Below are 115,343 nucleotides of genomic sequence, written 5' to 3'. Positions count from 1 at the left end.
AATCGAAGGCAACAGCTTCATGACGACCCTGGAAATCAAAGACCTGCACGTCAGCGTCGAGAACCCGAACGCCGCCGACGGCGAACGGGAGATCGGAATCCTCAACGGCGTCAACCTGACCGTGAAATCCGGTGAGACGCACGCGTTGATGGGCCCGAACGGCTCCGGCAAGTCGACGCTGTCCTATGCCATCGCCGGTCACCCGAAGTACCGGGTCACCTCCGGATCGATCACGCTCGACGGCGCGGACGTGCTGGCGATGAGCGTCGACGAGCGGGCGCGGGCCGGGATATTTCTGGCCATGCAATATCCGGTCGAGGTGCCCGGCGTCTCGGTGTCGAACTTCCTGCGCTCGGCGGCCACCGCCGTGCGCGGCGAGGCCCCCAAGCTGCGGCACTGGGTCAAGGAGGTCAAGGGGGCGATGACGTCGCTGGAAATCGACCCCGCCTTCGCCGAGCGCAGCGTCAACGAGGGCTTCTCCGGTGGCGAGAAGAAGCGGCACGAAATCTTGCAGCTCGAGTTGCTGAAGCCGAAGATCGCCATCCTGGACGAGACCGACTCGGGGCTGGACGTCGACGCGCTGCGGGTGGTCAGCGACGGCGTGAACCGCTACGCCGAGACCGAGCACGGCGGCATCCTGTTGATCACGCACTACACCCGCATCCTGCGCTACATCCATCCGGAATACGTGCACGTCTTCGTCGGCGGGCGCATCGCCGAATCCGGCGGCTCGGAGCTGGCGGACGAACTCGAGCAAAACGGCTACGTGCGCTTCCAGCAAGCGGCGGCTGAGAAGGTCTAGGGGGAGCGTAACCATGTCGGCATCGGTGACCCCGCTGGACGTCGCGGCGATCCGTGCGGACTTTCCGATCCTCAAGCGCATCATGCGCGGCGGAAATCAGTTGGCGTACCTGGATTCCGGCGCCACGTCGCAACGCCCGCTGCAGGTGCTCGACGCCGAGCGCGAATTTCTGGTCACCTCCAACGGCGCCGTGCATCGCGGTGCGCACCAGCTGATGGAAGAGGCCACCGACGCCTACGAACAGGGGCGTGCCGACATCGCGGCGTTCGTCGGCGCCGACACCGACGAGCTGGTCTTCACCAAGAACGCCACCGAGGCGCTCAACCTGGTGTCCTATGTGCTGGGCGACAATCGGTTCGAGCACGCGGTGGCCGAGGGCGACGTCATCGTCACCACCGAGCTCGAGCACCACGCCAACCTGGTCCCGTGGCAGGAGCTGGCACGGCGCACCGGGGCCACGCTGCGCTGGTACGGCGTGACGGACGACGGGCGCATCGACCTGGACTCGCTGCACCTCGACGAGCGGGTCAAAGTCGTTGCGTTCAGCCACCATTCCAACGTCACCGGCGCATTGGGCCCGGTGGCCGAGCTGGTCGCCCGCGCCAAGAAAGTGGGCGCGCTCACCGTGCTGGACGCGTGCCAGTCGGTGCCGCACGAGCCGGTCGACTTCCACGCGCTCGGCGTCGACTTCGGCGCGTTCTCGGGGCATAAAATGCTGGGCCCCAACGGGATCGGCGTGCTGTACGCTCGCCGCGAGTTGCTGGAGGCGATGCCGCCATTCCTCACCGGCGGTTCGATGATCGAGACGGTGGCGATGGAAGCCTCCACCTACGACGCGCCGCCGCAGCGCTTCGAGGCCGGCACCCCGATGACGTCCCAGGTGGTCGGGCTGGCTGCCGCCGCCCGCTATCTCGGCGACGTCGGCATGGAGGCCGTCGAAGCCCACGAGCGCGAGCTGGTCGCCGCGACCATCGAGGGTCTCTCGGGGATCGGCGCCGTGCGCATCCTCGGACCGGCGTCGATGGAAAACCGCGGCTCGCCGGTGTCTTTCGTCGTCGACGGCGTGCACGCGCACGACGTCGGCCAGGTGCTCGACGACGCGGGCGTCGCGGTGCGGGTCGGACATCACTGCGCGTTGCCGCTGCACCGCAGGTTCGGCCTGGCCGCCACCGCGCGGGCGTCGTTCGCGCTGTACAACACCGCCGACGAGGTCGACCGATTGGTGGCCGGGGTGCGCCGGGCCGTGGACTTCTTCGGGAGAGACTGACCGTGCGTCTCGAGCAGATCTATCAGGACGTGATCCTCGATCACTACAAGCACCCGCAACACCGCGGACTGCGGGAGCCGTTCGGCGCGCAGGTCTTTCACGTCAACCCGGTCTGCGGCGACGAGGTCACCCTGCGGGTGACGCTGTCCGACGACGGTGAGACCGTCGCGGACGTCTCCTACGACGGGCAGGGTTGTTCGATCAGCCAGGCGGCCACCTCGGTGCTCACCCAGCAGGTGATCGGCCAGAGCGTCGGCGAGGCACTCAAGACCGTCACCGCGTTCACCGAAATGGTCTCCTCGCGGGGAACCGTCGAGGGTGACGAGGACGTCCTGGGTGACGGCGTCGCGTTCGCCGGAGTGGCCAAATACCCGGCGCGGGTGAAATGCGCGCTGTTGGGCTGGATGGCTTTCAAAGACGCACTGGCGCAAGCTGTTACAGACCCCAAGGAGGGTAGGGATGAGCGAAACCACCGCGCAGGATGACGAACTGCTCGCCGACGTCGAGGAGGCGATGCGCGATGTCGTCGATCCCGAACTGGGGATCAACGTCGTCGATCTGGGGCTGGTGTACGGCCTGAACGTCGAGGAGGGCGACCAAGGAACCGTCGCGCTGATCGACATGACGTTGACGTCGGCGGCCTGTCCGCTGACCGACGTCATCGAGGATCAGTCACGCAGCGCCCTGGTCGGCGCCGGCCTGGTCGACGACCTGCGGATCAACTGGGTGTGGAACCCGCCGTGGGGCCCGGACAAGATCACCGACGACGGCCGCGAACAGCTGCGCGCCCTCGGCTTCACCGTCTGAAGCCCGGCCCGCCGCTAGAAGTGCAACGGCAGGTGGGGAAGGTGCAAGTGATGGTGCGGACGCCCCATCGGGGGACATGCCTCGAGGCTGATCATGATGGCATGCAGCACGCCGCCGTCCTGGGTTCCCTGCGCGCCCAAGCACTTTCCGTTCGTTATCGCCTGAGTGTCGGACGGCGTCTGCCTCTTGTATGACGTCGAGTCGGTCACCGTCACGTTGGTGGGCGTCGGTTGGGGACCCAAGCCGCTGACGGCGATGGTGTTACCCGAGACCGAACTGACCGTGCCGTAAAACCCGGCGGGCGGTGGGCACTTGCCGTCGACGGCGGCGGTGATGATCACCGACTGCGCGGTGATCGCGCCCGGCGCGGGCGCGCTTTGCGGGGTGGCGCGCACGTTGACACAACTACCAGGGGTCACGTCGGTCAGCTTGGCCGGGGTGACGTCGACGACCCGGGTCGATGGGGTGAAGTCCACCGTCGCCGACCCGGTGCGGGTCCTCAGGCCGATCGTGCCGCCCGACACCGACTCGACCAGGCCTTCGACGTAGTCCTTGGCCGCCGGGGGCGGTGCCGGTGCCGGTGCCGGGGCGGGTGCGGCGCTCGGAGCCGAGCTCGGCGGGAGCGCGGTGACGGTCGGCTTTCCGGGACTGCTCGTGTTCGACGTGTTCGAGGGGCCGCACATGGCGACGCCCACCACGATGGCGACGAGGACCGCGACGACTCCGAATTGCGCCAGCCGGGGTTTGCTCGAGATGGTAGGCATCGACGTTTTCTCCGATCGCCCGTTTAGCCTGGGCACTCGGATACCCGCCGGAGCCCGCTTTCAGCTATGCCCGCGACCGATGTGAGGGCAATCACCCGCCGTGCGGGGGTGTGCCCTTGCTCGGGCATTTGCCGTCGTTGGCGCCTCGCAGCTTGATCGAGGTCGCCTGCAGCGTACCGCCGCTGTCCAGGGTGCCGCGCGCGCTGACGCATTTGCCCTGGGCAATCGCGTCGGGTGTGGCGGTGGTCAGCTTGGAGTATTTGGTGTTGTCGTCGACGGTGACGGTCGTCTGGGTGGTGTTCCCGCTGGCGTCGGCGCCCGCAACGGTGATGCTGTTACCGGTCACCGAGGCGACCGAGCCGCGCAGCGGCTTGGGCTTGGCGGGGGCCGGCGCACCGGGCGGCGGCGTGGTGGTGGTGGAACCCTGCGGCGACTCCTTGCCGGGCGGGCAGGTGCCGTTGACCGACGGGCTCACTCGGACGGACGCCGCGGTCACGGGCTGGTTGCCCTGGATCTCCTGGGCGGGCCGCACGCTGATGCAGCTGCCCGAGGTGACGTCGCTCAGTGTGGCCGGGGCGACCTCGGTGACCTTGGTCGTCGAGGTGAAGTTGACGGCGGCCTTGGTGTTGTCGTCCTTGGTGACCTGGATCGAGTTACCGGCCACCGAGGCGATCAGGCCGTTGACCGAGGCCTCGCCCTGGGCGGGTGCCGGCGAGGTGCTCGTCGACGTCACAGTCGACGTCGAGGTGGACGTCGACGCCGGAGTCGAGTTGTTCGACGAGCCGCACGCCGCGACGGACAGCGCGGCGGCGCCCGTGGCGGCGAGGATGGCGAACCGGGTAAGCGGGACAGGCATCAAGGTTTCTCCCCTCGTGGTTGGACCACGAAAAGGTGTACCCGTTCAAGCTGTGCCCGACCTGTGCGTGTTGCGCCGCTAGAACGCGTCCTCTGGCAGGCGCATGATCTCGTCGTCGATCGTCTCGATGACGTGGCGCAGCGAGGTCAGCCGCGGAAGCATGTTCCTGGCGAAGAACGCCGCGGTCGCGACCTTGCCCTGATAGAACGCCTCGTCCTCCTTCGCCCGCCCGTTGGCCAGCGCGGTGTGGGCGATGCCGGCCTGAGCCAGCAGGCGCCAGCCGATGAGCAGGTCGCCGATGGCGAGCAGGTATCGCACCGATCCCAGCCCGACCTTGTAGATGTCGGTGGGGTTCTCCGCGGCGGACATCAAATATCCGGTGAGGGCCCCCGTCATCGCCGTGGCATCGTCCAGCGCGGTTTGGAGCAACTCGGCCAGTGGTTTCAGCGCCTCGTCGCAGGTATCGATGGTTCGGCTGATCTGAGCCGTCACGAACTGCAGGGCCTCGCCGCGGTCACGGACTATCTTGCGGAAGAACAGATCCAGCGCCTGGATGGCGGTGGTGCCCTCGTAGAGCGAATCGATTTTGGAATCGCGGATGTATTGCTCCAGCGGATAGTCGACCAGGAAGCCCGAGCCGCCCAGCGTTTGCAGCGACTCCGTCAGGAGCTCGTAAGCCCGTTCGGAGCTCACCCCCTTGACGATCGGCAGCAGCAGGTCGTCCACGCGGTGCGCCATGTCGTGATCCGCGCCCGAAACCCGTTGCGCGACAGCATCATCCTGATGCGCGGCCGCGTACAGGTACAGCGCCCGCAGCCCCTCGGCGTACGCCTTCTGGGTCATCAGGCTGCGGCGCACATCGGGGTGGTGCATGATCGTGACCCGCGGCGCGGTCTTGTCGGCCATCTGGGTGAGATCCGCGCCCTGCACCCGTTCCTTCGCGAAGGCCAGCGCGTTGAGGTAGCCCGTCGACAAGGTGCCGGCGGCCTTGACGCCGATCGTCATGCGGGCGTGCTCGATGACGGTGAACATCTGCGCGATCCCGTTGTGCACGCCGCCCACCAGATAGCCGACGGCGGGGACATCGGTTGCGCCGAAAGTCATTTCGCACGTCGGAGAGGACTTGATGCCCATCTTGTGCTCCAGCCCGGTGGCGAAAACGCCGTTGCGGGGACCGAGTTCGAACGTGTCGGGATCGAAAAGGTAGTTGGGCACGTAGAACAGGCTCAACCCCTTGGTGCCCGGGCCGGCACCCTCGGGCCTGGCCAGCACGAGGTGGAAGATGTTCTCGGCGGTGTTACCGACGTCGCCGCCCGAGATGAACCGTTTGACGCCCTCGATGTGCCAGGTGCCGTCCGGTTGTTCGACGGCCTTGGTGCGGCCGGCCCCGACATCGGAGCCCGCGTCGGGTTCGGTGAGCACCATGGTGGATTGCCAGCCGCGCTCGACGCCGGCCGCCGCCCAGCGCCGCTGCTGCTCGTCGCCCTCGATGTAGAGCGCCTGAGCCAGCACGGGACCCAGGTTGTAGAAGTTCGCGGAGGGATTGGCGCAGATGATCATCTCGTTGACGGCCCACGCCAGGGGCGCGGGCGCGGGCATGCCACCGATCTCCTCGGCCAGACCCAGGCGCCACCAGCCCGCCTCCTTGATGGCTTGCACCGTCTTGGCTAACTCGGGCGCCACGCTGATGGTGTGGCCCTTGGGATCGAATTCCGGCGGGTTGCGGTCGGCAAAGGCGAAGGATTCGGCGACCGGGCCCTCGGCGAGGCGAGCCGCCTCGGCCAATATCGTGCGGACCGTGTCGGCGTCGAGGTCGGCATAGCTGCCGGTGCCGAGTACGGCGCCGACGTCAAGGACCTCGAACAGGTTGAACTCCAGGTCGCGCACGTTAGCGATGTAGTGGCCCAAGGCAATTCCCTCGCTGGTCGGATAGCAGGCGGATGGTCCGCCGTAAGTGTGTCCGACGTGGGAAAACGTACGCAACCGTAACCTTGCGGCGCGGGAACGGTGCGGGAACATAGGGGCCGCTCCGGGCGTTAGGCGGTTTGTGACAACACGCGATCTCACCGCCGAGGTGTTCAACGAGACCATCGAGGGCAACGACATCGTCCTCGTCGACTTCTGGGCTTCGTGGTGCGGACCATGTCGCCAGTTCGGGCCGACGTTCCAGGCATCGTCGGAGAAACACCCCGACATCGTGCACGCCAAGGTGGACACCGAAGCCGAGCAGCAGCTGGCCGCGGCCGCCCAGATCCGCTCCATCCCGACGCTGATGGCGTTTAAGAAGGGCAAGCTGCTCTTCAACCAGGCGGGGGCCTTGCCGCCCGCGGCCCTGGAGGACCTGGTGCAGCAGATCAAGGCCTTCGACGTCGACGCGGCCGAAGCCGAGCAAGGCTGATACCCCGGTTTTTCCGGGTGCGCGCTACCGTTCACGGGTGAGTTTGGTACTCGTTGAACAGCCGCGCCCCGGCGTGGCCTTGATCACCCTCAACCGCCCCGAGCGCATGAATTCCATGGCCTTCGACGTCATGGTGCCGCTCAAAGAGGCCCTGGACAAGGTCACCTACGACAATTCCGTGCGCGTGGTCGTGCTGACCGGGGCGGGCCGTGGGTTTTCCTCGGGCGCCGATCACAAATCCGCCGGCACCGTGCCGAACGTCGACGGCTTGACCCGCCCGACCTACGCGCTGCGCTCCATGGAAGTGCTCGACGACGTCATTCTGTCGCTGCGGCGGTTACACCAACCCGTGATCGCGGCGGTCAACGGGCCGGCGATCGGCGGTGGCCTGTGCCTGGCGCTGGCCGCCGACATCCGGGTGGCGTCGACCAACGCCTACTTCCGCGCCGCCGGCATCAACAACGGGCTGACCGCCAGCGAACTCGGGCTGAGCTACCTCTTGCCCAGGGCCATCGGATCGTCGCGCGCGTTCGAGATCATGCTGACCGGCCGCGACGTCTCGGCCGAGGAAGCAGAGCGCATCGGGCTGGTGTCGTGCCAGGTGCCGGAAGACCAGTTGCTGGATACTTGCTATGCGATCGCGGCCCGAATCGCGGCGTTCTCGCGGCCCGGAACCGAGTTGACCAAGCGCACACTCTGGAGTGGACTGGACGCCGGTAGCCTGGAAGGGCACATGCAAGCCGAGGGCTTGGGACAGCTTTTCGTCCGTCTGCTCACCGCCAACTTCGAAGAAGCGGTTGCCGCACGCGCAGAACGCCGCCCGCCGGTCTTCACCGACGACAAATAATCTTTCATGTCAGGAGAGCGATCGTGATCACGGCCACGGACCTCGAGGTCCGCGCCGGCGCGCGCATCTTGCTCTCACCCGACGGCCCGGACCTGCGGGTGCAGCCCGGCGACCGCATCGGGCTGGTCGGACGCAACGGCGCGGGCAAGACGACCACCCTCCGCATTCTGGCGGGCGAGAGCGAACCGTACGCCGGATCGGTCAGCCGGATCGGCGAAATCGGTTACCTGCCACAGGATCCCAAAGAGGGCGATCTCGACGTGCTGGCCCGCGACCGGGTGCTGTCGGCTCGCGGTTTGGACGTATTGCTCACCGACCTGGAAAAGCAGCAAGCGTTGATGGCCGAGGTCGCCGACGACGACGCGCGCGACCGTGCGATCCGCCGCTACGGTCAGCTCGAGGAGCGGTTCGTGGCGCTGGGCGGCTACGGGGCCGAAAGCGAAGCCGGGCGCATCTGCGCGAGTCTCGGCCTGCCGGAACGGGTGCTGACGCAGCAACTGCGCACGCTGTCCGGCGGGCAGCGCCGGCGCGTCGAACTGGCGCGCATCCTGTTCGCCGCGTCGGACAGCGGCGCGGGCTCGTCCACTACCCTGCTGCTGGACGAGCCGACCAACCACCTCGACGCGGATTCGCTTGGCTGGCTGCGGGATTTCCTGCGCGCACACACCGGCGGGCTGGTGGTCATCAGCCACAACGTCGAATTGATCGCCGACGTCGTCAACCGGGTGTGGTTTCTGGATGCCGTGCGCGGCGAGATCGACGTCTACAACATGGGCTGGCAGAAATACCTCGACGCCCGCGCCACCGACGAACAGCGTCGCCGCCGCGAACGCGCCAACGCCGAACGCAAGGCCGCCGCGCTGCGCACGCAGGCCGCCAAACTGGGCGCCAAGGCCACCAAAGCCGTTGCGGCGCAAAACATGTTGCGCCGCGCCGACCGGATGATGGCCGCACTCGACGAGGAGCGGGTCGCCGAGAAGGTGGCCCGCATCAAATTTCCCACCCCGGCCGCCTGTGGCCGCACGCCGCTGGTGGCCACCGGGTTGGGCAAGTCCTACGGGTCGCTGGAAGTGTTCACCGGTGTCGATCTGGCGATCGACCGCGGCTCGCGGGTTGTCGTGCTGGGGCTCAACGGCGCCGGCAAGACCACGCTGCTGCGGTTGCTGGCAGGCGTCGAGGATCCCGACACCGGCGGGCTCGAGCCGGGACACGGTTTGCGGATCGGATATTTCGCGCAGGAGCACGACACCCTCGACGACGACGCGACGGTGTGGGAGAACATCCGGCATGCCGCACCGGATTCCGGTGAACAGGACCTGCGCGGCCTGCTGGGGGCTTTCATGTTCAGCGGTGCGCAGCTCGAGCAAGCCGCCGGCACCCTGTCCGGCGGGGAGAAGACCCGCCTCGCGCTGGCCGGGCTGGTGGCGTCCACGGCGAACGTGCTGTTGCTCGACGAGCCCACCAACAATCTCGACCCCGCGTCGCGCGAGCAGGTGCTCGACGCGCTGCGCAGCTATCGCGGCGCGGTGGTGCTGGTGACGCACGACCCCGGGGCGGCCGAGGCGCTCGATCCGCAACGCGTCGTGTTGTTGCCCGACGGCACCGAGGACTACTGGTCGGACGAGTATCGGGATCTGATCGAACTGGCTTGATCTTGATGTGGCCGCTGCGGATTCGGCGAAACCGCCCACGCGGCCGACGGTGGGTTCTTACCCTGTGTGCTTGGGATCGTGTTTCAAGCCTGGAGGGGCCCCAAGTGAGAAAGTCGAAAAAGACGCGCGACCAGATGCTGCACGAGCTACGCAACGCCTATGAAGGCGGCGCGAGTATCCGAAATCTGGTTGCCACTACCGGCAGGTCGTACGGCTCGATTCACAGCATGCTGCTGGAGTCGGGCACCACGATGCGCAGCCGGGGCGGGCCCAACCACACCTCGCGTTCCCGATAGACCCGCTGAGCGGGGCGAAGCGACGTAACGTCACTGCGATATTTCCCTCCCCTCAGTCGCAGTGCCGTTACGCTCGCGGCCCAGAATCGTTGCGGCGCACCGAATTCTCGACCAGGTCGAGGACCGCGGCCAGCCGCCGGGGATCCTCCCCGGACGCCAACCGCGCGACCAGTCCGTCGAGAACCAGTTCCAGGTAGCACTGCAACACGTCGCCGGGCACGTCGTCGCGCACCCGGTGCGCTTCCTTCTGCCGGCGCAGCCGATCGGTCGTCGCCGCCGCCAGTTCCGCGGAGCGCTCCGCCCAGCCGCGGCTGAACGCCGGGTCGTTGCGCAGCTTGCGCGCGATCTCCAGCCGGGTGGCCAGCCAGTCGTACTGGTCGGGCGCGGCAAGCATGTCGCGCATCACCTGGATCAGACCCTCGCGGGAAGCGACGTCGGCCATCCGCTCGGCGTCCTCGTGCGCCAGCGCGAAAAACAGGGCGTCCTTGTCCCGGAAGTGGTGGAAGATCGCGCCGCGCGACATCCCGATCGCCTGTTCCAGCCGCCGCACGGTGGCGCGGTCGTAGCCGTGTTCGGCAAAGCAACGGCGAGCGCCGTCGAGGATCTGACGGCGGCGAGCCGCCAGATGGTCCTCGCTGACTTTTGGCACGGGCCGGTCCGGGCTCAGCCGGACTTGAGCATGTTGCGCAGCACGAATTGCAGGATGCCGCCGTTGCGGTAGTAGTCGGCCTCGCCGGGCGTGTCGATGCGCACCACCGCGTCGAACTCGATTGGGTCGCCGCCGTCCTTGCTGGCCTTGACGTGCACCGTCTTGGGCGTCTTGCCGTCGTTGAGCGCCTCGATGCCGGTGATGTCGAAGACCTCGGTGCCGTCCAGCCCCAAGTCCTCCGCCGACTTGCCCTCGGGGAACTGCAGCGGGATGACTCCCATGCCGATCAGGTTGGAGCGGTGGATGCGCTCGAACGACTCGGCGATCACCGCCCGCACTCCCAGCAGCAGCGTGCCCTTGGCCGCCCAGTCCCGCGACGAGCCGGAGCCGTACTCCTTGCCGCCCAGCACCACCAGCGGAATATCTTGTGCCGCATAGTTTTGCGCCGCGTCGTAGATGAACGCCTGGGGGGCGCCGTCCTGGGTGAAGTCGCGGGTGTAGCCGCCGGCCACGTCGTCGAGCAGTTGATTGCGCAGCCGGATGTTGGCGAACGTGCCGCGGATCATCACCTCGTGGTTGCCGCGCCGCGAGCCGAAGGAGTTGTAGTCCTTGCGGTCCACGCCGTGCTCGTCGAGGTACTGCGCGGCCGGGGTGCCCGGCTTGATGCTGCCGGCGGGGGAGATGTGGTCGGTGGTCACCGAGTCACCCAGCAGCGCCAGCACCCGCGCGCCGCTGATGTCCTTGACCGGCTCGGGGTCGGCCGACATGCCCTCGAAATAGGGGGGCTTGCGCACGTAGGTCGAATCCTGGTCCCACTCAAAGGTATTGCCGCTCGGCGTGGGCAGGTTGCGCCACCGCTCGTCGCCCTTGAACACGTCGGCGTAGTTCTTGGTGAACATCTCGGAGTTGATCGCGGAGGCGATGGTGTCCGACACGTCCTTCTGCGACGGCCAGATGTCCTTGAGGAAGACGTCGTTGCCGTCCTTGTCCTGGCCCAGGGGCTCGGATTCGAAATCGAAGTCCATGGTCCCGGCCAGTGCGTAGGCGACCACCAGCGGCGGCGACGCGAGGTAGTTCATCTTCACGTCGGGGTTGATGCGCCCCTCGAAGTTGCGGTTGCCCGAGAGCACGGCCGCCACCGAGAGGTCGTTGTCGTTGATCGCCTTCGAGATCTCGTCGGGCAGCGGACCCGAGTTGCCGATGCAGGTGGTGCAGCCGTACCCGACCAGATAGAAGCCGAGCTTCTCCAAATACGGCCACAGGCCGGCCTTTTCGTAGTAGTCGCTGACCACCTGCGAGCCCGGCGCCATCGAGGTCTTCACCCACGGCTTGGCGGCCAGTCCCTTCTCGACGGCGTTGCGGGCCAGCAGCGCCGCGCCCAGCATCACCTCGGGGTTGGAGGTGTTGGTGCACGACGTGACCGCGGCGATCACCACCGCGCCGTGGTCGATCACGAACTCGCCGAGTTCCTCGGAGCGCACCGTCACCGGGGTGCTCACCCGTCCCTTGGCGTGCTTGGCGGCCGACTCCACCGGCTTGTGGTCGTCGGCGTGGCCGTTGTTCAGGGCGCCCGGGTCGCTGGCCGGGAACGTCTCGTCGACCATTTCGTCCAGCTTCGAGTAGTCCTTCTTGTCGGGGTCGTCGCCGACGTAGTCGCAAATCTGCTCGCGGAACGTGGATTTGGCGTCGGACAACGCGATTCGGTCCTGGGGGCGCTTGGGCCCGGCGATCGACGGCACCACGTCACCCAGGTTGAGCTCCAGGTATTCCGAGAACTCGGGCTCGTGCTTGGGGTCGTGCCACATGCCCTGCTCTTTGGCGTACGCCTCGACCAGCGCCAGCTGCTCGGGCTTGCGGCCGGTGAACTTCAGGTAGTCGATGGTTTCCTGGTCGATCGGGAATATCGCTGCGGTGGAACCGAATTCGGGGCTCATGTTGCCCAGGGTGGCGCGGTTGGCCAGCGGCACCTCGGCCACGCCCTCGCCGTAGAACTCGACGAACTTGCCGACCACGCCGTGGTTGCGCAGCATCTCGGTGACGGTCAGCACCACGTCGGTGGCCGTGACGCCGGCCTGAATCTCACCGGTCAGCTTGAAGCCGACGACGCGGGGGATCAGCATCGACACCGGCTGACCGAGCATCGCGGCCTCGGCCTCGATGCCACCCACGCCCCAGCCCAGGACGCCGAGGCCGTTGACCATCGTGGTGTGCGAGTCGGTGCCCACGACGGTGTCGGGGTAGGCCACCCCGTCGCGTTCCATCACCACACTCGCCAGGTATTCGATATTGACCTGGTGCACGATGCCGGTGCCCGGCGGCACGACCTTGAAGTCGTCGAACGCGCCCTGGCCCCAGCGCAGGAACTGGTAGCGCTCGCCGTTGCGCTCGTACTCGATCTCGACGTTGCGCTCGAATGCGTCGGCCCGGCCGAACAGGTCGGCGATCACCGAGTGGTCGATCACGAGATCGGCCGGCGCCAGCGGGTTGACCTTGTCCGCATCGCCGCCGAGGTCGCCGATCGCCTCGCGCATGGTTGCCAGGTCGACGATGCAGGGCACACCGGTGAAGTCCTGCATCACCACGCGCGCCGGCGTGTACTGGATCTCAATGCTGGGCTCCGCCTTGGGATCCCAGTTCGCGATGGCCTCGATGTGGTCCTTGGTGATGTTGCTGCCGTCCTCGTTGCGCAGCAGGTTCTCGGCGAGGACTTTGAGGCTGTAGGGGAGTTTCTCCGTGTTGGGGACGGCGTCCAGGCGATAGATCTGGTAACTCTTGTCGCCGACCTTGAGGGTGTCGCGGGCATCGAATGAGTTCACAGAATCAGTCACTTCAACTCCCAAGATTTAGTTCTTCCGCCGACGGGCCGTGTCGGCGGTGCGGTGCCACTTTAACAGTACGCTTGTCCTGTATTAGAGCGGGCCCCGTATTTCCAGTCTTGTCGCGAGCGGCGCGCGTTTAAACCCCCTGAGGCCAAGTCGCGTACGGTGCCTGTAGCACGGGGCTAGCAGCGGCAGGAGGGACGCGATGACTTTTTTCTTGCAGCCGGTACTGCCGCTTTATATCCCGCAGGACGTCGACATGGCGGCGGTCAAGGCTCAGGTCGCGGCGACGGGGGTCAGCGCGCCACCGGATGCGGTACCGGCACTGCTCGGCATCGTCAACCAGGCGCACGCCGAGGGCATCAACCTCAAGATCGTCCTGCTCGACCACAACCCTCCCAACGACACGCCCCTGCGCGACATCTCCACCGTGGTCGGCGCCGACTACCACGACGTCACGGTCCTCACGCTCAGCCCGAGCTACGTCGGCAGCTACAGCACGCACTTCCCCCGGGTGACGCTGGAGGCCGGCGAGGATATCGCCAAGACCGGCAATCCCACGGTCTCGGCGCAACATTTTTTGAATGAGCTGCACGGCCCCGAATTCCCCTGGACCGGCTTGACGATCGCCTTGCTGATCGGGGTGCTGGCCGCGGCCGTCGGCACCAGGCTGCTGCAGCGGCGCGCGAAGCGCTCAGCAACGTCGCCCCAAGCGGACGATCCTCACCCGGAAGAGCCCAGTCAGGGCGCTTAACCCGCGTTTCCGGCTCGGCCCGGAATTCATGAGCGCGGCCTGCGCGTCTACGCGGCAAACACGGCAGGTCACTGTTCGGTCACAGTAAACGCACTTCCCGAGTGCAGTTTGTTGCTTGCGTTTCCATAGCGTGCGGTGTGACGTACGGTGCAAATGATGCTCTTGTTGTCTTTGGCGCTTTCCGAGAAGTCTGTGATTTGCGTCGCCTGTCCGCGCTAAGCCATAGGAGACCGAGTCGAATGACACGCACCCCCCGTGGCTTCTCCGTGCGACCACTCGCCAGGCTGCTCCGGCCGGTCGTCCCGTCGGTCGTCTGTGTCGCGCTGTTGGTCTGCACCCCGGGTCTGGCAAACGGCGATCCCAACGCCGACAAATTGGCCGCGCTGATCGCGAACGTCGCCAAGGCCAACCAGCGCATGCAAGACCTCAGCGCCGAAATCCAGACCGCGCAGGAAAGCGTCAACAAGGCTCTGGTCGACGTGGAGACGGCGCGGGACAACGAGACCGCCGCCCAACACGACCTCGACGCCAGTCAGCAGGGGGTCAAAGACGCCAATGCGGCGATCGCCGCGGCGCAGCACCGCTTCAATACCTTTGCGGCGGCCACCTATATGAATGGGCCGTCGGGCGCCTACCTGACCGCGACCAGCCCCGAAGACATCATCTCCACCGAAACGGCGGCGAGGACCCTGACCGCGAGTTCGCAAGCGGTGATGGACAACCTGCAGCGGACCAGGACCGATCAGGTCAACAAGGAGTCGGCGGCGCGGCTGGCCAAACAGAAGGCGGACAAGGCCGCGGCCGATGCGAAGGCCAGCCAGGACGCCGCGGTGGCCGCGCTCACCGACTCGAAGCGCAAGTTCGACGAACAGCGCGCGGAGGCCAGTCGACTGGCGGCCGAGCGCGATGAGGCGCAGGCCAAACTCCAGCAGGCCAGGCTCGAGGCCGCTCATTGGTCGGCAGGGGCGGGCGGGCCCGGAGTCCCGGCGTCCGGCGACCGATGGGACCCCGGTGCACCGGGCGGTGCGCCGCCCGTCGGCGGACGGCAGTGGGACGGCTGGGATCCGACGCTGCCGATGATCCCCAGCGCCAACGTCCCCGGCGACCCGATCGCGGTCATCAACCAGGTTCTCGGCATCTCGGCGACCTCGACGCAGGTCACCGCCGGCATGGGGCGCAGCTTCCTGCAGCAGCTGGGCATCCTCAAGCCCGACGACACCGGCATCACCAACGCCACCCCGAACGGCACCAGCCGCATCCCGCGGGTGTACGGGCGGCAGGCCACCGAGTACGTGATCCGCCGCGGCATGTCGCAGATCGGCGTGCCCTATTCCTGGGGTGGTGGCAACGCCGCCGGGCCCAGCAAGGGAATCGACTCCGGCGCCGGGATCACCGGCTTCGACTGTTCGGGTTTGGTCTTGTATTCGTTCGCCGGCGTCGGCATCAAGCTGCCGCACTACTCGGGTTCGCAGTACAACCTGGGCCGCAAAATCCCGTCGTCACAGATGCGCCGCGGCGACGTCATCTTCTACGGCCCCGGCGGCAGCCAGCACGTGACGATCTATCTCGGCGACGGCCAGATGCTCGAGGCGCCCGACATCGGCCTGAAGGTGCGCGTCGCGCCCGTGCGCACCAGCGGCATGACGCCCTACGTGGTCCGCTACATCGATTGGTGACGAGGAGCTATGCGGCATAAGCGTTTTCGCGCAATCAACTTGGCTTCCATGCTGGGGGTGCTCCCCGCGGTGGTGACCGGGCTGATGTTGTCTGTCGCCGCGCCCGCTCCCTTGGCTAGCGCCGATCCCGGCCAGTGGGACCCCACCCTGCCCGCCACCATCAGTGCCGGCGCGCCGGGAGATCCGCTCGCCGTCGCCAACCAGTCGCTGGCGGCCACGGCCCAGGCCACCCAGACCACGCTGGATCTGGGCAAGCAATTTCTCGGCACGCTGGGGATCAACCTTGGCGGCGATCCCGCTCCGTCCGCCGCGCCCCCCACCAACCCCGGCGGCAAGATCCCGCGGGTCTACGGCCGGCAGGCCATCGAATACGTGATCAAGCGCATGGGCTCACAGATGGGCGTGCCCTACTCGTGGGGCGGCGGCTCGCTGGACGGCCCCAGCAAGGGCGTGGGCGACGGCGCCAACATCAACGGCTTCGACTGCTCGGGCCTGATGCGTTACGGCTTCGCCGGGGTCGGCGTGCTGATCCCACGGTTCTCGGGTGACCAGTACAACGCCGGGCGCCACATTCCGCCCAGCGAGGCCAGGCGCGGCGACCTGATCTTCTACGGCCCCGGCGGCGGCCAGCACGTCACCATGTACCTGGGCAACGGCCAGATGCTCGAGGCTTCCAGCCTCGCCGGCAAAGTGACGGTCAGCCCGGTTCGTACCCCCGGGATGACGCCGTTCCTGACTAGGATCATCGAGTACTGATCGCGGGGCCAGCGAGCCATCGGCTGGGCGAGCGTCGACGGGAACCGGCAGGCCTGGAATAGTTGGACGAGGGCACGTCGCTGCCCGGCAGTCGTGTCCGATTGAACGTGGAGGGTTCTTGATGACATCAGCAGGTGGGCCGCCCCCGGGCGCCAGCGGTTACTCGGGCCAGGGCGGGCAATCCGGCTCACCGGCCCATCAGGCGCCCTCGAGCGGCGGCGCCGACGGACTGGCCGCCGAGGTACACACGCTCGAACGCGCCATCTTCGAGGTCAAGCGGATCATCGTCGGCCAGGACCAGCTGGTGGAGCGAATGCTGGTCGGCCTGCTGTCCAAGGGGCATGTGCTGCTCGAGGGTGTTCCCGGCGTGGCCAAGACGCTGGCCGTGGAGACGTTCGCGCGCGTGGTCGGCGGGACGTTCGCCCGCATCCAGTTCACGCCCGACCTGGTGCCCACCGACATCATCGGTACCCGCATCTACCGGCAGGGCAAGGAGGAGTTCGACACCGAGCTCGGTCCGGTGGTGGTCAACTTCCTGCTCGCCGACGAGATCAACCGCGCGCCGGCGAAGGTGCAGTCGGCGCTGTTGGAGGTCATGCAGGAGCGCCACGTGTCGATCGGCGGCAAGACCTTCCCGCTGCCCAACCCGTTCCTGGTGATGGCCACGCAGAACCCGATCGAGCACGAGGGCGTCTACCCGCTGCCCGAGGCCCAGCGGGACCGCTTCCTGTTCAAGATCAACGTCGGCTACCCGTCGGCCGAAGAGGAGCGGGAGATCATCTACCGGATGGGGGTGAGCCCGCCGCAGCCCAAACAGATTCTGAATACGGGCGACCTGGTGCGGCTGCAGGAGATCGCGGCTAATGTCTTCGTCCATCACGCGCTGGTCGACTATGTGGTGCGCGTCGTGATGGCCACCCGTTACCCCGAGCAGCTGGGGATGAACGACGTGAAGACCTGGGTCGCTTTCGGGGCGTCCCCGCGTGCGTCGCTGGGCATCATCGCCGGCGCGCGCTCGCTGGCGCTGGTGCGCGGCCGCGACTACGTGATCCCGCAGGACGTCGTCGAGGTCATTCCCGACGTGCTGCGGCACCGGTTGGTGCTGACCTACGATGCGCTCGCCGACGAGATCTCGCCGGAGATCGTGATCAACCGCGTCCTGCAGACCGTCGCCCTGCCGCAGGTGAATGCCGTTCCCCAGCAAGGTCATTCGGTGCCTCCGGTGATGCAGACCGTGGCGGCTAGCGGTCGGTGACCGATCCCAAACCGACGCGCGCGGTCGTCCACCCGCCGTCATTCGAGCGCGGGCAGATAGACGACCCGAAGCTGGCGGCGGCGCTGCGCAACCTCGAGCTGACCGTCAAGCGCAAGCTCGACGGTGTCCTGCACGGCGACCATCTCGGCCTGATTCCGGGACCGGGGTCGGAGCCGGGGGAGTCGCGGGAGTACCAGCCCGGCGACGACGTCCGGCGGATGGACTGGGCCGTCACGGCCCGCACCACGCACCCGCACGTCCGCCAGATGATCGCCGACCGCGAACTGGAGACCTGGTTGGTGATCGACATGTCGGCCAGCCTGGACTTCGGCACCACGGTCTGCGAAAAACGCGACCTGGCGGTGGCGGCCGCGGCGGCCATCACGTTCCTCAACAGCGGCGGCGGCAACCGGATCGGTGCGATCGTCGCCACCGGCGCGACCATCACCCGGGTGCCGGCCCGCTCGGGACGCCAGCACGAGCAGACGCTGTTGCGGACGATCGCGACGACGCCCAAGGCGCCCGTCGGGGTCCGGGGGGATCTGGCGACCGCGATCGACGCGCTGCGCCGGCCGGAACGCCGTCGTGGAATGGCGGTGATCATCAGCGACTTCCTCGGCCCGATCAATTGGATGCGCCCGCTGCGGGCGATCGCGGCCCGCCACGAGGTGCTCGCGATCGAGGTGCTCGATCCCCGCGATGTCGAACTGCCCGACGTCGGTGATGTCGTGCTGCAGGACGCCGAAACCGGGGTCACCCGCGAATTCACGATCGACGCCCAGCTGCGCGACGACTTCGCCAAGGCGGCCGAGGCGCATCGCACCGAGGTGTCTCGCACGATTCGTGGTTGCGGCGCACCGGTTTTGACGCTTCGCACCGACCGGGACTGGATCGCCGACATCGTTCGCTTCGTCGAGTCCCGCCGGCGCGGGGCGATGGCGGGCCGCCAGTGACGCTGCCGCTGTTCGGCCCGATGTCGTTGTCCGGCTTCGAACACGCGTGGTTTTTCCTGTTCTTTTTCGTGGTCTTCGGCCTGGCCGCGCTGTATGTCCTGATGCAGTTGGCGCGGCAGCGCCGCATGCTGCGGTTCGCCAACATGGAGCTGCTGGAAAGCGTCGCCCCGAAGCGGCCCGCCAAGTGGCGGCACGTGCCGGCGATCCTGCTGGTGGCGTCGCTGGTGCTGTTCACCATCGCGATGGCGGGGCCGACGAACGACGTCCGGATCCCGCGCAACCGCGCGGTGGTGATGCTGGTGATCGACGTGTCGCAGTCCATGCGGGCCACCGACGTGCAGCCCAACCGGATGGCGGCCGCGCAGGAGGCGGCTAAGCAATTCGCCGACGAGCTGACGCCGGGGATCAACCTGGGGCTGATCGAATATGCCGGGACCGCGACGGTGTTGGTGCAACCGACGACCAACCGGGAGGCGACCAAGATCGGGCTGGACAAGCTGCAGTTCGCCGACCGCACCGCCACGGGAGAGGGCATCTTCACCGCGCTGCAGGCCATCGCGACGGTCGGCGCGGTGATCGGGGGCGGGGACAAACCGCCGCCGGCGCGCATCGTGCTGTTCTCCGACGGCAAGGAGACGATGCCGACCAACCCGGACAATCCGAAGGGCGCCTTCACCGCCGCGCGCACCGCCAAGGATCAGGGCGTGCCGATCTCGACGATCTCCTTCGGCACCCCGTACGGCTTCGTCGAGATCAACGACCAGCGCCAGCCGGTGCCCGTCGACGACTCCACGATGAAAAAGGTCGCCGAGCTATCCGGCGGAAGTTGGTACAACGCGGGCAGCTTGGAGGAACTGAAGTCCGTGTACGCGACGCTGCAGCAGCAGATCGGCTACGAGACGATCAAGGGCGACGCGAGCGTGGGCTGGGTGCGGCTGGGTGCGCTGGTGCTGGCATTGGCCGCGCTGGCGGCGCTGCTGATCAACCGCCGGCTGCCCACCTGACTTTGCCGCGCCGTGTGTCGCCTCGATTTCGCCGAGCGTGAAGCCACGGCGAAAATTCGGGCCGGATTTCGCCGTAGCTTCACGTTCGGCAGCCCGGCCAGCCGATTTCGGGCGTGCCGCGGTGAGACGCTAAGTTGGCCGGGTGACTGACACAGCCACTGGGAAGGCCACCGAGATCGCCGCCGAGGGCGGCAAACCCGCATTCGTATCCCGTTCCGTCCTGGTGACGGGCGGAAACCGGGGGATCGGTCTTGCCATCGCACAGCGGCTGGCCGCCGACGGCCACAAGGTGGCCGTCACGCACCGCGGATCCGGGGCGCCCGAGGGACTGTTCGGCGTCGAGTGCGACGTCACCGACAACGACGCCGTCGATCGCGCCTTCAAAGAGGTCGAGGAGCACCAGGGCGCGATCGAGGTGCTGGTGTCCAACGCCGGCATCTCCAAGGACGCGTTCCTCATCCGGATGACCGAGGAGCGGTTCGAAGAGGTCATCAACACCAACCTCACCGGGGCGTTCCGGGTGACCCAGCGCGCGGCGCGCAGCATGCAGAAAAAGCGGTTCGGCCGGATCATCTACATCGGCTCGGTGTCCGGCAGCTGGGGCATCGGCAACCAGTCCAACTACGCGGCCGCCAAGGCCGGGCTGATCGGCATGGCCCGCTCGATCTCCCGGGAGCTGTCCAAGGCCGGGGTGACCGCGAATGTGGTTGCCCCGGGCTACATCGACACCGAGATGACCCGCGCGCTGGACGAGCGGATCCAGGCGGGCGCGCTCGAGTTCATCCCCGCGAAGCGCGTCGGCACCGCCGCCGAGGTGGCCGGGGTGGTCAGCTTCCTCGCGTCCGAGGACGCGAGCTACATCGCCGGTGCGGTCATCCCGGTCGACGGCGGCATGGGCATGGGCCACTGAGGCCCCGGATATAAGGACGGACATGACAGGACTGCTCGAAGGCAAACGGGTTCTCGTCTCCGGGATCATCACCGACTCGTCGATCGCGTTCCACATCGCAAAGGCGGCACAAGAGGCGGGGGCGCAGCTGGTGCTGACCGGATTCGACCGGTTGCGGCTGATCCAGCGCATCGCCGACCGGCTTCCGGAGAAGGCCCCGCTGATCGAACTCGACGTGCAGAACCAGGAGCACCTGGACAGCCTGGCCGAACGGGTGACGGCGGAAATCGGCGAGGGCAACAAGCTCGACGGTGTCGTGCATTCGATCGGGTTCATGCCGCAGACCGGCATGGGCATCAACCCGTTCTTCGACGCACCCTACGAGGATGTCTCCAAGGGCATCCACATCTCCGCGTACTCGTACGCGTCGCTGGCCAAGGCGCTGCTGCCGATCATGAACCCCGGCGGCTCCATTGTCGGTATGGACTTCGACCCGACCCGGGCGATGCCGGCCTATAACTGGATGACGGTCGCCAAGAGCGCGCTGGAATCGGTCAACAGGTTCGTGGCGCGTGAGGCCGGCAAGTTCGGTGTGCGGTCCAATCTCGTTGCCGCGGGCCCGATCCGGACGCTCGCGATGAGCGCGATCGTGGGCGGAGCGCTGGGCGAGGAGGCCGGCGCCCAGATGCAGCTGCTGGAAGAGGGCTGGGACCAGCGCGCCCCGATCGGCTGGAACATGAAGGATCCGACGCCCGTCGCCAAGACGGTCTGCGCGCTGCTGTCCGATTGGCTGCCGGCGACCACCGGAACCGTCATCTACGCCGACGGCGGCGCCAGCACCCAATTGCTCTAGACGGCAATGGAATTCGACGCGGTCCTGCTGCTGTCGTTCGGCGGACCGGAGGGGCCGGAGCAGGTCCGGCCATTCCTGGAGAATGTCACCCGGGGCCGGAATGTGCCGCCCGAGCGGCTGGACGACGTCGCAGAGCATTACCTGCATTTCGGTGGGGTATCGCCGATCAACGGCATCAACCGGGCGCTGATCGCGCAGCTTCAGGCCGAACAGGACCTGCCGGTCTATTTCGGCAACCGCAATTGGGAACCCTATGTCGAAGAGTCCGTTGCAACGATGCGGGACAACGGTATTCGTCGTGCGGCGGTGTTCACGACGTCGGCGTGGAGCGGTTACTCCAGTTGCACGCAGTATGTGGAGGACATTGCGCGGGCGCGGCGGGTCACCGGCCCGGAGGCGCCCGAGTTGGTGAAGCTGCGGCCGTACTTCGACCATCCCCTTTTCGTCGAGATGTTCGCCGACGCCATCGCGGCCGCCGCCGACACCCTGCCCGCCGGGCTACGCGACGACGCGCGGCTGGTGTTCACCGCACATTCGGTCCCGGTGGCCGCCGACCAGCGCTGCGGCCCGCAGCTCTACAGCCGCCAAGTCGCTTACGCCGCAAGGCTGGTCGCGGCGGCCGCCGGATACAGCGAGTACGACCTGGCGTGGCAGTCCCGATCGGGCCCGCCCGAGGTGCCGTGGCTGGAACCCGATGTCGCCGACCATCTCACGATGCTGGCCACCGCGGGTGCCGGGGCCGTCGTCGTCTGCCCGATCGGGTTCGTCTCCGATCACATCGAGGTGGTGTGGGATCTCGACCGGGAGTTGCGATCACAAGCCGAGGCGACGGGGATGGCGTTCGCCCGCGCCACGACACCGAACGCCGATCGGCGATTCGCCCGGCTGGCCGCGGGTTTGATCGACGAACTGCGGTTCGACCGTGCGCCGGCCCGGGTGAGTGGGGCCGATCCGGTGCCCGGGTGCCTCGCCAGCGTGAACGGCGAGCCGTGCCGTCCGCCGCATTGCGTTGCGGCCGAATACGGTTAGTCGTCCCAGGCCGAGTGCAGGATCGCGGTAACCGCAGCAATCCGCGCGGAACGCACCACCGTGGTCAGCGGCCGCAGCGCATCGCTTGCGATCCGGGCCTCGGACGACGACTGCGGCCCGGCGGCCCCGGGCGACCGGCTGAGCCCGGCACTGACGGCGATGATCGCGTCGACGTGCGCGGCGTTCTCCAGTACTCGCAACGCGCGTGACGGCGCATGGTCCGGAATCCGGTGTTGGCGGGTGGATTCCAGGAGCTGCTCGACAAGCCCGCGCGGATCGTCGACGTCGGCCGCGGCGGATCCCAGGCCGATGGTGCCCAGCGCATCGGCGGCCGACCGCACGGCCGACCGTAATCCGTATTCGGCGTCGCCCAGCTCGTGGTGGTCGAATACGGGTGCGCCGGGCAGCGAGTACACCGTCCAGGACAGTGCGGACAGTTCGGGGAGGGCCGGCTCACTGTCGACGGGGTCGTCCTCGGCATCGCCGTAGCGGAACTCGGGCACCAGGCCCACGGCCGTGGCGGCGTCGTCGGGGTTGCTGATGATCACCGCCTCGCGCGCGGTCAGGGCGTCGTGCTCGAACTGCGTGCCCGCGGCCAGCCCGCGCACGTCGCCGGGCACCGGCAAAACCAGGTTGATCGTTCCGCGCAACCCGCGCGGGGCAGCCGCCGACGTTGTCGGCCGGCCGACCGCGGCGCGCAGCGTCTGCAACAACGAGACCGTTCCGGCGTCGTGGACCTCGGGCCAGGGCAGCCCGGTGTGGCCCGCGGCCACGGCATCATACGCGGTAACCGATTGCTTTGGTGCCCATAGGGATAACGCGTCCAAAACGTCGTCGGGCGCGGCCCTGCCCGCGAGCCAGGCGTTGGCCCACACGGACAGGGAAACACTCGGACACCACATGATCTCGCAGTGTAGTTGTTTGGCCCGGCAAAGGCCGATCACGCGTATTCTGGCCGCATGGCGGTCGCTGTGATCTGGCTAATATTCGCGCTGGTGCTGGCCGGCGCGGAGGCGCTCAGCGGCCATATGTTCTTGCTGATGCTCGGCGGCGGTGCGCTGGCCGCGTCGGGAACCAGCTGGCTGACGGATGCGCCGCTCTGGGTCGACGGGGCCGTGTTCTTGATCGTGTCCGTGCTGCTGCTGGCGCTGGTGCGGCCGGCGCTGCGGCGGCGGCTGACACCCCCGGAGACCCTGCCGACGGGCATCAAGGCGCTGGAGGGCAAGAGTGCGCTGGTGCTCGATCGGATTGCCCGCGATGCGGGCCGGGTGAAACTTGACGGCCAGGTTTGGACGGCTCGCCCGCTCAACGACGGCGATGTGTACGAACCGGGCGAGTCGGTGACCGTCACGCACATCGACGGCGCTACGGCTGTGGTTTTCCGGAACGTGTAGCAAGTCGACATAGACGCTGCGAGAAACGCTGCGAGAGAAAGGAACTCCGGTGCAAGGTGGTGCGGTAGCTGGTTTGGTGTTGCTGGCCGTCCTGGTGATCTTCGCGATCATCGTGGTGGCCAAGTCGGTGGCGTTGATACCGCAGGCCGAAGCCGCGGTGATCGAACGGCTGGGTCGGTACAGCCGCACCGTCAGCGGACAGCTGACGTTGCTGGTGCCGTTCATCGACCGCGTCCGGGCGCGCGTGGACCTGCGCGAGCGGGTGGTGTCGTTCCCGCCGCAGCCGGTGATCACCGAGGACAACCTGACGTTGAACATCGACACCGTGGTCTACTTCCAGGTCACCGTTCCGCAGGCGGCGGTCTACGAGATCAGCAACTACATCGTCGGCGTCGAACAGCTCACCACGACCACGCTGCGCAACGTCGTCGGTGGCATGACCCTGGAGCAGACGCTGACCTCCCGTGACCAGATCAACGCCCAGCTGCGCGGCGTACTCGACGAGGCGACCGGCCGCTGGGGCCTGCGGGTAGCCCGGGTCGAACTGCGCAGCATCGACCCGCCGCCGTCGATTCAGGCCTCGATGGAAAAGCAGATGAAGGCCGACCGGGAGAAGCGGGCGATGATCCTGACCGCCGAGGGCATGCGCGAGTCGTCGATCAAGGAAGCGGAGGGCGCCAAGCAGGCCCAGATCCTGGCGGCCGAGGGCGCCAAGCAGGCCGCGATTCTGGCCGCCGAGGCCGAACGGCAGTCCCGGATGTTGCGCGCCCAGGGCGAGCGCGCCGCGGCGTACCTGCAGGCGCAGGGGCAGGCCAAGGCCATCGAGAAGACGTTCGCCGCGATCAAGGCCGGCAGGCCGACCCCGGAGATGCTGGCCTATCAGTACCTGCAGACGCTGCCGGAGATGGCGCGCGGTGAGGCCAACAAAGTGTGGGTGGTGCCCAGCGATTTCAGCGCGGCGTTGCAGGGGTTCACCAGGCTGCTGGGCACGCCGGGTCAGGACGGGGTGTTCCGGTTCGAGCCGTCGCCGGTCGACGACACGCCCAAGCATGCGTCCGACGACGACGCCGACGTCGCCGACTGGTTCTCGACCGACACCGACCCGGCGATCGCTCAGGCGGTCGCCAAGGCCGAGGCGATAGCCCGCCAGCCGGTGGACGGCCAACCGGGCACGGCACCGCCGGAGTTGACTCAATAGGATTGCCGGACGGGCGCTTTGGCTTCGCCGAAGGCCTAATCCAGACGCAACTCGACCATCGGCAGCGGCGTGTCGGTGTCGGTGATCCGTTCCCCGAGCGTGTCTTCGAGCACGGGCCGGAATCGCTCCCACGAACGCGGATGCCTGCCGCGGTAGGCGGCCAGCACCCGGTCGGTCTCGGCTTGGTCGAGGACCCGCGCGGTGGCGCGCCGCGGCGCATGGCTGCCGACGTATACCCGGACCCGCGGGTTGGCCTGAATGTTGCTGAACCACTGCGCTTTTCGGCCGAATCCGGAGGCGACGACGTAGACGTCGGCGGACGGGTGATCGACCACCTCCAACACGGCGTAGCGCGGCGCGCCGGACTTGCGGCCGATGTGTTCGAGCATCAGGATGCGCGAGCCGAACAACCCGCCCGCGCGGGCCCGATACATCCAGACCGGCGCGCGCACGAGCCGCCGCGATCGCAGCAGCCGGGCGCCGGTGCGGGCGAACAGGGATAGGGAGTGCGTTTCGGGCATGTTTCCATCCTTCCAGCGCCGGGCCGACGGCGTAGGCGCCGCGAGTTTCGGGTATGGACACCCTCGATGAACCGGAAAGCGGGTCGCCGCCCGACCTGGACGCGGAACGACGTTCGCGTCGCCGATAGGCGCGCGACGCATCGGTCGATCCAGGGCACGGCGATCGGCAACTTCATGGAGGCGTACGACTTCACCCTCTTCAGCCTGGTTGCCACGCTCCTCGCCGAGACGTTCTATCCCGGGGAAAGCTCCGGCGCGGGCAACTTGATCGCCACCTTCGGGACGATGACGGCGGGATTCGTCGTTCGGCCCCTCGGCGGGTTCATCTTCGGCCCGCTCGGCGATCGCATCGGGCGCAAGCCGGTCCTGGTGATGACGATCTCGCTGATGGCCGTGTGCGGGGCCGCCACCGGTGTACTGCCCGGATTCCACACGATCGGGGTCTGGGCACCCATCCTGCTCACGGTTATTCGCATCGGTCAGGGGCTGTCGTCGGGCGGGGAGTACGCGGGCGCCATGACGTTCATCGCCGAACACGCCCCGGATCACAAACGGGGGATGCTGGCCGGATTCCTGCCGGTGGGCACGCTCGCCGGCTTCGTCGTGGGCGCCACGCTGGTCACCGGGCTGCAGACCGCGCTGCCGAGCGCCGACATGCTGGCCTGGGGCTGGCGCATACCGTTTCTCCTGGCGGCACCGCTCGGCCTGATCGCGGTATACCTGCGCTCGCGGATCGACGAGTCGCCCGGATACGAGAAGGTGCACAAGGTCGCGTTGCCCATCTCCGTTCGCACCCAATTCGTGCTGACCGTCGTGCGGCAGTGGAAAGGGCTGCTGATCTGCCTTGGCGTGGAGCTCGCGGTCACCGACACCAGCTACATGGTCAGCGGGTACGTGCCGACCTACCTCAAGAAGACCGCCGGCGTCGGGGATACCGCGGCCCTAGTGATGGTCCTGGTGGTGCTGGCCGTCCTGACGATCGGCGTGCTGCTCGTCGCGATGCTGTCGGACCGCATCGGTGTCAAACCGCTGATGTGGACGGGATGTGGCCTGCTCATCGCGGTCTCGTTGCCGGCCTTCACGCTGATGCGGTTCGGCGGGGACTATCCGGCGAAGTTCACCGGCGTCGCACTCGTCGGCCTGCCCATGCTGTTCCTGAGCAGCCTCGAGCCGGCGATCCTGCCCGCGTTGTTTCCCACCCATGTGCGCTACGGCGCGGTTTCGATCGGATTCAACATCGCGGTGTCTGCCTTCGGCGGCACCACCCCGCTGCTCGCCCAGACGCTCGTCACGGGGACCGGAAACCCGATGATGCCCGCGTACATGCTCATGTTCGCGGGTCTCGTCGGCGCCGTCACCCTGATCTTCACCCCGGAGGTGGCCGGCAAGCCGCTGCTGGGCTCCGGGCCCTCGGTCGATCCCGACGAGTTTCGCGACCTCGTCGGATCGCCGCGGCCGGAATAGCGGCGTTACGCGTGCGGGAGCGGCGGCACGGGCGGCGCGGGGACCACCGCCGGCGCGGTGCTCGACACCGAGGGAGCCGGATACACGCAACCGGGCCCGCTCGACGACAGCGGCGGCGGATAGGGCGGCGGAGGCAGCTGCACCCGGACCGTCCAGACCAAGCCGGTCACCGCAAAGTCGGCGATCGCACCGATCACCAATCCGACCAGCCCGGCGCCGATTACCGCCGCGGAGGAAAACCGCCGTGGCGGGGGGTTATTCGAGTTCTCGGCGGTCATCTCGCTCCTTTTGTCACCGCGGTGAGGTTCCACTTGTCCAGCCAGGGCTGGACCAGCTCGGCGACGGAAAATTTGGCCGGGGCCGAGCACCCGGCGTCGGGTTTGGCGGGATTGAAACCGCGGATGTCGATGCCCACCGCGGTGGCGGTGCCGTCGCTTTGCATGAGATAGACGGGGCCGCCCGAATCGCCGCATTGGCCGGGCGCCGCAAACGTGACCTTGCTGTCGGTGACATCCAGGACCTGTCCACAGATGGCTTCGGCGGTGCTCATGCCGAACTTGCACACCTGCTGGCCGAATTGCAGTTCGCGCGCGACGCCGGATACGGGCAGCGAACCGGCGATGGCCGAGGCCTGCGGCACGACGTCGCCGTCGAGCATGATCAGCCCGATGTCGTGTTCTTCGCTGCGAACTCCCTCGCTGACCGTCCGCGCGAACACGCCAAACGTCGTGTAGGGGAGGATGCCCGCGAGATTCAACACCACCTTGCTGGGTTGGCCGGGCCTGTTGCAGTGACCGGCGGTGAGAACGCCGGTCTGACCTGCTCCGGTGCGCACCAAAAACCCTGCGGTGCAACCCATTCCGCCCGAACCGTCGGCGTACTCGACGTAGATGCCCACACCGGGGCCGATCGCACTGGCCGCGGGCAAGGCGATGGGTGATAGGGCCGGCGACGGGGGCGCTTGTCCTGGGTCGTCGGTCCTGGGCAGCAGGCACACGGCCGCCACCAGCGCGGCGGAGCTGAACAGGATGGCCAGCGTCAGCAGCGAGGTATGCATTCTGGGGCGCCGCGGCTTGATCCGGTTGAGTAGGACGGGCAGGGCTGCGACCGTCACGACACCACGGCCCCCCGGCTCGCGAGCTCGCGCGCGCAAACCCTCACCATCCAGTAGATCTTTCAGGCAACGGGCGGCACGTTCAATAGCGCCGGCCGGTCAGCTGACCGCGGCCGGCTCGGCGGCGGGCTCGTCGTGCGGTGCGCGCCGCGCAGCGCGGCGGTGGTGTTGGCGAAAGTGACGTATCTCGATGACCAGCCCGGTCAGCCCCAAAGCGCCCGTGCATACCGAAACCAGGTACAGCAACGAGCTCGGGTGCCCGGCGAGCGCGTCGCCGAGGATCACCACGGCGGTGGTACCGGGCAGCAGGCCGCCCAGCGTCGCCAGCGTGTAGGGCAGCGCCCGCACGGCGGACGCGCCTGCGGCGTAGTTGATTGCCGAAAACGGCACGGCCGGAATCAACCGCAACGACAGGACGGCCAGCCAGCCCCGCTGCCGCAGCCGTTCGTCCACCGTGTCGATCGAACGGTGGCGCACGAGGCGGTTCAGCCGCCAGCCGGCCGCGCGCACCAGATACAGCGCGATCACCGCGCTGCAGGTGCTGGCGACCACCGCGATCAGCACCCCCAGCACCGGGCCGAACAGCAGCCCGGCCGCCAGGGTGAAGGCCGTCCGGGGGACCGGCACGACGGTGGCCACGATGTGCGCGAGCAGGAACGCCAACGGGAACCACGGGCCCACCGATTCCGCCCAATCACGCATCTGCACCGGCGACGGCAGCGGAAGCCAGGTTGCCGCGGCGGCCAGCGCTGTGATACCGACCACTGTCGCCACCACACGCGGCCGGGAGAGCTGGCGGGCGGTGGCGCCGATCGCGCAGCCGAGATCTCGCAGCGTATCGGTGATTTTGCCGGTGGCGGGGGCCGTCACGCGTCCTAAGGTTACGGGGCCGAGGTGAATAACTCGTTTCCCGTGGCTGGCGTTTCGCCCCCGGCAAGCCCGGATCGCCGCGCCGCACCGTTTTTTCGCGGCGGGGGCAATCAATTAGCCTCATTAGTAAGTGGCGTTTCTTCAGGCAAACCGAAGCAATGTTGCCAATTGCTGCGAAAACAGGAGCAGTCGGTGTCCATTGATGTACCCGAGCTCGCGGAGCTGGAACAGGTTCGCGGGCGCTGGCGCGGCGCGGTTGCCGGTGTGCTGTCCAAGAGCACCCGGCGCGACCCGACCGAGTTGGGGGACCAGCCCGAGCACCTGCTGGATGCCGCGACCTACGACGGGTTTGCCATTCGGCCCCTCTACACCGCGTTCGACGAGTTGCCCGAGCCGCCGCTGCCGGGTGAGTGGCCCTACGTGCGTGGCGCGGAAGCCTTGCGTGACGTCACGTCCGGCTGGAAGGTCGCCGAGGTCTTTCCCGCCGCCGGAACCGCCGCCCGCGAGGCGAACGCGGCGGTGCTGGCCGCGCTCAACGACGGCGTCAGCGCGCTGCTGATCCGGGTGGGGGAGTCGGGCGTGGCGGCGAACCAGCTCGAGGGCGTGCTCGCGGGCGTGTACCTGAACCTGGCCCCGGTGATTCTCGACGCAGGGGCCGACCTCTCGACGGCCAGCGACGTCGTCCTGGCCATGATCGCCGCCCTGGAACCCGAGAACCGGGCCACCCTGTCGATCGACCTGGGGGCCGACCCGCTGACCGCGGAGCTGAGTGACCGTCGCGCGCCCGCGATCGCGGAGGTCGTCGCCGTCGCCTCGCGAGCGGCCCGCGAGCCGGGGGTGCGCGCGATCACCGTCGACGGGCCGGCGTTCCACAATCTCGGCGCCAACGCGACGTGGGAGCTTGCCGGCAGCGTCGCGGCAGGCGTGGCCTACCTTCGGGTGCTCACCGAATCCAGCATGCCGGTCGAGGAGGCGCTGGGGCAGATCAGCTTCCGGCTGGCCGCCGACGACGACCAGTTCATGACGCTCGCCAAGATGCGGGCCTTCCGCCAGCTGTGGGCGCGGGTCGCCGAGGTCGTCGGCAGTCCCGACGGCGGCGCGACGGTGGTGCACGCGGAGACGTCGCTGCCGATGATGACGCAGCGTGACCCGTGGGTGAACATGCTGCGCTGCACGCTGGCCGCCTTCGGAGCGGGGGTCGGCGGCGCCGACACGGTGCTGGTCTTCCCGTTCGACGTGGCGATCCCGGGAGGCTTTCCCGGTACGGCGGCGAGCTTTTCGCGCCGGATCGCACGCAACACCCAGCTGCTGCTCCTGGAGGAGTCACACGTCGGGCGGGTGCTCGACCCGGCCGGCGGCTCGTGGTTCGTCGAAGACCTCACCGAGCAGTTGGCCGGGCAGGCCTGGGAGCACTTCCAGGCCATCGAGGCACGCGGCGGATTCGGCCCAGACATGAAGGCCCGCGGCTATGTCGCCGACCAGATCGCCGAGATCGCCGCGCGACGCGCCGACGACATCGCGCACCGCCGCACCGCGATCACCGGGGTCAACGAATTCCCCAACCTCGCGGAACCGCCTCTGAAACAAGGTGAGCCGCAAGGCGATTCGTCGGTCGCGTTGCGCGCCGCCGGCAACGTTCAGCGCTACGCCGCCGCTTTTGAGGCGCTGCGCGACCGCTCGGACAGCTATCTTGCCCGCACCGGGGCGCGGCCGCGGGCGTTGTTGCTGCCGCTGGGGCCCCTGGCCGAGCACAACGTCCGGGCCACGTTTGCGTCAAACCTGTTGGCCTCGGGTGGCATCGAGGCCGTCAACCCGGGCACGGTCGACGCCGCCGGTGTCGCCGCCGCCGCTGCCGACGCCGGGTCGCCCAGCGTGGCGGTGCTCTGCGGCACCGACAAGCGTTACGGCGAAGAGGCGGCCGGGGTCGTCGAGGCGGCCCGAAACGCCGGCGTGTCACGGGTTTACCTCGCGGGACCCGAGAAAGCAGTGGCGGACCTCGACGACAGCGGGCGCCGGCCCGATGAGTTCCTGACCGCGAAAATCGATGCGGTCGAAGCCCTTTCGAATCTGCTCACCCGATTGGGAGCCTAGCCGCAATGACCACGAGCACCGCTGCGATCGGCAGCTTCTCCGACATCCCGCTGCACGGCGACCGCGATGTGCGGCCGCCCACTGAGGACGCGGTGGAATCCCACGTCGCCGCGACCGCGTCGGCGCAGGGGTGCACACCCGACCAGCTGGACTGGCATACGCCGGAAGGCATTGAGGTCAAACCGGTCTACATCGCCGCCGACCGGGCCGCGGCGGCCGCCGAGGGCTACCCCCTGAACAGTTTCCCGGGCGAGCCACCCTTCGTGCGGGGCCCGTATCCGACGATGTACGTGAACCAGCCCTGGACGATCCGCCAGTACGCCGGATTCTCCACCGCCGCGGATTCCAACGCGTTCTACCGCCGCAACCTCGCCGCCGGCCAGAAGGGGCTCTCGGTGGCCTTCGACCTGGCCACCCACCGGGGTTACGACTCCGACCACCCCCGCGTCCAGGGTGACGTCGGAATGGCCGGGGTGGCAATCGATTCCATCCTCGACATGCGGCAGCTGTTCGACGGCATCGACCTGTCGACGGTATCGGTGTCGATGACGATGAACGGTGCGGTGCTGCCGATCCTGGCGCTGTACGTGGTGGCCGCCGAGGAGCAGGGGGTGCCGCCGGAGAAACTGGCCGGCACCATCCAGAACGACATCCTCAAAGAGTTCATGGTGCGCAACACCTACATCTATCCGCCGAAGCCGTCGATGCGCATCATCTCCGACATCTTCGCCTACACCAGCGCCAAGATGCCGAAGTTCAACTCGATCTCGATCTCCGGCTATCACATCCAAGAAGCCGGAGCCACAGCGGATTTGGAGCTGGCCTACACCCTGGCCGACGGCGTGGACTACATCAAGGCGGGCCTGGACGCCGGGCTCGACATCGACAAGTTCGCCCCCCGGCTGTCCTTCTTCTGGGGCATCGGGATGAACTTCTTCATGGAGGTCGCCAAGCTGCGCGCCGGTCGGCTGCTGTGGAGCGAGCTGGTCGCCGGATTCGGCGCGAACGACCCGAAATCGCTGTCGCTGCGCACACATTCGCAGACCTCGGGCTGGTCGTTGACCGCCCAGGACGCCTTCAACAACGTCGCCCGCACCTGCATCGAGGCGATGGCCGCCACCCAGGGCCACACCCAGTCGCTGCACACCAACGCCCTGGACGAGGCCCTGGCGCTGCCCACCGACTTCTCGGCCCGCGTCGCCCGCAACACCCAGCTGGTGTTGCAGCAGGAGTCGGGCACCACACGGCCGATCGACCCGTGGGGGGGCTCCTATTACGTGGAGTGGCTGACCCATCAGCTCGCGCAGCGGGCCCGCGCGCACATCGCCGAGGTGGCCGAGCACGGCGGCATGGCCCAGGCGATCAGCGACGGCATCCCCAAGTTGCGTATCGAGGAGGCCGCCGCGCGCACCCAGGCCCGCATCGACTCGGGCATTCAGCCGGTGGTCGGGGTCAACAAGTACCAGGTCGACGAGGACCAGGACATCGAGGTCCTCAAGGTCGAGAACAGCCGGGTTCGGGCCGAGCAGCTGGCCAAGCTGAAAGACCTACGGGCGAGCCGGGATGCGCAGGAGGTCGAGGCTGCCTTGGCCGAGCTGTCCCGCGCCGCCGCGGCCCACGGTCGCGCCGGTGACGACGGCCTGGGCAATAATCTGCTGGCACTGGCCATCGACGCGGCCCGGGCCAAGGCCACCGTGGGCGAGATCTCCGACGCGCTGGAGCGCGTCTACGGGCGCCACCAGGCGGAGATCCGTACGATCGCCGGGGTCTACCGCGACGAGGCCGGCGGAGCCGGAGGAGGTGACAGCATCACCCCGCTTTCCAAGGCGACCGAGCTCGTCGAGAAGTTCGCCGAGGCCGACGGCCGCCGGCCCCGAATCCTGGTGGCCAAGATGGGACAGGACGGCCACGACCGCGGCCAGAAGGTGATCGCGACGGCGTTCGCTGACATCGGGTTCGACGTGGACGTCGGATCGCTGTTCTCCACCCCCGAAGAGGTGGCCCGCCAGGCCGCCGACAACGACGTGCATGTGATCGGGGTGTCGTCCCTGGCCGCCGGCCATTCGACGTTGGTGCCGGCGCTGCGCGACGCGCTGGCCGAGGTGGGCCGGCCCGACATCATGATCGTGGTCGGTGGCGTCATTCCGCCGGGTGACTTCGACGAGCTGTACGCCGCCGGAGCCGCCGCCATCTTCCCGCCGGGAACGGTGATCTCCGAGGCGGCGATCGGCTTGCTGAACAAGCTCGCCGAGCGGTTGGGGTACACGCTCACCTAGATGGCACCCGACCCGGACAACAACGCCGACGACACCGTCGAGGGGTTGGCGGCCGCCGTCCGTAGTGGCGATCGCGCCGCGTTGCCTCGGGCCATCACCCTGCTGGAATCCACCCGTCCCGATCACCGCGACCAGGCGCAGCAACTGTTGCTGACGTTGTTGCCGCACTCCGGGAACGCCCACCGGGTCGGCATCACCGGGGTACCGGGGGTGGGCAAGTCCACCACCATCGAGTCGCTGGGCATGCATCTGATCGACCAGGGCCATCGGGTGGCGGTGCTGGCGGTGGACCCCTCGTCGACCCGCACCGGGGGATCGATCCTGGGCGATAAGACCCGGATGGCGCGGCTGGCTCAGCACGCCGACGCCTACATCCGGCCGTCGCCGACCTCGGGCACGCTGGGCGGGGTGGCAAAGGCCACCCGGGAGACCGTCGTGCTGCTGGAAGCCGCCGGATTCGACGTGATCCTGATTGAAACCGTCGGCGTTGGGCAGTCTGAGGTGGCGGTCGCGAACATGGTCGACACGTTTGTCTTGCTGACCCTGGCGCGCGCCGGCGATCAACTGCAGGGCATCAAGAAGGGCGTACTCGAGCTGGCCGACCTCGTGGTGGTGAACAAGGCCGACGGCGAGCACCTGGCCGACGCGCGCCTCGCCGCCCGGGAGCTGGCCGCGGCCATCAGACTCATCTATCCGCGTGAAACGCTGTGGCGTCCACCGGTTCTCACCATGAGCGCGATGCAGGGCGCGGGCCTGACGGAAATGTGGGACACGGTCGAGCGTCATCGCCAGGTGCTCGCCGACGCCGGTGAGTTCGAAGCCCGTCGCCGAGACCAGCAAGTCGACTGGACCTGGCAGATGGTCCGCGACACGGTGCTCGACCGGGTGCTGTCCAACCCCGCGGTGCGCAAGGTCCGCGCCGAGGTCGAGCGTCAGGTCAAGGCGGGGGAGTTGACGCCGGCCATGGCCGCCCAACGCATTCTTGACGTCGCGTCCGGCTAACGGAAAGGCAACTAAGTCGCGATATGCCGTACGTAAAGTATGAAATCCAAGTAAATTTGACACTGTGACAGTGCAGTCCCGGGTCGATCTCCGTGCGGTCCCTTCTCACGATTCCCACGGCGCAGGGCATCGTGTGTCCGGCACGGCGGACCCAAACTTTTCTTGCGTCGTACGCGGCTTCGCGAGCACCTTCCCCGGACGCCGATTCGGCGGCGGGGCGCTGGCGGTCTATCTCGACGGCCAGCCCGTCGTCGACGTGTGGACAGGCTGGTCGGACCGGCGCGGCCGGCAGCCGTGGCAGGCCGATACCGCACCGATGGTCTTCTCCGCGACCAAGGGCATGGCGTCCACCGTCATCCACCGGCTCGTCGATCGCGGCCTGATCGACTACGACGCCCCGGTCGCCGAGTACTGGCCGGAGTTCGGCGCCAACGGCAAGTCGTTCCTGACGGTTCGCGACGTGATGAGGCACCGGGCCGGGCTGTCCGGGTTGCGCGGGGCCACCCGAGAAGACTTGCTGGATCACCTCGTGATGGAGGAACGGCTGGCGGCCGCGGCCCCGGGACGCTTTCTTGGCAAACCGGCATACCACGCGCTGACCTACGGATGGCTGATGTCGGGGCTGGCGCGAGCGGTGACCGGGAAGGGCATGCGCGCGCTGATCCGCGAGGAACTCGCCCAGCCATTGGACACCGACGGCCTGCACCTGGGCCGGCCGCCCGCCGAGGCGCCGACGCGGGTCGCCGAGATCATCACGCCGCAGAACATGCCCGGCATTCCGGCTCTCAACTACGCGGTGGTCAAGCTCGGCTCGCGGCTGTCCGGGGGATTCCGCTCGATGTACTTCGACGGCCTCACGGCCGCCGTGAAGGGCGAGATTCCGCTACTGGACGCCGAGATGCCGGCCGCCAACGGGGTGGCCACGGCCCGCGGCCTGGCTCGGATGTACGGTGCGATCGCCAACGGCGGCGAGATCGACGGCACCCGCTTCCTCTCCCGCGAGTTGGTCGCCGGGCTGACCGGCCGCCGGAGCCTGCGGCGCGACCGAAACATTCTGGTGCCGTTGTCATTTCACCTCGGCTACCACAGCGTGCCGTTCGGGAATGTGATGCCCGGATTCGGCCACGTCGGGATGGGCGGCTCGCTGGGGTGGGCCGACCCGCAGAGCGGGGTGGCGTTCTCCTTCGTGCACAACCGGCTGCTGTCACCTTTCCTGGTGCTGGACCACAGCGGACTGGCCACGCTCGGGAATCTGATCCGGCGCGGCGTCGCGCTGGCACGCAGAAACGGCTTCCGGCCGGTGACCGAGTTCGGTTCCCCGTTCGGTGAGCCGGAGCCCGTCGCCGGCTGACCCGGCGGGGCCGATTAGAAGGACGGCCTGCGGAACGGCGTCGTGTCGGCGTCGTCGCCGTGGAACTTCGGCCCAGGCCCAAGCAGTGTCCGCACCACCGGGCGCGGCGGGAGAGACCTAAGCATTTGGCTGGCCGGGCGCGGGCGCACTCGCTGCGGCCACCAGAACCACCGCCCGAGCAGCGCGGCGATCGACGGTGTCATGAACGACCGCACCACCAGGGTGTCGAACATCAAGCCCAGGCCGATGGTCGTACCGACCTGCCCGATGATCCGTAGATCGCTGACCGCCATCGAGGCCATGGTGAAGGCGAACACCAGGCCGGCGTTGGTCACGACCTTGCCGGTGCCGCCCATTGCGCGGACGATGCCCGTATTGATGCCGCCGAGTATTTCCTCTTTCATGCGGGATACCAGCAGCAGGTTGTAGTCGGACCCGACCGCGAGCAGGACGATCACCGACATCGGCAGCACCATCCAGTGCAATTTGAAGCCCAGGATGTACTGCCAGATCAGGACCGAAAGCCCGAACGATGCCCCCAGCGAAACCGCGACCGTGCCCACGATGACCAGTGCGGCGATAAAACTTCGGGTGATGATGAGCATGATGATGAAAATCAGGCAGAGCGCGCCGATCCCGGCGATATAGAGGTCGTATTTGGCACCGTCGTGGAAGTCCTTGAAGGTCGATGCGGTGCCGGCGATATAGATCTTGGAGTCCTCCAGGGGAGTGGTCTTGAGCGCCTCCTGCGCGGCCGTCCTGATCTGATCGATGCGCGCAATGCCCTCCGGCGTGGCCGGATCGCCCTTGTGCGAAATGATGAAGCGAGCCGCTTTCCCGTCCGGAGACAGGAAGGACGTCATCGCGCGCTGGAAGTCCGCGTTCTGGAAAACCTCCGGAGGCAGATAGAAGGTGTCGTCGTTCTTCGACGCGTCGAACGCCTGGCCCATGGCGGTGGCGTTGTCGCTCGATTCGTCCAACCCGGTGAGGGAGCCGGCCATGGTGCTGTGCATCGTCAGGATCATCTTCCGCGCGTCCTCCGCGAATGCGATGAGCGGCGGGAACTGCTCCAGCAGCTGCGGCAGCAGCGCGTCCAGCTGGTCGAGGTCCTTCACGAGGTCGTCGGTTTTGTCGCTGATCTCGTCGATACCGTCGAGCGTGTCGAATATCGACCGCAGCGACCAGCAGATCGGGATGTCGTAGCAGTGCTTTTCCCAGTAGAAGTAGCTTCGGATCGGTCTCCAGAAATCCTCGAAATCCGCCGCATGGTCCCGCAGCTCGTGCACGACCAGGGTCATTTCTCTCGTCTCGACGATCGAGTGGTGCGTGATCTCGGTGAGCTGCGACTGCAACTCGTACAAGTGCTTCATCGTCGCGATTTGCTGCGTTATCAGGTCGGCCTGCTTGAGCATGTCATCGGTGCGCAACTGCATGTAATGCATGTTTTGCAGCTGGCTCGCGTTTTGCATGCTCAGCAGGAACGGGATCGAGGTGTGTTCGATCGGTGTTCCCTCGGGCCTGGTGATGGCCTGCACCCGAGAAATGCCCGGAACATGGAAAATCGCCTTGGCGAGCTTGTGCAACACCAGGAAATCCGCCGGGTTGCGCATGTCGTGGTTCGATTCGACCATCAGAATTTCGGGCATCATCCGGGACTGCGAAAAATGACGGTCCGCGGCCGCATACCCAATATTCGCCGGAATGTCCTTGGGTATGTAGAGCCGGTCGTTGTAACTCGTCTTGTAGCCCGGCAGGGTCACCAGACCGACCAGCGCGACCGCGAGCGTCGCGATGAGAATCGGGCCCGGCCATCGGACGATCGCCGTGCCGACCCGGCGCCATCGACCGAACCCGATCCTGCGCTTGGGGTCGAACAGCCCGAACCCGCTGCCGACCGTCAGAACCGCCGGGACGAGAGTGAGCGCGACCGCGACCGCCACGACCATGCCCACCGCGCAGGGGACGCCGATGGTCTGGAAGATGGGCATGCGGGTAAAGCTCAGGCACAGGACCGCCCCGGCGATCGTCAAACCGGAGGCCAGCACGACGGGAGCGACCCCGCGGTAGGTCGTGTAGTAGGCCGTCTCCGGATCCTCGCCGGCCTGCCGTGCTTCGTGATATCGGCCGAAAAAGAAGATGCCGTAGTCGGTTCCGACGGCAATCCCGAGGGACACCAGCAGGTTGATCGCGAACGTCGAGAGCGAAAGAAAATCGTAATGGCCCAGAAATGCGACGATTCCCCGGGCCGCCCCAAGTTCGACCCCGACCATCACCAGCAACAGGACCACCGTGATGATCGAGCGGTAGACGAGGAACAGCATCGCAAAGATCATCGCGATGGTTATCGCGGTGATTTTCAGAATGGATTTATTGCCGCTGTGCTGCATGTCCGTGACGAGCGCCCCAGGGCCCGTCACATACACCCCCACACCGGGCGGCGGAGCGGTTCGCCCGACGATGTTGCGGACCGCGGCCACCGATTCCTGTCCCAGGGTTGTGCCCTGGTTGCCGGCGAGATTCAGCTGCGCGTAGGCGGCCTTTGCATCCGCACTCTGCGCACCCGCCGCCGTGAGCCGATCTCCCCACAAGTCCTGCACGTGCTCGACATGCTTCGTGTCGGCCCGTAGGTCCCGAATCAACTTGGCGTAGTAGGCGTGCGCATCCTCACCGAGCGGCTTTTGCCCCTCCAGCACGACCATCGCGAAGCTGTCCGAATCGGATTCCTTGAAGTCCTTGCCCATGCGCTTCATGGCCTGCACCGACGGCGCGTCTTGAGGGCTCAGCGGTACCGAGTGCTCCTCGCCGACATGCTCGAGCGATGGAATCGCCAGGGTCACAAGGAGAACCAGCCCGACCCAGGACAGGATGATGGGAATCGAAAGCCTGCGGATCGACCGCGCTAGAAACGGGACCTGATGGCGTTCGGTGCTCATGGGTTCAACCGGGTAGTCCGCCACTTACCGCGGCTGTCTCAGCAGGGCACGCACCAACGGGCGCGACCCTTCCGGACGCAGCAGTGCGCTGGCGGGGCGGGGGCGTACTCGTTGAGGCCACCAGAACCAGCGTCCCAGCAGCGCGGCGGTGGCTGGCGTCATGAACGCGCGCACGATCAGCGTGTCGAACAGCAGACCCAGGGCGATCGTCGTGCCGATCTGACCGATGATGGTCAGGTCGCTGACGATCATCGATGCCATGGTGAACGCGAACACCAACCCGGCGTTCGTCACGACCTTGCCGGTACCCCCCATGGCGCGAATGATGCCGGTCTTTATGCCGGCGCCCAATTCCTCTTTCATGCGGGCCACCAGCAGCAGGTTGTAGTCAGACCCCACCGCCAAAAGGATCAGCACCGCCATGATCAGCACGAGCCAATGGATCTGTATACCGATCAAGTACTGCCAGACCAGCACGGACAGCCCGAAGGATGCGCCCAGCGACAGCAACACCGTGCCCACGATGATCAGCGCGGCGATAAAGCTTCGCGTCATGATCAGCATGATGATGAAAATGAGGCATACGGCTGCGACGCCCGCAATCATGAGGTCGTACTTGGAGCCGAGCACAATGTCTTTCGTCATCGCGGCGGTGCCGGTCAGATATATTTTGGCGTCTTCCAGGGGAGTTCCCTTGAGCGCCTCCTCGGCCGCGGTCCTTATCGCCTCGACCCGTTCGACGCCCTCGGGCGACGCCGGATCGGCCCGTTGCGTAATGAGCATGCGGGCGGCCTTCCCGTCTGGCGACAGGAAAATCTTCATGACTCGTTTGAAGTCTTCGTTCTTGAAAGTTTCGGGCGCGATGTAGAAAGAATCGTCGTTCTTGGAGGTGTCGAAAGCCTTCCCCATGGCCGTCGAGTTGTCGGTCGACTGGTCCATCGCGGTGAACATCCCGGACATGGTGCTGTGCATGGTCAGCATCATGGTCCGCATGCTTTGCATGGTTTCGATCATCGGCGGGAACTGCGTGATGATTTGCGGCATGATCACGTCTAGCTGATCAAGATCCGCGACCAGGTCCTTCAGCTTGTCGCTGAGCAAGTCGATGCCGTCGAGGGTGTCAAATACGGATCGCAGCGAAAAGCAGATCGGAATGTCGTAGCAATGCTTTTCCCAGTAGAAATAGCTGCGGATCGGACGCCAGAAGTCCTCGAAATCCGAAACGTGGTCCCGCAGCTCGTCGGTGATGGCTTGTATGTCGTGCGTTTCACCGACCATGTGATGAGTGGTGGCGACGAGTTGTTGCATCAGGCCGTACATGTGCTGCATGATGTCGATCATTTTCGTCAGCTCGTCGGCCTGCGTGAGCAAGTCATTCATGCGTTGTTTCTGGTACGGCAAGAGTTGTTGCTGCGCGGCGCCTTGCATGCTGAGCAAAAACGGTATCGACGTGTGCGCGATCGGGGTGCCCTCGGGTCGGGTAAGGCCCTGCACTCTGGAAATTCCAGGAACGGCCAGGACGCCCTTGGCTAGTTTGTTCAATACCAACGCATCTGCCGAGTTTCGCAGGTCGTGATCGGCCTCGACCATCAGGATCTCGGGCGACAGCATTCGTGACTGAGGAAAATGTCGCTGCGCTGCCTGGAGCCCCAGGGCCGCCGGGATATTTTGCGGCATGTAGTGCATGTCGTTATAGCTGGGCTTGTATCCCGGCAACGTCAACAGCCCGATCAGTGCGACCGCTAATGTCGCGATCAGAATGGGCGCGGGCCACCGAACGATCGCTGTGCCTATTCGCCGCCAGCGGTGTTCCGAGATCCTCCGCTTGGGGTCGAGCAACCCGAACCGGCTCCCGACGTGAATTACCGCGGGAACGAGCGTGAGGGCGACGGCGACCGCGACGATCACGCCGAGCGCACACGGAATGGCCAGCGCCTGGAAATGCGGCAGCCGGGTGAACTTGAGGCAGAAAAGCGCGCCGGCGATGGTCAGGCCCGAGGCCAAGACGATCTTGGCGACCCCGTGGTAAGTGGTGTAGTAGGCGGATACCTTGTCCTGGCCGGCCTGGCGCGCCTCTTGATATCGGCCGAAGAAGAAGATGCCGTAGTCGGTGCCCGCCGCGATTCCGATGGATACCAGCAGGTTGACGGCGAAGGTGGTCAGACCGATCAGCCCATGGTCACCGAGGAACGCCACAATTCCCCGCGCCACCTGCAGTTCTATCCCGACCATCACCAACAGCAGGACGACGGTGATGATCGAGCGGTAGACGAGGAGCAGCGTGGTGCAGATGACCGCCAGGCTCACCACCGTGATGAGGACGACCGTTCGGTTACCGCTGCTGCCCATGTCGGAGACGATGGCCGCGGGTCCCGTGACGTAGGCCTTGATTCCGGGCGGCGCCGGCGTCCGTGCCACGACGTCCTTGACGACTTGGAGCGAATCATTCGCCAGCGTGGAACCCGGGCTACCGGTGAGGTCCAGTTGCACATAGGCGGCCTTGCCGTCGGAGCTTTGGGCGGCGCCGGCCGTGAGTGGATCGCCCCAGAAATTCTGGATGTGCTGTACGTGTTTCGTGTCGGTCTGCAGCTGGCGAATCAGGCGATCGTAGTAGCTGTGGGCTTCGTCGCCGAGGGGCTGCTGGCCCTCCAAGACGATCATTGCCACGCTGTCGGAATTGGTTTCCTTGAAGTCCTGGCCCATCCGCTTCATCGCCTGGAACGACGGCGCATCGGCGGGATTCAGCGACAGCGAATGCTCTTTCTCGACCTTCTCCAAGGAGGGGACGGCGACGCTGAGGACGATGGCGATACCCACCCAAATGAGAATGACGGGCAGCGAAAATCGGTGGATCAGCCGCGCTGCGCGGGACGGCGCGGCCGGCTCGTTGCGCGTGGCCTGGTCAATCATGCGGCCTTCAGCAGGCAGAAGGTGAACGCGTTCGTTTCGTGCGTGGTCTTCTCGGCTTTGACCACATCGTCGACCAGGATGCGGCAGCCGATGGTGTCACTGTCGCCCTGCGCCATGACATTTCCGATGGCCGTAGCCGAGCTGATCGCGAATTCCAGCGTCCACGGCAGCGGCGCTCCCTTGAGGTGCTGGGGTTCACCGTTGACGTCGAAGTAGCTGATGTCGGCCACGGTCCCCGGGTCTCCGAAGATCTCGTACCTGAGGTGCTTGGGGTTGAAAGGCTTGGCGTTGTCGACTCGGGTGTCGGAATAGGAGAGTCGTTTTTCATTGCCGAAGATGCCGTGCAGCCGCGACACAGTGAACCCTCCGGCAAGCACGACCACGAGGATGACCAGCGGAACCCACAGACGCCTTATAACACTGAAAATCGAAAACCCCCGATCGCGACGACTCCCGTGAGAACCACTTAGCTCTGGAGGCCGGTGAGCACTTTCCCAGTTAGCGGCTGAGCGGCCGGTTGGGTAACTAACGTCTGGGGGACCAGGGTTAGCGAGATCGGACCGCGCTTGCGCAACGCCACCGCGTTCCACCACCGCATTAACCTCCCACCAGTCTCCATGCTCGGCGCTCTCTCAGCCGTCGAGCATGCCACCCAAGACCGGCCGCGACACCTCGTTGACCGTACATCGAATGTGGTTGTCGTCGCAGGCTAACCGTGCGGCGGTTACCTCAAACGTGCAGCAACTCGGGAAGCGCAACCCGATCCTGACGAGTAAACCATGCGGGCAAGCCCCCATCTCGGCTCGTTCTCAACGCGATATTGGATCGTAATGCACGCCATATTCGCGACAGCACTCGACCGACCCTCCATATCTCTGGCAAATCACGCCACGTGCATCGGTGACGTTGACTGGCTCGACCGCAGGTCACAGCAACCAAGGTCGGCGAGGGGAAGTCATGCCGGAAACTTGTCCGAAACCCCGGACCGGCCGCCTCGCCCGCGAGGTATGGTTTGGAACGGCTTTACCGATGTCGACTAGAGGGGCGGGGGAATCACGCGGTGAGCGTCAATCCGTTCGATGACGAAAGTGGCAGCTTTTTCGTGTTGGTCAACGACGAGGAGCAGCACAGCCTGTGGCCGGCGTTCGCCGATGTTCCAGCTGGCTGGCGGGTGGTCTACGGCGAAGCCGAGCGCGCCGCCTGTCTGGACTACATCGAGCAGAACTGGCCCGATATCCGGCCGAAGAGCCTGCGCGACAGGCTGGCCGCGGGCGGCGCTTCCGACGAGTAAGGGCCGCAGGAGGATTCGCGGCGAGCTCGGGGCTTAGTCGATCTCGCCGGTCAGCTCGAATTCAGCCAGCGTGCGCGTAACAAGCTCGCGCAATGCAGGCTTGGTGTTCTCCGCGCCGGGTTGGTAGGACTCGATGGTGATGCCGATCTTGTCGCCAATGCGCCAGGACTGCAGGGTCAATTGGCCGCCGGCGCGCTCAAGCCACTGTCGCGTCACGCGTTGCGCGATCACTCGGATGAGGTGCAGGGGATACAGGTGAGCGGAGAGGGCGGCGAACTCGGCCTCGTTGCGGGCAAGCAGGATCACCACCAAGCCGAGATCGCGGAGATTCGAACAGAACACCGGGAGATCCGGGTCGTTGAGCGCCGCGTCGGCCACCCGTTTCAATGCACGCTTCGGCGCTAACGGGGTCAACCAGAGGAGCTGCCGCTCGTCTTCGTCCGGCGCCTCCCGCAGAGTGGCCAGCGCCTGCTTGATGGCGGCGCGGGCGTCACCCAGGTCCGTCGTTACCCGCGTCGGATCGACGTGGGTGCTCGCATACGACACCGCCAGCGCTCGCGTATCGCTCTCGGTGCGTTCGCTCATAGGCAATAGCAAGGTAACGGCGCCGTCGCTGCCACGTCGGCGTCCGACGCGCTCCCCGAGCTTCGCGGCGATCCCGGCGAGCAGCGTTTCACTCGTTCCGCCAAGAGCTTTCGCGCGGGCTTCCCACTCATCCACGTCGATGTGGGCCGTGATGACGGGCACGACGACCGTCTCGTCGTCACCGTCGGCTGCACCGGCGGCGACGGGTTGCGGCGCCGGTGATCCGGCAGCCTCGCGGCGCTGGCGACGGGCCAGTCTTCTCGCCGCGGCAACCGCTCGGGCGGCCTCGGGCACGTCCCGCGCGGCCTGGCGGAGGTCCTGCGCCACCGCGCGCAGGCGGGTGCGTGAGGCCGGGGGCGGGTAGCCAAGATCGCGCGATCGCTCCAGGATCGCCTCGGCGATCGTGAACGCGAGCCCAAAGCCGTCAATGAGGTAGTGCGAGGTCACCAGGCTGACGGCCGTCGAGCCGTCCGTGAGCGGAAGGACACCGATATTCCAGCCCGGGCCGCGTTCCAAATCGATCGGCAGCTGTGAGCGCTCGTCGGCCCAGTCGCCGAGTTCCGCGCGTGGGCGGGGACGGGGGGCGACGTCGATGTCGGCGGGTCCCGGATCCGCGACCCACCGATGACGGGCGAAGATCGGCGAACGCTCGATGTGCCGGCCCAACAGGCCGTCCGCGAGGGCGCGGTTGAAGCGCCTCACTCCATCGAGGTCGACAGGGTGCTCATACACCCAGACGACCTGGACGACAACCTGCCGGCCGATGGCGCGATGCTGCGAGAACAGGGCGTGGTCCATGATCGCGAGCCGATTGTCCGGCCTCGCATCACGTTTGGATTCGCGATCCTTTCGGGATGTGCGTGCACGCCAGCGTGTCCGGGTCGCCATCAGAAGAGACTAGCCGATTCGCGAGCGATCGCATGGAGGAACGCCACTCCGATACGTCGGTGCGAACACCATACGGCCAGCCGAACAATCTGACCAGCTGTTTTGCCTATAGGGACCGCGATACTTCGAGATGCGTTGCCGCACAGCGGTTCTAGTTATGTATCCGCGAGGTACGTTGTCGCGCAACATGTCTCAGACGACTAGCGGGACCCAGCGGTGGTGGGTCACTTGCCGACGGCCGGTGCGCAGCTTGCGGTATGTCGCTGATTCGCCCCCGGCAGCGCGGGTATCACCGTTATACTGCCGGGCGATTGAGCTGTGGAGGGGAAATCCGCTTTCATTTTCGCCGGAATGCGTACGACACGTGAAAGGCCGGACCACGCGATGAAGTTTGTGCTGGCGAGCTATGGAACTCGCGGCGATGTCGAGCCCGGTCTCGCCGTCGGGGTCGAGCTGGCGCGCCGCGGGCACGAGGTGCACCTGGCCGTCTCGCCCGACCTCGTGGGCTTCGTCGAGGAGGCCGGGCTCGCGGCAGTCGCTTATGGACCGGACACGCAGGTCACCGTTTTGGAGGCGCAGCGCAACGCGGCGACGTTTCTGCCCGGCAAGTTCTGGAAGGTCCAGGGCCACATCAGGGTGTGGCGCGACGTGCTGGCACTCGGTGCCCAGCGCTGGATGGAAATGAGCAGGACGCTGACGTCGCTGGCCGATGGGGCCGACCTGCTGCTAACCTGCCCCGGTTTCGAGGACGTCGCGGCCAACGTCGCGGAGTATCACGACATTCCGCTTGCGACGCTGCATATCACGCCGATCCGGGTCAACGGCCAGATCCTTCCGTTCCTGCCGCCGCCGGTGATCCGCTCCGCGATGAACGCGCTGGAGTGGCTGGGTTGGCGCTGGGGAAAGAAGCTCGTCAACACGCAGCGGCGCGAGCTGAACCTGCCCAAGGCCACCGGGCCCACGCCCCGGCGGATCGCCGAGCGCGGATCGCTGGAAATTCAGGCCTACGACGACTTTTGGTTCCCCGGGCTGGCGGCCGAATGGGCGAGGTGGAAGGCTCAGCGACCCTTCGTCGGTGCTCTGACGAGGGAAGTGGCGGCGGACACCGATGAGGAGGTCGCGTCGTGGATTGCCGCGGGAACACCACCGATCTTCTTCGGGTTCGGCAGCACACACGTCGGGTCGCCCGCCGACACGCTCACCATGATCAGCGCGGCTTGCACTGAGCTGGGCGAGCGGGCCCTGGTTGGCTCCGGCTGGACCGACTTCGGCGAGCTTCCCCATTTCGAACACGTCAAGGTGGTCGGTCCGATGAATTACGCGGCCGCCTTCCCGGCCTGCCGCGCGGTGGTGCATCACGGTGGCGCGGGCACGACGGCCGCCACCATGCGCGCCGGGGTCCCCCTGTTGGCGCTTTGGACGGGGCCCGATCAGGCGATCTGGTCGGGTCGGGTCAAACGCATGAAAGCGGGCACCGCCCGGCGCTTCTCGAACACCACCCAGCAGTCGCTGATCGCGGACCTGCGGACCATCCTCGCCCCGGAATATGTCGCGCGGGCCCGCGAAATCGCCACGCGGATGAGCAAACCCGCCGAAAGCGTCGCGGCCGCCGCCGATCTCATGGAAAATTTCGCCCGCTCGCGACGTGTTGGTTGATAGGCGAAAGTGACTGTGGGGCAAGGCCGCACGGTCGGGTGCGAAGGACTACAGTTCCCCGGAGTCCATGGCCTTCCTGACTTCCTGTGCGCGTGCCACGTCCTCGGCGGTGTAGCCAATCATCAGCGCCACCACACCGACGAGGACGCTTACCCCGGCCAGCCACAGCAGGCCGTAGGTATAACCCTGGTCCAGCGCATGCAGCTGGGCGGCGTTCATCGACTTCGCCGGCCCGTTGACGCCGCCCAGGGACAGCGTGTGCGACGTGACGATGGCCTGGATGACGGCCATCACGACCGGCCCGCCGAGGCTGAGCAGCATGAGCGAGATCGCGGACGTGGGGCCTATCCGGTCTTGACCGACGCTCGCGATCACCGATAGCCCGAGCGGGACGTTGGCCAGGCCGATACCGATACCGCCGATGACGAGCGGGACCACCAGATTCGGGAAGTACGGGATGCCGCGGTGGAACGTCGAGCTGTACAGCATGGTGCTCACCAGCAGCATCCCGCCCGCGACCACCAGTACCCGCGGCGGAAACCGCGTCACCAGCTTTGACGACGCGACGACGCCGACGCCCACGGCAAGGGCGAACGGAATGAAGCCAAGGCCCGCGCGCAGCGCGGTGTAGCCCATGATGTTCAGCGCATACAGGGTGACCAGCACGGTCAGGCTGAACAGCAACCCGCCGGCGAGGAAGATGGTCGCGAACGTGGCCAACCGGTTGCGGTCGAAGAACAGGTCAAACGGCACGATGGGGTTTTCAGCGGTGCGCTCCACCATGATGAACGCCGCAAAAGCGGCTATTGCCAGCACGCCCGCGCCGATTGCCGGGGCCGACAGCCAGCCCTTCTCGGGCCCCAGCGACAAGGCGACAACTGCGGTGATGCCGGTCAGCGTGGCCAAGGCCGCCCCCGCGACGTCGAGCTTCATCCGCTCGAGCTGGGTTTCCCGCAGCGCGGTGCGAGCGAGATAGATCACGAACAGCCCGACCGGTACGTTGACCAGAAAAACGAGCCGCCACGCCAAATCGGCGAGCGCGCCGCCCACCACCAGGCTCAGCACCGAGCTGACACTGCCCATCGCGCCCAGCACCGCCATCGCTGTATTGCGTGTCGGCCCCTTCGGGAAGGTCGTCGCCACCAGCGCAATCGTGGTCGGTGCGATGACCGCGCCGGCCACGCCCTCCAGCAGGCGGGCCGCAATGAGGGTCCCCCCGTTCTGGGCGATGCCGCAGACCGCAGAGGTGATGGTGAACAGCGCGACCCCTCCGATGAAGGCACGCTTGCGTCCGATGGTGTCGCCGACGCGACCGCCAACCAGCATCAGCCCGCCGTAGGCCAGCAAGTAGGCGGTGAGCACCCAGCTCCGCCCGGCATCGGACAGGTTCAGCTCGTTCTGGATCTTGGGAAGTGCGGCGATCGTGATGGTGCCGTTCATCATCGACATCAGCTGCATGCCACCCAGGGTCACGATTGCGGCGACGAACCGGCGCGACGGCATGCTGGTCTCCTCGTCGCTGCTGGTGTGGCCCAGCGCAGTCGATTCCATGGGCATGGGGTCGCTCATTCCGCCCGTTCTGTCGTTTAGTGGGGTATGCAGCCCTGCATCGTTAGAGCCGTCATAGCGGGACGCTACCGCATCTTAAGAATTGTTAACGGCAGAACGACGAGATAAACATTCTTCCCATCGGACGATCCAGTCTTAAACGCCTACTTGAGCGTTCGCGATCGGCTGGCGCCCTCCACTCACCGGCGGCTCGACCGCGGTCAGCCCAGCGATCTCCCGCTTCCTGATCGATGGCGTCGGGCCCACGCCGACGATGACTTTTCTATACTGTTCGCCCCTTCCCGGGCTGGTCAGAGCCCGGTCACGACGAAATGGTGCCAGCGCAGCCCGCACACGCTGTTTTCCGAGCCACCGGCGCGAACGCGAGCGAGCCGGCAACCGCGCCGATTGGTCGCGCCGTTCGGCGAAATACCTTGTCGCGCAACGTATCGCGGGGAGCTTCGGAACCCGGAAAGGGGAGGCGGCGCCGCCCCGTTGGTTGCCGATGTCCCGGTTCGCCGCCCCGGTGATGACTGCCCCTCTTCGTGCGATCCGGCAAACCTCGCCGTCTGATCTTGTTTCGACTCGCGCCCCGCCATGGTCACCGCCGATATCGCAACGGGGACAACGAATCTGGTCCGCGAGGCGGCGAAGCGCGGGGCGACGGCGCCGAGTGGGCCCCCGGGGTATTCATGCGACATTCCGTGATTCGCGAAAAATGGCCGCACCCCCCGCCTTCGTCTAACCTGTCGCCATGGTCAAGAGCCGACGCGCTGCCGGATCTTGTTCCGCACGGATGGAGACTCCCGGCCGCCCGGTCCTTCTGTTCGTATTGGGCATGAACCGTTCGGGGACGACGGCGCTCACGGGACTTCTGTCGTTGTGCGGTGGCACGCTCCCGGCTGGGCTGGTGGGCGCCATGGCGGACAATCCGCTTGGCTACTTCGAGCCGCGCAAAGCCAACTATCTCAACGAAGCAATCCTGTACCGGCACCGCAGCACCATCTTCGACCCGACCCTGCGACTGCATGAGGAAGGCGCGTTGGGCGAAAAGGAAAAGGCCGCCTGCGTCGCCGAGATCGGGGCGTATCTCAAGACGTTGCCGGCCGCGCCGTTGGTGGTCATCAAGGACCCGAGGATCACGCTGCTGTCCGGCGTGTGGTTCGACGCGGCGCGGCTGGCCGGATTTGACGTCATGACCGTGATTACGGTGCGCCGTCCGCAGGAGGTCATCGCGTCGGTGGCCGCGCAGATTTCGGCCTCGCCGGATCTGTCCAGCGCCCTGTGGCTGAAGTTCAACCTGCTGGCCGAGCGGAACACGCGCGGCCTACCGCGCGTGTTCGTCGAGTACGCCAATGTTCTCGATGACTGGCGCCGGGAAATAAAGCGGATTTCCGCGGCGCTCGGTGTTGACCTCGACACCCGGGATGAGGACGCAATCGATGAGTTTCTCAAGCCGGATTTGCACCGCCAGCGACACTGCGATCCGGTGGCAGAGCCCTTTGGCACGGACTGGGTTACCGCGGTCTACGAAACGCTGGGCGCCGCCGCGCGTGACGAACTCTGGGATCATGCTGCGCTGGATCGCGTTTTCGAGGCGTATCGCGCGAGCGAAAGCGGTTTCCGGACGGTGTTCAAGGATTTCCAGCGGCTGCATAAGCTCAACCGGCGCGTCCGGCCCTCCGTGTTCAAACTGATCATGGAGGTCAACGCGCTGGCTCACCGGCGCCGCGGGACTTGGGCCTAGAGCCGGCATCGAGCGAACACCGTTACAGCCGAAGCCAATCGGCGAACGCCCAGCCGAGAATCGAAGAACTAGGGATAATGGCCGTTGCGCGTGTGGTCGGCCACTCGCGCGACAACTGGAAGGCTGAGGTCCGCGATGAAGTTTGTGGTGGCAGCCTACGGCGTACGTGGTGATGTCGAACCCTCCGTCGCCGTCGGCCGCGAGCTGCTGCGCAGGGGACACGAGGTGTGCGCGGCTGTCCCGCCGGACCTCGTCGCCTTCGCCGAGTCGGCCGGGCTTGCGACGGTCGCTTACGGGCCGGATGCGCGCAAGTGGCAGGACCTTCACCGCGACTTCACGACGCACATGTTCCACAACTTCTGGAAGATCCGGGAGGTGATCAGGCTCGCGCGCGAAGATTGGCAGCGGTTCGCCCAGGGCTGGCGGGATATGAGCGCGACGCTGATGTCGCTGGCAGACGGGGCCGACCTGCTGTTCACCAGCTTGCTTGGTCAGCAACCCGCCGCCAATGTTGCCGAGTACTACGGCATTCCGCTGGCCACGCTGCATACCCTCCCGACCCGGGTCAACGGTCAGCTCTTTCCGATCCGGCCGGCGCCGTTGGGCCGCGCCTTCATGGCGGTGAACGAGTGGCTGGAGCGGCCCATGACCAAGAGGCTCGAGGATGCGCAGCGCCGTGAACTCGGTCTACCCAAGGCCACCGGGCCCGCGCCGCGACGGATCGCGCAACGCGGATCGCTGGAAATCCAGGCCTTCGACGAGGCGTGCTTTCCCGGGCTGGCGGCCGAATGGGCGAAATGGGATGGCCTACGGCCCTTCGTCGGCGCGCTGACGATGGAGTTGCCGACGGACGCCGACGAGGACATCGCGTCGTGGATCGCCGCGGGAACTCCGCCGATTTTCTTCGGGTTCGGCAGCACGCTCGTCCAATCTCCGGCCGACACGCTGGCCATGATCAGCGCGGCCTGTGCACAGTTGGGCGAGCGGGCGCTGGTTTGCGCCGGCTCGACCGATTTCAGCGACGTTCCCAATTTCGAGGGCGTCAAGGTTGTGGGCCCGATGAATTATGCGGCGGCCTTTCCCGCTTGCCGTGCGGTCGTGCACCACGGTGGCGCGGGCACCACGGCCATCGGCCTGCGTGCCGGAGTGCCCACGTTGATCCTTCCGACGTGGCTGGATCAAACGCTCTGGGGAACTGTGGTCAAACGATTGAAAGTGGGCACGGCCCGGCCGTTTGCCAGGACTACTCGCGAATCGCTGGTCGCGGACCTGCGCACCGTTCTCGCCCCGGAATATGTCGCGCGGGCCCGCGAGCTCGCCACCGAGATGAGCAAACCCGCCGACAGCATTGCCACCGCTGCTGATCTGCTGGAGGATTTCGCCCGCTCGCGGCGTGTTCGCTGATCGGCGTCACTGAAAGCGCCTGTCCCGCAAGGGATAATGGGTAAACGCCTGCTAGGCGAGCGCGCGGTCCGCCAGCGCCCCGATCACCGGCGCCAGCGCCCGGGAGTATTCGACCGTCAGATGATTCTGGTCGAAGTACACCAGGGTGTTGCCGACGATGACCGGGCAGCGGCGAGCGGTGCAGAACAGCTCGGTGAGGTCGGCGTAGTAGCCGCTACCGGCTTTGGTGGCCGCGAGTTCGCCCGTGATGCCGGATTGGTTCACCGCCGTCGAGCGTGTCGGAGAGCAGGCTGTTGCGTCACCGAGGTGCCCGGACAAACAGATCGGCACAACCGACTGGGGATCCGGGATCGGCCCGATGACCAGCACCTGTGCACCCATGCCGCGCAGCTGCGCCACGAGGTGGGTCAAGCCGTCGATCCACGCCGGGTCGTATGAGGTGAAACCCGGCAGCCATCCGAAGTCGGCACCGGAGCCGGCGCCATAGCCCCGCCACATACTCACCACGACCAGCCGCGGGCGCTCGGTGCGCAACCGGTCGATGATCTGACCGCGCCACTGCTCGCAATCGGTGGACACCAGGCGCCGGAGGGGGTTGGGGTTGGTGGGCAAGTTCATCAGTGGGCAGCCGCCTTTCGCCATGGTTTCCAGCCGCCAATGGCGCTGCGCGGCGATCTGTTGGAACGCCGGAGCCCACATCGCGGCGTGCGAGTCCCCGACCAAAGCCACCGCCGTCGTCGAGGCGGTATCGCCCGTCGCGCACTCGGGCTGTCCGACTTGAAGAAAATTGCGCAGGCAGCCGTTGACAAACATGACCTTGAGCTCGCCTGACGCGTCGGCGAGCGGTGGGTCGAGGTTTGACGGCACGGCTTTGAGGTCGGCCGACGCCGCGACCGCGGCCTGCGCTTGAGCGACGGCGTGCTGCACCGCGGTGTCGTAAGCGTCACTGCTGGACCCGGCGGGGGGAGGCGTCGCGGTGATGGTCAGCGCCGCCGCCGGCGCGCCGCGGCCGACCGGCAGCGGCATCACGATCAACAGCCCCGCGCCGACACCGACGGCTACCGCGGTGGCGGCACCGCCCAGCGCAAGGCTGGCCAGGGCAGAGCTCCGCACGGTAGTGGCGAATCGCAACGGGTTTTCGATGAGATGCAGGGTGAGCACGGCCAGCCCGCCGGAGATGAGGACCGTTGCCAGCCTGCCGGCCAGCCCGAGTGGATGGCCAAGCAGCGCGGGCGCGAGCAGCAGTACCGGCCAGTGCCACAGGTACCACGAGTAGGACACCCGGCCGATCGCGCGCATCGGCGGCAAGCCCAGCGCGCGGCCGCATCCCTGGGCGGGTGTGGCGCAGCCGGCGCCGATCACCAGCGCCGCGCCCAGCACGGGGACCACTGCCGCAGTCCCCGGATAGGGCGTGATCGTGCTAAATAGGCTGCAGGACAACAGGATCAGGGCCAGCCCGGCCCATCCGGCGATCGCGGCGGGCAGTGCCGGCAGTCGCCGCCACTGACCTACGGTGAGGGCCACCACGCCGCCGGCGGCCAGCTGCCAGGCCCGGGTCGGTAGTGAAAAGAACGCCACAGCAGCCAGCCAGTAGGTGATCGCGAGCGATAGCGCAAACGACGCGATCCCGACCAGCGCCAGGACCACCAGATATGGGCGTTGTGACGAGGTGGCCTGGGCGCGGTTGCGCCGACGCACGCGCCGGACCAGCCACGCCGTCACGATGATCAAGGGCGGCCACACCAGATAGAACTGTTCCTCGACGCCCAGCGACCAGTAGTGCTGGAACGGCGAGAGGGGCAGTACGGGGGCGAGGTAGTCGACGCCTTGGAGGATGAAGCGATAGTTGCCGACGTACAACGCGCTGGCGATGCCATCACCGAGGACGCTTCGCCCCTGCAACGGGGGCAACAAGGCGGCCGAACCAATCGCGGTGACGACGCCCACCGCGGCCGAGGCCGGCAGCAGTCGGCGGGCCCGCGCCCCGTAGAAGCGGCGCAGCCGGATGGTTCCGGCGCCGCTCGCCTCGCGCCAGAGCAGCCCGGTGATCAGAAATCCCGAGATGACGAAGAACACGTCGACGCCGACGTATCCGCCACCCACACCAGGCACCTCGGCGTGAAAGAGGACAACGGCCAACACCGCGACGGCGCGCAAGCCCTCGATGTCGGGGCGAAATCCCGTCTGTGCGGGGCGCCGACATTGCACCCCTTCGCCAGGGGAGACGCTGTCGGCTCGGGCCAAGGTCACCACCTTGTAAGACGACGCGATACAGGCATTGTCACACTTCGATAGCCCCGAATGAACGGTCCTCCGCCATCTCGCGCTTTTAGGGCGGGAGACTTATCCGCCCGCGAGCGCGCGGTCGGCCAGCGCCCCGATCACCGGCGCCAATGCCCGCGAGTATTCACGCGTCACGTGATTCTGGTCGAAGTACACGAGGTTGTTGGCGATGATGACGGGGCAGCGGTCAGCCGTGCAGAACAGCTCGGTGAGGTCGGCGTAGCGCCCGCCGCCCGCTTTGGTGGCCGCGGACTCGGCCGCGATGCCGGCTTCGTTGACCGCCGTCGACCGTGGCGCCGAACAGACCATCGCGTCATCGAGGTGCCCGGACACGCAGATCGGCACCATCGAGTGCGGGTCTGGGGTCGGCCCGAGCATCAACACCTGCGCACCGGTGTCGCGCAGCTGCTGTACGAGGCGGGCCAGGCTATCGATCCACGTCCGGTCGTACGGTGTGAAACCCGATGCATATCCGTAGACGGCGTACCGGCGCCACATGCTCACCACGACCAGCCGCGGGTGCTCGGCGCGTAACCGGTCGATGATCTGACCGCGCCACCGCTCGCACTCGGTGTACTGCCGCCCACTATGCGGGTTGATGATGGGTAGTTCCATCAGCGGGCAGGCCGCCTTGGCCAGGGTTTCCAGCCGCCAATGCCGCTGCGTGGCGACCTGCTGGAACGCCGGACTCCACATCGCGGCATACGAATCGCCGACCAGGGCAACCGTCGTTGCGGACGCGGTGTCGCTCGTCGCGCACTCGGGCTGTTCGACCTCGAGAAGAGCGCGCATGCAGCCAGCGGTGCGCAACGTCTTGAGTTCGGCTTCCGCGTCGGCAAGCGGCGGGTCGAGGTTGGACGGTACGGCTTTGAGGTCGGTGGACGCCGCGACCGCGGCCTGCACTTGGGCGACCGCGTCCCGCACCGCGGTGTCATAGGCGTCGATATTGGAGCCAGTGGGGGGACGCGGCGCGGTGATGGTCAGCGCCGGCGTCGGCGCGCCGCGACCGACCGGCGGGGGCATGGCCACGAGCAGTGCCGCGGCCACACCGACGGCTGCCGCGGTGGCCATGCCGCCGAGCGCCAGACTGGCCAGGGGAGACCGGCGCACGGCAGCGGCGAATCGCAACGGGTTTTCGATGAGATACAGGGTGAGCACGGCGAGCCCGCCGGAGACGAGGGCCGCCGTGAGCCGCCCGGCCAGCCCGAGCGGGTGGCCAAGCAGCGCGGGCGCGAGCAGCAGCACGGGCCAATGCCACAGATACCACGAGTAGGACACCCGGCCGATCGCGCGCATCGGCGACACCGCCAGGACGCGTCCGCATCCCCGGGAAGCCGCGCCGCAGCCGGCGCCGATCACCAGCGCCGCGCCCAACACCGGCACCAGCGCGGCGGTACCCGGATAGGGCGTGGCGGTGCTAAATAGGGTGCAGGACAACAGGATCAGAGCTAGCCCCGCCCACCCCGCGATCGCGGCAAATGTTGCGGGTAGGCGGCGCCACTGCCCCGCGGTGAGGGCCACCATGCCGCCGGCGGCCAGCTGCCAGGCCCGGGTCGGCAGCGAAAAGAACGCCACGGCGGACAACCAGTAGGTGACTGCCAGCGACAGCGCGAACGACACCAGCGCGACCACCGTGAGGACGACCAGATACGGGGTTTGCGACGACGTGGCCTCAGTTCTGGTGCGCCTGCGCACCCGGCGAATCAGCCACGCCGTACCGAGGATCAGCGCCGGCCACACCAGGTAGAACTGCTCCTCGACGCCCAGCGACCAGTAGTGCTGGAACGGCGACGCCGGCAGTTCTGGAGCGAGGTAGTCGACGCCTTGGAGGATGAACCAGTAATTGCTGACGTACAACGCGCTGGCGATGCCGTCTTCGAGCACGCCTTGGGCCTGCAACGGGGGTAGCAGGACGGCCGAGGCGATTGCGGTGACGACGCCTACCGTCGCCGATGCGGGCAGCAATCGGCGGGCCCGCGCCCCGTAGAAGCGCCGCAGGCCGATCGTGCCGGCGGTGCTCGCCTCGCGCCAGAGCAGCCCGGTGATCAGGAAGCCCGATATCACGAAGAACACGTCCACGCCGACGTATCCACCACCGATGCCGGGCACCTCAGCGTGAAAGAGGACAACGGCCAGCACCGCAACGGCGCGCAGGCCCTCGATGTCCTGGCGAAATTCCTTCGGTGCCAACCGACGAGCATGCTCGCTCTCGGCAGGGCCGACGGTGCGGGTTTGGCGCAAGGTCACCAGCTTGTAACAGGACGCGTCTCGAATAGAGGGCATTCTTACATCCAGCAAATGGGCTGGCTTTTGCCAACCCCGCATTTGAAGCACGAGGCCATGCCGCCCGCGGTTCAACGGTGGTGCAGGGAAAGCCGTTGCCGCTGTGAGATCACTTGATTGCAGGGGCAATTCGGGGCAAAGGCGCGTGCCCAAATCTTCTGGTTCCCAGATCAATACGCTGGCGCCTGGCTATACTGCTGGGCGGCTGAGCCGGGCACGCACGGCCGCCGCTTTCGTCTGTAGAACGCCGCACTGGAAGTGAAAGGCGAGGGTCCGCAATGAAGTTTGTGCTGGCGTGCCACGGGACACGTGGCGACGTCGAGCCCTGCGCCTCCGTCGGTCGTGAGCTGCTGCACCGCGGGCATGACGTGCGCATAGCGGTCCCGCCCGACATGGTTGGCTTCGCCGAATCGGCGGGGCTCGCCGCGGTCGCCTACGGGCTGGATACCCAGGTCACGATAGACGCGCACCGCAACTTCTGGAGGGATCTCTTCGGCAACTTCTGGCGGACCCGGGATCTGATCGAGGTGTGGCGCGCATCGTGGGAGCCCAATTTCGCGAGCTGGGGGGAAATGAGCAAGACCCTGACGTCGCTCGCGGAGGGGGCCGATCTGATTTTCACCGGCATGATTTTCGAGGGCGTCGCCGCCGACGTCGCGGAATATCACAACATTCCGTTGGCCACGCTCGATCACGCCCCGCTCCGGCCCAACGGTCAGTACGTGCCTTACCTGCCTGCGCCGTTGGGCCGCGCCACGATGACGGTCACCGAGTGGATGGTCTGGCGGGTGTGGAAGAAGGCGGAGGATGCGCGGCGCCGTGAGCTGGGCCTGCCGAAGGCGAAGGGTCCGGCGTCCCGACGAATCACCGAACGCGGATCCCTGGAAATCCAGGCCTACGACGAGGTTTGTGTTCCCGGGCTGGCCGCGGAATGGGCGAAGTGGAACGGCCAACGGCCTTTTATCGGCGCGCTGACGATGGAGTTGCCAACGGATGCCGACGAGGAGATCGCCTCATGGATCGCCGCCGGGACACCGCCGATCTACTTTGGGTTTGGCAGCATCCCGGTCGACTCTCCCGCCGACACGCTCGCCACGATCGCGGCGGTATGCGCGGAGCTGGGGGAGCGGGCGCTGGTTGGCTCCGGGTGGAGTAACTTCCGCGACCTTCCCGAATTCGAACACGTCAAGGTGGTGGGCGCGGTGAACCACGCGGCCGTGTTTCCCACTTGCCGCGCCGTCGTCCACCACGGGGGCCCGGGCACCATGGCCGCGGGCCTGCGCGCCGGAGTCCCCACGTTGATCTTGTGGTTGTTGGGCGAACAGCCACTCTGGGGAGCCGCGGTCAAACGGTTGAAGGTCGGGACCTCCCGGCGCTTTGCGAGGACGACGCGCGAGTCGCTGCTCGCGGACCTGCGCACCATCCTTGCCCCGGATTACGCCGTCCGGGCCCGCGAAATCGCCGCCCGGATGACCAAACCCGCCGACAGCGTTGCGGCCGCCGCTGATCTCCTGGAGAATTTTGCCCGCCAGAAGCGCGTCAGCTGACCGGCGCCGGCGGCGCTGCCCGATCGCCTCGGCATGAGTACCGGACGCATGCGCAGTAGCGACTCAACGTATGACGCCATCGTCGTCGGCTCGGGAGCCGCCGGCTCGTGGGCGGTCAAGGAGTTGACGGAAGGCGGTCTGGATGTGGTCCTGCTCGAGGCGGGCCGGGACCTGGACATCGCCCGAGACTTTCCGGCCGGCGCCGATGTGGGCGTGATGGGCGTTGCCGGTCGCGTCAAAGCGGCGATACGGGGACAACACATTCAGGCGCGATGCTCATCGTTTTCCGACACCACCAAGCAGTTTTACGTCAGCGACCGAGAGAACCCGTATACGAACCCGCGGGGCGATACGTTCCTCTGGTTTAGGGGCCGGCAACTCGGCGGCCGCCTGCACACGTGGTGGAGACATGTCCCCCGGATGTCGGATTTCGAGCTCAAGGCCGCCAGCGTCCGTGGCGACGGCCTCGATTGGCCGTTGTCGTATGAAGACCTGGCCCCGTATTACGACATCGTCGAGCGGACGCTCGGTGTCTACGGGGCACCGGCGGCCATTCCAAACTGCCCGGACGGACAGTTCATCGGTCCCGCGAAAACGACGAAGCTCGAAGACGCGTTCCGGGCGAATGTCGAGAAACACCTCCCGAACGTCCGCGTCACGCATGCGAGGAAGACCAAGTACGACAACAACAGGGTTCCGCTTCCCGTGCGGTTGGCAATGGCGACCGGCCGGCTCGAAGTTCGGACCGACACCGTCGTCAGCCGAGTGCTGATCGATGAGCGGTCGGGCAGGGCGACCGGCGTCGAATATGTGGAGCGGTTGACGGGCACTACGCGGGAGGTTCGGGGGCACGTCGTCGTGATGTGTGCGTCGGCGATCGAGAGCGTGCGGATCCTGCTGAACTCGGAATCCGCCAGGCACCCCGCCGGCGTCGGGGGATCGTCGGGCCATCTGGGACGTTATCTGTGCGACCACGTTTCGTACACGCAAGTCGGCACGGTGTCTGACGAAGACGTGGAGCGCGGGCTCAACGAGGATGGATTCGACTTCGCCGGCACGGGCCTCTACATTCCGAGCTTCCTCGACAAGGAATCGAAGAACTTTTCCGGCGGCTACGGGATTCAGATGGCGATTGGCCGCGGTGCGCCGGTGTGGATCATGAGCGCGTTCGGCGAGATGCAGCCCCGATACGAAAATCACGTGTCGCTCGACCCGACTGTCAAGGACGCGTGGGGGATTCCGGTGGCCAGAATCGAGTGCACCCATTCGCAGGATGACCTCGAGATGGTTGCGCACATGAAGCGCAAGCTTCCAGAAATTGCCGCCGCCGGGGGCCTGCGGGTCGGAAAAACCATCGAGGTCGGTCGCTGGAACATCCCCGTGCGGCGGCTTCGATCGCTCGTCCTTGCGGATTGCGGCGCGTTATGGCCCGGGGGCGCCATTCACGAGACGGGCGGCGCTCGCATGGGCGACAAACCGGACGACTCGGTGCTCAATTCGTACTGTCAGTGCTGGGACGCTGACAACGTGTTCGTGACCGACGGCGCATGCTTTGTCTCACCCGGGTTCCAGAATCCCACGCTCACGATGATGGCTCTGACCGTTCGAGCGTGTCGGTTCATCGTTGGTGACTATCGAAAGCGCGTGAACTAGATGGACTACGCGAGGGTCGCTGGGATTGACAAGCCGATCTCGCGCATTGTGTTCGGCACCGATCGACTGCATGGCCGGCCTCTGCCCCTGGTGCGCAGTCGAACCCTTGAGCAGCAAGCCTTCTCGCTTATGGATCGGTCATTCGAGCTCGGATGCAACACATTTGACACGGCGCGCATCTACTGGGACAGCGAACGGACGCTGGGCGCCTGGATCCGGGAACGTCGCAACCGTGACGAGGTCGTCGTCATCAGCAAGGGATGCCATCACCACCTCTTATCACGTCGACCGCGGCTCTCGGCCTCCGACGTGTCGCACGACCTGCACGCATCGCTCAAGGCGCTCGGGACGGATTTCGTTGACCTGTATCTGCTGCACTTCGACCACCCAAGTGCGCGGATCGAACCGCTCATCGAGCGGCTCAACCGCCACATCGACGAAGGCAAGATCCGCGCGATCGGGGCGTCGAACTGGTCGCACGAGCGGATCGCCACCGCCAACGCGTTCGCCGACAGCGCGGGGCTCAAACCGTTCAGCGCGTCGAGCGCTCAATTCAGCCTCGCCGAGTGGACGCGACCTCCGTGGCCTGGCGGCGTCACTCTCGGCGGCGACGGCGCGCGTGGCGCACGCGAGTGGTATGCGGCGCACGGGCTGCCGGTGTTCGCGTACTCGAGCCTTGCCCGCGGATTTTTTTCCGACCACTACGATCCGAAGGATCCGGGTGCCAACCGACGGAGCCGGTGGTGTGCAACCTACTTCGGGACCGACAGAAACATCGAAAGGCTCGAGCGCGCAAGGACGTTCGCGCGTGAGCACGATGCCACCGTCGCGCAGGTGGCGCTCGCCTACGTGCTGCGCCACCCGCTTCAGCCATTCGCCGTGGTGGGCTGCTCGACGTTCGAGAAGTTCGCCGAGAACGTGGGCGCGTTGTCCTTGAAGCTGAATGAAGCGACGCTCCATTGGCTCGATACGGGTCAAACCGCGCGATGAAGACTCCCGAGCGCCAAGCGGAGGTAAATTGTGTGTTTTGCGCGCAACAGCTTTCGGATGAAGGCACGATGTGGCAGAAGGGGAACGGCGGGGATCGGAGCGTGGTGAGAAGAAATATTTCGTCGGGACAGCGCGTCGGGGTGCGGGCGTGGCTGGTCTCTCACAGGGCCCGGCGGCACTTCGCCGCCGACCGCTCAAGTGCGCGCGCGGCAGCGTGCTGAAAATGTTAGCTTACCTCACTAAAGCTCGGCGGTGGCTCCAAGGAGTCGCACTAGCGGCCATCATCTACTTGACGCGGGTTCCCCTGGTCCGAAGGATCGCTTCGCTCATCGAGCCAAATCTTTTACGAATAATTCTCGACAAATCCATGACGCCCGGACCCGCCGGCGCAGCAATCGGTTACCTGTTCCGGAGCCATGATCCGGGTGCCTCGCCAAAAGACATCTATCGAGATGTGTTCTCCCCTGAGCGGCTCAGCCGGGGTTACCAAAGTCAAATGGGCCAAGACATGTTCCTGAACCGATGGTTCTTCAAGGACAGAGGACCTGGCTTCTTCGTTGACGTCGGCGCGTTCGACGGAGTCGTAGGCAGCAATACGTTTTATTTCGAAAAGCAACTGAACTGGAAAGGTATTGCGTTCGAGCCCAACCCCTCCGCGTTCGAGGTGCTGCGAGCCAATCGCTCCTGCCAGTTGATCCAAGGCTGCGCCTACGATCAGGATGGCGAGGTCCCCTTCCTTGCGCTGTCGCAAGGGGGGCAGCGCAAAGGCGGTAAGTCGGGTTCGCCTCGCAGCATGCTGTCGACGATATTCGACTCGACCCACGGGGGCACCATGCTCAGCGGCATACCCGAACACATGGACCAACTTCAATGGATCGACTGGATCCGTAAGCCGATGAAACTCGAGCAAACACGGGTGACCGTGCCCTGCCATCGCATCGACACCGTGCTCGACGATTCCGGCGTGAAAATCGTGGACTACCTGTCAATCGATGTCGAAGGTGCCGAGCTCGAGGTTCTGCACGGTATCGACTTCGAAAGGGTGCAGGTCAACGTCATCGGCGTTGAACACACTCACACGTTCGCCGACGTCTACGACTTGCTGACCGCGTCGGGCTTCGAGTACCAGGGCCTACTCTTTTTCGACGAAATTTTTGTGAACAAACGGCTCCGCTATTCGTGGGACGCCTAGCCCGATCACGAATACTGCGCATTGATCCTTCGCGCGACCTCCCGGGCGACGGAGACCGCGTGGATGATCTTCCCGCCGAGGATCGAGTAGCAGCCGAATCCATGTTCGGTGATATCGGAAGTGCGCATGTCATCGTGCTCTCTATACGCGTTCACTCCGCGCAACACATAGTGGATGCTGTCTACCTCGGCCTCACGCACGATGGGAAGCCACTTTGCACTCTCACGGATGACCTTTTCGGTCACCGGTGATCCGATCTCTCGAAATATGTCGGACGGCACCAGGCCATCCTTTGGTACGAAGCGCTTCCGGACGGAGTGCTTGATGTGAACGAGCGTGAATAGCCCGTCGTCCTTGGTCGGTACCATGTTGGTGAAGGGACCATCCATCACTGCAAAAGAGATTTTCGGTATGCCGAGCCTCACCCAGGCGACCTCGACCAGATCGATACGGATCGGCTTGATCGGAAATCCAAGCCATTTGAGGAAGTGGTTGTGGCGGGCATAGGTCGCGTTCACCACATGATCGAAGACTTCCTCGGTGGTATTGCCGTCCCCGTCTTTGACGACGAGCAAAATTTTTCCGTCTTGGACGATGCGCGCGCCGACGATCTCGCTGTTGAACCGCAATTGCGCTTCCGATGCTCCGAGCAGATCTGCGGTGATCGTCTTCAGCTGCTTGAAATCGTAGATGGGCTCAAAGGTTTTGAGACTTGCGCCCACTTTCATCCGGTCGAGATATCTTTCGTCGGGATAGTCTTCGTGGTAGGCGAGGTCGTTATCGCGGCAGAACGCGAGATATGCCGCGCTACTGACCTTCGAACCGCGTTTTGCCACGCTATAGTATGTCGGAAAATTCCTGATGACCGCGGCTTCATACCGCTCTTCGAACGGGCCGATCGTCGCCGCAATATCGTCAATGGTTTCCTGACTACGGGGGTAGTGATAACCCCAATGATGCCGGTACTGGTTGTACTTCGATGCTTCGGTGCATATATCGTCATTCTTTTCGAACAGCGTCACATCGAATCCTGGCGACAACTCGAGCGCGCAGTTCGTTCCGAAGATCCCGGCGCCGATGACTGCTACCCTTGGTCTTCCGTCGGGCGCCTTTCTTCCGCGCCCCTCGAGTGCGGTCTTGACTACGCGTCCGCCGAGGTTGGCGTCCGGGTACTCGATCGTTTCTCCGCCGATAACACCGAGAAAATGTGACAATTCACGCTCGAGCGGGGTAACGGGGTCCGAACAATCGATCGCGTTCGCGATTTGCCCCTTTTTATAGGTAACGATCTGCCCGGTGAGGAGGTCCGCGGCGACAACCAGGTCATCCGCGAGCAGCTTTATCGACCGTATCTTCTTCTCGCCCGCCCAACCAAACCGATACACTGCATGCAAATTCTCTGCATATTGCGCGCCGACGAGCTGGCAGCGATCGGTGAGCCTGGTGGTGCGCTTCCGAATCAGGCGCCTATCGTCGAACAAAAAGTCGACGATGTCGAATGGGTGCAATAATTCTAGTTCGATGTCCCGACCCAAATCGGTGTTTTGCGGTTGTATGAACGATATCTCTACGCCCAGTGGATCCACGCGACGGATCATTTCTTTCAGTCGCATTACGGTGGAGTCGAAGCGCATGGTGTGTCCCACCATGAGTGCGCGCGGCTGGGTTTGCGCGAATCGCACGAGATCTTCTGTTTCAGCATCGCTTACGCCGAGCGGTTTTTCGACCAAGACATGCGCGTGGGGCAGTATCCGCCGAACAAGGTCTGCATGGGTGGCCATCGGCGTAGCGACAACAACGCCGTCGACCGCTGCGAGCAATTCATCGCTCAATTCCTCGAATACCGGAAATTCGATCGACGCGCGCAACGATTCGGCGCTTTCTTTCGTGCGGACCACCACCCCTGCAAGCCGAAGCGCCTGCCGCTGGTGCAGTACTTCGAGCGTGTCCAGGTGTTTTCTCCCGAATCTTCCTGCGCCGACAAGAAGTATGCGGGGGCCGACGTTGGCCGACGTTTCAACCACGGGTCCCAGGCTATCGTGGCGATCGCCGCCGCACGGTCGAACCGCCAGTTCGGTAGCGCCCAATCTCAGCCACTGTCGGTTGCGGGTCATCGCCGCCTGCCCGTTCGACGTGCGTCGAACGACTCGGATGCCGACGCGCCGGCGGGGAACGGCCGCCGGCGGGCGCGGGTCGGGATTTTGGCCCGGGGCAATCGCGATCGCTGCGCCGCGAGTGCGCAGATCTCATTGCCGTCGGCCGTTAGGATCATCGACAACTATTGCGCGACAGGGAATTAAGCAGCTACGACTCGCGAGGCAATGTGACGGTCGAGCTCATCGCAGCCGGCTAATCGCCAAAGACACACGGACTCTTCGTAATTCATACCGCATTTGCGCACGATAGGCGAGCGAATCCGAGCGTGTCGGATCGCAAGCAAGCATCACAACGACCCTATGATCGCCGCATGAAGTTTGTGCTGGCATGCTATGGAACGCGTGGCGATATCGAGCCTTACGCCGTGGTCGGCCGAGAGCTGCTGGATCGAGGGCACGACGTGCGAATAGCCGTCCCGCCCAACCTGGTTGGCTTCGTCGAGGCGGCTGGGCTTTCGGCGGTTCCCTGCGGGCCGGATTCGCTGGCGTGGCAGAACCTGCACGACGACTTTATGACGCGTTTCTCGCGCGACTTCTGGAAAATCCCGGATTTGATCAGGCTGGGGCGCGAAGATCACAGACTATTCACCCAGTGCTGGAAGGAGATCGGTAGCGCGCTGATGTCGCTGGCGGACGGGGCCGACCTCCTCGTCACTTTCTGGTTTGGCGAGCAGGCGGCCGTCAATGTCGCCGATTACTACGGCATTCCATTGGCCACGCTGCATACATTCCCCCTCCGGGCTCACGGCCACCTCGTTCCGACCCCGCTGGCGCGGTTGGGGCGTTTCGCAATGCGCGCGGATGAATGGCTCAGTTGGCGTCTCCTGACAAAGAAGCTGGGGGCCGTCCAGCGCCGCGCACTGGGCCTGCCTGAGGCCACGGGCCCGGCGTCGCGGCAGATCGCCGAACGCCGCTCGCTGGAAATCCAGGCCTACCACGAGTTGTGCTTTCCTGGGCTGACAGCCGAATGGGCGAAATGGAATGGCCAGCGGCCCTTTGTCGGCGCCCTGACGATGGAGTTGCCGACCGACGCCGATGAGGAGGCCGCGTCATGGATTGCCGCGGGAACACCGCCGATTTATTTCGGGTTTGGCAGCACCGCGATTAAGTCCGCCGCCGACACAATGGCCATGATCGGCGGGGCCTGCGCGCAGTTGGGTGAGCGGGCGTTGGTTTGCGCCGGCTGGAGTGACTTCAGCCGCGTCCCCAATTTCGAACATGTCAAGGTGGTGGACGCGGTGAACCACGCGGCCATCTTTCCGGCTTGTCGCGCCGTCGTGCACCACGGCGGCGCGGGCACCCTGGCCGCGGCCCTGCGCGCCGGCGTCCCCCAGTTGATCCTCGCCACGTTGCGGATGCATCAGCCCATATGGGGAAATGCGGTCAAACGACTGAAAGTGGGCACTGGCCGGTACTTTTCGAAGGCTACCCAGGAGTCGCTGGTCGCGGACTTGCGCACCATCCTCGACCCGCAACACGCCGCTCGGGCCCGCGAGATCGCGACCCGAACGAGCAAGCCTTCCGAGAGCGCCGCGGCCGCGGCGGACCTCCTGGAAGGTTTCGCCCGCCTGCGGCGCGCTGGCTGATCGACGAAGGCAGGCCGTTCGCCCGACCCCGGGAAGCTCAGCGCGGATCTACGAACGAAGCCACTTCTCAGACAGGCGATACGAAGTACGGTACGCACATGGACAGCGTTCTCGATCTGATGGACCAGGCCGCCTTCGACCTCGGGCGCGCGACGGGGGTTGGCACCCGGCTGCAATGCATGTGGTTGTACGACGGCCCGGTCAAGATCGACGACCTGCGGCAGTTTCATGAACATCTTCTGCGGGGGCGGTTATCTCGTTGCATCGAACGGTCACCACTGCCATTCGGCCGCCACCGCTGGATATCAGCGGTCTGCTCCTCCGACATTGAGATCGTCGCGTCGGCCCGGCCGCGTGAAGAATTCGGGGCCTGGCTCGACGAGCAGGCCAATACCCCATTGGATTGCGAGCACGGACCGGGATGGCACCTTGCCGTCGTCCCGTTCACCGACGGCGGCGCCGGGATCAGCTTGGTGGTTTCCCATTGCCTTGCCGACGGCGTGGGTATGTGCGAGGCGGTGGCGGATGCCGTACGTGGCCGCGACGACACGATCAGCTGGCCTGCCGCCGCGTCGCGCCGGCGCTGGCAGGCCGTGCGCGAGGACGCCCGCCAAACCCTGCGCGACATTCCCGCCATCGGCCGCGGCATCGCCACCGCGGTGCGGATGGCCCGCCGTAGCCGCAGGGAAAGCGCCGGAACTGTCACCCCGGCGCCGGCGCTGCCCGCAGGCGCCGATGAACCCATCACATTCTCAACGGCAACGGTTTTCGTCGATGGCGACGAGTGGAAGGCCCGCGCACACTCGCTCGGGGGGACCAGCAACACGTTGCTTGTGGGATTGGCGGCGCGACTCGCCCAGCGATTGGGACGCGTCGCCGCGGGCGGCTCGCTCTTCTTGGGGATGCCGGTCAACGAGCGGACCGCCGACGATACTCGCGCCAACGCGAATTTCGCTGTCCCGGTCACGGTCGACCCCGCACCCGTGACAAAGGACCTCGGCGGAATCCGAGCCGCGATCAAGGAATCGCTGACTCGCCAGGAGGAGGGAACCGCTGAGCACCGGTCATTGTTGACCCTTGTTCCCCTGATTCCTGCGCGACTAATCAAGCGAATGGGCGGCGTGCCCAACGGCGTTCTCTCGTCCAACCTCGGGATGGTCACTCCGGATGCCGGTCGGCCAGCTGGTACGGAGGCCGACTACTTCGCCATGAAAGTTCTCTACCCGGGCATGACGAAGGCGATGGTGCACACGTTTGGCGGACTGCTGTGGTTGGTCTCAGGAGCAACACCGAAACATGTCTTCGTCTCGGTCACTGCTTACCAGCCCGGCCGCCCCAACTCGAATGACAGTTTGCGACAAGAGCTTTCGGACGCCTTGGACGAATTCTCGCTGACGGGCACACTTTTGTGAGCCCAGCTCGTCAGGCGGCGAAATGTACGTCGTTCACGTGCGCGGCTACCCGCAGGGCGTTGGCCGCGACGGTCAAACTGGGATTGATGCCGGCGCTGGATGGGAAGAACGAGGCGTCCACCACGTAGAGGTTGTCCAGTTCGTGCGCCCGGTTTTGCGGGTCCAGCACACTGGTTTTGGGATCGGCACCGAAGCGGCACGTGCCGCAGACGTGGGCCAGGACCACATTGTCCTTGGCCGTCCGCAGGGTAATTTTCCGAAACGGCTCAAACACCTGTTTCAGCTGCTTCATGAACACGGCGCGGCGCTCGATCTCGTTGGGGTGCAAGCGATATTGAAGTCGTAGCCGCTGGCGGCCGTCCGAGCCTGGCTGATCGGATGGCAGGATGCGATTGTCCAGATACGGCAGGTCTTCCATGACGGCGTCCAGCAGCAGTCCGCCGCTCAAGAACCGCTCGTAGATCGGGCGCGCCGCTGGGCTGATGAAGCGCATTGCCTTGTGCTGCCAGCCGGGGTGGTTGGTCAGCGCCTCCATGGGCGGCATCGCGCCGCCTGACTGCACGGTGCCGTATTTCTGCCCCTCCCAGAAATAAAAATCGTTCAGCCCGATTTGCTTGTCTTGGTCTGAAGCCTTGCAGTCGGGTTGTGGCCAGACCTCGATATGGTCGACGAGATGTCGCATCAAGTTGCGGCCCACAAAGTCTGAGCCGTTGGCCAATCCGCGCGGCCAATCACCCGACCGGGAATTGAACAAGAGCACCGGGGTGGCCAACGCACCGGCGGCCAGCACCACCACCTTGGCCTTCAAAGCCAACTTGCCGGAGTGATGTTCGCAAATCACCTGCCGGACATGCGTGCCGTCCGCATCCACGCGCAGGACACGACATTCGGCAAGCAGTTCGGCGCCATGTTCGGCCACCGCGGGCAGCAGGCAGTTGCGCGCGGCGTCGTTCTTGCACGAGTGGTCGCAGAGATAGCCCTGACAGGTCGCGCAACCCTGGGTGTAATCACAGGCCATCGGAAGGTGATAGGGATGCAATCCGCGACCCAGCAAGTAGTCGACCAGCGGCTGGTTGTTCGCCGAAAACGGCGGTGGCGCAGGGAGATCGGCGTCCGCCGCCTCGGGCCGCAGGGGATCATGCTGGCCGCGCACCCCCAGCAGCTGCTCGGCCGCGGCGTACCAGGGCCGCAGCTCGTCGTAGGTGATCGGCCACGCCTCCGGCACGGTGGAATCGCCGGGGTCGCGAAAGTCCTGCCGGGGAATGAAATCGCGGGCAAAGAACCGTTCGCAGACCATGCTGTAGATGGCCGACGAGCCGCCGGTCCCGCTGCCGACCCCGGCCAAGTAGCGTCGCGCGTGCCGCCCGCTGATGTCTTCGATCTCGTCGGTGGAGCGCCCGGCCCGGGCCAAGGCGTCGTGGTAGGTCGTCGCCGCGCGGGCGGCGACTGGCTCGGCGATTTCCGGTATCGCAGAGCGAATCGTCCCCGGAGCCCCGGGCAATGTCGAGCGCCCCTTCTCGACGAAAAGGACCCTACGGCCCGACCGGGCCAGCGAGTAGCCCAGCATCCCGCCGCCCATGCCGGTGCCCACGACAATGACGTCCCACGTAACGCGTTCCGCCTCGCGCGCGTTCACCTCGCCGTCAGCCAAAACGAACCCCTCAGCAGAAGATGGCCCAAGCTGTACCCCTGTTGGGCGAACATGAACCTACCATCGGCCGGTGCTGGCAGGCTGGAGTTTTCCCCGGCGTCAGTCGAGAAAATGAGGCCATGACGTCGAACGCCGACGGGAAGTGAAAGGCTAGGACCCGCGATGAAATTTGTGCTGGCCTGCTACGGCACGCGGGGCGATGTCGAGCCCTCCGTCGCCGCCGGCCGCGAGTTGCTGCGCAGGGGCCACGAGGTGCGGATGGCGGTCCCACCCGAACTAGTCGGGTTCGCGGAATCGGCCGGGCTTTCGGCGGTCGCCTATGGGCCGGAGACGCAGGCGATGCTGGACGCGCACCGCAACTTATGGACGCAGTTCTACCGCAATTTTTGGAGGATCGGCGAGCTGCGCCGGTTGTGGCGCGAGGTTTGGGGGCACCGCAGCGAGTGCATGGGGGAGATGAGCAAGACGCTGACGTCGCTGGCGGACGGCGCCGACCTGCTCTTCACCGGCCTGGTGTACGAGGAAGTCGCCGCCAATGTCGCGGAGTACCACGGCATTCCGCTGGCCACGCTGCATTACTTCCCGCTGCGGACCAATGGCCAGATCGCGTTTCCGACGCGTTTGCCCCCGCCGCTGGTCCGCATTGCGATGACCGTGTACGAGTGGTTCGGATGGCGCATTTGGAAGAAAGCCGAGGACGCGCAGCGCCGTGAACTCGGTTTACCGAAGGCCAAGGGCCCCGCGACGCGGCGGATCGCCGAACGCGGATCGCTGGAAATCCAGGCCTACGACGAGGTCTGCTTTCCGGGGCTGGCAGCCGAATGGGCGAAATGGGACGGCCTGCGGCCCTTCGTCGGCACCCTGACGATGGAGCTGCCGACCGACGCCGACGAGGAGGTCGCGTCGTGGATCGCCGCGGGAACTCCGCCGATTTACTTCGGCTTTGGCAGCATGCCGGTGGAATCCCCGGCCGACACGCTGGCCATGATCGCCGACGCGTGCGCGCAGCTGGGCGAGCGGGCGCTGGTTGGTGCCGGCTGGAGCGACTTCAGCGACGTCCCCCACTTCGACCACGTCAAGCTCGTGGGTGCGATGAATTTCGCGGCCATCTTCCCCGCCTGTCGGGCGCTCGTCCACCACGGCGGCTCGAGCACCACACCCATCGGGCTGCGCGCCGGAGTCCCGCAGCTGATCCTGTACTGGGACCTCGTTCACGCGATCTATGGAGATCAGCTCAAACGACTGAAAGTTGGTACCGCGCGGCGTTTTTCGAGCACTACCCGGGAGTCGTTGGTCGCCGACCTGCGCACCATACTCGCCCCGCAATACGCCGCGCGGGCCCGTGAGATCGCCACGAGGATGACCAGCCCCGCACAAAGCGCCGCGGCCACCGCGGATCTTGTGGAGAATTTCGCTCGCCGCAAGGGTGTTGGCTGATCGAAGCTTTTCGATTCCAGGTTTGTAGCGTGGGTCGTGGATTAGACTGCCGGACGGGTGAGCCGGGGACGTGAAGCCCCGGCTTTCATTTTGGGGAGTGCGTACAGGAAGGCGAAGAATCAACGATGCCTGAAGGCGTGTTCGGACGTAGCGACGCCGAGGTCGACCTCCTGGTGCGTGGCATGCGGTCCGGGATCGCAATTGTGGGCTTCGGGTACATCGGCACGGTGATCGGCGCCGTGCTGGCCGACCGCGGCTGGCCGGTGACCGGGATCGACGTGCGGCAGAGCGTCGTCGACGAGATCAACCTCGGCAAGACCACCGTGCCCGAGCCGGGGCTCAACGAGCTCGTCTCCAACAACGTGCGAGTCGGCCGGCTTCGCGCCACGACCGATTTCGGCGCGCTCGCGGACAACGACTTCATCATCGTGACCGTCGGGACGCCGCTCGGTCCGGACTTCGAGCCCATCGTGGACGACATCAAGGCGGCGGCGCGCGCCGTGGCGGAGCACCTGCGTCCCGGCCACGTCGTCATCCTCAAGAGCACGGTGCCGCCCGACACCACCGAAAAGCTGTTTCAGCCGATCCTCGAAGAAACCTCGGGCCTGCGCGCGGGCGTCGACTTCGGGTTGGCATTTTGCCCCGAACGGCTCGCCGAGGGCCAAGCCATCCGCGAGCTGACGTCGATCCCGATCGTCGTCGGCGCCGTCGATGAGCGCAGCGCGCGCGCCTGCTCCACGCTGTGGCGACACACCCTGGGAATGGACTCCATCGTCGTCGACGATCCGCGAACCGCCGAGATGGTCAAGCTCGCCGACAACGTGTGGATCGACCTCAACGTCGCGCTCGCGAACGAACTGGCCAAGGTATGCGACCGGCTCGGCATGGACGTACTCCAGGTCATTGACGCGGCCAACTCGATGCCGAAGGTCAACCACAACGTCAACATCCTGATGCCGAGCATGGGCGTGGGCGGCTACTGCTTGACGAAGGACCCGTGGTTCGTCAGCCATCTGGGCCAGTCCCTGGGGCTGGAGCTGGCGATTCCGCGGACGTCGAGGACCGTCAACGACACGATGCCCGGCTACACCTACGGGCTGCTCACGCAACTACTCGCCGACCAGGGCAAGTCGATCGAGACCAGCAAGATTGCCGTGCTGGGCATCGCGTTCAAGAACAACACCGGTGACTGCCGGCTCACGCCCACCAAGTACGTCGTCGCCCTGCTCGAGGAGTCCGGCTGCCAGCTTTCGGTGCATGACCCGTGGGTGCCCGAAGAGGAGGCGCGCACCGTCACGAAGATCCCCCTGACCGCCGACATCGAATCGGCGGTCGAGAACGCCGACGCCTTGGTGGTCCTGGCGGGCCACCGACAATTCCACCAGATCCCGCTGGCCCGACTCGCGGAGCTGGCGGCGCCCAACTGCGTGTTCCTCGATGGACGGAACAGCTTCGACCCCGCGGCGGTGCGCGCCGCCGGCCTGGTCTACAAGGGGATCGGCCGATAATGCCCAACGTCGTCGTGACGGGCGGCTACGGCTTCATCGGATCGCACCTGGTCTCCGCGCTGCTGGAGCGCGGGGACTCGGTCACGGTATTCGATTTCGCGAAGAACACCCGCGACGGCAGCATCGACTTCGACCGGCACCCCAACTTCCGCTTCGTGCAGGGCGACGTCACCGATATCGAGGCGCTCGAAACCGCCCTGACGCCGGGCGTCGACACGGTCTTTCACCTGGCCGCGGTCGTCGGCGTGCAGAACTACGTCAAGGATCCGCTGCGGGTTCTCGACGTCAACGTGACCGGCACCCGCAACGTCCTCGAGCTGAGCCAGCGGCACGGGACGCACGTGCTGTTCGCCAGCACATCGGAGGTGTTCGGGAAGAACCCGAACCCGCCGTTCGCCGAGGACGACGATCGCGTCCTCGGCTCGACAAAGACCGCGCGGTGGAGCTACAGCACCAGCAAGGCCATGGCCGAACATCTCGTTTTCGCGATGCACACGGCCCACGGATTGCCGGTGACCGTCGTTCGCTACTTCAACGTCTACGGCCCGCGTCAAAACCCAATCTTCGTGATTTCTCAGAGCATTCACCGCATCCTCAACGGCCGCCCCCCTTTGCTGTACGACTCGGGCGACCAGACGCGCTGCTTCACCTACGTCGACGACGCCATCGCCGGCACCTTGCTGGCGGCCGACAGCGACGCGGCAATCGGTGAGGCCTTCAACATCGGCAGCATGACCGAGACGACGATGCGCGACGTCGTCGGGCTGGCGATCAAGATCGCGAACGTCGACTCGGTGTCCGCGGCCGAAGCCGTTGACACCGCGGCGCGCTACGGGGGTCGTTATGAGGACATCCCCCGCCGCATTCCGGACTCGACCAAGGCGCAGCGGGAGCTCGGCTGGCGGCTCCAGGTCGACGTCGAGGAGGGGATCCGTCGCACGATCGACTGGGCGCGGGCCAACTCGTGGTATCTCGAAGAACCCGCAGGGGACCAGCCGCGATGAGGTTTGCGCTGGCGAGCTGGGGAAGTCGCGGCGACATCGAACCCAGCGCCGCCATCGGCCGTGAATTGCTGCGCCGGGGGCACGAGGTGCGCCTGGCGGTTCCGCCCGACCTGGTTGGCTTCATCGAGTCGGTTGGGCTTTCGGCGGTCGCCTACGGGCTGGACAGGCAGGCATGGCTGGACGCGCACCGCAAGTTCTGGACGCATTTCTTCGGCGACTTCTGGCGGGTCGGGGAGCTGCGCCGGTTGTGGCGGGAAGTGTGGGAGCCCAGGACCCAGGCCCTGGGGGAGATGAACGCGACGCTGACGTCGCTGGCCGAGGGTGCCGACCTGCTCTTCACCGGCCTGGTCTACCAGGAGCTCGCTGCCAATGTCGCGGAGCATCACGGCATTCCGTTGGCCACGCTGCACTACTTCCCGGTGCGGCCTAACGGCCAGCTGCTGTCGTTCCTGCCGGCGCCAGTGGGTCGCTCCGCGATGCGGGTCTACGACTGGGTGGGGTGGCGCGCGGAGAAGAAGCTCGACGACGCGCAGCGCCGTGAACTGGGGCTGCCGAAGGCCACGGCGCCGTCGGCGCGGCGGATTGCCGAACGCGGCTCGCTGGAAATCCAGGCGTACGACGAGGTGTGCTTTCCGGGGTTGGCGGCCGAGTGGGCGAAATGGGATGGGCTGCGGCCCTTCGTCGGCGCGGTGACGATGGAGGTGCCGACGGATGCCGACGAGGAGGTCGCGTCGTGGATCGCCGCCGGGACGCCGCCGATCTTCTTCGGGTTCGGCAGCATGCCGGTGGATTCTCCGGCCGACACGGTCGCCATGATCGCCGCGGCGTGCGCGGAGTTGGGCGAGCGGGCGCTGGTGGTTGCCGGCTGGAGTGACTTCAGCGACGTCCCGCATTTCGATCACGTCAAGGCGGTGGGCGCGGTGAATGTCGCGGCGATCTTCCCGGCCTGCCGCGCGGTTGTGCACCACGGGGGCGCGGGTACCACGGCAATCGGCCTGCGCGCTGGAGTCCCCACGCTGATTCTGTCGACGGATCTCGATCAGACGCTGTGGGGGGTGCGGGTCAAACGCTTGAAAGTGGGTGCCGCCCGGCGCTTTTCGGGCACCACCCGCGAGTCGCTCGTCGCGGACCTGCGTACCGTCCTCGAGCCCGCCTGCGCCGCGCGGGCCCGCGAGATCGCGACGCAAATGAGCAAACCCGCCGACAGCGTGACCGCCGCCGCCGATCTGCTCGAAGATTTCGCCCGTTCGGGGAGATGAACCCACGATCGGCGTGTCAGGCGCCGGCGAGCGCGCGGTCGGCCAGTGCCGCGATTACCGGCTCCAATGCCGTGGAATATTCGAACGTCAGGTGGCTCGAATCAAAGTAGACCAGGGTGTTGCCGACGATGACGGGGCAGCGGTCGGCGGTGCAGAACAGGTCGGTGAGGTCGGCGTAGTGTCCGCCGCCACCTTTGGTGGCCGCGGACTCCGCCGCGATGCCGGATTGGTTCACCGCGGTCGACCGTGACAGTGAGCAGGCCGTGGCGTTATCGAGGTGGCCCGACAGGCAGATCGGCACCACCGTGGGCGAAGCCGGGATCGGCCCGAGGACTAGCACATGTGCACCGACGCTGCGCAGTTGCTCCAGGAGGCGGGTCAAGCCGTCGAGCCACGCGGGGTCATATGACGTGAAACCTTGCATGAAAGTGTGTCCGACACCGTACCCGCGCCACATACTCATCACGACCAGCCGCGGGTGCTCGGCGCGTAACCGAGCCATGATCTGACCACGCCACTGCTCGCAGCTGGTGGAAAGCAAGCGACGGAGTGGGTTGGCGATCGGCAAGTTCATTACGGGGCAATCTGCTTTGGTCAGGGTTTCCAGCCGCCAGCGCCGCTGCGTGGCGACCTGCTGGAACGCGCGACCCCACATCGCTGCATGTGAGTCGCCGACTAGCGCCACCGTCGTCGTGGAGGCGGTATCGCCCGTCGCGCATTCGGGCTGCCCGCCTTGGAAAAGTTGGCGCATGCAACCGTTGAGGAATGTGGCCTTGAGCTCACCCGCCGCGCCGGCGAGCGACGGGTTCAGGTTCGACGGCACGGCTCTGAGGTCAGCAGCTGCCGAGACGGCGGCCCGCACTTGGGCGACCACGTGCTGCACCGCGGCGTCATAGGCGTCAAGGTCGGCTCGGGCGGGGGGAGGCGCCGCCGTGATGGTCAACGGCGTAGCCGGGGCGCCGCGCCCGACCGGGATCGGCACCGATACCAGCAGAGCCACGCCCACACAGACCGCTACGGCGGTGGCCACACCACCAAGGGCCAGACTGGTGAGGGAAGATCGGCGCACGGGTGCGGCGAATCGCAAAGGGTCCTCGATGAGATGCAGCGTCAGTGCGGCCAGCCCGCCAGAAATGAGGACCGCTGCGAGCCTCTCCGCCAGCCCGAGCGGGTGACCCAACAGGGGCGGTGCGAGCAGCAGAACCGGCCAGTGCCAGAGATACCACGAGTAAGACACCCGCCCGACTGCGCACATCGCCGGCATGGCTAGCAGGCGCCCGCATCCCGTCGAAGGTGCGGCGCAGCCGGCGCCAATGACCAGCGTGGTGCCCAGCACGGGCAACAGCGCCGCAGTCCCCGGATAGAGTGTGGTCGGACTCAACAGGGTGCAGGCCGAAAGTATTACTGCCAGCCCTGCCCATCCCGCGACCGCGGCAAGTATTGCCGGCAGTCGGCGCCACCGAGCGGCGGTGAGGCCGATCAGTCCGCCGGCGGCTAACTGCCAGGCCCGCGTGGGCAGCGAAAAGAACGCCACCAAAGGCACCACGTAAGTGATCGCCAGCGAAAGCGCAAATGACACCACCGCGACCAGTGCTAGGACCACCAGGTACGGGCGTTGTGACGAGGTGGCCTGGGCCCGGGTGCGTCGACGCACCCGCCGGATAAGCCATGCCGTACTGAGGATCAACGCCGGCCACACCAAATAGAACTGCTCCTCGACGCCTAACGACCAGTAATGCCAGAACGGCGACGGATGCACGGTAGGCGCGAAGTAGTCGACGCCTTCGAGAATGAACCGGTAGTTGCCGACGTATAGCGCGCTGAAGATGCCATCTTCGAGGACGCTGGACGCCTCCAACGGGGGCAACAGGACAGCCGAGGCGATCGCGGTGATGACGCCTACCGCCGCTGATGCCGGCAGAAGTCGGCGGGCCCGCGCTCCGTAGAAGCGGCGCAGCCGGATGGTGCCGGTGGTGCTGGCCTCGCGCCAGAGCAGGCCAGTGATGAGGAAGCCCGAGATCACGAAGAACACGTCCACGCCGACGTATCCACCACCCACCCCGGGCACGTCCGCGTGAAACAGCACGACGGCCAGCACCGCTACCGCGCGAAGGCCCTCGATGTCGGGGCGAAATCCCTTCTTCGCCGACACCACTTTTGCCCGAGGACGCGTGCTTCGAATAGGGGCTATTGTCACACTTCGGCAGCAGCAAATGAACCGACTCGGGCCATGTTGCGTCTATTGGGTGCGAGGCTAACCCGGTTGCGGTCAAACCCTGGTGTACATTGCGAGGCGCTCGGGGGTGGCGGTCGTTTGCTACGGCGCGGCCTGGCGCATGTGTGTAATCGCGTGGCTCAAAGCAATTCGGGCTGCCCGCCAATCCGCACGAGCAGTGCAGCGGATCGTCCCCGAGCGCCCACCCGTACCCGCGCTGAGGTGTGTCGCGAGTAACAGCAGGTCACATCAGGGACTTTTGCCAAAGCGCGTACAGGCCCTATAGGCCTCCACTACCGTTTGTGAGGGGTTTCCTTCATTTCGACTGGAGGGTTTGGAGCAGCGGTGAGCGTCAATCCGTTCGACGACGACGGTGGCAGCTTTTTCGTGTTGGTCAACGACGAGGAGCAACACAGTCTGTGGCCGGCGTTCGCCGATGTTCCTGCTGGCTGGCGGGTGGTTTACGGCGAGGCCGAGCGCGCTGCGTGTCTGGACTATATCGAGCAGAACTGGACCGATATCCGGCCGAGGAGTCTGCGCGAGAGGCTGGCAGCGGTTCAGGCCAACAAGTAAACCGTGGGGCTTGGGGGATCTATGCAACTTCATGAGCGGGCACTTCCGCTGACACGGGGACAGTTGGATATTTGGCTGGCCGAGGAGACCGGTGTTTTCGGTGCCAGGTGGCAACTTGGCGTGTTCGTGCGAATCGCGGGCCCGATCGACCCCGATTTGTTTGAGTCAGCCATCCGACAGGCGGTCAGCGAGGCCGAACCGCTGCGGGCGTCGTTTTTCCAGGTGGATGGCCAGGTTTTCCAGAAGATCGTGGACGACCCGCATGTTGAGCTGGCGCGCTACGACCTGATGGGCTCGCAGGATCCCGAGCGCGACGCGTATCGGCTGGCGTCGTCGATTCAGCGCACCGCGATGCCGCTGAGCGGCCCGCTGTACAAATTCGCGTTGTTGCAGACCGGCATCGACGAGTTCTATTTCTTCGTCTGCTGCCATCACATCGTGACCGACGGGGTCGGGCTCGCTCTCGTTCTGCATCGGTTCGCGACTATCTACAGCGCTATGGCGTCCGGAACGTCGGCTCCGCCCGCCTTTTTCGGATCGCTGACCGATCTGATCGATTGCGAGCTCGAGTACGAAGCGTCCAGCGACTACGCCAACGATCAGGCCTACTGGAGCAGGAACCTTCGCCCGGATAACGAACCTCGTTATCGGCTAGCGGCGCCCAGCGGGCGTGATTGGGACGCGTTTTCCGTTCCCGTTCAACTGGACCCGGCCGCGGTGGCCAAGATGGACGAGTTGGCGCGGGCGTTGGGGATGCGCCGGTCATCGGTGATGACGGCGGCGTGCGCGCTGCTGGTGCGTGGCTGCGACGTCGAGGGTTCGGAGGTCGTGTTCGACTTCCCGGTCGCCAGGCGGGTTGATCCTGCGGCCAAGCTGGTGCCCGGCATGGCGTCCGGCGTCGTCCCATTGGTGTTGACGGCATCGCCGGGGTCGACGGTCGCCGAGTTTTGTGAGCATGTCGACACCCGGATCCGGGAAACGGTTCAGCACCAACGGTTCCCGGTTCATGCGATCGAGAACACCGCCCGTTATCGCGCGTCGGGGCAGGCGTCCAACCGGATCGCGGTCAATTTCATCCCGACGACACATTTGACGGATCTCGGGGGTTCCGCCGTGACGGCGACCCTGACCCACGACGGCTTGGGGGATCAGTTCCGGCTGGTCTTTTTCCGGGACGAGGAAAAGCTTTATCTCAGCACGCCCGGCGCCGGCCAACTGTTTGCGAACTGCGATGTGCACGACTTGGCGCGGCGGTTGGAGCGGGTGTTCGCGGCGATGACCGCCGACCCCGATCGGTGGCTGTCGTCGATGGATCTGCTCGACGAGCCTGAGCAGGCCCGCATCGACGATTGGGGCAACCGGTCGTCGCTGACCGAGCCGTCGGCGTCGGTGTCGATTCCGGGGCTGTTCGCCGCGCAGGTCGCGCGCGCCGCCGAGGCCATCGCGGTGACCTACGAGGGCCGCGGCATGACGTATCGCGAGCTCGACGAGGCGTCGAATAGGTTGGCGCACTTGCTGGTCGGCCAGGGTGTGGGCCCGGGCGAGCGGGTGGCGCTGCTGCTGTCGCGGTCGGCCGAGGCGATCGTCTCGATTTTGGCGGTGTTGAAGACCGGGGCGGCGTACGTGCCGATCGACCCGGCGGTGCCGGCGGCCCGCACCGAGTTCATGGTCGATGACGCCATGCCGATCGCGGCGCTCACCACCGCGGGACTGGCCGACCGGCTGCAGAACTGCGACGTACCGATCATCTACGTCGACGACCCCCGGATCGGCACCCAGCCCAGCACGGCGCTGCCGGCCCCGGATGCCGAGGATGTCGCCTACCTGATCTACACCTCGGGCACCACCGGTGTCCCCAAAGGCGTTGCCATCACCCACCACAACGTGACGCAGCTCATGGCGTCCCTCGACGACAACCTGGGCCTGGTGGGCCAGGTCTGGTCGCAGTGGCATTCCCTGGCCTTCGACGTCTCGGTGTGTGAGATCTGGGGCGCGCTGCTGCACGGGGGTCGGCTGGTGGTGGTGCCCGAGTCGGTGGCGCGCTCGCCGCAAGACTTCCACGGCCTGCTGGTTGCCGAACAGGTCAGCGTGTTGAGCCAGACGCCGTCGGCGTTTTACGCGCTGCAAGCCGCCGACGCGCTGGCGCCCGAGCTGGGCGATCAGCTGAAGCTCCAAACGGTGATATTCGCCGGCGAAGCGCTTGAGCCACAACGTCTTCGGACGTGGCTGGACAATCACCAGGGCTTGCCGCGGCTGATCAACATGTACGGCACTACCGAGACCACGGTGCATGCCTCGTTCCGCGAGATTGTTCGGAGCGACATCGGCAGCACTGCCAGTCCCGTCGGGGGGCCGCTGGAGCACCTGGGCTTTTTCGTGCTGGACGGGTGGCTGCGGCCGGTGCCCGCCGGCGTAGTCGGTGAGCTGTATGTCGCCGGCCGCGGAACGGGGCACGGTTACGTGCGCCGGGCGGGATTGACGGCGTCGCGGTTTGTGGCCTGCCCGTTCGCCGGCGCGGGGGCGCCAGGAGCACGCATGTATCGCACCGGGGACCTGGTGTGCTGGGGCGCCGACGGGCAGCTGCAGTATCTCGGGCGGGCCGACGAGCAGGTCAAGATCCGCGGATTCCGCATCGAACTCGCCGAGGTCGAGGCGGCGCTGGCCGGCGTGGACGGGGTGGAGCAGGCGGTGGTGGTCGCCCCCGAGGATCATTCCGGGCACAAGCGACTCGTGGGGTATGTGACCGGGAGCGCCGACCCGGCCGCCGCGCGCGCGACGCTGGCCGAGCGGCTCCCCGCCTACATGGTGCCGGCGGCGGTGGTCGCATTGCCGGCACTGCCGCTGACGGTCAACGGCAAGCTCGACAAACGCGCCCTGCCGGCACCGGAGTATCACGACGCCGACGGTTATCGCGCCCCCGACAGCGCGGTCGAGGAGCTCCTGGCCGGCATCTACGCCCAGGTCCTCGGGCTGGAGCGGGTCGGCGTCGACGACTCGTTCTTCGAGCTCGGCGGCGACAGCATCCTGTCGATGCAGGTAGTGGCCCGGGCCCGGGCGGCCGGTGTAGTGTGCCGGCCGCGCGACATCTTCGTCGAGCAGACCGTGGCCCGGCTGGCCCGGGTGGCCGATATGGCCAACGATGCGGGCGGCCCGGTCGATGAGGGCCTCGGACCGGTGGTAGCGACCCCGATCATCCGCTGGCTGGAAAGCGTCGACGGACCCGTCGACCAGTTCAACCAGACGGTGGTGGTGCATGCCCCCGCCGGCGTGATCGAGGCCGACGTGGTGGTCGTGCTGCAGGCCTTGCTGGATCGGCATGCCATGTTGCGCCTGCGCGTCGACGACGACGGCGCCCGGGGCTGGTCCTTGACGGTGCCCGAGGCGGGATCGGTGGATGCGCGTGACTGCGTGCGCTCTGTCGGCGTGTTGTCCGAGGAGGCGCTGGCGCAGGCGCGGTCGCGGTTGAACCCGGCGGCCGGCGTGATGCTGAGCGCTGTGTGGGCGGCTTCCACCGGCCAGTTGGCGTTGATTTGTCACCATCTGGCCGTCGACGGAGTTTCCTGGCGAATCCTGTTGGAGGACATCAACATTGCGTGGGCCCAGCATCACGGCGGGCAAGCGGTGGCGTTGCCCGCCGGCGGGACGTCGTTTGCCCGGTGGGCGAAGCTGCTGGCCGGCCAGGCGCACGCCGCCGATGTGATGGACCAGGCCGAGACGTGGCGCCAGTTGGCCGCGACGCACAGCGCGTTGCCGGCGGTACAACCGGCGGCGGATACGTATGCCACTGCGGGAGTGTTGTCGGCGGAGCTGGATGTCGAGACGACCCGGATGCTGCTCGGCGAGGTCCCGGCGGCCTTCCACGCCGGCGTGCAGGACATTTTGTTGATCGCGTTCGGGCTGGCCTTGGCGGAATTCTTGGGCACCGGCAGCGCCCCGATCGGAGTCGACGTCGAGGGACACGGGCGCCACGAGGAGCTGGCCGCCGATGTGGACCTGTCGCGCACGGTCGGATGGTTTACCACCAAATACCCGGTCTCCCTGGCCGTCGGTGGGCTGTCCTGGGAGCAGGTAGGCGCCGGCGAAGCCGCCCTGGGCGCCGTGCTCAAGGACGCCAAAGAACAGCTCCGGTCCGTCCCGGACGGTGTGACCTATGGTCTGCTGCGCTACCTGAACAGCGACGTCGACCTGGCCGAGTCGGACCCGCCGGTCGGGTTCAACTACCTCGGTCGGCTGGGCGCCCCCGCGTCCCAGGCGTCCGGCGATCTGTGGCAGATCAGCCACGAAGATTGGTCGCTGACCGCCGCGGCGGCCGCGGTGCCGACGCCGCTGATGCACACGCTGGACCTCAATGCCGGCACCGTGGACACCGAGGCCGGTCCGCGCCTGCACGCCAACTGGACTTGGGCACCGTCGGCGCTGAACCGCGCGCAGATCAACCGGCTGAGCCGGTTGTGGTTCGAGGCCCTGGCCGGTATCTGCGCGCACGTGCGCGGCGGTGGGGGTGGGCTGACGCCGTCTGACATCGCACTTGCCGGTCTTAGCCAGCAGCAGATCGACGAGCTCCAGCGACAATATGCGGATTGCTGACGTCCTGCCGCTGACCCCGCTGCAACAGGGGCTGCTATTTCACGCCAGCACCGCGCTAGGTAGCGACGATCTGTATGCGGTGCAGCTGGATATCACCGTAACGGGCCCGGTTGACCCGCGCCGCCTGCGCGATGCGGTGCAAACAATGGCCAGCCGGCATCCGAACCTCGCGGCCCGATTCAGCGAACAATTCGACCAGCCGGTGCAGATCATCCCGGCTGACCCCGAGGTGCCCTGGCGCTATCTCGAGCTCGAGGGCGATGACGACATCGGCGACCAGATGGAGCGCCTGTGCGCCGTCGAACGCGCCTCGGTCTGCGACCTCGGTACCGAATTGCCCTTTCGGGCCGCCTTAATCCGCACCGCGTCCGACCGGCACCGCTTTGTGCTGACCTTCCACCACATCGTGGTCGATGGCTGGTCCCTGCCGATCGTGCTGCAGGAAATCTTCGCCAGCTATCACCGCCAGCGGCTGCCCGCAGCCGCGCCGTATCGCCGGTTCGTCACCTGGCTGGCCGATCAGGACTTTGCCTCCGCTCACACGGCGTGGCGGGAGACATTCGCCGGTTTCGACACCCCGACACTCGTGGGCGGGCCCAACCCGTTGCGGCTCGGGCGGCGCGGCGTCGCATCGTTTCAGGTCTCCGAGGAGACCACCAAGGCCATCGGTGAGTTGGCGCGCTCCTGCCATACCACGGCCAACGTCGTGCTGCAGGGCGCCTGGGCACAGCTGCTGACCCTGCTGACGGGCCGGCACGACGTCGCCTTCGGTATCACCGTCTCGGGTCGGCCGCCGGAGGTGCTGGGCGCGGACTCGATGGTCGGGCTGCTGATCAACACGGTGCCGATGCGCGCGCGCATCACGGCGGCGACCACCACCGCCGACCTACTGGAGCAGCTGCGCACCACGCACGGCAATACGCTTGAGCACCAGCACCTTTCGCTGCGCGATATCCACCGCGCCACAGGTCACGACCAGCTGTTCGACACCCTCTTCGCGTTCGAGAACTACCCGCTCGATACCGATGGATTGGTGGGCGTCGACGGGTTGGCGGTCACCGAGTTCACCAACCACGAATACAACCACTACCCGCTCGCGGTGCAAGTGTCGCCCGGCAGCGAGTTGCGCTTGCGCGTCGAATTCGACACCGAGGTGTTCGACGCGTCCACCATCGACACACTGATCGAGCGGCTGCAGCGGATCCTGGCGGCGATGACGACCGACCCGGCGCAGCGGTTGTCGTCGACAGATCTGCTCGACGAGCCCGAGCGGGCCCGCCTCGATGCGTGGGCCAACCGCGGGGTGTTGACCGGGCCGGCGAAGTCCACGGAGTCGATCCCGGCTCTGTTTGCCGTGCAGGCGGCTCGTGCCCCGGAGGCGGTGGCGCTGACCTTCGATGGCCGCGGCACGACGTACCGCGAACTGGACGAGGCGTCGAATCGGTTGGCGCACTTGCTGATCGGCGAGGGCGTCCGTCCGGGCGAGCGGGTCGCGTTGCTGTCGTCGCGGTCGGCCGAGGCGATCGTGGCGATTCTGGCGGTGCTGAAAACCGGTGCGGCGTATGTGCCGATCGACCCCGCGGTGCCGGACGCGCGGATGCAGTTCGTGCTCGGCGATGCCGCGCCGGCCGTCGCGATCACCACCGGTGAGCTGGCCGGGCGGCTGGCCGGGTCCGGCCTACCGGTCGTCGAGCTCGACGACCCGCGGATTCGCGCCCAGCCCGCCACGGCGTTGCCGGCGCCGAAGGCCGAGGACGTCGCCTACCTGATCTACACCTCGGGCACGACCGGCGTCCCCAAGGGGGTCGCCATATCCCACCGCAACGTGACCGAATTGCTGGACGCCGCGGGCGATCGCCTCGAGCTGGCGAAACGGGTTTGGTCGCAATGGCATTCGTTGGCATTCGACGTCTCGGTGTGGGAGATGTGGGGTGCGTTGCTGCATGGCGGTCGGCTGGTGGTGGTGCCCGAGTCGGTGGCGCGCTCACCCGAAGACTTTCTCGCCCTGCTGGTAGCCGAACGGGTCAGCGTGTTGAGCCAGACCCCGTCGGCGTTCTATGCGCTGCAAACCGCCGACGCGCTGGCACCCGAGCTCGGCCAACAGCTGAGCCTCGAGGCGGTGGTGTTCGCCGGCGAAGCCCTTGAACCGCAACGTCTTCGGGCATGGCGGGACAACCACCAAGGGTTGCCGCGGCTGATCAACATGTATGGCACCACCGAGACGACGGTGCATGCCTCGTTCCGCGAGATCGTCGGCGACGATGTCGACGGCAACGTCAGCCCGATCGGTGTGCCGCTGGCCAATCTGGGCTTCTTCGTGCTCGACGGCTGGTTGCGGCGGGCGCCCGCGGGTGTGGTCGGGGAGTTGTATGTCGCGGGTTCGGGGGCCGGCTATGGGTATGTGCGCCGGGCCGGTTTGACCGCGTCGCGGTTCGTGGCGTGCCCCTTTGGCGGACCCGGGGCACGGATGTATCGCACCGGGGACCTGGTCTGCTGGGGCGCCGATGGGCAGCTGCGGTATCTGGGCCGCGCCGATGAGCAGGTCAAGATCCGCGGGTTCCGCATCGAGCTGGGCGAAGTCCGCGCGGCCTTGGCCGGTGTGGACGGGGTGCAGCAGGCGGTGGTGATCGCCCGCGAGGACCGCCCCGGCGACAAGCGCCTGGTCGGCTATGTGACGGGGAGCGTCGAGCCGGCCGCGGCCCGCTCGAGGCTGGCCGAGCGGCTGCCCGAGTACATGGTCCCGGCCGCGGTGGTGGTGTTGGACGCGCTGCCGTTGACGGTCAACGGCAAGCTCGACAAACGGGCCCTGCCGGCGCCGGAATACTCGGACGCCGATCGCTATCGCGCTCCGGCCACGGTCGCCGAGGAGACCCTCGCCGGCATCTATGCCCAGGTGTTGGGGCTGGACCGGGTCGGGGTCGACGAGTCTTTCTTCGACCTGGGCGGGGACTCGCTGTTGGCGATGCGGGCGATCGCCGCGGCCAACAAGGCTTTGAACGCCGGCCTCTCGGTGCGGGATCTGTTCGAGGCGCCCACGGTGGCGCAGTTGGCGCCCCGCGTCGGCGCCGAGGGGAGCGGGCTGGAGCCGTTGGTGGCCGCCCCGCGGCCGGCCGTGATTCCGCTGTCGTTTGCCCAGAGCCGGTTGTGGTTCCTGGACCAGCTGGAGGGTCCGTCCCCGGTCTACAACATGGCGGTGGCGCTGCGGCTGAGTGGGCACCTCGACACCGAGGCGCTGGGTGCGGCGCTGGCCGACGTGGTGGGCCGCCACGAGTCGCTGCGCACGCTGTTCGCGGCGCCCGACGGAGTGCCCCGGCAGCTGATCGCCCCCGTCGAACGGGCCGATTTCGGATGGCAGATCATCGACGCCACCGACTGGCCGGAAAGCCGCCTCAATGGGGCCGTCGACGAAGCGGTCCGCTATGGTTTCGACCTGGAAGCCGAAATTCCTTTGCGAGCAAGGCTTTTCCGCGTCGCCGAACACGAGCACGTGCTGGTGGCCGCCGTGCACCACATCGCCGCCGACGGGTTGTCGGTGCGACCGCTGGTGCAAGACCTGGGCCAGGCGTATGCCAGCCGGTCCATGGGGCGGGCCCCCGACTGGCCTCCACTGCCGGTGCAGTATGTCGACTACACGCTGTGGCAGCGCCAGCAGTTGGGCGATTTCGACGACGATCAGAGTCGCATCGCCGCGCAGCTGGCCTACTGGGAGGACGCGCTGGCCGGCCTACCCGAGCGGCTGCAGCTTCCCGCCGATCGGCCGTATCCGCCCGTCGCCGATTACCGGGGTGCCAAAGTCGCGGTGAATTGGCCGGCGGAGCTGCAGCAGCAGATCGCGCGAGTGGCGCGCGAGCATGACGCGACCGGTTTCATGGTTGTCCAGGCCGCCCTGGCGGCGCTGCTGTCCAAGCTGAGCGCCAGCAGCGACGTGGCGGTGGGGTTCCCGATCGCCGGGCGGCGTGATCCCGCGCTGGACGACTTGGTGGGTTTCTTCGTCAACACGTTGGTGCTGCGGGTCGATGTGGCCGGTGATCCCACGGCCGGCGAATTGTTGGAGCAGGTGCGCCAGCGCAGCCTGGCCGCCTACGAGCACCAAGACGTGCCTTTCGAGGTCCTGGTGGAGCGGCTCAACCCCAGCCGAAGCCTGACCCATTCTCCGTTGATTCAGGTGGTGTTGGCCTGGCAGAACGACGAGCCCGCCACGCTGAACCTCGGCGATCTGCGAATCACCCCATTGCCGGTGGACACCCACACCGCCCGCATGGACCTGACGTTTTCGTTGGCCGAACGCTGGACCGACAGCGGCGAGCCCGCCGGTATCGGCGGGGAGGTGGAATTTCGCACCGACGTATTCGACGCGGCCAGCATCGAGGGGCTAGTCGAGCGGTTACGGCGGGTGTTGGTGGCCATGACCACCGACCCGGGGCGCCGGTTGTCGTCGGTGAATCTCCTGGGCGCCGGCGAGCGCGCCAGGCTCGACGAGATCGGTAACCGATCCGTCTTGACCGCGAGCGAATCGTCGTCGGCGTCGATCCCGGAGTTGTTCGCCGCGCAGGTGGCGCGCGCTCCCGAGGCGGCGGCCCTCAGTTGCGGCGAACGCTCGTGGACGTATCGCGAGCTGGATGAGGCGTCGAATCGGTTGGCGCACTTGCTTTCCGGCCACGGCGCGGGCCCGGGGGAGTCGGTGGCGCTGCTGTTCTCCCGGTCGGCCGAGGCGATCGTGGCAATTTTGGCGGTGCTCAAGACCGGGGCGGCGTACGTGCCGATCGACCCGGCGCTGCCGGTGGCCCGGGTCGGGTTCATGGTGGCCGATGCCGCGCCCGCCGCCGCGATCACCACTGCCGAGTTCGCCGACCGGATGCGGGGTCACGAGGTGCCGGTCATCGATATCGGCGACCCGCGGATTCGCGCCCAGCCCGGCACGCCGCTGCGGGCGCCGGCAGCTGACGATATCGCGTACCTGATCTACACATCGGGCACGACGGGCATCCCCAAGGGCGTGGCGGTTACCCACCGCAACGTCGCCCAGCTGGTGGAAAAGCTGCACGCCGACCTACCGCAGGGACCGGGACAGGTGTGGTCGCAGTGGCATTCCTACAGCTTCGACGTCTCGGTCTGGGAGATCTTCGGTGCGCTGCTGCACGGCGGGCGCCTGGCGGTGGTGCCCGAGGCGGTGGCGCGCTCGCCGGAGGACTTCCACGCCTTGCTGGTCGCCGAAAACGTCAGCGTCCTATGTCAAACCCCGTCCGCCGTGGGGATGCTGTCCCCGGCGGGTCTGGATTCGACCGCGTTGATTGTCGCCGGCGAGGCCTGCCCGACCGAGTTGGTGGACCGGTGGGCGCCGGGACGGGTGATGATCAACGCCTACGGGCCCACCGAGGCCACCGTCTATGCGGCGATGAGTGCGCCGCTGGCGGCGGGGTCGGGGGTGGCGCCGATCGGCTCGCCGGTGCCGGGCGCGGCGTCGTTCGTCCTCGACGAGTGGTTGCGGCCGGTGCCGGCCGGGGTGGTCGGGGAGTTGTATGTGGCGGGTCGCGGCGTGGCGTGTGGGTATGTGCGCCGGGCGGGGTTGACGGCGTCGCGGTTCGTCGCGTGCCCGTTCGGCGCATCCGGGGCCCGCATGTACCGCACCGGCGATCTGGTGCGCTGGGGCGCCGACGGGCAGTTGCAGTACCTGGGCCGCGCCGACGATCAGGTCAAGATCCGCGGCTATCGCATCGAACTCGGTGAAGTCCAGGCGGCGTTGGCCGGCCTGGACGGCGTGGAGCAGGCGGCGGTGATCGCCCGCGAGGACCGGCCAGGCGACAAGCGGCTGGTGGGCTATGTCACTGGGGCCGGCGAGCCGGCTCGCCTGCGCGCGAAGCTGGCCGACCAGCTGCCGCCGTATATGGTGCCGGCCGCCATCGTCGTGGTCGACGCGCTGCCGCTGACGGTGAACGGCAAACTCGACAAGCGGGCGTTGCCCGCACCGGAATACCGGGACGGCGATCACTATCGCGCTCCTTCGGGCGCGGTGGAGGAGATCCTGGCGGGTATCTACGCCCAGGTGCTGGGGCTCGAGCGCGTTGGGGTTGACGACTCCTTCTTCGAGCTGGGTGGGGATTCGCTGTCGGCGATGCGGGTGATCGCCGCCGCCAACAAGTCGCTGGACGCCGGGTTTGCGGTGCGTGTCTTGTTCGAGGCCCCGACGGTGGCCCAGTTGGCCCTGCGTGTCGGCGCCGAGGGGGACGGGCTCGAGCCCCTGGTGGCCGGGGAGCGGCCGGCGGTGGTGCCGTTGTCGTTCACCCAGAACCGGTTGTGGTTCTTGGACCAATTGCACGGGCCCTCACCGGTTTACAACATGGCGGTGGCCCTGCGCCTGCGGGGTCAGCTCGATGCCGATGCGCTGAGTTTGGCGTTGGGTGATGTGGTGGCCCGCCATGAGAGCCTGCGCACCGTGTTTGTCGCCCCGCAGGGCGCACCGCAGCAGGTCGTGATGCCGGCTGAGCGGGCCGACTTCGGCTGGGATGTGGTGGATGCCGCGGGCTGGTCGGAAGGCCGGCTGCGGGACGCCATCGAGGAGATGGCGGCCTACGCGTTCGATCTGGCGGACGAGATCCCGTTGCGGGCGCGGCTTTTCCGCGTCGGCGAGGACGAGCATGTGCTGGCCGCGGTGGTGCATCACATCGCGGCCGACGGGTTGTCGGTCGGGCCGCTGGTGCGCGATCTGGGCGTGGCCTACGCCAGTCGCGCGGTGGGGCAGGCGCCGGGGTGGATGCCGTTGCCGGTGCAGTACGTCGATTACACGCTGTGGCAGCGCGCGCAATTCGGTGAGCTCGACGACAGCGAGAGCCGGATCGGCGCCCAATTGGCTTACTGGGAAGGCGCTTTGGCGGGGATGCCGGAGCGCCTTGCGTTGCCGACCGATCGGCCCTATCCGCCGGTGGCCGACTACCGGGGGGCCACGGTTGCGGTGGAGTGGCCGGTCGAGGTGCAGCAGCGGCTGCGCCGCGTGGCGGCGGAACACAACGCGACCAGTTTCATGGTGATGCAGGCCGCGTTGGCGGTGCTGTTGGCGAAGATCAGCGCGACAAGCGATGTGGCCGTGGGGTTCCCGATCGCCGGGCGGCGTGACGCGGCCCTGGATGACTTGGTCGGCTTTTTCGTCAACACCCTGGTGTTGCGCCTCGATGTGGCCGGCGACCCGACCGTAGCCGAGGTCTTGGCGCAGGTGCGTCAACGCAGCCTGGCCGCCTACGAGCATCAGGACGTGCCCTTCGAGGTATTGGTCGAGCGGCTCAACCCGGCCCGCTCGCTGGCCCATCACCCGTTGGTCCAGGTGATGCTGGCCTGGCAGAACTGGCAACAAGGCGATCCCACCGCCGGAGTGGCCTTGGGTGATGTGGAGGTCAGCCCGCTGCGGGCGGATACCCATAGCGCCCGCGTGGATTTGACGTTTTCGTTGGCCGAACGCTGGACCGAGGACGGCCAGCCCGCCGGGATCGGCGGCGAGGTGGAGTTTCGCACCGATGTCTTCGACGCGGCCAGCATCGAGACCCTCATCGAGCGGCTGCAGCGTGTCTTGGTGGCGATCACCGCCGACCCGACGCGGCGGCTCTCCTCGGTCGATGTGCTCGACCCCGGGGAGCAGGCCCGCCTGGATGGCTGGGCCAACCGCGCGGCGCTGACCCAACCCCCGACCACGTCGGTGTCGATTCCGGCGGTGTTCGCGGCGCAGGTGGCCCGCGCCCCCGAGGCGGTGGCCATCAGCTTCGAGGGCCGTCCCATGACGTACCGGGAGGTTGACGAGGCGTCGAATCGGTTGGCGCACTTGCTGGTTGGCCAGGGGGTGGGCCCGGGACAGCGGGTGGCACTGCTGTTTTCCCGGTCGGCCGAGGCGGTCGTGTCGATCCTGGCGGTGCTGAAAACCGGTGCGGCGTATGTGCCGATCGACCCGGTGGTGCCGGACGCGCGGATGCAGTTCGTGCTCGGCGACGCCGCGCCCGTCGCCGCGATCACCACTACAGCCCACGCCGACCGCCTCAACGGGCAGCGGCTGCCGGTGATCGACGTCGACGACGCGCGGATCGCCGCCCAGCCAAGCACCCCGCTGCCGGCCCCCGCCCCCGACGAGATCGCCTACCTGATCTACACCTCGGGCACCACCGGAGTCCCCAAGGGGGTGGCCGTCGCGCACCGCAACGTGACCCAGCTACTCGAGGCATTGGACGCCGACCTCGGGCTCTCGCCCGGGCAGGTGTGGACGCAGTGTCATTCCCTGGCTTTCGACTTCTCGGTGTGGGAGATCTTCGGCGCGCTATTGCACGGTGGGCGGCTGGTGGTGGTGCCCGAATCGGTGGTTCGCTCGCCGGGACACTTGCACGCCTTGCTGATTCGCGAACAGGTCAGCGTGTTGAGCCAAACCCCGTCGGCGTTCTATGCGCTGCAAACCGTCGACGCGCAATCCCCCGAGTTGGGAGATCAACTCAAGCTCGAGACGGTGGTGTTCGGCGGTGAAGCGTTGGAACCGCAGCGTGTTGGGACCTGGTTGGACAATCACCAGGGGCTGCCGCGGCTGATCAACATGTACGGCATCACCGAAACGACGGTGCACGCGTCGTTCCGCGAGGTCGTTCACAGCGATGTCGACAGCGCGGCGAGTCCTATCGGGGTGCCGTTGGCGCATCTGGGCTTTTTCGTGCTCGACGGCTGGATGCGGCCGGTGCCCGCCGGGGTCGTCGGGGAATTGTATGTGGCCGGTTTCGGGTTGGCGTATGGCTATGTGGGCCGCGCCGGGTTGACCGGATCGCGGTTTGTGGCTTGCCCATTCGGGGCGCCCGGCGCGCGCATGTATCGCACCGGCGATGTGGTGTGTTGGGGTTCCGACGGGCAGTTGCGGTATCTGGGGCGCGCTGACGAACAGGTCAAGATCCGCGGCTATCGGATCGAGCTCGGTGAAGTCCAGGCCGCGCTGGCCGGCGTGGACGGGGTGCAGCAGGCGGTGGTGGTCGCCCGCGAGGACCGCCCCGGCGACAAGCGATTGGTCGGCTACGTGACCGGGACCGCGGATCCGGTCGCGGCGCGCGCGAAGCTGGGCGAGCGGTTGCCCGAATACATGGTGCCGGCCGCGGTGGTCGTGATCGATACCCTGCCGATGACGGTCAACGGCAAGGTCGACAAGCGGGCCCTGCCCGCGCCGGAGTATCAGGACGCCGGCGGTTACCGCGCCCCGACCACCCTCACCGAGGAGATCGTGGCCGGGATCTATGCCCGGGTGCTCGGGCTGGAGCGGGTCGGCGTCGACGAGTCGTTCTTCGAGCTGGGCGGGGATTCGCTGTCGGCGATGCGGGTGATCGGCGCGATCAATGCCGCGCTGGATGCCGGTCTTTCGGTGCGCGCCCTGTTCGAGGGGCCCACGGTCGCACAGCTGACGCCCCGCATCGGTGCGCGCGGGGACGGGCTGGAGCCGTTGGTGGCCGTCGAGCGCCCGGCGGTGATCCCGCTGTCGTTCGCCCAAAACCGGTTGTGGTTCCTCGACCAGATGCAGGGGCCGTCCCCGCTCTACAACATGGCGGTGGCGTTGCGCCTATGCGGGCGCCTCGACGCCGATGCATTGGGTGCCGCCCTCGCCGACGTGATCGGCCGCCACGAGAGCCTGCGCACGCTGTTCCCGGCGGTTGACGGAACCCCGCAGCAGTTGGTAATTCCGGTGGAGCGGGCCGATTTTGGTTGGGACGTCGTGGAGGCGACGGACTGGCCGGAAAGCCGGCTGCAGGAGGCCGTCGGCACAGCGTCGCGGTACACGTTCGACCTCGCCAACGAAATCCCTTTGCGGGCAAAGCTTTTCCGGGTAGCCGACGACGAACACGTACTGGTGGCCGTGGTGCACCACATCGCCTCCGACGGGTTGTCGGTTGGCCCGCTGGTGCGTGATCTGGGTGTGGCGTATGCCAGCCGCTGTGCGGGAGAAGCCCCCGACTGGGCGCCGTTGCCGGTGCAGTACGTCGACTACACGCTGTGGCAGCGCGAGCAACTCGGCGAGCTCGACGACGCACACAGCCGCATCGCCGCGCAGGTGGCCTATTGGGAGGATGCCCTGGCCGGGATCCCCGAGCAGTTGGCGCTTCCCACCGACCGGCCCTATCCGGCGGTTGCCGATCAGCGCGGCGCCCGCGTCGCGGTGGACTGGCCGGCCGACTTGCAGCAGGGGGTGCGAGAGGTGGCGCGCGAGCACGGCGCGACGAGCTTCATGGTGGTGCAAGCCGCCCTGGCGGTGCTGCTGTCCAAGCTCAGCGGAAGCAGCGATGTCGCAATCGGTTTCCCGATAGCGGGGCGCCGCGATCCCGCGCTGACCGAGCTGGTCGGTTTCTTCGTCAACACCTTGGTGCTGCGCGTCGATCTGGCCGGGGACCCCACCGTGGAGGAATTGTTGGAGCAGGTGCGCGAGCGCAGCCTGGCCGCCTACGAGCACCAAGACGTGCCCTTCGAAGTGCTCGTCGAGCGGCTCAATCCCACCCGTAGCCTGAGCCATCACCCGCTGATCCAGGTGGCGCTGGCGTGGCAGAACCTTGCCGGGCAGGACAGCGATCCCGCCGCCGCGTGGGCGCTGGGTGATCTGCGGGTTACGCAGGTTCCAGCCGAGGCCGACACCGCTCGCATGGATCTGGTGTTCGGCTTGGCCGAGCGTTGGACCGAGTCCGGTGAGCCCGCCGGGATCGGCGGGGAAGTGGAGTTTCGCACCGACGTGTTCGACGCGGCCAGCATCGAGATGCTGATCGAGCGGTTGCGGCGGGTGATTGTGGCCATGACCGCCGATCTCGAAGGGCAGTCATGAGCGCCCGTTCGGGGCAGCGATTATCGGCGATCGATCTGCTCGATGAGGACGAGTTCGCCCAGCTGGATGTGTGGGGCAACCGGGCGGCGTTGACCCGGCCGCCGACGGCGGCGTCGTCGATTCCGGCGTTGTTCGCCGAGCAGGTGGCGCGCACGCCCGAGGCGGCGGCGGTGACTTTCGACGGCCGCACCATGACGTATCGCGAGCTGGACGAGGCGTCGAACCGGTTGGCGCACTTGCTTTCTGGCCACGGTGCACGGCTCGGGCAGTGCGTCGTGCTGCTATTGCCGCGGTCGGAACGGGCGATCGTGGCGCTCTTGGCGGTATTGAAGACGGGTGCGGCCTATGTGCCGATCGACCCGGTGGTGCCGGACTCCCGGGTTGAATTCGTGCTCGGCGACGCCGCGCCGGTCGCCGCGATCACCACCACCGAGCTGATCGGCCGGTTGGACGGGCACGACGTCCCGGTCGTCGACGTCGACGACCCGCGCATCGCCGCTCAGCCCGGCACGGGCCTGCCGACGCCGGCACCGACGGCCGGGGATTTCGCCTACCTGATCTACACCTCCGGCACCACGGGTGTGCCCAAAGGGGTGGCGACCACCCACAGCAACGTGACGGAGCTGTTGTCGACGTTGGATGGCGGTCTGCCGGCGCCGGGCGTGTGGGCGCTGTGCCACTCCTTGGCCTTTGACGTCTCGGTGTGGGAGATCTTCGGCGCGCTGCTGCGTGGCGGGCGAGTGGTGGTGGCGCCCGAAGAGGTGACCGCCTCACCGGACGACTTCCACGCGTTGCTGGTTGCCGATCGGGTCAGCGTGTTGACCCAAACCCCAACCGCGGTGGCGGCATTGTCACCCGAGGGCGTGGACTCGGCGTTGGTCATGGGCGGTGAGGCCTGCCCGGCCGAGGTGGTGGATCGATGGGCGCCGGGGCGGGTGATGGTCAACGGCTACGGCCCCACCGAGACCACGATGTGCGTGTCGATCAGCGCACCGCTGAAGGCGGGATCGGGTGCGCCGCCGATCGGGTCGCCCGTCGACGGGGCGGCGTTGTTCGTCCTCGACGGGAAGTTGCGGCCCGTCCCCACCGGGGTGGTCGGGGAACTCTACGTAGCCGGCACCGGCGTGGCCGCCGGCTATGTCGGTCGGGCCGGGTTGACGGCGACCCGGTTTGTGGCCTGCCCCTTCGGCGGTCCGGGGATGCGGATGTATCGCACCGGCGATCGCGTGCGCTGGGGCACCGACGGGCAGCTGCAGTATGTGGGGCGCGCCGACGAGCAGGTCAAGATCCGCGGCTATCGCATCGAACTCGGCGAAGTGCAAGCCGCCCTCGCCGCCGTCGATGGGGTGGAGCAGGCGGTGGTGATCGCCCGCGAGGACCGCCCCGGCGACAAGCGGCTGGTGGGTTATGTCATCGGGACGGCGAACCCGGTCGAGATCCGCGCGCTGCTGTCCGAGCGGCTCCCGGTCTACATGGTCCCCGCGGCGGTGATCGCGATCGACGCGCTGCCGCTGACTTCCAACGGCAAGCTGGACACCCGTGCGCTTCCGGCACCGGAATACCAGGACGGCGACCACTTCCGAGCCCCGAACGGCCCGGTCGAGGAGACCCTGGCCGGTGTCTTCGCCCAGGTGCTTGGTCTGGCGCGCGTCGGGGCCGATGAGTCGTTCTTCGATTTGGGCGGGGACAGCATTTCGGCGATGCGCCTGATCGCCGCGATCAACACCGCCCTGGACGCCGGCCTCGCGGTCCGCACCGTGTTCGAGGCGCCGACCGTCGCCCAGCTGGCGCCCCGGATCGGTGCCGACGGGGAAGGGCCCGAGCCGTTGGTGGCCGGCCCGCGGCCCGCCGTCCTGCCGCTGTCGTTCGCCCAGTCCCGGTTGTGGTTCCTGGACCAGTTGGAGGGACCGTCACCGACCTACAACATCGGGGTGGCGTTGCGGCTACGCGGCGAGTTTGACGTCGACGCGTTGGGCGCGGCGCTCGGCGATGTGGTGGGCCGCCATGAAAGCCTGCGCACGCTGTTCGCGGCGCGCGACGGCATGCCCCAGCAGGTGGTTGTTCCCGTCGAGCGGGCCGACTTCGGGTGGCAGGTCGTCGACGCCGCCGACTGGTCGGCTAGCCGCTTGGATGAGGCCATCGGTGCGGCGGCACGTCACCCCTTCGATCTGGCCTCCGAGATCCCTTTGCGGGCAAGGCTTTTCCGCGTCGCCGAAGACGAACACGTGCTGGTGGCCGCGATGCACCACATCGCCGCCGACGGGTTGTCGGTGACCCCGCTGGTGCGGGACCTCGGCGTGGCCTATGCCAGTCGGAGTGCCGGACAGGCCCCGGGGTGGGCGCCGCTGCCGGTGCAGTACGCCGATTACACGTTGTGGCAGCGCGACCAGCTCGGTGAGCTGACCGATCCGGACAGCCGCATCGCCGCCCAGCTGGAATTCTGGCTGGCCGCCCTGGCCGGGATGCCCGAGCGCCTGGCGCTGCCCACCGACCGGCCCTACCCGCCGGTGGCCGATCACCGCGGCGCCAGTGTGAAGGTCGACTGGCCGGTCGAGTTACAGCAGCAGGTCACCCGGCTGGCCCGCGAGCACAGCGCGACCAGCTTCATGGTGATGCAGGCCGCGCTGGCGGTGTTGCTGTCCAAACTCAGCGCCAGCCCCGACGTGGCGGTGGGATTCCCGATCGCCGGCCGTCGAGACACCGCGCTCGACGAGCTGGTCGGCTTCTTCGTCAACACCCTGGTGCTGCGGGTCGACCTGACCGGCGATCCGACCGTCGCCGAGGTGTTGGCCCAGGTGCGCCAGCGCAGCCTGGCCGCCTACGAACACCAAGACGTGCCGTTCGAAGTGCTCGTGGAGCGGCTCAACCCCACCCGGTCGCTGACCCATCACCCGCTGGTCCAGGTGATGTTGGCGTGGCAGAACAACGAGCCCGCGAAGCTGAGTTTGGGCGACGTGCAGGCCACCCCGTTGCCGGTGGACACCCAGAGCGCCCGCACGGACCTGACGTTCTCCTTGGCCGAACGCTGGACCGAGGACAGCCAGCCCGCCGGGATCGGTGGTGAGGTGGAGTTTCGCACCGACGTGTTCGACGCGTCGAGCATCGAGGCGTTGATCGAGCGGCTGCGACGGGTGCTGGTGGCGATCACCGCCGATCCCGCCCGCCGGCTGTCCTCGGTGGATGTGCTCGATGCCGGTGAGTACGCCCGCCTGGATGCGTGGGGCAACCGCGCCGTGCTGACCGAGGCGGCCCCGCCCGCGGCGTCGATTCCGGCGTTGTTCGCCGCGCAGGCGGCGCGGGCCCCGGAGGCGGTGGCGATCACCTGTGGGGATCGCGGCATGACTTACCGGGAGGTCGATGAGGCGTCGAATCGGTTGGCGCACTTGATGATCGGGCAGGGGGCGGGCCCGGGCCAGTGTGTGGCACTGCTGTTCGCCCGTTCCGCCGAAGCGGTCGTGTCGATTCTGGCCGTGCTGAAAACCGGGGCGGCGTATCTGGCCATCGACCCGTCGGCGCCCGCGGCGCGGATGGAGTTCATGCTCGACGACGCCGCACCGATCGCCGCGATCACCACCACCGAACTGGCCGCGCGGCTGGACGGATGCGGCCTTCCCGTCGTCAATATCGACGACCTACCCCACGACCTCCCCGCCGACGCCGAACCCAGCGCCGTGTTGCCCGGGCCGACCCCCGCCGACGTCGCCTACCTGATCTACACCTCGGGCACCACCGGCGTCCCCAAGGGGGTGGCCGTCGCCCACCGCAACGTGACCCAGCTGTTGGAATCTCTGGACCGCGACCTGTCGCCGGGTCAGGTCTGGACCCAATGCCACTCCCTGGCATTCGACTTCTCGGTGTGGGAGATCTTCGGTGCCCTGTTGCACGGCGGGCGCCTGGTGGTGGTGCCCGATTCGGTGGTGCGCTCGCCCGAAGACCTCCACGCCTTGCTCGTCAAAGAACAAGCCAATGTGTTGAGCCAGACCCCCTCGGCGTTTTACGCGCTGCAAACCGCCGACGCGTTGCAGCCCGAGCTGGGGGACCAGCTCAAGCTCGAGACCGTGGTCTTCGGCGGCGAGGCGCTGGAACCCCAGCGTCTCGCGACGTGGCTGCACCACCACTCGGGGTCGCCGCGGCTGATCAACATGTATGGCATCACCGAGACGACGGTGCACGCCTCGTTCCGGGAGGTCGTCGACGCCGATGTCGACAGCAACGCCAGCCCGATCGGCGTACCGCTGGCACACCTCGGGTTCTTCGTGCTCGACGGCTGGTTGCGGCCGGTGCCCGCCGGGGTGGTCGGGGAGCTGTACGTGGCCGGCGGCGGGCTGGCGTACGGGTATGTCGGCCGGGCCGGGTTGACGGCGACACGGTTTGTGGCCTGCCCGTTCGCCGGCGCGGGAGCGCCAGGAGCACGCATGTATCGCACCGGCGACTTGGTGTGCTGGGGTGCCGACGGACAACTGCGGTACCTGGGCCGCGCCGACGAGCAGGTCAAGATCCGCGGGTATCGCATCGAACTCGGCGAGGTGCAGGCGGCGCTGGCCGCGCAGCCCGGCGTACAGCAGGCCGCGGTGATCGCCCGCGAGGACCGCCCCGGCGACAAGCGCCTGGTCGGGTACATCACCGGGACCGCCGATCCGGCCGCGGCGCGCGCCGCACTGGCCGACCGGCTGCCGTCCTACATGGTGCCGACCGCGGTGCTGGTGATCGACGCCCTGCCGCTGACCGTCAACGGCAAACTCGACACCCGCGCCCTGCCCGCGCCGGAATACCAGGAGGTCGATCAGTACCGCGCCCCGGAGGGCCCCGTCGAGGAGACCCTCGCCGGCATCTACGCCCAGGTGCTCGGGCTGGAGCGGGTCGGCGCCGACGAGTCGTTCTTCGAGCTGGGCGGCGACAGCATCCTGTCGATGCAAGTGGTGGCGCGGGCGCAGGTGGCCGGTCTGGTGTGCCGTCCGCGCGACATCTTCGTCGAGCAGACCGTGGCCCGGCTGGCCCGGGTGGTCCGCAAGGCGCCGTTGCTGTCCGTGACCATCGGTCCGGATCGCACGGCGGACGAGGGTGTCAAGCATGTGGTCGCAACGCCGATCATGCGGTGGTTGAAGGGGCTGGGTGGCCCCGTCGAGCAGTTCAACCAGACGGCGGTGTTGCAGGCTCCAGCGGGCGTGACCGAGGCGGACGTGGTCGTCGTGCTGCAGGCGTTGCTGGACCGGCATCCCATGCTGCGGCTGCGCGTCGCCGACGACGGGGCCCGCGGCTGGTCGTTGACAGTGCTCGAGGCGGGGTTGGTCCACGCGAGCGCGCACCTGCGATCCGTCGAGGCGCTCTCCGACGAGGCGGTGCTGCAGGCCCGGTCGAGGTTGAACCCGGCCGTCGGGGCGATGCTCAGCGCGTTGTGGGTGCCCTCGACCGGCCAGCTGGCGTTGCTGATCCACCATCTGGCCGTCGACGGGGTGTCGTGGCGGGTGCTGCTGACCGACTTGAACATCGCCTGGGTTCAGCATCGCGGTGGGCAGCCGGTGGTCTTGTCCGCGGAGGGGACGTCGTTTGCCCGGTGGGCGTCACTGCTGGCCGAGCATGCGCAGCGCCCGGAAGTCGTGGACCAGGCGGACGCTTGGCGGCGGGTGGCGGCGGTTCCGGCGGCGCTGCCGGCGGTGCGACCCGCGGTGGACACATTCGCCAGCGCCGGACGCTTGTCGGTGTCGCTGGGTGTCGAGAACACCCGCATGCTGCTGGGTGAGGTGCCGGCGGCGTTTCACGCCGGGATACACGAGATCCTGTTGATCGCGTTCGGCCTGGCGTGGGCGCAGTTTTTGGGGAGCGACGGCGCGCCGATCGGCATCGATGTGGAGGGCCACGGGCGTCATGAGGAGCTGGCCCCCGATCTTGACCTGTCGCGCACCGTCGGGTGGTTCACGACCATCTACCCCGTGTCCCTGGCGGTCGGTGGGGTGCCCTGGGCGCAGATCGTGGCGGGCGACGCCGCGTTGGCGGCCGCCGTCAAGGAGGCCAAGGAGCAGCTTCGCGCTCTGCCGGATCCGTTGACGTACGGCTTGCTGCGTTATCTGAACAACGAGGTGCAGCTGGCCGGACCGGGTCCGCGGATCGGTTTCAACTACCTGGGGCGGCTGGGCGCGGCGGCCACCGAGATCTCCGACGATTTCTGGCGTGTCAGCTCCGACGGCGAAGAGATCGCCGGCGTCAGCGCGGCCATCGAGATGCCGCTGCCGCACACCGTCGACCTCAACGCCGCCACCGTCGATACCGACGCCGGCCCGCACCTGCAGGCCAACTGGACGTGGGCGCAATCGGCGCTGGACGACGAACAGGTCGGCAGGCTGAGCCGGCTGTGGTTCGACGTTCTGGGCGGCATCTGCGCGCACGTGCGCCGCGGCGGGGGCGGGTTGACGCCGTCCGACATCGTGCCCGCCCGATTGAGCCAGCAGCAGATCGACGACCTGGAGCGGCAACACCGCGTCGCCGACATTTTGCCGCTGACCCCCCTGCAGCAGGGGCTGTTGTTCCACGCCAACGCCGCGCACGGATCGGGCGACGACGCGTATGCGGTGCAGCTGGACATCACCATCACGGGCCCGCTCGACCAGCATCGGTTGCGCGATGCGGCGTCCGCGGTGGTCAAACGGTATCCCAACCTGGCGGCCCGCTTCTGCGCGCAATTCGACGAGCCGGTGCAACTCATCCCGGCCGATCCGGCGCCGCCGTGGCGGTACGTCGAGCTGGACGCGAGCGGCGCCGATGTCGAGGAGCAGATCCAGCGGCTCTGCGCCGACGAACGCGCCGCGGTCTGCGATTTCGACAACCCACCGGCCTTTCGGGTGGCGTTGATCCGCACCCGGGCGGATCGGCACCGGTTTGTGCTCACCAATCACCACATATTGATGGACGGCTGGTCCCTGCAGATCCTGCTGCGGGAAATCTTCGCCGGCTACTGCGGGCATCGCCTGCCCGCCGCCGTGCCGTATCGCCGATTCGTCGACTGGCTGGCCGATCGGGATCGCGGAGCCGCCCACGCGGCCTGGCGCGACGCGCTGGCCGGCTTCGACACCCCCACCCTGGTGGGCCCGCCGGATCGGTTAGGGCTCGGGCGCCGCGGCGATCAAACGTTCCGGGTGCCCGAGGAGACCACCCGCGCCATCGGCGAGCTGGCCCGCTCGCGGCGCACCACCGTCAGCACCGTGTTGCAGGGCGCTTGGGCGCTCCTGCTGATGTCGCTGACCGGTCAGCGTGACGTCGCCTTCGGCGCCGTCGTGTCGGGGCGGCCGGCCGAGGTGGCCGGCGCGGAATCGATGGTGGGCCTGTTGATCAACACGGTGCCGGTACGGGCCATCGTCGCGGCGGAAACCACCGCAGCGGACCTGCTGGACCAGCTGCAAAGCGCACACAATCACACGCTCGAACACCAGCACCTGGCCCTTAGCGATATTCATCGCATCGCCGGCCGGGAAAGGTTGTTCGACACGGTTTTCGTGTACGAAAACTATCCGACCGACACCGCGGCGTTGTCGGGCATCGACGGGCTGGCCATCACCGACGTCACCACCCGCGACTACTACCACTACCCGCTCACGATCCAAGCCGCGCCGGGCCGTGAGCTGGAGCTTCGCGTCCAATACCGGACCGAGCTTTTCGACGAGGCCGGCATCGAAGCGTTGATCGGGCAATTGCGCGGACTGCTGGTGGCGATGACCGCGGAGCCGACGCGACGGTTGTCGTCGATGGATGCGCTGGACGCCGATGCGGACGCCCGGCCAGGCGGCCGTCGTGACCCCACGGCGCCGCCGGCGGCGCAACACCGGGATGCCGAGGGTTACCGGGCGCCGGCCAATGCGGTCGAGGAGATCGTGGCCGATATCTATGCCCGGGTGCTGGGGATCGAGCGGGTGAGCGTCGATGACTCGTTTTTCGATATGGGCGGGGATTCGTTGGCGGCGATGAGGGTTATCGCGGCGATCAACGCCGCTTTGAACGTCCGCCTTGCGGTGCGCGCCCTATTCGACGCGGCCTCCGTTCGAAGCTTGAGTCAGCACTTGGGCAGCATGCCGACGGCCGTCATCACCGCGAAGTGACGCGGCGCCGGAACCCGAACCACGCCAAGGGATTTCGCGGCCGCCCGGCCGGCCAACGTCGAGGCCCGCGCGCTTTGACGAATAACCGTCGGCAGCGAATTCTTCGGCGCCGCTTATGAAGTTCTTATGAGCGGCAACGTCGGGGTTGTGTTAACGCGGCATTGACGAGCACCAAAAATTCACCGTCTGGAGCGGCTAGGGCTCCGGCGGACAACCGCGCCGAAGCGGAACCCATCGTCGCAGCTCAGAGCGCCGGAAGCGCCAGCCGCGAAAGCCCGTATGGGGCACTGATCGGCGAGTTGTGTCGAGGGTCACTCGGATCGCACCAGGGACTTTTTCGAAAGCGCATACAGGCCCTACTAGCCTCCATTACCGTTTGTGAGGGGTTTCCTTCATTTCGACTAGCGGGTACGGAGAATCGGTGAGCGTCAATCCGTTCGACGACGACGGTGGCAGCTTCCTCGTCTTGATCAACGACGAGGAGCAGCACAGTCTGTGGCCGGTCTTCGCCGATGTTCCTGCCGGCTGGCGGGTGGTTTACGGCGAAGCCGAGCGCGCTGCATGTCTGGACTACATCGAACAGAACTGGACCGATATCCGGCCGAGGAGTCTGCGCGAGAGGCTGGCAGCGGTTCAGGCAGAGAAGTAGACCATCGGGCTTGGGGGATCTTATGGAACTTGAGGACCGGGCACTTCCGCTGACGAGAGCTCAGCAGGACATCTGGCTGGCCGAGGAGACGGGGCTCTTCGGCGCCAGGTGGCAACTGGGCGTGTTCGTGCGAATCGCCGGACCACTCGACACCGATGTGTTCGAATCGGCGATCCGTCACGCGGTCAGCGAGGCCGAACCGCTGCGCGCGTCGTTTTTCCAGCAGGACGGCCAGGTTTTCCAGAAGATCGTGGACGACCCGCACGTTGAGCTTGCCCGCTATGACCTGATGGGCTCGCACGATCCCGAGCGCGATGCGTATCGGCTGGCGTCGTCGATTCAGCGCACGGTAATGCCGCTGAGCGGTCCGCTGTTCAAATTCGCGTTGATGCAAACGCGGATCGACGAGTTCTATTTCTTCGTCTGCTGCCACCACATCGTGACCGACGGCGTCGGCCTCGCCTTCGTTCTGCACCGGCTGGCGACCGTCTATAACGCGATGACTGAGGGCGTGTCGGCCCCTCCCGCGTTCTTCGGGTCGCTGACCGATCTGGTCGATTGCGAGCTGGCGTACGAAGCCTCCGCCGACTACGACGAGGACCGGGCCTACTGGGCGGATCACCTTCCGCCGGACAGCGAACGGCAGGCCGGGTCGGTGGTGGAGGCCGGCGGGCGTGACCCGCACGAGTTTGGTGCTCCGGTGGAGTTGGACCCGGTCGCGGTAGCCGGGATGGACGAGTTGGCGCGGGCGCTGGGGATGCGCCGATCGTCGGTGATGACCGCGGCATGCGCGCTGCTGGTGGGCGGCTGCGACGGTGAGGGCTCGCAGGTCGTGTTCGACTTCCCGGTCAGCCGGCGGGTGGATCCGCAGCTGAAGTTGGTGCCCGGGATGATTTCCGGCGTCGTCCCGCTGGTGTTGACGGCGTCACCGAGCGCGTCGATCGCCGAGTTCTGTGCGCATGTCGACACGCGGATCCGCGAGACGTTGCAGCACCAGCGTTTCCCGGTGCACGCCATGGAGAACGCGGCGCACTTCCATGCCTTCGGGCAGGCGTCGAATCGGGTTGGGCTTAATTTCATTCCGACGACACACCTGACGGACCTTGCCGGTTCCGCGGTGACGGCGACGCTGACCCACGACGGTTTGGGGGATCAGTTCCGCCTGGTCTTTTTCCGGGACGAGGAAAAGCTCTTCCTGAGCACGCCGGGTACCGGCCAATTGTTTGCGAACTGCGAGATCGGCGAGCTGGCCAAGCGCCTGGAGCGGGTGTTCACCGCGATGACCGCCGACCCGACACGGCGGCTGTCGTCGATCGATCTGCTCGATGAGGCCGAGCAGGCCCGCATCGACGAGATCGGTAACCGGCCCGTGCTGGCCGAGCGGCCGGCGCCCGCCGCGTCGATCCCGGCGTTGTTTGCGGCGCAGGTGGCGCGCGTGCCGGAGGCCGTGGCGGTGAGCTTCGCGGGCCGCTGCACGACCTACCGCGAGCTCGACGAGGCGTCGAACCGGTTGGCGCACTTGCTGGCCGGCGAGGGAGTGGGGCCGGGGCAGCGGGTGGCATTGCTGTTCTCCCGGTCGGCCGAGGCCATCGTGTCGATCTTGGCGGTGCTGAAGACCGGGGCGGCGTATGTGCCGATCGACCCGGCGGTGCCGGCGGCCCGCATCGAGTTCATGCTCGAGGACGCCGCCCCGCTCGTGGCGCTGACCACCGGCGACCTGGCCGCCCGGCTGGACGGGCACGAGCTGCTGGTCATCGATGTCGACGACCCGCGGATCGCCACCCACCCCAGCGCGGCGCTGCCGGCCCCGGCGGCCGACGAGACCGCCTACCTGATCTACACCTCGGGCACCACCGGCGTGCCCAAGGGCGTGGCGATCACCCACCACAACGTGATCCAGCTGATGAAGACGCTGGACGACAGCCTGGAGTTGACCGGCCAGGTGTGGTCGCAGTGGCATTCCCTGGCGTTCGACGTCTCGGTCTGCGAGATCTGGGGCGCGCTGCTGCACGGCGGCCGGTTGGTCGTGGTGCCTGAATCGGTCGCTCGCTCACCGGAAGACTTCCACGCCCTGCTGGTCAGGGAGCAGGTCACCGTGTTGAGCCAGACGCCGTCCGCGTTCTACGCGCTGCAAACCGCCGACGCGCTGTCGCCCGAGCTGGGCCGCCAGCTGAAGCTCCAAACGGTGATATTCGCCGGCGAGGCGCTGGAGCCCCAACGTCTCAAGAAATGGCTGCACAACCACCCCGGGCTGCCGCGGCTGATCAACATGTACGGCACCACCGAGACCACGGTGCACGCCTCGTTCCGGGAGATCGGCGAAGCCGACATCGACAGCACCGCCAGTCCCATCGGGGTGCCGCTCGAGCACCTGGGCTTTTTCGTGCTGGACGGCTGGATGCGGCCGGTCCCGGCCGGGGTGGTCGGCGAGCTGTATGTGGCCGGTTCCGGCCTGGGATACGGCTACGTCGGGAGGGGCGGGTTGACCGCGACGCGGTTTGTGGCCTGCCCGTTCAGCGAGCCCGAAGCGCCGGGAACGCGGATGTATCGCACCGGCGATCTGGTGTCTTGGCGTGGCGATGGGCAGCTGGAATACCTGGGCCGCGCCGACGAGCAGGTCAAGATCCGCGGCTACCGGATCGAGCTGGGCGAAGTCCAGGCGGCACTGGCCCGCGTGGGCGGGGTCCAGCAGGCGGTGGCGATCGTCCGCGAGGACCGCCCCGGCGACAAGCGACTGGTGGGGTACACGACCGGAACCGCCGAGCCGGCCGCGGCGCGCGCCGCGCTGGCCGAGCGGCTGCCGTCCTACATGGTGCCTGCCGCGGTGGTGAGGCTGGAGGCGCTGCCGCTGACGGTCAACGGCAAGCTCGACAAGCGCGCCCTGCCCGCGCCGGAGTACTCCGATGCCGATCGTTACCGCGCCCCCGTCAGCGCGGTCGAGGAGATCCTGGCCGGCATCTACGCCCAGGTGCTCGGCGTCGAGCGGGTCGGCGTCGACGAGTCGTTCTTCGAGCTGGGTGGCGACAGCATTTTGTCGATGCAGGTGGTGGCCCGGGCGCGGGCGGCCGGTGTGGTGTGCCGTCCGCGCGACATCTTCGTCGAGCAGACCGTCGCCCGGCTGGCCCGGGTGGCCGGTGTCGCCGACGGTTCCGGCGACGTGGTCGACGAGGGCCTTGGCGCGGTGATAGCCACCCCGATCATGCGGTGGCTCAACGACATCGACGGCCCGGTCGACCAGTTCAACCAGACCGTGGTCGTTGCGGCTCCGGCCGGCGTCAGCGAGGCCGACGTGAAGGTGGTGCTGCAGGCGCTGCTGGATCGGCACGCGATGCTGCGGCTGCGCGTCGACGACGACGGCACCGGAGGTTGGTCGCTGCAGGTGCCCGACGTGGGATCGGTGGATGCCGGCACATGCCTGCAATCGGTCGACGTGCTCTCCGACGAGGTCCTCGTCGATGCGCGGTCGCGGTTGAATCCGGCCGCCGGCGTGATGCTCAGCGCCGTGTGGGCGGCCTCCACCGGGCAGTTGGCGTTGATCGTCCACCATCTGGCCGTCGACGGCGTGTCCTGGCGAATCCTGTTGGAAGACCTCAACATTGCGTGGGCCCAGCATCACAGCGGGCAACCGGTGGCGTTGCCGGCCGGCGGGACATCGTTTGCCCGGTGGGCGAAGCTGCTGGGCGAATACGCACGCGATCCGGCGGTAGTCGATCAGACCGAGGCGTGGCGGCAGGTGGCGGCGGTCCCGGCGGTGCTGCCCGAGGTCCAACCGGAGATCGACAGCTACGTCAGCGCCGGGCAGTTGTCGGCGGTGCTGGACGTCGAGACGACCCGGATGCTGCTCGGTGAGGTGCCGTCCGCGTTTCGCGCTGGGGTGCAAGACATTTTGCTGATCGCGTTCGGGTTGGCGCTCTCGGAGTTCTTGGGCACCGGTGGCGCGCCGATCGGTATCGACGTCGAGGGCCACGGACGCCACGAGGAGCTGGGCGCCGATGTTGATCTGTCGCGCACGGTGGGTTGGTTTACCACCAAATACCCTGTCGCCCTTGCCCTTAGCGGGCTGCGCTGGGCTCAGGTGGGAGCCGGCGAAGCCGCGCTTGGTGCCCTGGTCAAGGAGGCGAAAGAGCAGCTCCGGGCGCTCCCGGACCCGCTGACTTACGGGGTGCTGCGCTACCTGAACCCCGACGTCGACCTGGCCGATGCCGACCCGCCAATCGGCTTCAACTACCTGGGGCGCATGGGCGCGGGGTCAGCCGAGATGTCCGACGACCTGTGGCGACTCTGCGAGGATGGTTTGGCGGCCGGCGGTGCCAGCGCGGCAATACCCATGCCGCTGATGCACACCCTGGAGCTCAATGCCGGCACCGTCGACACCGGCTCGGGCCCGCGCCTGCAGGCCAACTGGACCTGGGCGCCCTCGGCGCTGACTCACGCGCACGTTAACCGGCTGAGCCAATTGTGGTTCGAGGCCCTGGCCGGTATCTGCGCGCATGTGCGCGGCGGTGGAGGCGGGTTGACGCCGTCTGATATCGCGCTCGCCGGTCTTAGCCAGCAGCAGATCGACGAGCTCCAGCGACACTATGCGGATCGCTGACGTCCTGCCCCTGACCCCACTGCAACAGGGGCTGCTCTTCCACGCCAGCACCGTCCAAGGTGGCGACGATCTGTACGCCGTTCAGCTCGACATCACCGCGACCGGCCCTCTTGACCCGCATCGCCTGCGCGATGCGGTGCAAACAATGGTCAACCGGCATCCCAACCTGGCGGCGTTGTTCTCCGAGCAATTCGACCAGCCGGTGCAGATCATTCCGGCCGATCCCGAGACCGGTTGGCAGTACGTCGATTTGGACGGCGGCACCGACGCCGACGTCGAGGAGCAGGTGCAGCGGCTCTGTGCCGCTGAGCGCGCGGCGGTCCGCGATCTCGCTGAGGAGTCGGCTTTTCGGGCGGCGCTGATCCGCACCGCGCCGCATCAACACCGGTTCGTCCTGACCTTCCACCACATCGTGGTCGACGGCTGGTCGCTGCCGATCGTGCTGCAGGAAATCTTCGCCAGCTATTACGGCCAACGGCTGCCGGCGGCCGCGCCGTATCGCCGGTTTGTCACCTGGCTGGCCGATCGAGACGTCGGCGCGGCACGCGCGGCGTGGCAGGCGGCGCTCGCGGGTTTCGAGGCGCCGACCCTGGTCGGCCCGCCCGATCGGCTCAAGCTGGGGCGGCGCGCCGTTGCCTCGTTCCGGGTCCCGGCAGAGATCACCCGCGACGTCGGAGAGCTCGCGCGGTCCTGCCGGACCACGGTCAACATCGTGCTGCAGGGCGCCTGGGCGCAGCTGCTGACCCTGCTGACCGGCCAGCATGATGTCGCCTTCGGTGTCACGGTCTCGGGTCGGCCCGCCGAGGTGCTGGGCGCGGACTCGATGGTGGGACTGCTGATCAACACGGTGCCGGTGCGGGCGAACATGGCGGCGGGCACCACGGTCGCGGACCTGCTCGATCGGCTGCAGCAGGTCCACAACGACACCCTCGACCACCAGCACTTGGCGCTGCGCGACATCCACCGCGTCACCGGTCACAACCAGTTGTTCGACACCCTTTTGGCGTTCGAGAACTACCCGATCGACATCGAGGTGTTGTCGGGCGTCGACGGGCTGACCGTCACCGAGTTCACCAACCGCGAATACAACCACTACCCGCTCGCCGTGCAGGTGCTGCCGGGCAGCGAATTGGGCCTGCGCGTCGAATACGACACCGATGTGTTCGACGCGTCCACCATCGACACACTGATCGGGCGGCTGCAGCACATCTTGGCGGCCATGGCCGCCGATCCCGCCCAGCGGCTGTCGGCGATGGATGTGCTGGACGCCGAGGAACGCGCCCGCCTGGACGGATGGGCCAACCGGGCGGCGCTCACCCGGCCGGCCAGCACGTCGGCGTCGATTCCGGCGTTGTTCTCCACGCAGGTCGCGCGCGCGCCCGAGGCGGTGGCGCTGAGCTTCGAAGGCCGCTGCACGACGTACCGCGAGCTGGACGAGGCGTCGAATCGGTTGGCGCACTTGCTGATCGGCCGGGGCGTCGGACCGGGCGAGCGGGTGGCGCTGCTGTTTCCCCGGTCGGCCGAAGCGGTCGTGGCGATCCTGGCGGTGCTGAAAACCGGTGCGGCATATGTGCCGATCGACCCGGTGGTGCCGGACGCGCGGATGCAGTTCGTGCTCGGCGATGCCGCGCCGGCCGCCGCGATCACCACCGCCGAGCTGGCCGAGCGGCTGGGCGGGTCCGACCTTCCCGTCCTCCGTGTCGACGACCCGCGGATCGGCGCCCAGCCGAGCACGGGGTTGCCGGCACCGGGCGCGGATGAGATCGCCTACCTGATCTACACCTCGGGCACGACGGGTGTCCCCAAGGGGGTGGCCGTCGCCCACCGCAACGTTGTTCGGCTGCTCGAGGTGCTCGACGCCGACCTGGAGCTGTCGCCGGGGCAGGCGTGGACCCAATGCCATTCCCTGGCCTTCGACTTCTCGGTGTGGGAGGTCTTCGGGGCGCTGTTGCACGGCGGGCGCCTGGTGGTGGCGCCCGAGGCGGTGGTGCGCTCGCCGGAAGACTTGCGTGCCTTGCTGATTCGCGAACGGGTCAGCGTGCTGAGCCAGACCCCGTCGGCGTTCTATGCGCTGCAAGCCGTCGACGCGCAATCGTCCGGAGATCAGCTCACACTCGAGACGGTGGTGTTCGGCGGCGAAGCGCTTGAACCACAACGTCTTCGGACCTGGCTGGACAACCACCCCGGATCGCCGCGGCTGATCAACATGTATGGCATCACCGAGACGACGGTGCATGCCTCGTTCCGCGAGATTGTCGGCGACGACGTCGACGTCAACGTCAGCCCGATCGGGGTGCCGCTGGGACACCTCGGCTTCTTCGTGCTCGACGGCTGGTTGCGGCCGGTGCCCGCCGGCGTCGTCGGGGAGTTGTATGTGGCCGGCTCCGGCCAGGGGTACGGGTATGTCGGCCGGGCGGCGTTGACGGCGACGCGGTTCGTGGCGTGCCCGTTCGGCGGACCCGGAGCACGCATGTATCGCACCGGCGATCTCGTCTCCTGGGGCGTCGACGGACAGCTGCACTACCTCGGGCGTGCCGACGCGCAGGTCAAGATCCGCGGCTATCGCATCGAGCTCGGCGAAATCCAGGCCGCGCTGGCCGGCGTGGACGGGGTGGAGCAGGCGGTGGTGATCGCCCGCGAGGACCGCCCCGCCGACAAGCGGCTGGTCGGCTACGTGACGGGGACCGTCGAGCCGGCGACGGCGCGCGCGGCGCTGGCCGAGCGGCTGCCCGAGTACATGGTCCCGGCCGCGGTGGTGGTGCTGGACGCGCTGCCGTTGACGGTGAACGGCAAGCTCGACACCCGCGCCCTGCCCGCACCGGAATACTCGGATGCCGGTGGTTACCGCGCCCCAGCGACCCTGACCGAGGAGATCGTGTCCGGGATCTACGCCCAGGTGTTGGGGCTGGAGCGGGTCGGCGTGGACGAGTCGTTCTTCGATCTGGGCGGGGATTCGCTGTTGGCGATGCGGGTGATCGCCTCGATCAACAAGTCTCTGAATGCAGGCGTTTCGGTGCGAACCCTGTTCGAGGCGCCCACGGTGGCGCAGTTGGCGCCCCGCATCGGTGCGGGCGGGGACGGGCTGGAGCCCTTGGTGGCCGGGGAGCGGCCGGCGGTGGTTCCGCTCTCGTTTGCCCAGAATCGGTTGTGGTTCCTCGACCAGCTGCAGGGGCCATCCCCGATCTACAACATGGCGGTGGCGTTGCGGCTGCGCGGGCGCCTCGACGCCGACGCGTTGGGTGCGGCCCTGGCCGATGTGGTGGCCCGCCACGAAAGTCTGCGGACAGTGTTTGCCGCGCACGACGGGATCCCCCAGCAGATAGTGCTGCCGGTCGAGCGGATCGACTTCGGTTGGGAAGTTATCGACGCCACCGGCTGGCCGGAAAGCCGGCTGCGGGAAGCCATCGGCACCTCGGTGCAGTACACGTTTGACCTTGCCGGCGAGATCCCTTTGCGGGCAAGGCTTTTCCACGTCGGCGAACACGAGCACGTGCTGGTGGCCGCCGTGCACCACATCGCCGCCGATGGCTGGTCGGTGAGGCCGCTGGTGCGTGATTTGGGTGTGGCGTATGCCAGCCGGTCCATTGGGCAAGCCCCCGACTGGACGCCGCTGCCGGTGCAGTACGTCGACTACACGCTGTGGCAGCGCACGCAGTTCGGTGAGCTCGACGACAGTGACAGCCGCATGGCCGCGCAGCTGGCCTACTGGCAGGACGCCCTCGCCGGGATGCCCGAGCGGCTCGAGCTTCCCACCGACCGGCCCTACCCGGCGGTCGGCGATTACCGCGGTGCCCGGGTTTCGGTTGACTGGCCGGCGGACCTGCAGCAGCGGGTGCGCGACGTGGCCCGCAAGCACGATGCGACCAGCTTCATGGTGATGCAGGCCGCGCTGGCGGTGTTGCTGTCCACGCTCGGCGCCACCGACGACGTGGCGGTGGGGTTCCCGATCGCCGGGCGGCGCGACCCCGCGCTCGACGAGTTGGTGGGCTCCTTCATCAACACCCTGGTGCTGCGGGTGGATCTGACCGGTGATCCCACGGCCACCGAATTGTTGGACCAGGTGCGCCAGCGCAGCCTGGCCGCCTACGAACACCAAGACGTGCCCTTCGAGGTCCTGGTGGAGCGGCTCAACCCCACCCGGAGCCAGGCCCACCATCCGCTGGTGCAGGTGTTGTTGGCCTGGCAGAACAACGAGCCCGCCACGCTGAGCCTGGCGGATCTGCGGGTCACGCCGCTGCCGGTCGACACCCACACCGCCCGCATGGACCTCGCCTTTTCCCTGGCCGAACGCTGGACCGACGCCGGCGAGCCCGCCGGAATCGGCGGGGAGGTGGAATTTCGCACCGACGTGTTCGATGCGGCCAGCATCGAGGGGCTGATCGAGCGGTTGCGGCGGGTGTTGGTGGCCCTCACCACCGACCCGGCCCGGCGGCTGTCGTCGATCGATCTCGTCGACGACGACCAGCAGGCCCAGCTGGACCGGTGGGGGAACCGGGCAGTGCTGGCCCAGCCCCCAGTCCCGGGGGCGTCCATCCCGGCGTTGTTCGCCGCGCAGGTCGTCCAGGCTCCGGAGGCCGTAGCGATCAGGCACGGGGAGCGGTCATGGACGTACCGCGAGGTCGACGAGGCGTCGAATCGGTTGGCGCACTTGCTTTCCGGCCACGGTGCGCGCCCGGGGCAGTCGGTGGCGGTGCTGTTTCCCAGATCGGCCGAGGCGATCGTGGCGATTGCGGCGGTGCTCAAGACCGGGGCCGCCTACCTGCCGATCGACCCGGCGCACCCCGACGCGCGGATCGAGTTCATGCTGGCCGATGCCGCGCCCATCGCCGCGATCACCACCGCCGAGCACGCCGACCGGCTACACGGGCACGGTGTGTCGGTCATCGATGTCGACGACCCGCGGATTCGCGCCCAGCCCAGCACCGCACTGCCCGGACCCGCACCGGACGACATCGCCCACATCATCTACACCTCGGGCACGACCGGTGTCCCCAAGGGGGTCGCCGTAACCCACCGCAACGTGACCCAGTTCCTCGCGGTCGCGGATTCCTATGTGCCGCCGGGGATTTGGACGCAGTGCAATTCCTATGGCTTCGACACGTCGGTGTGGGAGATCTGGGGCCCGCTGCTGCACGGCGGGCGCGTTGTGGTGGTGCCGGAATCGGTTGCCGCCGCGTCCGAACACTTTCACGCCCTGCTCGTCAGGGAACGGGTCAGCCTCCTGACCTGGACCCCGTCCGCGGTGGCGACGTTGTCGCCGCAGGAGTTGGGGCAGATGGCGTTGATCGTCGCCGGCGAGGCCTGCCCGACCGACGTGGTGGATCGGTGGGCGCCGGGGCGGCTGATGCTCAACGCCTGCGGCCCGACCGAGACGACGATGGTGGTGACGTTGAGCGCGCCGCTGGCGCCGGGGTCGGGTGTGGTGCCGATCGGCTCGCCGGTGCCCGGGTCGGCGTTGTTTGTGCTGGACAAGTGGTTGCGGCCGGTGCCGGCCGGGGTGGTCGGGGAGCTATACGCGGCCGGTCGCGGCGTCAGCTGCGGCTACGTCCGCCGGGCAGGTTTGACCGCGTCGCGGTTCGTGGCGTGCCCGTTCGGCGGGGCCGGGACGCGGATGTATCGCACCGGGGATCTGGTGCGCTGGCGGCCCGACGGGCAGCTGCAGTACCTGGGCCGCGCCGACGAGCAGGTCAAGGTCCGCGGCTATCGCATCGAACTCGGTGACGTGCGCTCGGCGCTGGCCGGCCTGGACGGGGTGGACGACGCGGCGGTGATCGCCCGCGAGGACCGGCCCGGCGACAAGCGGCTGGTGGGCTATGTCACTGGGGCCGGCGAGCCGGCTCGCCTGCGCGCCCAGCTGGCCGACCAACTGCCGCCGTACATGGTGCCGGCCGCGATCGTCGTCGTCGACGCGCTGCCCCTGACACCCAACGGGAAACTCGACGTCCGCGCCCTACCGGCACCGGAATACCAGGACGGTGCCGTTTATCGCGCCCCTTCGGGCGCGGTGGAGGAGATCCTGGCCGGCATCTACGCCCAGGTCCTCGGTCTGGAGCGGGTGGGGGTTGACGACTCCTTCTTCGAGCTGGGTGGGGATTCGCTGTCGGCGATGCGGGTCATCGCCGCCGCCAACAAGTCGCTGGACGCCGGGCTTGCGGTGCGTGTCTTGTTCGAAGCGCCGACGGTGGCGCAGTTGGCCCTGCGTGTCGGCGCCGACGGGGACGGGCTCGAGCCCCTGGTGGCCGGGGAGCGGCCGGCGGTCGTGCCGTTGTCGTTCACCCAGAACCGGTTGTGGTTCTTGGACCAATTGCACGGGCCCTCACCGGTTTACAACATGGCGGTGGCCCTGCGCTTGCGCGGGCCGTTGGACGCCGAGGCATTGGGCGCCGCGTTGGCCGATGTGGTGGCCCGCCACGAGAGCCTGCGCACCGTCTTCGTCGCCCCGCACGGCCAACCGCAGCAGGTCGTGATGCCGGCTGAGCGGGCCGACTTCGGCTGGCAGGTCGTGGATGCCGCGGGCTGGTCGGAAAGCCAGCTGTCGGCGGCGATCGAGGAAATGGCGGGCTACGCATTCGATCTTTCTTCCGCGATTCCATTGCGGGCGCGGCTTTTCCGGACCACCGACGACGACCATGTGCTGGCCGCGGTGGTGCATCACATCGCGGCCGACGGGTTGTCGGTCGGGCCGCTGGTGCGCGATCTGGGCATGGCCTACGCCAGTCGCGCGGTGGGACAGGCACCGGGGTGGATGCCATTGCCGGTGCAGTACGTCGATTACACGCTGTGGCAGCGCTCCCAATTCGGTGAGCTCGACGACAGCGAGAGTCGCATCGGGGCGCAATTGGCTTACTGGGAAGGCGCTTTGGCGGGGATGCCCGAGCGCCTGGCGTTGCCCACCGACCGGCCCTATCCGCCGGTGGCCGATTACCGCGGGGCCACGGTGGCGGTGGAGTGGCCCGTCGAAGTGCAGCAGCAGCTGCGCCGCGTGGCGGCGGAACACAACGCGACCAGCTTCATGGTGATGCAGGCCGCGTTGGCGGTGCTGCTGGCGAAAATCAGCGCGACAAGCGATGTGGCGGTGGGGTTCCCGATCGCCGGACGACGCGACACCGCACTGGATGACTTGGTCGGTTTCTTCGTCAACACCCTGGTGCTGCGCCTCGATGTCGCCGGCGATCCCACGATCGCCGAATTACTGGCGCAGGTGCGCCAACGCAGCCTGGCCGCCTACGAGCATCAGGATGTGCCCTTCGAGGTGTTGGTCGAGCGGCTCAACCCGGCCCGCTCATTGGCCCATCACCCGTTGGTCCAGGTGATGCTCGCCTGGCAGAACTGGCAGGACAGCGATCCCGGCGGGATAGCGCTTGGTGATCTCGAGGTCAGCCCGCTGCCGGCCGATACCCATAGCGCTCGCATGGATTTGACGTTTTCGTTGGCCGAACGCTGGACCGAGGACGGCCGGCCCGCCGGGATCGGCGGAAGCGTGGAATTTCGCACCGATGTCTTCGACGCGGCCAGCATCGAGGCCCTCATCGAGCGGCTGCAGCGTGTCTTGCTGGCGATCACCGCCGACCCGACGCGGCGGCTTTCCACCGTGGATGTGCTCGACCCCGGGGAGCAGGCCCGCCTGGATGGCTGGGCCAACCGCGCGGCGCTGACCCAGCCCGCGAGCGCCACGGTATCGATTCCGGCGGCATTCGCCGCGCAGGTGGATCGCTCACCGCACACCGCGGCGCTGACGTTCGACGGCCGCAGCATGACCTACCGCGAGCTGGACGAGGCGTCGAATCGCTTGGCGCACTTGCTGATTGGCCAAGGCGCAGGGCCCGGGCGGCGCGTGGCGCTGCTGCAGTCGCGCTCGGCCGAGGCGATCGTGTCGATCCTGGCGGTGCTGAAAACCGGTGCGGCGTATGTGCCGATCGACCCGGCGGTGCCGGACGCGCGGATGCAGTTCGTGCTCGGCGACGCCGCGCCGATCGCCGCGATCACCACCGCCGCCCACGCCGACCGCCTGGCCGGACAGGATCTGCTGGCCATCGACATCCACGACCCGCGGATCGTCACCCAGCCCAGCGCCGCACTGCCGGCCCCCGCCCCCGACGAGATCGCCTACCTGATCTACACCTCGGGCACCACCGGAGTCCCCAAGGGTGTGGCGATTACCCACCACAACGTGATCCAGCTGCTGGAGTCCATGGGCGACAGCCTGGAGCTGACCGATGTGTGGTCGCAATGGCATTCGCTGGCCTTCGACGTGTCGGTGTGCGAGATGTGGGGCGCGCTCCTCCATGGTGGTCGGCTGGTCGTGGTGCCCGAGTCGGTGGCGCGTTCGCCCGAAGAGTTCCACGCCCTCCTGGTTGCGGAGCAAGTCGGTGTCCTGAGCCAGACCCCGTCGGCGTTCTATGCGCTACAAGCCGCCGACGCGCAATCACCCGAGCTGGGCGAACGGCTGAACCTGCGGACGGTGATCTTCGCGGGCGAAGCGCTGGAACCGCAACGCCTCACGCAGTGGATGCACAGCCATCCCGGATTGCCCCGCTTGATCAACATGTACGGCACCACCGAGACGACGGTGCACGCCTCGCTGCGCGAGATCGTCGACGGCGACGCCGCCACCAATGTCAGCCCCGTCGGGGGGCCATTGGCCCACCTCGCCTTCTTTGTGCTCGACGGGTGGTTGCGGCCGACACCGCCCGGCGTGATCGGCGAACTGTATGTGGCCGGTTCCGGCGCGGGATACGGATACGTGCGCCGGGCCGGCTTGACCGCGTCGCGGTTTGTGGCGTGCCCGTTCGGCGGACCCGGCGCACGGATGTATCGCACCGGCGACCTGGTGTGCTGGGGCGCCGACGGGCAGCTGCAGTACCTCGGGCGCGCCGACGACCAGGTCAAGATCCGCGGCTATCGCATCGAGCTCGGCGAAGTCCAGGCCGCGCTGGCCGGTGTCGACGGGGTGCGGCAGGCGGTGGTGATCGCCCGCGAGGACCAACCCGGCGACAAGCGCCTGGTCGGCTACGTCACCGGGAACACCGACGCAGCCCGGGTGCGCGCCCAGCTGGCCGAGCGGCTCCCCGCCTACATGGTCCCGGCCGCGGTGGTCGTGATCGACGCGCTGCCACTGACGGTCAACGGCAAGCTCGACAAACGCGCCCTGCCGGCGCCGGAGTACCAGGACGCCGGCGGTTACCGCGCCCCGGCCACCCCCACCGAGGACATCGTCGCCGGCATCTACGCGCAGGTCCTCGGCCTGGAGCGGGTCGGAATCGACGAGTCGTTCTTCGAGCTCGGCGGGGACTCGTTGTCCGCGATGCGCGTGATCTCCGCGATCAATGCCGCGCTGGACGCCGGACTTTCGGTGCGCGCCCTGTTCGAGGCGCCCACCGTGGCCGAACTGGCGCCCCGTGTCGGTGCGGCGGGCGCGGCCGGGCGGGAGCCGTTGGTGGCCGTCGAGAGGCCGGCGGTGATCCCGCTGTCGTTCGCCCAAAACCGGTTGTGGTTCCTCGACCAGCTACAGGGGCCGTCGCCGGCCTACAACATGGCGGTGGCGCTGCGCCTGCGCGGGCCCCTCGATGCCAACGCCCTGGGTTCGGCGGTCGCCGACGTGATGGGTCGCCACGAGAGCCTGCGGACACTGTTTGCCGCATCCGGGGGGATACCGCGGCAGCTGGTGATGCCCGCCGAGCGGGCGGACTTCGGCTGGCAGGTCGTCGACGCGACCGGTTGGCCGGCGGCCCGGCTGGAGGAGGCCGTCGGTGCTGCGGCCCGCCACACGTTCGATCTGGCGACGGAAATCCCTTTGCGGGCAAGGCTTTTCCGGATCGGGGACGACGAACACGTGCTGGTGGCCGTGGTGCACCACATCGCGTCCGACGGCTGGTCGGTGAACCTGCTGGTGCGTGATCTGGGTGCGGCATATGCCAGTCGCTGCGCCGGACAGGCCCCCGACTGGGCGCCGTTGCCGGTGCAGTACGTCGACTACACGCTGTGGCAGCGCAGGCGGCTCGGCGAACTCGACGACCGGCATAGCCGCATCGCCGACCAGCTCGCCTACTGGGAAGACGCCCTCGCCGGCATGCCCGAGCAGTTGGCGCTTCCCACCGACCGCCCGTACCCGCCGGTCGCCGATCAGCGGGGCGCCACGGTCGCCGTGGACTGGCCCGCCGAGCTACAGCAGCAAGTCGCCCGGGTGGCCCGCGAGCAGAACGCGACCAGCTTCATGGTCGTCCAGGCCGCGCTCGCGGTGCTGCTGTCCAAGCTCAGCTCGAGCAGCGACGTCGCCATCGGGTTCCCGATCGCCGGGCGCCCCGACCCCGCGCTGACCGAGCTGGTCGGTTTCTTCGTCAATACCCTGGTGCTGCGCGTCGATCTGGCCGGAGACCCCACCGTCCCCGAGTTGCTCGACCGGGTGCGAGGGCGCAGCCTGGCCGCCTACGAACACCAAGACGTGCCCTTCGAGGTGCTGATCGAGCGGCTCAACCCCGCGCGGAACATGGCCCGCCACCCCCTCGTCCAGGTGGCGCTGGCCTGGCAGAATAACGAGCCCCCAGAGCTGAATTTGGGCGACCTCCGTGTCACACGGATGCCGGTGGATGCCCACACCGCGCGCATGGACCTGGTGTTCGGCTTGGCCGAACGCTGGACCGAGGCCGGTGAACCCGCCGGGATCGGCGGGGAGGTGGAGTTCCGCACCGACGTGTTCGACGCGGCCAGCATCGAGGTGTTGATCGAGCGGTTACGCGCGGTGGTGGCGGCGCTGACCGCCGACCCGGCGCGGCGGGTGTCGTCGGTGGAGGTGCTCGGTGCCGGCGAGCTGGCCCGGCTCGACGAGTGGGGCAATCGGGCGGTGCTGACCCGGCCCATGCCCGCGGCGGCGTCGATTCCGGTGTTGTTCGCCGACCATGTCGCGCGCACACCCGACGCGGTCGCGATCAGCGGCGGGCAGCGCCCGTGGACCTATCGCGAGTTGGACGAGGCGTCGAACCGGTTGGCGCACTTGCTTTCTGGCCACGGTGCGGGCCCCGGACAAAGTGTGGCTCTGCTGATGCCCCGGTCGGAGCAGGCGGTCGTGGCGATTGTCGCCGTGCTGAAAACGGGGGCGGCCTACCTGCCGATCGACCCGGTCGTGCCCGACGCCCGGGTGCAGTTCGTGCTCGGCGACGCCGCGCCCGTCGCGGCGATCAGCACCGCAGCGCTGGCCGGCCGGCTGCACGGGCATGACGTCCCGGTCGTCGACGTCGCCGACCCACGCATCCGGACCTATCCATCCACCGCGTTGCCGACCCCCTCGGCGGCGGGCGTGGC

Annotated in this window: 64 protein-coding genes and 2 pseudogenes (1 of these 66 running past the window's edge); 46 read left to right on the top strand and 20 right to left on the bottom strand. The window is 67.3% G+C overall.

Features of this window, described 5'->3' with window-relative positions:
• The 5 genes in view from sufD to A5745_RS08680 are tightly spaced (at most 13 nt apart) and all read left to right on the top strand, a layout consistent with a single transcriptional unit that may run on beyond the window.
• Nucleotides 1–23, top strand: partial view of a Fe-S cluster assembly protein SufD gene (gene sufD / locus A5745_RS08700; protein ID WP_076115751.1) — the end only. The gene continues 1,135 nt to the left of window position 1, outside the view; only the last 23 of its 1,158 coding nucleotides appear in the window; its start codon lies beyond the left edge, outside the window; its stop codon occupies nucleotides 21–23.
• Complete coding sequence (sufC, locus tag A5745_RS08695; RefSeq protein WP_076062915.1) at nucleotides 20–802, top strand: Fe-S cluster assembly ATPase SufC; 783 nt, start codon at nucleotides 20–22, stop codon at nucleotides 800–802. Before sufD ends, sufC begins: the two co-directional genes overlap by 4 nt.
• Before the next feature lie 13 nt (nucleotides 803–815).
• Complete coding sequence (locus tag A5745_RS08690) at nucleotides 816–2,069, top strand: cysteine desulfurase (protein WP_076115750.1); 1,254 nt, start codon at nucleotides 816–818, stop codon at nucleotides 2,067–2,069.
• On the top strand, nucleotides 2,066–2,554 hold the full coding sequence (sufU, locus tag A5745_RS08685; protein WP_139329510.1) for a Fe-S cluster assembly sulfur transfer protein SufU: 489 nt from the start codon (nucleotides 2,066–2,068) through the stop codon (nucleotides 2,552–2,554). The genes A5745_RS08690 and sufU overlap by 4 nt, the downstream gene beginning before the upstream one ends.
• Entirely contained in the window at nucleotides 2,529–2,876 is a 348-nt protein-coding gene (locus A5745_RS08680) for a metal-sulfur cluster assembly factor (RefSeq protein WP_076062910.1), read from the top strand. Before sufU ends, A5745_RS08680 begins: the two co-directional genes overlap by 26 nt.
• A 14-nt stretch (nucleotides 2,877–2,890) precedes the next feature.
• On the opposite strand, the gene A5745_RS08675 is transcribed toward A5745_RS08680, so the two are convergent.
• The 3 genes from A5745_RS08675 to A5745_RS08660 all read right to left on the bottom strand — a co-directional run bounded on the left by A5745_RS08675 (nucleotide 2,891) and on the right by A5745_RS08660 (nucleotide 6,404).
• Nucleotides 2,891–3,640, bottom strand: a complete 750-nt coding sequence (locus A5745_RS08675; RefSeq protein ID WP_076115749.1) for a DUF5666 domain-containing protein — start codon at nucleotides 3,638–3,640, stop codon at nucleotides 2,891–2,893.
• A gap of 91 nt (nucleotides 3,641–3,731) precedes the next feature.
• On the bottom strand, nucleotides 3,732–4,496 hold the full coding sequence (locus A5745_RS08670; protein WP_254848521.1) for a DUF5666 domain-containing protein: 765 nt from the start codon (nucleotides 4,494–4,496) through the stop codon (nucleotides 3,732–3,734).
• A gap of 78 nt (nucleotides 4,497–4,574) precedes the next feature.
• Nucleotides 4,575–6,404 (bottom strand): acyl-CoA dehydrogenase, encoded by a 1,830-nt coding sequence (locus A5745_RS08660; RefSeq protein WP_076115748.1) that lies wholly within the window; start codon nucleotides 6,402–6,404, stop codon nucleotides 4,575–4,577.
• A 139-nt stretch (nucleotides 6,405–6,543) separates the two neighbouring features.
• On the opposite strand from A5745_RS08660, the gene trxA reads away from it, so the two are divergent.
• The 4 genes and pseudogenes from trxA (at nucleotide 6,544) to A5745_RS08640 (ending at nucleotide 9,689) form a co-directional block, all read left to right on the top strand.
• A complete protein-coding gene (gene trxA, locus A5745_RS08655) occupies nucleotides 6,544–6,894 on the top strand; it encodes a thioredoxin (RefSeq protein ID WP_076062904.1) in 351 nt (116 codons plus the stop codon).
• 19 nt (nucleotides 6,895–6,913) lie between these two features.
• Nucleotides 6,914–7,741: pseudogene (locus A5745_RS08650) on the top strand (enoyl-CoA hydratase); the annotation flags it as partial.
• Between the two features lie 23 nt (nucleotides 7,742–7,764).
• Nucleotides 7,765–9,393 carry an ABC-F family ATP-binding cassette domain-containing protein gene (locus A5745_RS08645; protein WP_076115747.1) on the top strand — a complete coding sequence of 543 codons (1,629 nt, stop codon included), beginning with the start codon at nucleotides 7,765–7,767 and terminating at the stop codon, nucleotides 9,391–9,393.
• 104 nt (nucleotides 9,394–9,497) lie between these two features.
• Nucleotides 9,498–9,689, top strand: a complete 192-nt coding sequence (locus A5745_RS08640) for a helix-turn-helix domain-containing protein (RefSeq protein ID WP_076062898.1) — start codon at nucleotides 9,498–9,500, stop codon at nucleotides 9,687–9,689.
• A gap of 67 nt (nucleotides 9,690–9,756) precedes the next feature.
• Here A5745_RS08640 and A5745_RS08635 read toward each other — a convergent pair whose 3' ends face one another.
• Both A5745_RS08635 and A5745_RS08630 read right to left on the bottom strand, forming a co-directional pair.
• Nucleotides 9,757–10,338: a TetR/AcrR family transcriptional regulator gene (locus tag A5745_RS08635; RefSeq protein ID WP_076115746.1), complete on the bottom strand. Its 582-nt coding sequence runs from the start codon at nucleotides 10,336–10,338 to the stop codon at nucleotides 9,757–9,759.
• A gap of 14 nt (nucleotides 10,339–10,352) precedes the next feature.
• Nucleotides 10,353–13,166 carry an aconitate hydratase gene (locus tag A5745_RS08630; RefSeq protein ID WP_076115745.1) on the bottom strand — a complete coding sequence of 938 codons (2,814 nt, stop codon included), beginning with the start codon at nucleotides 13,164–13,166 and terminating at the stop codon, nucleotides 10,353–10,355.
• Nucleotides 13,167–13,362: 196 nt separating this feature from the next.
• Between A5745_RS08630 and A5745_RS08625 the strand changes: the two genes are divergently transcribed.
• From A5745_RS08625 to A5745_RS08585, 9 genes and pseudogenes are all read left to right on the top strand, one after another.
• Nucleotides 13,363–13,911 carry a DUF6676 family protein gene (locus tag A5745_RS08625; protein WP_076115744.1) on the top strand — a complete coding sequence of 183 codons (549 nt, stop codon included), beginning with the start codon at nucleotides 13,363–13,365 and terminating at the stop codon, nucleotides 13,909–13,911.
• Nucleotides 13,912–14,150: 239 nt separating this feature from the next.
• Nucleotides 14,151–15,587, top strand: a complete 1,437-nt coding sequence (gene ripA / locus A5745_RS08620; protein ID WP_076115743.1) for an NlpC/P60 family peptidoglycan endopeptidase RipA — start codon at nucleotides 14,151–14,153, stop codon at nucleotides 15,585–15,587.
• A 9-nt stretch (nucleotides 15,588–15,596) separates the two neighbouring features.
• Nucleotides 15,597–16,343 (top strand): NlpC/P60 family peptidoglycan endopeptidase RipB, encoded by a 747-nt coding sequence (gene ripB / locus A5745_RS08615; RefSeq protein ID WP_076062888.1) that lies wholly within the window; start codon nucleotides 15,597–15,599, stop codon nucleotides 16,341–16,343.
• A 121-nt stretch (nucleotides 16,344–16,464) separates the two neighbouring features.
• Nucleotides 16,465–17,598, top strand: a complete 1,134-nt coding sequence (locus A5745_RS08610) for a MoxR family ATPase (protein ID WP_076062885.1) — start codon at nucleotides 16,465–16,467, stop codon at nucleotides 17,596–17,598.
• Entirely contained in the window at nucleotides 17,595–18,551 is a 957-nt protein-coding gene (locus tag A5745_RS08605) for a DUF58 domain-containing protein (RefSeq protein WP_076115742.1), read from the top strand. Before A5745_RS08610 ends, A5745_RS08605 begins: the two co-directional genes overlap by 4 nt.
• Nucleotides 18,548–19,555 carry a VWA domain-containing protein gene (locus A5745_RS08600; protein ID WP_076062882.1) on the top strand — a complete coding sequence of 336 codons (1,008 nt, stop codon included), beginning with the start codon at nucleotides 18,548–18,550 and terminating at the stop codon, nucleotides 19,553–19,555. The genes A5745_RS08605 and A5745_RS08600 overlap by 4 nt, the downstream gene beginning before the upstream one ends.
• A 142-nt stretch (nucleotides 19,556–19,697) precedes the next feature.
• Entirely contained in the window at nucleotides 19,698–20,465 is a 768-nt protein-coding gene (gene fabG / locus A5745_RS08595) for a beta-ketoacyl-ACP reductase (RefSeq protein ID WP_076062881.1), read from the top strand.
• Nucleotides 20,466–20,487: 22 nt separating this feature from the next.
• Nucleotides 20,488–21,297, top strand: coding sequence for an NADH-dependent enoyl-ACP reductase InhA (gene inhA / locus A5745_RS08590; RefSeq protein WP_076062879.1), 810 nt, complete (start codon nucleotides 20,488–20,490; stop codon nucleotides 21,295–21,297).
• Between the two features lie 6 nt (nucleotides 21,298–21,303).
• Nucleotides 21,304–22,357: pseudogene (locus tag A5745_RS08585) on the top strand (ferrochelatase).
• Here A5745_RS08585 and A5745_RS08580 read toward each other — a convergent pair.
• Complete coding sequence (locus A5745_RS08580; protein ID WP_076062875.1) at nucleotides 22,323–23,228, bottom strand: hypothetical protein; 906 nt, start codon at nucleotides 23,226–23,228, stop codon at nucleotides 22,323–22,325. The pseudogene A5745_RS08585 and the gene A5745_RS08580 overlap by 35 nt on opposite strands.
• A gap of 57 nt (nucleotides 23,229–23,285) precedes the next feature.
• Between A5745_RS08580 and A5745_RS08575 the strand changes: the two genes are divergently transcribed.
• Together A5745_RS08575 and A5745_RS08570 are read left to right on the top strand one after the other, a co-directional pair.
• Nucleotides 23,286–23,720: an NfeD family protein gene (locus A5745_RS08575; RefSeq protein WP_076062873.1), complete on the top strand. Its 435-nt coding sequence runs from the start codon at nucleotides 23,286–23,288 to the stop codon at nucleotides 23,718–23,720.
• A gap of 49 nt (nucleotides 23,721–23,769) precedes the next feature.
• Nucleotides 23,770–24,918, top strand: coding sequence for an SPFH domain-containing protein (locus tag A5745_RS08570; protein ID WP_139329508.1), 1,149 nt, complete (start codon nucleotides 23,770–23,772; stop codon nucleotides 24,916–24,918).
• A gap of 35 nt (nucleotides 24,919–24,953) precedes the next feature.
• On the opposite strand, the gene A5745_RS08565 is transcribed toward A5745_RS08570, so the two are convergent.
• Nucleotides 24,954–25,439, bottom strand: a complete 486-nt coding sequence (locus tag A5745_RS08565) for a nitroreductase family deazaflavin-dependent oxidoreductase (protein ID WP_076062870.1) — start codon at nucleotides 25,437–25,439, stop codon at nucleotides 24,954–24,956.
• Nucleotides 25,440–25,505: 66 nt separating this feature from the next.
• On the opposite strand from A5745_RS08565, the gene A5745_RS08560 reads away from it, so the two are divergent.
• On the top strand, nucleotides 25,506–26,903 hold the full coding sequence (locus A5745_RS08560; RefSeq protein WP_076115741.1) for an MFS transporter: 1,398 nt from the start codon (nucleotides 25,506–25,508) through the stop codon (nucleotides 26,901–26,903).
• A gap of 5 nt (nucleotides 26,904–26,908) precedes the next feature.
• Here A5745_RS08560 and A5745_RS08555 read toward each other — a convergent pair whose 3' ends face one another.
• From A5745_RS08555 to A5745_RS08545, 3 genes are all read right to left on the bottom strand, one after another.
• Nucleotides 26,909–27,181, bottom strand: a complete 273-nt coding sequence (locus A5745_RS08555; protein WP_076115740.1) for a hypothetical protein — start codon at nucleotides 27,179–27,181, stop codon at nucleotides 26,909–26,911.
• Nucleotides 27,178–27,960: a trypsin-like serine protease gene (locus tag A5745_RS08550; RefSeq protein WP_371336879.1), complete on the bottom strand. Its 783-nt coding sequence runs from the start codon at nucleotides 27,958–27,960 to the stop codon at nucleotides 27,178–27,180. The genes A5745_RS08555 and A5745_RS08550 overlap by 4 nt, the downstream gene beginning before the upstream one ends.
• 156 nt (nucleotides 27,961–28,116) lie before the next feature.
• Nucleotides 28,117–28,887: a TVP38/TMEM64 family protein gene (locus A5745_RS08545; protein ID WP_076115739.1), complete on the bottom strand. Its 771-nt coding sequence runs from the start codon at nucleotides 28,885–28,887 to the stop codon at nucleotides 28,117–28,119.
• A gap of 192 nt (nucleotides 28,888–29,079) precedes the next feature.
• Here A5745_RS08545 and mutA point away from each other — a divergent pair, with 192 nt between their 5' ends.
• The 4 genes from mutA to A5745_RS08525 all read left to right on the top strand — a co-directional run bounded on the left by mutA (nucleotide 29,080) and on the right by A5745_RS08525 (nucleotide 35,607).
• The gene (gene mutA, locus A5745_RS08540; protein WP_076115768.1) at nucleotides 29,080–30,978 is read left to right on the top strand and encodes a methylmalonyl-CoA mutase small subunit; all 1,899 of its coding nucleotides are present in this window, start codon (nucleotides 29,080–29,082) and stop codon (nucleotides 30,976–30,978) included.
• A gap of 5 nt (nucleotides 30,979–30,983) precedes the next feature.
• Nucleotides 30,984–33,254, top strand: coding sequence for a methylmalonyl-CoA mutase (scpA, locus tag A5745_RS08535; RefSeq protein WP_076115738.1), 2,271 nt, complete (start codon nucleotides 30,984–30,986; stop codon nucleotides 33,252–33,254).
• Complete coding sequence (meaB, locus tag A5745_RS08530) at nucleotides 33,255–34,256, top strand: methylmalonyl Co-A mutase-associated GTPase MeaB (protein ID WP_076062858.1); 1,002 nt, start codon at nucleotides 33,255–33,257, stop codon at nucleotides 34,254–34,256. It abuts the gene before it with no gap.
• Between the two features lie 64 nt (nucleotides 34,257–34,320).
• Nucleotides 34,321–35,607: a serine hydrolase domain-containing protein gene (locus tag A5745_RS08525; protein ID WP_076062855.1), complete on the top strand. Its 1,287-nt coding sequence runs from the start codon at nucleotides 34,321–34,323 to the stop codon at nucleotides 35,605–35,607.
• Between the two features lie 14 nt (nucleotides 35,608–35,621).
• Here A5745_RS08525 and A5745_RS08520 read toward each other — a convergent pair whose 3' ends face one another.
• The 3 genes from A5745_RS08520 to A5745_RS08510 are packed head-to-tail and all read right to left on the bottom strand — an operon-like array spanning nucleotide 35,622 to nucleotide 41,866.
• On the bottom strand, nucleotides 35,622–38,540 hold the full coding sequence (locus A5745_RS08520; protein WP_076063037.1) for an RND family transporter: 2,919 nt from the start codon (nucleotides 38,538–38,540) through the stop codon (nucleotides 35,622–35,624).
• 24 nt (nucleotides 38,541–38,564) lie between these two features.
• Nucleotides 38,565–41,450 carry an RND family transporter gene (locus A5745_RS08515; protein ID WP_076062852.1) on the bottom strand — a complete coding sequence of 962 codons (2,886 nt, stop codon included), beginning with the start codon at nucleotides 41,448–41,450 and terminating at the stop codon, nucleotides 38,565–38,567.
• Nucleotides 41,447–41,866, bottom strand: coding sequence for an MmpS family transport accessory protein (locus tag A5745_RS08510; protein WP_076063035.1), 420 nt, complete (start codon nucleotides 41,864–41,866; stop codon nucleotides 41,447–41,449). The genes A5745_RS08515 and A5745_RS08510 overlap by 4 nt, the downstream gene beginning before the upstream one ends.
• Nucleotides 41,867–42,510: 644 nt before the next feature.
• Here A5745_RS08510 and A5745_RS08505 point away from each other — a divergent pair.
• Nucleotides 42,511–42,741: an MbtH family protein gene (locus A5745_RS08505; protein ID WP_076062850.1), complete on the top strand. Its 231-nt coding sequence runs from the start codon at nucleotides 42,511–42,513 to the stop codon at nucleotides 42,739–42,741.
• A gap of 33 nt (nucleotides 42,742–42,774) precedes the next feature.
• Here A5745_RS08505 and A5745_RS08500 read toward each other — a convergent pair whose 3' ends face one another.
• Entirely contained in the window at nucleotides 42,775–44,214 is a 1,440-nt protein-coding gene (locus A5745_RS08500; RefSeq protein WP_076115737.1) for a hypothetical protein, read from the bottom strand.
• 384 nt (nucleotides 44,215–44,598) lie between these two features.
• Between A5745_RS08500 and A5745_RS08495 the strand changes: the two genes are divergently transcribed.
• On the top strand, nucleotides 44,599–45,870 hold the full coding sequence (locus A5745_RS08495; protein WP_076062846.1) for a glycosyltransferase: 1,272 nt from the start codon (nucleotides 44,599–44,601) through the stop codon (nucleotides 45,868–45,870).
• Between the two features lie 48 nt (nucleotides 45,871–45,918).
• Here A5745_RS08495 and A5745_RS08490 read toward each other — a convergent pair whose 3' ends face one another.
• A complete protein-coding gene (locus A5745_RS08490) occupies nucleotides 45,919–47,427 on the bottom strand; it encodes an MFS transporter (RefSeq protein WP_240563076.1) in 1,509 nt (502 codons plus the stop codon).
• A 745-nt stretch (nucleotides 47,428–48,172) separates the two neighbouring features.
• Between A5745_RS08490 and A5745_RS08485 the strand changes: the two genes are divergently transcribed.
• A complete protein-coding gene (locus A5745_RS08485; protein WP_254848519.1) occupies nucleotides 48,173–49,165 on the top strand; it encodes a sulfotransferase family protein in 993 nt (330 codons plus the stop codon).
• Nucleotides 49,166–49,300: 135 nt separating this feature from the next.
• On the top strand, nucleotides 49,301–50,569 hold the full coding sequence (locus A5745_RS08480) for a glycosyltransferase (RefSeq protein WP_076062842.1): 1,269 nt from the start codon (nucleotides 49,301–49,303) through the stop codon (nucleotides 50,567–50,569).
• A 51-nt stretch (nucleotides 50,570–50,620) separates the two neighbouring features.
• On the opposite strand, the gene A5745_RS08475 is transcribed toward A5745_RS08480, so the two are convergent.
• Nucleotides 50,621–52,819, bottom strand: coding sequence for an acyltransferase family protein (locus A5745_RS08475; protein ID WP_076115767.1), 2,199 nt, complete (start codon nucleotides 52,817–52,819; stop codon nucleotides 50,621–50,623).
• 93 nt (nucleotides 52,820–52,912) lie between these two features.
• The gene (locus A5745_RS08470) at nucleotides 52,913–55,135 is read right to left on the bottom strand and encodes an acyltransferase family protein (protein ID WP_083662815.1); all 2,223 of its coding nucleotides are present in this window, start codon (nucleotides 55,133–55,135) and stop codon (nucleotides 52,913–52,915) included.
• 278 nt (nucleotides 55,136–55,413) lie between these two features.
• Here A5745_RS08470 and A5745_RS08465 point away from each other — a divergent pair, with 278 nt between their 5' ends.
• From A5745_RS08465 to A5745_RS08450, 4 genes are all read left to right on the top strand, one after another.
• A complete protein-coding gene (locus A5745_RS08465; RefSeq protein WP_076115734.1) occupies nucleotides 55,414–56,682 on the top strand; it encodes a glycosyltransferase in 1,269 nt (422 codons plus the stop codon).
• 33 nt (nucleotides 56,683–56,715) lie between these two features.
• Complete coding sequence (locus A5745_RS08460) at nucleotides 56,716–58,335, top strand: GMC oxidoreductase (protein ID WP_254848517.1); 1,620 nt, start codon at nucleotides 56,716–56,718, stop codon at nucleotides 58,333–58,335.
• Nucleotides 58,336–59,325 (top strand): aldo/keto reductase, encoded by a 990-nt coding sequence (locus tag A5745_RS08455; RefSeq protein ID WP_076062833.1) that lies wholly within the window; start codon nucleotides 58,336–58,338, stop codon nucleotides 59,323–59,325. It begins immediately after the preceding gene.
• A 70-nt stretch (nucleotides 59,326–59,395) separates the two neighbouring features.
• Nucleotides 59,396–60,517, top strand: a complete 1,122-nt coding sequence (locus A5745_RS08450; protein ID WP_139329505.1) for an FkbM family methyltransferase — start codon at nucleotides 59,396–59,398, stop codon at nucleotides 60,515–60,517.
• A 5-nt stretch (nucleotides 60,518–60,522) separates the two neighbouring features.
• Here A5745_RS08450 and A5745_RS08445 read toward each other — a convergent pair whose 3' ends face one another.
• Nucleotides 60,523–62,541: an FAD-dependent oxidoreductase gene (locus A5745_RS08445; RefSeq protein ID WP_175879789.1), complete on the bottom strand. Its 2,019-nt coding sequence runs from the start codon at nucleotides 62,539–62,541 to the stop codon at nucleotides 60,523–60,525.
• 443 nt (nucleotides 62,542–62,984) lie between these two features.
• Here A5745_RS08445 and A5745_RS08440 point away from each other — a divergent pair, with 443 nt between their 5' ends.
• A complete protein-coding gene (locus A5745_RS08440; RefSeq protein ID WP_076115730.1) occupies nucleotides 62,985–64,259 on the top strand; it encodes a glycosyltransferase in 1,275 nt (424 codons plus the stop codon).
• A gap of 98 nt (nucleotides 64,260–64,357) precedes the next feature.
• Nucleotides 64,358–65,671, top strand: a complete 1,314-nt coding sequence (locus tag A5745_RS08435; RefSeq protein WP_076115729.1) for a wax ester/triacylglycerol synthase domain-containing protein — start codon at nucleotides 64,358–64,360, stop codon at nucleotides 65,669–65,671.
• A 10-nt stretch (nucleotides 65,672–65,681) separates the two neighbouring features.
• Here the strand turns inward: A5745_RS08435 and A5745_RS08430 are convergent, their stop codons facing one another.
• Entirely contained in the window at nucleotides 65,682–67,322 is a 1,641-nt protein-coding gene (locus A5745_RS08430) for a GMC oxidoreductase (RefSeq protein WP_076115728.1), read from the bottom strand.
• Nucleotides 67,323–67,484: 162 nt separating this feature from the next.
• Between A5745_RS08430 and A5745_RS08425 the strand changes: the two genes are divergently transcribed.
• The 4 genes from A5745_RS08425 to A5745_RS08410 all read left to right on the top strand — a co-directional run bounded on the left by A5745_RS08425 (nucleotide 67,485) and on the right by A5745_RS08410 (nucleotide 72,530).
• On the top strand, nucleotides 67,485–68,759 hold the full coding sequence (locus tag A5745_RS08425; RefSeq protein ID WP_076062822.1) for a glycosyltransferase: 1,275 nt from the start codon (nucleotides 67,485–67,487) through the stop codon (nucleotides 68,757–68,759).
• Nucleotides 68,760–68,884: 125 nt separating this feature from the next.
• Nucleotides 68,885–70,267 (top strand): nucleotide sugar dehydrogenase, encoded by a 1,383-nt coding sequence (locus tag A5745_RS08420; protein ID WP_083662811.1) that lies wholly within the window; start codon nucleotides 68,885–68,887, stop codon nucleotides 70,265–70,267.
• Nucleotides 70,267–71,271, top strand: coding sequence for an NAD(P)-dependent oxidoreductase (locus tag A5745_RS08415; protein WP_076115727.1), 1,005 nt, complete (start codon nucleotides 70,267–70,269; stop codon nucleotides 71,269–71,271). Before A5745_RS08420 ends, A5745_RS08415 begins: the two co-directional genes overlap by 1 nt.
• Entirely contained in the window at nucleotides 71,268–72,530 is a 1,263-nt protein-coding gene (locus tag A5745_RS08410; protein WP_076115726.1) for a glycosyltransferase, read from the top strand. The genes A5745_RS08415 and A5745_RS08410 overlap by 4 nt, the downstream gene beginning before the upstream one ends.
• Nucleotides 72,531–72,546: 16 nt before the next feature.
• Here A5745_RS08410 and A5745_RS08405 read toward each other — a convergent pair whose 3' ends face one another.
• The gene (locus tag A5745_RS08405) at nucleotides 72,547–74,682 is read right to left on the bottom strand and encodes an acyltransferase family protein (protein WP_254848516.1); all 2,136 of its coding nucleotides are present in this window, start codon (nucleotides 74,680–74,682) and stop codon (nucleotides 72,547–72,549) included.
• A gap of 408 nt (nucleotides 74,683–75,090) precedes the next feature.
• Between A5745_RS08405 and A5745_RS08400 the strand changes: the two genes are divergently transcribed.
• The 7 genes from A5745_RS08400 to A5745_RS23975 form a co-directional block, all read left to right on the top strand.
• Nucleotides 75,091–75,318 (top strand): MbtH family protein, encoded by a 228-nt coding sequence (locus A5745_RS08400; RefSeq protein WP_076115724.1) that lies wholly within the window; start codon nucleotides 75,091–75,093, stop codon nucleotides 75,316–75,318.
• A gap of 21 nt (nucleotides 75,319–75,339) precedes the next feature.
• On the top strand, nucleotides 75,340–79,905 hold the full coding sequence (locus A5745_RS24610; RefSeq protein WP_175879788.1) for a non-ribosomal peptide synthetase: 4,566 nt from the start codon (nucleotides 75,340–75,342) through the stop codon (nucleotides 79,903–79,905).
• Entirely contained in the window at nucleotides 79,892–90,715 is a 10,824-nt protein-coding gene (locus A5745_RS23980; RefSeq protein ID WP_175879787.1) for a non-ribosomal peptide synthetase, read from the top strand. Before A5745_RS24610 ends, A5745_RS23980 begins: the two co-directional genes overlap by 14 nt.
• Complete coding sequence (locus A5745_RS08355) at nucleotides 90,712–98,802, top strand: non-ribosomal peptide synthetase (protein ID WP_076115721.1); 8,091 nt, start codon at nucleotides 90,712–90,714, stop codon at nucleotides 98,800–98,802. Before A5745_RS23980 ends, A5745_RS08355 begins: the two co-directional genes overlap by 4 nt.
• Before the next feature lie 421 nt (nucleotides 98,803–99,223).
• The gene (locus A5745_RS08350; protein WP_076059235.1) at nucleotides 99,224–99,451 is read left to right on the top strand and encodes an MbtH family protein; all 228 of its coding nucleotides are present in this window, start codon (nucleotides 99,224–99,226) and stop codon (nucleotides 99,449–99,451) included.
• A 22-nt stretch (nucleotides 99,452–99,473) separates the two neighbouring features.
• Nucleotides 99,474–104,045: a non-ribosomal peptide synthetase gene (locus A5745_RS25325; RefSeq protein ID WP_076115720.1), complete on the top strand. Its 4,572-nt coding sequence runs from the start codon at nucleotides 99,474–99,476 to the stop codon at nucleotides 104,043–104,045.
• The coding region (locus A5745_RS23975) for a non-ribosomal peptide synthetase (RefSeq protein ID WP_139329504.1) at nucleotides 104,032–115,343 on the top strand (11,312 nt) is incomplete at its 3' end. The genes A5745_RS25325 and A5745_RS23975, both read left to right, overlap by 14 nt.

The organism is Mycobacterium sp. IS-2888 (genome assembly GCF_001954215.1).
Taxonomy (GTDB): Bacteria; Actinomycetota; Actinomycetes; order Mycobacteriales; family Mycobacteriaceae; genus Mycobacterium.
Note: the sequence above shows the minus strand (reverse complement) of the source record. Positions and strands in the feature narration are given on the sequence as shown.

Bases quoted from the DNA above. Each gene is read 5' to 3' on its own strand.
- A5745_RS08425 (WP_076062822.1), top strand. From the start codon at position 67,485: ATGAAATTTGTGCTGGCCTGCTACGGCACGCGGGGCGATGTCGAGCCC.
- A5745_RS08565 (WP_076062870.1), bottom strand. From the start codon at position 25,439: ATGCCCGAAACGCACTCCCTATCCCTGTTCGCCCGCACCGGCGCCCGG.
- A5745_RS08575 (WP_076062873.1), top strand. From the start codon at position 23,286: ATGGCGGTCGCTGTGATCTGGCTAATATTCGCGCTGGTGCTGGCCGGC.
- A5745_RS08515 (WP_076062852.1), bottom strand. From the start codon at position 41,450: ATGATTGACCAGGCCACGCGCAACGAGCCGGCCGCGCCGTCCCGCGCA.
- A5745_RS08440 (WP_076115730.1), top strand. From the start codon at position 62,985: ATGAAGTTTGTGCTGGCATGCTATGGAACGCGTGGCGATATCGAGCCT.
- A5745_RS08480 (WP_076062842.1), top strand. From the start codon at position 49,301: ATGAAGTTTGTGGTGGCAGCCTACGGCGTACGTGGTGATGTCGAACCC.
- A5745_RS23980 (WP_175879787.1), top strand. From the start codon at position 79,892: ATGCGGATTGCTGACGTCCTGCCGCTGACCCCGCTGCAACAGGGGCTG.
- A5745_RS08495 (WP_076062846.1), top strand. From the start codon at position 44,599: ATGAAGTTTGTGCTGGCGAGCTATGGAACTCGCGGCGATGTCGAGCCC.
- A5745_RS08355 (WP_076115721.1), top strand. From the start codon at position 90,712: ATGAGCGCCCGTTCGGGGCAGCGATTATCGGCGATCGATCTGCTCGAT.
- A5745_RS08520 (WP_076063037.1), bottom strand. From the start codon at position 38,540: ATGAGCACCGAACGCCATCAGGTCCCGTTTCTAGCGCGGTCGATCCGC.
- A5745_RS08625 (WP_076115744.1), top strand. From the start codon at position 13,363: ATGACTTTTTTCTTGCAGCCGGTACTGCCGCTTTATATCCCGCAGGAC.
- ripA (WP_076115743.1), top strand. From the start codon at position 14,151: ATGACACGCACCCCCCGTGGCTTCTCCGTGCGACCACTCGCCAGGCTG.
- A5745_RS08415 (WP_076115727.1), top strand. From the start codon at position 70,267: ATGCCCAACGTCGTCGTGACGGGCGGCTACGGCTTCATCGGATCGCAC.
- A5745_RS08410 (WP_076115726.1), top strand. From the start codon at position 71,268: ATGAGGTTTGCGCTGGCGAGCTGGGGAAGTCGCGGCGACATCGAACCC.
- A5745_RS08610 (WP_076062885.1), top strand. From the start codon at position 16,465: ATGACATCAGCAGGTGGGCCGCCCCCGGGCGCCAGCGGTTACTCGGGC.
- A5745_RS08485 (WP_254848519.1), top strand. From the start codon at position 48,173: ATGGTCAAGAGCCGACGCGCTGCCGGATCTTGTTCCGCACGGATGGAG.
- A5745_RS08560 (WP_076115741.1), top strand. From the start codon at position 25,506: ATGAACCGGAAAGCGGGTCGCCGCCCGACCTGGACGCGGAACGACGTT.
- A5745_RS08435 (WP_076115729.1), top strand. From the start codon at position 64,358: ATGGACAGCGTTCTCGATCTGATGGACCAGGCCGCCTTCGACCTCGGG.
- A5745_RS25325 (WP_076115720.1), top strand. From the start codon at position 99,474: ATGGAACTTGAGGACCGGGCACTTCCGCTGACGAGAGCTCAGCAGGAC.
- inhA (WP_076062879.1), top strand. From the start codon at position 20,488: ATGACAGGACTGCTCGAAGGCAAACGGGTTCTCGTCTCCGGGATCATC.
- A5745_RS08420 (WP_083662811.1), top strand. From the start codon at position 68,885: ATGCCTGAAGGCGTGTTCGGACGTAGCGACGCCGAGGTCGACCTCCTG.
- A5745_RS08680 (WP_076062910.1), top strand. From the start codon at position 2,529: ATGAGCGAAACCACCGCGCAGGATGACGAACTGCTCGCCGACGTCGAG.
- A5745_RS08490 (WP_240563076.1), bottom strand. From the start codon at position 47,427: ATGCCCATGGAATCGACTGCGCTGGGCCACACCAGCAGCGACGAGGAG.
- ripB (WP_076062888.1), top strand. From the start codon at position 15,597: ATGCGGCATAAGCGTTTTCGCGCAATCAACTTGGCTTCCATGCTGGGG.
- scpA (WP_076115738.1), top strand. From the start codon at position 30,984: ATGACCACGAGCACCGCTGCGATCGGCAGCTTCTCCGACATCCCGCTG.
- A5745_RS08670 (WP_254848521.1), bottom strand. From the start codon at position 4,496: ATGCCTGTCCCGCTTACCCGGTTCGCCATCCTCGCCGCCACGGGCGCC.
- A5745_RS24610 (WP_175879788.1), top strand. From the start codon at position 75,340: ATGCAACTTCATGAGCGGGCACTTCCGCTGACACGGGGACAGTTGGAT.
- A5745_RS08690 (WP_076115750.1), top strand. From the start codon at position 816: ATGTCGGCATCGGTGACCCCGCTGGACGTCGCGGCGATCCGTGCGGAC.
- A5745_RS08460 (WP_254848517.1), top strand. From the start codon at position 56,716: ATGAGTACCGGACGCATGCGCAGTAGCGACTCAACGTATGACGCCATC.
- sufC (WP_076062915.1), top strand. From the start codon at position 20: ATGACGACCCTGGAAATCAAAGACCTGCACGTCAGCGTCGAGAACCCG.
- A5745_RS08500 (WP_076115737.1), bottom strand. From the start codon at position 44,214: ATGGCGACCCGGACACGCTGGCGTGCACGCACATCCCGAAAGGATCGC.
- A5745_RS08675 (WP_076115749.1), bottom strand. From the start codon at position 3,640: ATGCCTACCATCTCGAGCAAACCCCGGCTGGCGCAATTCGGAGTCGTC.
- A5745_RS08455 (WP_076062833.1), top strand. From the start codon at position 58,336: ATGGACTACGCGAGGGTCGCTGGGATTGACAAGCCGATCTCGCGCATT.
- A5745_RS08555 (WP_076115740.1), bottom strand. From the start codon at position 27,181: ATGACCGCCGAGAACTCGAATAACCCCCCGCCACGGCGGTTTTCCTCC.
- A5745_RS08465 (WP_076115734.1), top strand. From the start codon at position 55,414: ATGAAGTTTGTGCTGGCGTGCCACGGGACACGTGGCGACGTCGAGCCC.
- A5745_RS08550 (WP_371336879.1), bottom strand. From the start codon at position 27,960: ATGCATACCTCGCTGCTGACGCTGGCCATCCTGTTCAGCTCCGCCGCG.
- meaB (WP_076062858.1), top strand. From the start codon at position 33,255: ATGGCACCCGACCCGGACAACAACGCCGACGACACCGTCGAGGGGTTG.
- A5745_RS08470 (WP_083662815.1), bottom strand. From the start codon at position 55,135: ATGCCCTCTATTCGAGACGCGTCCTGTTACAAGCTGGTGACCTTGCGC.
- A5745_RS08580 (WP_076062875.1), bottom strand. From the start codon at position 23,228: ATGTGGTGTCCGAGTGTTTCCCTGTCCGTGTGGGCCAACGCCTGGCTC.